General features: G+C 73.1%; 95 protein-coding genes and 1 pseudogene (1 of these 96 running past the window's edge). 55 read left to right on the top strand and 41 right to left on the bottom strand.

From position 1 onward, the window contains the following. Positions 1 to 738: the 3' end of an APC family permease gene (locus ACFVIU_RS14240; protein WP_385842687.1), read on the top strand. Its footprint begins 909 nt before the window's first position; only the last 738 of its 1,647 coding nucleotides appear in the window; its start codon lies off the left edge, out of view; the stop codon is at positions 736 to 738. Positions 739 to 765: 27 nt separating this feature from the next. Here the strand turns inward: ACFVIU_RS14240 and ACFVIU_RS14235 are convergent, their stop codons facing one another. Beyond that, complete coding sequence (locus ACFVIU_RS14235; RefSeq protein WP_385842686.1) at positions 766 to 1,038, bottom strand: alpha/beta fold hydrolase; 273 nt, start codon at positions 1,036 to 1,038, stop codon at positions 766 to 768. A 398-nt stretch (positions 1,039 to 1,436) separates the two neighbouring features. Beyond that, a complete protein-coding gene (locus ACFVIU_RS14230; protein WP_385842685.1) occupies positions 1,437 to 2,138 on the bottom strand; it encodes a TNT domain-containing protein in 702 nt (233 codons plus the stop codon). Positions 2,139 to 2,724: 586 nt separating this feature from the next. On the opposite strand from ACFVIU_RS14230, the gene ACFVIU_RS14225 reads away from it, so the two are divergent. The 3 genes from ACFVIU_RS14225 to ACFVIU_RS14215 all read left to right on the top strand — a co-directional run bounded on the left by ACFVIU_RS14225 (position 2,725) and on the right by ACFVIU_RS14215 (position 7,559). After that, positions 2,725 to 5,571, top strand: a complete 2,847-nt coding sequence (locus ACFVIU_RS14225) for a lectin (RefSeq protein WP_385842684.1) — start codon at positions 2,725 to 2,727, stop codon at positions 5,569 to 5,571. A 301-nt stretch (positions 5,572 to 5,872) separates the two neighbouring features. Beyond that, complete coding sequence (locus ACFVIU_RS14220) at positions 5,873 to 6,673, top strand: thioesterase family protein (protein WP_385842683.1); 801 nt, start codon at positions 5,873 to 5,875, stop codon at positions 6,671 to 6,673. Between the two features lie 169 nt (positions 6,674 to 6,842). Beyond that, positions 6,843 to 7,559, top strand: coding sequence for a hypothetical protein (locus ACFVIU_RS14215; RefSeq protein WP_385842682.1), 717 nt, complete (start codon positions 6,843 to 6,845; stop codon positions 7,557 to 7,559). Between the two features lie 6 nt (positions 7,560 to 7,565). Here ACFVIU_RS14215 and ACFVIU_RS14210 read toward each other — a convergent pair whose 3' ends face one another. Then, on the bottom strand, positions 7,566 to 8,519 hold the full coding sequence (locus ACFVIU_RS14210) for a hypothetical protein (RefSeq protein ID WP_385842681.1): 954 nt from the start codon (positions 8,517 to 8,519) through the stop codon (positions 7,566 to 7,568). A gap of 223 nt (positions 8,520 to 8,742) precedes the next feature. Here ACFVIU_RS14210 and ACFVIU_RS14205 point away from each other — a divergent pair, with 223 nt between their 5' ends. Further along, complete coding sequence (locus ACFVIU_RS14205; protein WP_385842680.1) at positions 8,743 to 9,483, top strand: flavodoxin family protein; 741 nt, start codon at positions 8,743 to 8,745, stop codon at positions 9,481 to 9,483. Between the two features lie 8 nt (positions 9,484 to 9,491). Here ACFVIU_RS14205 and ACFVIU_RS14200 read toward each other — a convergent pair whose 3' ends face one another. Next, a complete protein-coding gene (locus ACFVIU_RS14200; RefSeq protein WP_385842679.1) occupies positions 9,492 to 11,978 on the bottom strand; it encodes an ATP-dependent Clp protease ATP-binding subunit in 2,487 nt (828 codons plus the stop codon). A 122-nt stretch (positions 11,979 to 12,100) separates the two neighbouring features. Here ACFVIU_RS14200 and ACFVIU_RS14195 point away from each other — a divergent pair, with 122 nt between their 5' ends. Further along, positions 12,101 to 12,448 carry a thioesterase family protein gene (locus ACFVIU_RS14195; RefSeq protein ID WP_385842677.1) on the top strand — a complete coding sequence of 116 codons (348 nt, stop codon included), beginning with the start codon at positions 12,101 to 12,103 and terminating at the stop codon, positions 12,446 to 12,448. A gap of 277 nt (positions 12,449 to 12,725) precedes the next feature. On the opposite strand, the gene ACFVIU_RS14190 is transcribed toward ACFVIU_RS14195, so the two are convergent. The 3 genes from ACFVIU_RS14190 to ACFVIU_RS14180 form a co-directional block, all read right to left on the bottom strand. Next, positions 12,726 to 13,103 (bottom strand): NUDIX domain-containing protein, encoded by a 378-nt coding sequence (locus ACFVIU_RS14190; RefSeq protein ID WP_385842675.1) that lies wholly within the window; start codon positions 13,101 to 13,103, stop codon positions 12,726 to 12,728. 29 nt (positions 13,104 to 13,132) lie between these two features. After that, positions 13,133 to 14,047 carry a diacylglycerol kinase family protein gene (locus ACFVIU_RS14185; RefSeq protein WP_385842674.1) on the bottom strand — a complete coding sequence of 305 codons (915 nt, stop codon included), beginning with the start codon at positions 14,045 to 14,047 and terminating at the stop codon, positions 13,133 to 13,135. 111 nt (positions 14,048 to 14,158) lie between these two features. After that, positions 14,159 to 15,751 (bottom strand): FAD-binding oxidoreductase, encoded by a 1,593-nt coding sequence (locus tag ACFVIU_RS14180; RefSeq protein ID WP_385842672.1) that lies wholly within the window; start codon positions 15,749 to 15,751, stop codon positions 14,159 to 14,161. 97 nt (positions 15,752 to 15,848) lie between these two features. On the opposite strand from ACFVIU_RS14180, the gene ACFVIU_RS14175 reads away from it, so the two are divergent. Next, positions 15,849 to 16,484: a TetR/AcrR family transcriptional regulator gene (locus tag ACFVIU_RS14175; RefSeq protein ID WP_385842670.1), complete on the top strand. Its 636-nt coding sequence runs from the start codon at positions 15,849 to 15,851 to the stop codon at positions 16,482 to 16,484. Continuing rightward, positions 16,481 to 18,052, top strand: a complete 1,572-nt coding sequence (locus tag ACFVIU_RS14170) for a glycerol-3-phosphate dehydrogenase/oxidase (RefSeq protein ID WP_385842669.1) — start codon at positions 16,481 to 16,483, stop codon at positions 18,050 to 18,052. The genes ACFVIU_RS14175 and ACFVIU_RS14170 overlap by 4 nt, the downstream gene beginning before the upstream one ends. A 40-nt stretch (positions 18,053 to 18,092) precedes the next feature. Here the strand turns inward: ACFVIU_RS14170 and ACFVIU_RS14165 are convergent, their stop codons facing one another. The 4 genes from ACFVIU_RS14165 to ACFVIU_RS14150 all read right to left on the bottom strand — a co-directional run bounded on the left by ACFVIU_RS14165 (position 18,093) and on the right by ACFVIU_RS14150 (position 21,871). After that, positions 18,093 to 18,566 (bottom strand): hypothetical protein, encoded by a 474-nt coding sequence (locus ACFVIU_RS14165; RefSeq protein WP_385842668.1) that lies wholly within the window; start codon positions 18,564 to 18,566, stop codon positions 18,093 to 18,095. 59 nt (positions 18,567 to 18,625) lie between these two features. Next, positions 18,626 to 20,077, bottom strand: a complete 1,452-nt coding sequence (locus ACFVIU_RS14160; protein ID WP_385842667.1) for a WGR domain-containing protein — start codon at positions 20,075 to 20,077, stop codon at positions 18,626 to 18,628. Between the two features lie 142 nt (positions 20,078 to 20,219). Continuing rightward, positions 20,220 to 21,188, bottom strand: coding sequence for a threo-3-hydroxy-L-aspartate ammonia-lyase (locus ACFVIU_RS14155; RefSeq protein WP_385842665.1), 969 nt, complete (start codon positions 21,186 to 21,188; stop codon positions 20,220 to 20,222). 59 nt (positions 21,189 to 21,247) lie between these two features. Continuing rightward, positions 21,248 to 21,871, bottom strand: a complete 624-nt coding sequence (locus ACFVIU_RS14150) for a transcriptional regulator (protein ID WP_385842664.1) — start codon at positions 21,869 to 21,871, stop codon at positions 21,248 to 21,250. A gap of 178 nt (positions 21,872 to 22,049) precedes the next feature. Between ACFVIU_RS14150 and ACFVIU_RS14145 the strand changes: the two genes are divergently transcribed. From ACFVIU_RS14145 to ACFVIU_RS14125, 5 genes are all read left to right on the top strand, one after another. Next, positions 22,050 to 23,159 carry an epoxyqueuosine reductase gene (locus ACFVIU_RS14145; protein WP_385842663.1) on the top strand — a complete coding sequence of 370 codons (1,110 nt, stop codon included), beginning with the start codon at positions 22,050 to 22,052 and terminating at the stop codon, positions 23,157 to 23,159. A gap of 487 nt (positions 23,160 to 23,646) precedes the next feature. Beyond that, positions 23,647 to 24,444, top strand: a complete 798-nt coding sequence (locus ACFVIU_RS14140; protein ID WP_385842662.1) for an SAM-dependent methyltransferase — start codon at positions 23,647 to 23,649, stop codon at positions 24,442 to 24,444. 228 nt (positions 24,445 to 24,672) lie between these two features. Further along, positions 24,673 to 26,103: a uracil-xanthine permease family protein gene (locus ACFVIU_RS14135; protein ID WP_385842661.1), complete on the top strand. Its 1,431-nt coding sequence runs from the start codon at positions 24,673 to 24,675 to the stop codon at positions 26,101 to 26,103. Positions 26,104 to 26,149: 46 nt separating this feature from the next. Further along, complete coding sequence (locus ACFVIU_RS14130) at positions 26,150 to 27,598, top strand: amidohydrolase family protein (protein WP_385842660.1); 1,449 nt, start codon at positions 26,150 to 26,152, stop codon at positions 27,596 to 27,598. After that, entirely contained in the window at positions 27,595 to 28,305 is a 711-nt protein-coding gene (locus tag ACFVIU_RS14125) for a sulfite exporter TauE/SafE family protein (RefSeq protein ID WP_385842659.1), read from the top strand. The genes ACFVIU_RS14130 and ACFVIU_RS14125 overlap by 4 nt, the downstream gene beginning before the upstream one ends. 297 nt (positions 28,306 to 28,602) lie before the next feature. Here the strand turns inward: ACFVIU_RS14125 and ACFVIU_RS14120 are convergent, their stop codons facing one another. After that, complete coding sequence (locus ACFVIU_RS14120) at positions 28,603 to 29,637, bottom strand: substrate-binding domain-containing protein (RefSeq protein WP_385842658.1); 1,035 nt, start codon at positions 29,635 to 29,637, stop codon at positions 28,603 to 28,605. Positions 29,638 to 29,763: 126 nt separating this feature from the next. On the opposite strand from ACFVIU_RS14120, the gene ACFVIU_RS14115 reads away from it, so the two are divergent. The 7 genes from ACFVIU_RS14115 (at position 29,764) to ACFVIU_RS14085 (ending at position 37,875) form a co-directional block, all read left to right on the top strand. Further along, entirely contained in the window at positions 29,764 to 31,242 is a 1,479-nt protein-coding gene (locus tag ACFVIU_RS14115; RefSeq protein ID WP_385842657.1) for a glutamate--cysteine ligase, read from the top strand. Positions 31,243 to 31,349: 107 nt separating this feature from the next. Beyond that, a complete protein-coding gene (locus ACFVIU_RS14110) occupies positions 31,350 to 32,186 on the top strand; it encodes a class I SAM-dependent methyltransferase (RefSeq protein WP_385842796.1) in 837 nt (278 codons plus the stop codon). 235 nt (positions 32,187 to 32,421) lie between these two features. Then, positions 32,422 to 33,450: a hypothetical protein gene (locus ACFVIU_RS14105; RefSeq protein ID WP_385842656.1), complete on the top strand. Its 1,029-nt coding sequence runs from the start codon at positions 32,422 to 32,424 to the stop codon at positions 33,448 to 33,450. Positions 33,451 to 33,520: 70 nt separating this feature from the next. Then, positions 33,521 to 34,201, top strand: a complete 681-nt coding sequence (locus ACFVIU_RS14100) for a maleylpyruvate isomerase N-terminal domain-containing protein (RefSeq protein ID WP_385842655.1) — start codon at positions 33,521 to 33,523, stop codon at positions 34,199 to 34,201. 109 nt (positions 34,202 to 34,310) lie between these two features. Then, complete coding sequence (locus ACFVIU_RS14095) at positions 34,311 to 34,592, top strand: hypothetical protein (RefSeq protein WP_385842654.1); 282 nt, start codon at positions 34,311 to 34,313, stop codon at positions 34,590 to 34,592. A gap of 190 nt (positions 34,593 to 34,782) precedes the next feature. After that, positions 34,783 to 36,531: a carbohydrate binding domain-containing protein gene (locus tag ACFVIU_RS14090; protein ID WP_385842652.1), complete on the top strand. Its 1,749-nt coding sequence runs from the start codon at positions 34,783 to 34,785 to the stop codon at positions 36,529 to 36,531. A gap of 90 nt (positions 36,532 to 36,621) precedes the next feature. Continuing rightward, positions 36,622 to 37,875, top strand: a complete 1,254-nt coding sequence (locus ACFVIU_RS14085) for a hypothetical protein (RefSeq protein WP_385842651.1) — start codon at positions 36,622 to 36,624, stop codon at positions 37,873 to 37,875. A 5-nt stretch (positions 37,876 to 37,880) separates the two neighbouring features. On the opposite strand, the gene ACFVIU_RS14080 is transcribed toward ACFVIU_RS14085, so the two are convergent. From ACFVIU_RS14080 to ACFVIU_RS14070, 3 genes are read right to left on the bottom strand one after another with little or no spacing between them, the layout of a single operon-like run. Beyond that, entirely contained in the window at positions 37,881 to 38,270 is a 390-nt protein-coding gene (locus ACFVIU_RS14080; protein WP_385842650.1) for a RidA family protein, read from the bottom strand. Positions 38,271 to 38,329: 59 nt separating this feature from the next. Continuing rightward, on the bottom strand, positions 38,330 to 42,001 hold the full coding sequence (locus ACFVIU_RS14075; RefSeq protein WP_385842649.1) for a hypothetical protein: 3,672 nt from the start codon (positions 41,999 to 42,001) through the stop codon (positions 38,330 to 38,332). 3 nt (positions 42,002 to 42,004) lie between these two features. Further along, on the bottom strand, positions 42,005 to 42,337 hold the full coding sequence (locus tag ACFVIU_RS14070) for a hypothetical protein (protein ID WP_385842648.1): 333 nt from the start codon (positions 42,335 to 42,337) through the stop codon (positions 42,005 to 42,007). A gap of 128 nt (positions 42,338 to 42,465) precedes the next feature. Between ACFVIU_RS14070 and ACFVIU_RS14065 the strand changes: the two genes are divergently transcribed. Further along, positions 42,466 to 43,344 (top strand): hypothetical protein, encoded by an 879-nt coding sequence (locus ACFVIU_RS14065; protein ID WP_385842646.1) that lies wholly within the window; start codon positions 42,466 to 42,468, stop codon positions 43,342 to 43,344. Between the two features lie 299 nt (positions 43,345 to 43,643). Then, positions 43,644 to 44,411 (top strand): GNAT family N-acetyltransferase, encoded by a 768-nt coding sequence (locus tag ACFVIU_RS14060; protein WP_385842645.1) that lies wholly within the window; start codon positions 43,644 to 43,646, stop codon positions 44,409 to 44,411. A gap of 16 nt (positions 44,412 to 44,427) precedes the next feature. Here the strand turns inward: ACFVIU_RS14060 and ACFVIU_RS14055 are convergent, their stop codons facing one another. The 3 genes and pseudogenes from ACFVIU_RS14055 to ACFVIU_RS14045 form a co-directional block, all read right to left on the bottom strand. Beyond that, a complete protein-coding gene (locus ACFVIU_RS14055) occupies positions 44,428 to 45,051 on the bottom strand; it encodes a DinB family protein (RefSeq protein WP_385842644.1) in 624 nt (207 codons plus the stop codon). Then, a pseudogene (locus ACFVIU_RS14050) lies at positions 45,048 to 45,281 on the bottom strand (prolyl aminopeptidase); the annotation flags it as partial. The gene ACFVIU_RS14055 and the pseudogene ACFVIU_RS14050, both read right to left, overlap by 4 nt. A gap of 55 nt (positions 45,282 to 45,336) precedes the next feature. After that, complete coding sequence (locus ACFVIU_RS14045) at positions 45,337 to 46,047, bottom strand: GPR1/FUN34/YaaH family transporter (protein WP_385842642.1); 711 nt, start codon at positions 46,045 to 46,047, stop codon at positions 45,337 to 45,339. 181 nt (positions 46,048 to 46,228) lie between these two features. Between ACFVIU_RS14045 and ACFVIU_RS14040 the strand changes: the two genes are divergently transcribed. The 6 genes from ACFVIU_RS14040 to ACFVIU_RS14015 all read left to right on the top strand — a co-directional run bounded on the left by ACFVIU_RS14040 (position 46,229) and on the right by ACFVIU_RS14015 (position 54,445). Continuing rightward, positions 46,229 to 47,020, top strand: coding sequence for a polysaccharide deacetylase family protein (locus tag ACFVIU_RS14040; protein WP_385842641.1), 792 nt, complete (start codon positions 46,229 to 46,231; stop codon positions 47,018 to 47,020). Between the two features lie 130 nt (positions 47,021 to 47,150). Next, entirely contained in the window at positions 47,151 to 48,359 is a 1,209-nt protein-coding gene (locus ACFVIU_RS14035) for an EfeM/EfeO family lipoprotein (RefSeq protein WP_385842640.1), read from the top strand. Beyond that, complete coding sequence (gene efeB / locus ACFVIU_RS14030; protein WP_385842638.1) at positions 48,356 to 49,594, top strand: iron uptake transporter deferrochelatase/peroxidase subunit; 1,239 nt, start codon at positions 48,356 to 48,358, stop codon at positions 49,592 to 49,594. The genes ACFVIU_RS14035 and efeB overlap by 4 nt, the downstream gene beginning before the upstream one ends. A gap of 176 nt (positions 49,595 to 49,770) precedes the next feature. Then, on the top strand, positions 49,771 to 51,612 hold the full coding sequence (locus tag ACFVIU_RS14025; RefSeq protein ID WP_385842636.1) for a phospholipase C: 1,842 nt from the start codon (positions 49,771 to 49,773) through the stop codon (positions 51,610 to 51,612). A 112-nt stretch (positions 51,613 to 51,724) separates the two neighbouring features. Continuing rightward, a complete protein-coding gene (locus tag ACFVIU_RS14020) occupies positions 51,725 to 52,726 on the top strand; it encodes a phosphotransferase (RefSeq protein ID WP_385842635.1) in 1,002 nt (333 codons plus the stop codon). A 168-nt stretch (positions 52,727 to 52,894) separates the two neighbouring features. Next, on the top strand, positions 52,895 to 54,445 hold the full coding sequence (locus ACFVIU_RS14015) for a N,N-dimethylformamidase beta subunit family domain-containing protein (protein ID WP_385842634.1): 1,551 nt from the start codon (positions 52,895 to 52,897) through the stop codon (positions 54,443 to 54,445). A 19-nt stretch (positions 54,446 to 54,464) separates the two neighbouring features. On the opposite strand, the gene ACFVIU_RS14010 is transcribed toward ACFVIU_RS14015, so the two are convergent. The 5 genes from ACFVIU_RS14010 to ACFVIU_RS13990 all read right to left on the bottom strand — a co-directional run bounded on the left by ACFVIU_RS14010 (position 54,465) and on the right by ACFVIU_RS13990 (position 58,795). After that, the gene (locus tag ACFVIU_RS14010) at positions 54,465 to 54,647 is read right to left on the bottom strand and encodes a hypothetical protein (protein WP_385842633.1); all 183 of its coding nucleotides are present in this window, start codon (positions 54,645 to 54,647) and stop codon (positions 54,465 to 54,467) included. 114 nt (positions 54,648 to 54,761) lie between these two features. Beyond that, complete coding sequence (locus tag ACFVIU_RS14005) at positions 54,762 to 55,517, bottom strand: carbamate kinase (RefSeq protein ID WP_385842632.1); 756 nt, start codon at positions 55,515 to 55,517, stop codon at positions 54,762 to 54,764. 34 nt (positions 55,518 to 55,551) lie between these two features. Next, positions 55,552 to 56,010, bottom strand: coding sequence for a hypothetical protein (locus tag ACFVIU_RS14000; RefSeq protein ID WP_385842631.1), 459 nt, complete (start codon positions 56,008 to 56,010; stop codon positions 55,552 to 55,554). Between the two features lie 187 nt (positions 56,011 to 56,197). Next, positions 56,198 to 56,941: a helix-turn-helix domain-containing protein gene (locus tag ACFVIU_RS13995; protein ID WP_385842629.1), complete on the bottom strand. Its 744-nt coding sequence runs from the start codon at positions 56,939 to 56,941 to the stop codon at positions 56,198 to 56,200. A gap of 249 nt (positions 56,942 to 57,190) precedes the next feature. Further along, on the bottom strand, positions 57,191 to 58,795 hold the full coding sequence (locus ACFVIU_RS13990) for a CocE/NonD family hydrolase (protein WP_385842794.1): 1,605 nt from the start codon (positions 58,793 to 58,795) through the stop codon (positions 57,191 to 57,193). Positions 58,796 to 58,976: 181 nt separating this feature from the next. On the opposite strand from ACFVIU_RS13990, the gene ACFVIU_RS13985 reads away from it, so the two are divergent. Continuing rightward, positions 58,977 to 59,693 carry a TetR/AcrR family transcriptional regulator gene (locus ACFVIU_RS13985; RefSeq protein WP_385842628.1) on the top strand — a complete coding sequence of 239 codons (717 nt, stop codon included), beginning with the start codon at positions 58,977 to 58,979 and terminating at the stop codon, positions 59,691 to 59,693. A gap of 98 nt (positions 59,694 to 59,791) precedes the next feature. On the opposite strand, the gene katG is transcribed toward ACFVIU_RS13985, so the two are convergent. Both katG and ACFVIU_RS13975 read right to left on the bottom strand, forming a co-directional pair. Beyond that, a complete protein-coding gene (gene katG / locus ACFVIU_RS13980; RefSeq protein ID WP_385842626.1) occupies positions 59,792 to 62,017 on the bottom strand; it encodes a catalase/peroxidase HPI in 2,226 nt (741 codons plus the stop codon). Between the two features lie 33 nt (positions 62,018 to 62,050). After that, positions 62,051 to 62,488 (bottom strand): Fur family transcriptional regulator, encoded by a 438-nt coding sequence (locus ACFVIU_RS13975; RefSeq protein ID WP_385842625.1) that lies wholly within the window; start codon positions 62,486 to 62,488, stop codon positions 62,051 to 62,053. Positions 62,489 to 62,735: 247 nt separating this feature from the next. Here ACFVIU_RS13975 and ACFVIU_RS13970 point away from each other — a divergent pair, with 247 nt between their 5' ends. Together ACFVIU_RS13970 and ACFVIU_RS13965 are read left to right on the top strand one after the other, a co-directional pair. After that, positions 62,736 to 63,674: a hypothetical protein gene (locus ACFVIU_RS13970; RefSeq protein WP_385842624.1), complete on the top strand. Its 939-nt coding sequence runs from the start codon at positions 62,736 to 62,738 to the stop codon at positions 63,672 to 63,674. Positions 63,675 to 64,306: 632 nt separating this feature from the next. Beyond that, positions 64,307 to 65,491, top strand: a complete 1,185-nt coding sequence (locus tag ACFVIU_RS13965; protein ID WP_385842623.1) for an acyltransferase family protein — start codon at positions 64,307 to 64,309, stop codon at positions 65,489 to 65,491. 88 nt (positions 65,492 to 65,579) lie between these two features. Here the strand turns inward: ACFVIU_RS13965 and ACFVIU_RS13960 are convergent, their stop codons facing one another. From ACFVIU_RS13960 to ACFVIU_RS13940, 5 genes are all read right to left on the bottom strand, one after another. Further along, positions 65,580 to 65,822, bottom strand: coding sequence for a chaplin (locus ACFVIU_RS13960; RefSeq protein ID WP_385842621.1), 243 nt, complete (start codon positions 65,820 to 65,822; stop codon positions 65,580 to 65,582). A 149-nt stretch (positions 65,823 to 65,971) separates the two neighbouring features. Beyond that, a complete protein-coding gene (locus tag ACFVIU_RS13955; protein ID WP_385842620.1) occupies positions 65,972 to 68,251 on the bottom strand; it encodes a catalase in 2,280 nt (759 codons plus the stop codon). 409 nt (positions 68,252 to 68,660) lie between these two features. Continuing rightward, complete coding sequence (locus tag ACFVIU_RS13950; protein WP_385842618.1) at positions 68,661 to 70,124, bottom strand: aminotransferase class I/II-fold pyridoxal phosphate-dependent enzyme; 1,464 nt, start codon at positions 70,122 to 70,124, stop codon at positions 68,661 to 68,663. Between the two features lie 131 nt (positions 70,125 to 70,255). Beyond that, positions 70,256 to 71,071 carry an inositol monophosphatase family protein gene (locus ACFVIU_RS13945; protein WP_385842617.1) on the bottom strand — a complete coding sequence of 272 codons (816 nt, stop codon included), beginning with the start codon at positions 71,069 to 71,071 and terminating at the stop codon, positions 70,256 to 70,258. A gap of 40 nt (positions 71,072 to 71,111) precedes the next feature. Continuing rightward, positions 71,112 to 72,899: an RICIN domain-containing protein gene (locus ACFVIU_RS13940; protein ID WP_385842616.1), complete on the bottom strand. Its 1,788-nt coding sequence runs from the start codon at positions 72,897 to 72,899 to the stop codon at positions 71,112 to 71,114. A gap of 314 nt (positions 72,900 to 73,213) precedes the next feature. Here ACFVIU_RS13940 and ACFVIU_RS13935 point away from each other — a divergent pair, with 314 nt between their 5' ends. The 7 genes from ACFVIU_RS13935 (at position 73,214) to ACFVIU_RS13905 (ending at position 80,039) form a co-directional block, all read left to right on the top strand. After that, complete coding sequence (locus tag ACFVIU_RS13935) at positions 73,214 to 74,221, top strand: Ppx/GppA family phosphatase (protein WP_385842615.1); 1,008 nt, start codon at positions 73,214 to 73,216, stop codon at positions 74,219 to 74,221. An 84-nt stretch (positions 74,222 to 74,305) separates the two neighbouring features. Continuing rightward, positions 74,306 to 75,292, top strand: coding sequence for an ABC transporter substrate-binding protein (locus tag ACFVIU_RS13930; protein ID WP_385842614.1), 987 nt, complete (start codon positions 74,306 to 74,308; stop codon positions 75,290 to 75,292). Further along, positions 75,289 to 76,080 carry an ABC transporter permease gene (locus tag ACFVIU_RS13925; protein WP_385842613.1) on the top strand — a complete coding sequence of 264 codons (792 nt, stop codon included), beginning with the start codon at positions 75,289 to 75,291 and terminating at the stop codon, positions 76,078 to 76,080. Before ACFVIU_RS13930 ends, ACFVIU_RS13925 begins: the two co-directional genes overlap by 4 nt. Positions 76,081 to 76,139: 59 nt before the next feature. After that, positions 76,140 to 77,081, top strand: coding sequence for an ABC transporter permease (locus ACFVIU_RS13920; protein WP_385842612.1), 942 nt, complete (start codon positions 76,140 to 76,142; stop codon positions 77,079 to 77,081). Then, the gene (gene mdlC / locus ACFVIU_RS13915; RefSeq protein ID WP_385842611.1) at positions 77,078 to 78,691 is read left to right on the top strand and encodes a benzoylformate decarboxylase; all 1,614 of its coding nucleotides are present in this window, start codon (positions 77,078 to 77,080) and stop codon (positions 78,689 to 78,691) included. The genes ACFVIU_RS13920 and mdlC overlap by 4 nt, the downstream gene beginning before the upstream one ends. Positions 78,692 to 78,695: 4 nt before the next feature. Beyond that, positions 78,696 to 79,445 carry an ABC transporter ATP-binding protein gene (locus ACFVIU_RS13910; protein ID WP_385842610.1) on the top strand — a complete coding sequence of 250 codons (750 nt, stop codon included), beginning with the start codon at positions 78,696 to 78,698 and terminating at the stop codon, positions 79,443 to 79,445. Between the two features lie 45 nt (positions 79,446 to 79,490). Continuing rightward, positions 79,491 to 80,039: a hypothetical protein gene (locus ACFVIU_RS13905; RefSeq protein WP_385842609.1), complete on the top strand. Its 549-nt coding sequence runs from the start codon at positions 79,491 to 79,493 to the stop codon at positions 80,037 to 80,039. A 33-nt stretch (positions 80,040 to 80,072) separates the two neighbouring features. Here the strand turns inward: ACFVIU_RS13905 and ACFVIU_RS13900 are convergent, their stop codons facing one another. Then, entirely contained in the window at positions 80,073 to 81,191 is a 1,119-nt protein-coding gene (locus ACFVIU_RS13900) for a GNAT family N-acetyltransferase (protein WP_385842608.1), read from the bottom strand. A gap of 316 nt (positions 81,192 to 81,507) precedes the next feature. Here ACFVIU_RS13900 and ACFVIU_RS13895 point away from each other — a divergent pair, with 316 nt between their 5' ends. The 4 genes from ACFVIU_RS13895 (at position 81,508) to ACFVIU_RS13880 (ending at position 86,938) form a co-directional block, all read left to right on the top strand. Beyond that, positions 81,508 to 84,159: a TIM-barrel domain-containing protein gene (locus ACFVIU_RS13895; protein ID WP_385842607.1), complete on the top strand. Its 2,652-nt coding sequence runs from the start codon at positions 81,508 to 81,510 to the stop codon at positions 84,157 to 84,159. Positions 84,160 to 84,276: 117 nt separating this feature from the next. Continuing rightward, complete coding sequence (locus tag ACFVIU_RS13890; protein ID WP_385842605.1) at positions 84,277 to 85,497, top strand: carbohydrate-binding protein; 1,221 nt, start codon at positions 84,277 to 84,279, stop codon at positions 85,495 to 85,497. Between the two features lie 113 nt (positions 85,498 to 85,610). Next, entirely contained in the window at positions 85,611 to 86,387 is a 777-nt protein-coding gene (locus ACFVIU_RS13885; RefSeq protein WP_385842604.1) for a polysaccharide lyase family 7 protein, read from the top strand. A gap of 92 nt (positions 86,388 to 86,479) precedes the next feature. After that, complete coding sequence (locus ACFVIU_RS13880; protein ID WP_385842603.1) at positions 86,480 to 86,938, top strand: hypothetical protein; 459 nt, start codon at positions 86,480 to 86,482, stop codon at positions 86,936 to 86,938. Between the two features lie 79 nt (positions 86,939 to 87,017). Here ACFVIU_RS13880 and ACFVIU_RS13875 read toward each other — a convergent pair whose 3' ends face one another. Continuing rightward, on the bottom strand, positions 87,018 to 90,392 hold the full coding sequence (locus tag ACFVIU_RS13875; RefSeq protein ID WP_385842602.1) for a pyruvate carboxylase: 3,375 nt from the start codon (positions 90,390 to 90,392) through the stop codon (positions 87,018 to 87,020). Between the two features lie 616 nt (positions 90,393 to 91,008). Between ACFVIU_RS13875 and ACFVIU_RS13870 the strand changes: the two genes are divergently transcribed. The 8 genes from ACFVIU_RS13870 to ACFVIU_RS13835 all read left to right on the top strand — a co-directional run bounded on the left by ACFVIU_RS13870 (position 91,009) and on the right by ACFVIU_RS13835 (position 99,704). Next, entirely contained in the window at positions 91,009 to 93,108 is a 2,100-nt protein-coding gene (locus ACFVIU_RS13870) for an ATP-binding protein (RefSeq protein WP_385842601.1), read from the top strand. Continuing rightward, positions 93,105 to 93,512 carry a roadblock/LC7 domain-containing protein gene (locus ACFVIU_RS13865; RefSeq protein WP_385842600.1) on the top strand — a complete coding sequence of 136 codons (408 nt, stop codon included), beginning with the start codon at positions 93,105 to 93,107 and terminating at the stop codon, positions 93,510 to 93,512. Before ACFVIU_RS13870 ends, ACFVIU_RS13865 begins: the two co-directional genes overlap by 4 nt. Beyond that, positions 93,509 to 93,856, top strand: a complete 348-nt coding sequence (locus ACFVIU_RS13860) for a DUF742 domain-containing protein (RefSeq protein ID WP_385842599.1) — start codon at positions 93,509 to 93,511, stop codon at positions 93,854 to 93,856. Before ACFVIU_RS13865 ends, ACFVIU_RS13860 begins: the two co-directional genes overlap by 4 nt. Further along, a complete protein-coding gene (locus ACFVIU_RS13855; RefSeq protein ID WP_385842598.1) occupies positions 93,837 to 94,472 on the top strand; it encodes an ATP/GTP-binding protein in 636 nt (211 codons plus the stop codon). Before ACFVIU_RS13860 ends, ACFVIU_RS13855 begins: the two co-directional genes overlap by 20 nt. Further along, positions 94,469 to 95,680, top strand: coding sequence for a cytochrome P450 (locus ACFVIU_RS13850; protein ID WP_385842596.1), 1,212 nt, complete (start codon positions 94,469 to 94,471; stop codon positions 95,678 to 95,680). Before ACFVIU_RS13855 ends, ACFVIU_RS13850 begins: the two co-directional genes overlap by 4 nt. A gap of 88 nt (positions 95,681 to 95,768) precedes the next feature. Continuing rightward, complete coding sequence (locus ACFVIU_RS13845) at positions 95,769 to 96,995, top strand: cytochrome P450 (protein WP_385842595.1); 1,227 nt, start codon at positions 95,769 to 95,771, stop codon at positions 96,993 to 96,995. 133 nt (positions 96,996 to 97,128) lie between these two features. Next, a complete protein-coding gene (locus ACFVIU_RS13840; protein ID WP_385842594.1) occupies positions 97,129 to 98,118 on the top strand; it encodes an aldo/keto reductase in 990 nt (329 codons plus the stop codon). A gap of 335 nt (positions 98,119 to 98,453) precedes the next feature. After that, positions 98,454 to 99,704 (top strand): MFS transporter, encoded by a 1,251-nt coding sequence (locus ACFVIU_RS13835; protein ID WP_385842593.1) that lies wholly within the window; start codon positions 98,454 to 98,456, stop codon positions 99,702 to 99,704. A 200-nt stretch (positions 99,705 to 99,904) separates the two neighbouring features. Here ACFVIU_RS13835 and ACFVIU_RS13830 read toward each other — a convergent pair whose 3' ends face one another. Genes ACFVIU_RS13830 through ACFVIU_RS13820 form a run of 3 tightly spaced genes read right to left on the bottom strand, consistent with a single transcriptional unit; the run spans position 99,905 to position 101,594 of the window. Then, complete coding sequence (locus tag ACFVIU_RS13830) at positions 99,905 to 100,636, bottom strand: metallophosphoesterase (RefSeq protein ID WP_385842592.1); 732 nt, start codon at positions 100,634 to 100,636, stop codon at positions 99,905 to 99,907. Beyond that, the gene (locus tag ACFVIU_RS13825; RefSeq protein ID WP_385842591.1) at positions 100,633 to 100,911 is read right to left on the bottom strand and encodes a BON domain-containing protein; all 279 of its coding nucleotides are present in this window, start codon (positions 100,909 to 100,911) and stop codon (positions 100,633 to 100,635) included. The genes ACFVIU_RS13830 and ACFVIU_RS13825 overlap by 4 nt, the downstream gene beginning before the upstream one ends. After that, the gene (locus ACFVIU_RS13820; RefSeq protein ID WP_385842590.1) at positions 100,908 to 101,594 is read right to left on the bottom strand and encodes a hypothetical protein; all 687 of its coding nucleotides are present in this window, start codon (positions 101,592 to 101,594) and stop codon (positions 100,908 to 100,910) included. Before ACFVIU_RS13820 ends, ACFVIU_RS13825 begins: the two co-directional genes overlap by 4 nt. Positions 101,595 to 101,759: 165 nt before the next feature. Between ACFVIU_RS13820 and ACFVIU_RS13815 the strand changes: the two genes are divergently transcribed. Further along, a complete protein-coding gene (locus tag ACFVIU_RS13815) occupies positions 101,760 to 102,872 on the top strand; it encodes a PP2C family protein-serine/threonine phosphatase (RefSeq protein ID WP_385842589.1) in 1,113 nt (370 codons plus the stop codon). A 334-nt stretch (positions 102,873 to 103,206) separates the two neighbouring features. Then, positions 103,207 to 104,058, top strand: coding sequence for an oxaloacetate decarboxylase (locus ACFVIU_RS13810; RefSeq protein ID WP_385842588.1), 852 nt, complete (start codon positions 103,207 to 103,209; stop codon positions 104,056 to 104,058). Between the two features lie 175 nt (positions 104,059 to 104,233). On the opposite strand, the gene ACFVIU_RS13805 is transcribed toward ACFVIU_RS13810, so the two are convergent. Together ACFVIU_RS13805 and ACFVIU_RS13800 are read right to left on the bottom strand one after the other, a co-directional pair. Continuing rightward, entirely contained in the window at positions 104,234 to 104,734 is a 501-nt protein-coding gene (locus tag ACFVIU_RS13805) for a hypothetical protein (RefSeq protein ID WP_385842586.1), read from the bottom strand. Positions 104,735 to 104,834: 100 nt separating this feature from the next. Further along, positions 104,835 to 105,710, bottom strand: coding sequence for a helix-turn-helix domain-containing protein (locus ACFVIU_RS13800; protein ID WP_385842585.1), 876 nt, complete (start codon positions 105,708 to 105,710; stop codon positions 104,835 to 104,837). A 276-nt stretch (positions 105,711 to 105,986) separates the two neighbouring features. On the opposite strand from ACFVIU_RS13800, the gene ACFVIU_RS13795 reads away from it, so the two are divergent. The 3 genes from ACFVIU_RS13795 to ACFVIU_RS13785 all read left to right on the top strand — a co-directional run bounded on the left by ACFVIU_RS13795 (position 105,987) and on the right by ACFVIU_RS13785 (position 108,236). Beyond that, the gene (locus ACFVIU_RS13795; protein ID WP_385842584.1) at positions 105,987 to 106,256 is read left to right on the top strand and encodes a hypothetical protein; all 270 of its coding nucleotides are present in this window, start codon (positions 105,987 to 105,989) and stop codon (positions 106,254 to 106,256) included. Between the two features lie 398 nt (positions 106,257 to 106,654). Continuing rightward, positions 106,655 to 107,311 carry a GNAT family N-acetyltransferase gene (locus tag ACFVIU_RS13790; RefSeq protein ID WP_385842583.1) on the top strand — a complete coding sequence of 219 codons (657 nt, stop codon included), beginning with the start codon at positions 106,655 to 106,657 and terminating at the stop codon, positions 107,309 to 107,311. A 124-nt stretch (positions 107,312 to 107,435) separates the two neighbouring features. After that, positions 107,436 to 108,236, top strand: coding sequence for an SAM-dependent methyltransferase (locus ACFVIU_RS13785; RefSeq protein ID WP_385842582.1), 801 nt, complete (start codon positions 107,436 to 107,438; stop codon positions 108,234 to 108,236). A gap of 19 nt (positions 108,237 to 108,255) precedes the next feature. On the opposite strand, the gene ACFVIU_RS13780 is transcribed toward ACFVIU_RS13785, so the two are convergent. From ACFVIU_RS13780 to ACFVIU_RS13765, 4 genes are all read right to left on the bottom strand, one after another. Beyond that, entirely contained in the window at positions 108,256 to 109,203 is a 948-nt protein-coding gene (locus tag ACFVIU_RS13780; RefSeq protein WP_385842581.1) for an acyl-CoA desaturase, read from the bottom strand. A 23-nt stretch (positions 109,204 to 109,226) separates the two neighbouring features. After that, positions 109,227 to 110,483 (bottom strand): beta-ketoacyl-[acyl-carrier-protein] synthase family protein, encoded by a 1,257-nt coding sequence (locus ACFVIU_RS13775; RefSeq protein WP_385842580.1) that lies wholly within the window; start codon positions 110,481 to 110,483, stop codon positions 109,227 to 109,229. A 237-nt stretch (positions 110,484 to 110,720) separates the two neighbouring features. Continuing rightward, positions 110,721 to 111,437, bottom strand: a complete 717-nt coding sequence (locus ACFVIU_RS13770; protein WP_385842579.1) for a cellulase B precursor — start codon at positions 111,435 to 111,437, stop codon at positions 110,721 to 110,723. 135 nt (positions 111,438 to 111,572) lie between these two features. Further along, positions 111,573 to 113,924, bottom strand: coding sequence for a xyloglucanase (locus ACFVIU_RS13765; protein WP_385842578.1), 2,352 nt, complete (start codon positions 113,922 to 113,924; stop codon positions 111,573 to 111,575). Between the last annotated feature and the right edge of the window lie 460 nt (positions 113,925 to 114,384).

Below are 114,384 nucleotides of genomic sequence, written 5' to 3'. Positions count from 1 at the left end.
CTGGGCTGGCTGGCCACGATCCTCTACCTCGACGCCGTCATCTCCCCGGCCGGCACCGGACTGATCTACATCACCGGTTCGTCCCGGGTGTCGTACGGCCTGAGCCGCAACGGCTATGTGCCGTCCGTCTTCGAGAGCACCAACCGGCGGGGTGTCCCCTGGGTCGGTCTGATCACCGCCTTCGTGATCGGCTGCATCTGCTTCCTGCCGTTCCCGAGCTGGCGGTCCCTGGTCGGGCTGATCACCAGCGCCAGTGTGCTGATGTACGCCGGTGCCCCGCTGTCCTTCGGGGTGTTCCGCAACCGGCTGCCGGACGCCCACCGCCCCTACCGGCTGCCCGGCGGCGCCTGGATGTCGCCGCTCGCCTTCGTCGTCGCCAACCTGCTGATCCTCTGGTCGGGCTGGACCACCGACTGGAAGCTGGGTGTCGCCATCCTCCTCGGGTACGTCATCCTGGTCGCCAACCGGGTGTTCAAGATGAACCCGATCACCCCCCAGCTCGACCTGCGCGCGGCCCAGTGGCTGCCGGTCTACCTGGTCGGCATGGGCCTGATCGTCTACCTCAGCGACTTCGGCCCGCTCAAGCACCCCTGGTTCCCGCTGTGGTGGGACATCGGTGTGGTGGCCGTCTTCAGTCTGGTCATCTACTACTGGGCCCTGGCGGTCGCACTGCCGAGCGAACAGATCCAGCACCTCATCGACCAGGTCGTCGTACCGGAGGAAGAGGACATCCTCTGACCGGGGTTCCGTGCCCCTGCCGACGCCCTACGGGAACACCGGGCCCTGCGGCAATGCGGCGATGTCCCGGAGGAACCGTTCAAGCGCCTCCAGCAGGACGCCGGGTTGCTCCAGGTGGAGGTCGTGCCCTGCCCCGGGGATGCTCATCGCCACCGCCTCGGGTCGCTGCCGGAGCATCCTGTCGCACTCGTCCGGAGCGATGAGTCCGGATTGGCCGAGCACGGCCGGCGTCGGGCAGATGATGCTCGTCCACTCGTCCCAGGAGGAACGCCGGGCGTTCTCGGCCAGGGAGTCGACCACGTCCAGCTGGAAGAAGCCGTCCTCCAGCCATTCTGCGTCTTCTACCCGGACCCGTCGGCGCTCGTCGCCCCCGCACCCGCAGTGCGCGGACGCGGGGGCGGCCGGTCGATGCGAGGGAGCCGGATGCCTTCGAGCACGGCCGTACCGGGGTCGCTGCGCTGTCCGGCGGTGGCCAGGGGGGCAGAAGGTCACCGGCCTGGGCGGTTGGAGGCCGTGGCGGAGGGGCGGGGCCGGGACAGGACGGGCTGCTCTACGCGCAGGGCCAGTGCCGTCCAGTAGGCGGTGTCGTCGACGGAGTCGTAAGCACAGGTGCGGGCGATGCTCCCGGCGGCGACCTGTGGACCGAGCCGGGTCGGCCGTGCGCACCGCGTTGAGCACACGGCCGACCCGGTCCGCCGTCATGTGCCGGTGATCTCCTTCAGCTTCCCCTGGGCCTTCAGGTCCCCGACCACGGTGCTCGTGAAGTACTGGGTGCCGAGCCCGGGCTGGTTGAACCAGGGCCTGGCCGGACCGGCCTCGACCGTGAACGCCTCGGTGACCTCGTAGAGGTGGTAGTTGAACGGAGGATCGGCGGTGTTGTACTCGTCGAGGTTGTTCGGCGGGATCGCGCGCTTGGCATACGGAGTGCCCTGTGGTGCGAGGTACTGACCCGAGTCCCCCCTGCCGAAGAGGTCGATGCGCTGCCCCTTCCGGAGCGTCAACGGATGTTCCACGGGGCGGCCGTCGCGGAGCACGAACCCGTTGTTGTCCGGGTACCACCAGCCGCCGATCTGCTGCGTCGGGTCCTTCTGCGGGTTGGTCTGCCAGTAGCACCCGAGGAACCAGTAACGCGAGGTGGGGCCCTCCGGACGGTAACCCCGCAACATCCTCCCGATGGGGCCGGTCCGGGGAAGCACCTTGGGACCGAGCCGCCAGTCATTGCCGTGGTAGGCCTCCAGCTGCGGGTACGGTGCGGTGTTCTTCGCGGTCTCCCGATGCGTGGTGGGGCAGGCGAGGCCGTTTTTGCTCTGGGTGGACGCGGCTTGGGCGGCGGCCGGTGAGACGCCCGCCAGCAGGAGCGACAGAACGGCGCTCCCTACGATTCTGCGCGGTACGCGCATCCGATGTCTCCTTGACTGTGGCCCCCTCTGGGAACGCCGTCCAGTGCACCCGTTGATCCGCAGGGCGCTTCGGAAGCTGGCATCGGTGGCCACTCGAATGGCTGTGCAAGTACGCACGGACAGCCGAACAACAGTGCCGTGTGCGGCAGTCGCCGAGGGAAATCACCGCCGGGGTCCGGACACCAAGTCGAGCATCAAACAGATGTACGCCCGTGAGCCACCCCTGACGCCGTCCTTTTCGGCGGAGGGTGCGGGTGCCCGGGCGGGTCGTCGGGCACTGTGGCCAGGGCCGCGACGGTGTCCTGTGGTTGCGCTCAGGCGACACCTGGCTGCGCATCGCAGCGTGAACCGTCCCTGACGAGCCCCCCGCCCGGCCGGTTCCGGGCCGGGGGGCGGCGGGGGTCCTTGACAGGAGGGGGGTGGGGGGCCACCGTTCCCGGGTGTACTGCCTGTTACCGGACAACGTTGTCGAACGGGCATGCACCGTCGGCCCGTTCGAGCCGTTGCGCCGGTCCGCCGAAGGGACGTGGTCACGATGGCACGACCGAGAAGGTCCAGCAGAGGCTTATGGCCGTCCGTGTGCGCCGTGGGCGCCCTGGTGGCGGCCGTCCTGTCCGTCCCCGCGCCGGCATCCGCCGCGCCCGCGCCGGTGGCCGACCCCGCCTCGCTCGTCGACCCGTTCATCGGCACCTCGCACGCCGCCGACGACTTCCCCGGCGCCGACACGCCGTTCGGGATGGTCCAGTGGAGCCCGGACACCGCACCGCACCGGCCGTACGGCGGCGGTTACGAGTACGGCGACTCCGCCGTCAGCGGGTTCAGCCTGACCCACATCGCGGGACCGGGCTGCCGGGCCGCCGGGGACATCCCGGTGCTGCCGACCACCGGCGCGGTGGACACCGGCGCCACCGCCGGTTTCTCGCACACCCGGGAGACCGCCACCCCTGGCATGTACGCGGTGACGCTGGACAACGGCGTCGGCACCGAGCTGACCGCGACCACCCGCAGCGGCATGGCACGGTTCACCTTTCCCGCCACGGACCGGGCGAACCTCCTCTTCAAGCTGACGGCCAGCCAGAACGGCGTGTCCGACACCCGGTTCACGGTGGTCGGCGACAGCGAGGTGAGCGGCCAGGTCACCAGCGGCAACTTCTGCGGCACCCACAACTCCTACACCGTCTACTTCGACATGCTCTTCGACCGGCCGTTCGCGGACAGCGGCACGCCCACGGCCGCGGCGACACCGTCCACCCCCCGGACCGAGGCGCCACCCGACGCTCCCGAGGCGCCGAACAAGCCGGTCCCGCACGGCGCCGCTCCCACCGGCCCGCACGCCTTCGTGCCGCGGGCGAGCGGGACCGACGGCTATGTCACCTTCGACACCACCGCCCGGCGGACCGTCCAGGCCAAGGTCGGTCTCTCCTACGTCTCCGTCGCCGACGCCGTGGACAACCGCACCGCGGAGAACCCCGGCTGGCGCTTCGACGCCGTACGGCGCGCGGCGCACACCAGCTGGAACGCGCTGCTCGGCCGGGTGCGGATCGCGGGCGGCACGCGCAGCCGGCAGACGGTGTTCTACACCGCGCTGTACCACGCGCTGCTCCACCCGAACGTGATCAGTGACGTCAACCGGCGCTACCCCGGCTTCGACGGCACCGTGCACACCGTCGACCCGGGCCACGCCGCCGCCTACGCCAACTACTCGGGCTGGGACGTCTACCGCTCCCAGGCCCAGCTGGAGGCGCTGCTCGCCCCGGGCATCGCCTCGGACACCGCCCAGTCGATGGTCGACGACTTCCGGCAGACCGGTCTGCTGCCCAAGTGGTCGGAGAACAACGGGGAGACCCATGTGATGGTCGGCGACCCGGCGGACGCGATCCTGGCCGAGTACCACGCCTTCGGGGCCCGGCACTTCGACACCGCCGCCGCGCTGCGGGCCATGGTCACGGAGGCCACCACCGCGGGCGCCAACCGCCCCGGGCTGAACTACCTGGAACAGCTCGGCTGGCTGCCCGCCAACGGCAGATACGGCTGCTGCAACTTCTACGGAGCCGCCGCCACCACACTCGAGTACGACTCCGCCGACTTCGCCGTCTCCGCCTTCGCCGGAGCCCTCGGCGACCGCGCCGACCAGCGCCGGTTCGCCGACCGGGCCCAGCACTGGCAGAACCTGTTCCACTTCGGCAGCGGCTTCGTCCAGCCGCGTGACGCCTCCGGCCGGTGGACCGCGGGTTTCTCCCCCACCTCGGGCAAGTACTTCGTCGAGGGCGACTCCTGGCAGTACACGCCGATGGTGCCCTTCAACCTGCACGGGCTGGCCACCGCCCTGGGCGGCGACCAGGCGACGGCCGCGTTCCTGGACACCGACCTGTCCTCGCTGACCGGGGCCGGCGGCCACACCAATCTGGGCAACGAACCGAGCCTGGACATCCCCTGGGAGTACGACTACATCGGCCGCCCCTACCGCACCCAGCAGGCCGTGCGGCAGGTGCAGGACCAGATCTGGACCGACGGCCCGGACGGGCTCGCCGGCAACGACGATCTCGGCGAGATGAGTTCCTGGTTCGTGTGGTCCGCGCTCGGCATGTACCCGGAGACACCCGGCACCGCCGATCTGGCGCTGGGCAGCCCGCTCTTCCCGCGCGCCGTGCTCACCCTGCCGTCCGGCCGCACCCTCACGGTCGACGGCGCGCACGCCGCCGACGACGCGCCCTATGTGCAGTCGGCCACCTGGCAGGGCAAGGCCTGGAACAAGGCGTACCTGCCGGTCGGCGCGCTCACCGGCGGCGGCACGCTCGCCTTCGACCTCGGCACCACCGCCAACCCGGCCTGGGCGGCGGACGGCTCGGCCGCCCCGCCCTCCTACCCCGGGAACCCCACCTACACCGACATCGGGACCTCCGCCGACGCTGCGGCGGACACGGCGAACTTCGACGGGGCCGGGTACAGCTACTCCGCCGAGGCCCTGGCCGCCGCGGGCGTCACCCCGGGATCCCGGATCACCGCCGCCGGTGTCTCGTTCACCTGGCCCGGCGTCGCGCCCGCCACGCCGGACAACTACGAGGCGAACGGACAGACCGTGCAGGTCTCCGGCTCCGGCACGCTGTCCTTCCTGGGCGCCGCCAACAACGGCCCGTCCTCCGGCACGGCCCTCGTCACCTACACGGACGGCACCACCCAGCAGATCCCCGTCGCCTTCTCCGACTGGACCCTCAACGCCGGCACCGCGACACCGCTGCCCGGCGACACCGTCGCGGTGACCACCGGACACCGCAACCACGCGGGCTCGGCACCCGACCCGGCCAGGGCCTATGTCTTCGCCACGGCCCCGGTGGCCCTGGCCGCGGGCAGGACGGTCCGCAGTGTGCGCCTGCCGTCCGATGTCACCGCGGGCGGCCTGCACATCTTCGCGCTCGGCTTCGGCTCCGGCTGACCGGTCCGGACGGCGGTGGTGCGAAAGGCCCCGGGCGCGGGGAGGCGGACCGGGGCTCGCCGTCGACGTTATGCCCTGCCTCCCCGGCGGTGGCGGGCCCTGACGGGACTCTGACGGGGACCTCGGTCCTCTTGACGGGACGCTGACGCCGCCGCCCCGCCGGGCGGCGAGCCCCCTCCCGTCCGGCCACGGCAAGGATTTCACCCCCTGATCATCTGTACGAGGAGAAGTTTGCGCACGGCCCCCGGATCCGGTCTCCTTTCGCAAACATCTGTCGCGGTTCTCACGGGACGATGGACCTGTGCAGCCCGACGCCTATTACGAACGCATCGACGAACACCGCTTCAAGCCCACCGAGCACGCGAGCGGGGCCTGGGACACCAGCGAGCAGCACTTCAGCCCGCTCGGCGGTCTCGTGGCCCACGCGATCGAGGGTCACCTCGCCGCCCGCCCGGGCGGCGAGGGCCTGGCCGTCTCCCGGATCGGTTACGACATCCTCGGCCGGCTCGCGCTGGACGAGTGCGAGGTCCGGGTGGAGACCGTCCGCCCCGGCCGCACCATCGAACTCCTCGAGGCCACCGTGGACATCGCCGGCCGTACGGCGGTCCGGGCCCGTGCCTGGCTGCTCGCGGCGCAGGACACCGGCGCGGTGGCGGGCGGCGGCGCCGACCCGCTCGCGCCGCCCGAGTCGCTCGCGCGGTGGCAGATGGCCGACGTGTGGCCCGGCGGGTACATCGCCTCGCTGGACGTCCGGCCGGTGACACCGCCCCGGCCCGGCCGTGCGACCGCCTGGGTGTCCACGCCGCTCGATCTGGTGGCGGGCGAGTCCGCAGGTCCCCTCGCCTCCTACCTCGCGCTGGTGGACACCGCGAACGGCATCGCCGTACGGCAGCCGCCGACGGCCTGGCTCTACCCGAACGTCGACCTGACGGTTCATCTGCACCGGCAGCCGGTGGGCGACTGGACCGGCCTGGACACCACCGTCGTCTTCGGCCCGGCCGGCCAGGGTCTGACCAGCACGGTGCTGCACGACGTCGAGGGTCCGGTCGGCACGGCCCAGCAGATCCTGACCGTCCGCCCGCAGCCCGGTTCCACCGGGTGACCCCGGGGTGTGCCGTACGGCCGTGACGCACCGGGGTGTCGTCCTCCGGCGGCCCGGGGCCTGCCCGCCCCTATCATCGAGGTGTCGGGCGCCCCGCACCGCAACTCCGTTTCCCTGCCCGGCGTCATGGGCCGCGCGGGGCGTGCCGCGGACACATCCGGAGGGAAAGATGCCCGAAAACCCTACCCCGGTCACCGAGTTGACCTCCCAGTACGTCAGCCAGGTCACCAGCGACCTTGAGCGCAACCTCAAGGAACAGGACCGCGTCACGGCCGAAATCTCGGCCCTCCAGGAACAGTTGACGGCGCTGCGGCACGACCACGCCGTGCTGGTGAGCATGCGTCAGGCGCTCGGCGTCACGGGTGCGGCGGGCGGCGCCGGCACCGCCGAGGGGCCGGTCGTGCCCGCTCCGCGCACCACGTCCGCGACCGCGTCCGCGCCGGCCTCGGGGCGCTCGGCGCGGAAGGACGGCGCGGAGCAGGCGGAGACCGGCACGGAGACCGGCGCCCGGACCGCCGGGAAGCCGGCGGCGGAGCAGGCCGCGCCCCGGAAGACACCGGCACGCAGGACACCGGCCAGGAAGACACCGGCCCGCAAGGCCGCCGCCAAGGCGCCTCAGGTCACCCTGGTGGAACTCGTCCGCGGTCATCTGGCGGAGCAGAGCGAGCCCCGGTCCGCCGCGGAGGTCACCGAGGCGCTCGACCGGGCACACCCCGAGCGGCACGTCCAGACCAAGGTCATCCGCACCGCCCTGGAGAACCTGGTGGCCAGGAACCAGGCGCACCGCGCCAAGCAGGGCAGCTCCGTCTTCTACACGATCAAGGCCGCACCGGCGACGGCGTCCCCCACGACGGAGGCACCGCCCGCCAAGGACACCACCGGGTGACCGTGGTCAGACGCCGGTGACCCGGCGCTGCGCCTGTTCGAACTCGGCCAGGGGGTCGCCGCCGGCCTGCCAGGGCCAGGCGGTGACGACCCCGCCGATCGCCTCGAAGACCGGCCGGGCCTCGGCGCGGCGCTCGGCGGCCGTCAGCGCGTAGGCGAGGAGGTTCAGGTCGGCGAGGGCCTGGGCGTGGCGCAGGAATCCCGGCTGCCCCCAGGTGTGGGCCACGCGGTCGAGGGCGTGCACCGCCGTGCCCTGGGACCAGTGGTTGCGTGCCACCAGCGCCTCGAACCCGCCGCGGTCGAGGATGGAGTGGTACTGCCGGACCTGGGCGGTGAGTTCCGTCGCCACACAGGGCGCGTTGGCGGGCATGCGGGCGCCCAGGGTGTCCACGAACTCCAGCACCTGGAGCCGGGAGCCGGCCCCTTCCGGGCTGAGGTAGGCCAGCATGTTCAGATAGGCCTCGCGGTTCCAGCGGTCCCGTGCGAGCACCTCGTTCCACACGCCGAAGGCCTGGGGCTGCTTCCACCGTTCCCAGCGGGCCAGCCCGAGCAGGGCCACCCAGGGGGTGGGGTCCTGCGGGGCGAGTTCGGCGGCGCGCAGACAGCTGTCGACGGCGTCGGCGGAGTCGCCCGGCTGGTCCTGGGTGTGGATCTGCGCGACCCGGGTCCAGCCGTACAGCGTGAGTGCGGTGGCGTTGCGGGGCTCGCGGGTGACCCAGGATCTCGGCAGGTTCGACCCGGTGAGGAACTCCGCCAGGACGCTGATGCGGTGCGTGCGGCGGTCCCAGTCGCCGGGGTCCTGGTCCAGCAGCCGGGATATCTGTGCCACACACAGATCGGTGGTGGCGATGGTTCCGGTCCTGGTGGTCGCCACCAGGGACTTCAGCAGCCTGCCCAGCTCCTGGTCGTCGAGTTCGGGGGCGAGGCGTGCCCGTCTGCGGCGGCTTGAAAGAAATCCCATGTGCGGAGGCTAAAACGGATCAGACCACGCACAAGGGCCGAGCCTAGATCGTTATGGATATCGATCATCTTTTGCCATCCCGGCCCGGCGGCGCCCGTGCGGCCGACGGAGTGATTGCGCCGGTCCGGTGGTGCCGGTTCCGGTGCCACCGCGCGGCCGGCCAGCAGGATGGGTCGTACTGCGCCACCCTGACCGGCACGGTGGCACGACCTGCGGAGAGTCCGTGACCAGCACGCCGTCGCCGTCCCCCGACGCACCGCCCGCCCGCTACGACGACCTGCGCGCCCTGGTGTTCAACTGCACCCTCAAGCGGTCCCCGGAGCGCAGCAACACCCAGGGGCTCATCGACCGCAGCGTGCGCATCATGGAGGCCCAGGGCATGCTGGTCGAGGTCGTCCGCGCGGTCGACCACGACATCGCCACCGGCGTCTGGCCGGACATGACCGAGCACGGCTGGCAGACGGACGCCTGGCCGGCGCTGTACGAGAAGGTCATGGCGGCGGATGTGCTCGTCCTGGCCGGGCCGATCTGGCTGGGTGACAACAGTTCGGTGATGAAGCAGGTGATCGAGCGCCTCTACGCGTGCTCCAGCCTGCTCAACGACGCCGGGCAGTACGCCTATTACGGGCGGGTCGGCGGCTGTCTGATCACCGGGAACGAGGACGGCGTCAAGCACTGTGCCATGAACGTCCTCTACAGCCTCCAGCACCTCGGCTACACCGTCCCGCCGCAGGCCGACGCCGGCTGGATCGGCGAGGCGGGGCCCGGGCCCTCCTACCTCGACCCCGGCTCCGGCGGCCCGGAGAACGACTTCACCAACCGCAACACCACCTTCATGACCTGGAACCTCCTCCACCTGGCCCGCCTGCTGAAGGACGCCGGGGGCGTGCCCGCCTACGGCAACCAGCGCACCGCCTGGGACGCCGGCTGCCGCCGCGACTACGAGAACCCCGAGCACCGCTAGCCGAGGGGTCAGCCCCCGGTCTTGCGGACCGTGCAGTGCAGGGAGTCGTGCTGGACGTCGGCGACGATGGTGTCACCGGGGTCGGCCTCGCCGCCGAGCAGCAGGCCGGCGATGCGGTTGTCGAGTTCCGTCTGGACCGTGCGGCGCAGCGGGCGGGCGCCGAACTCGGGCTGATGCCCGTGGGCGATGAGCAGCTTCTTCGCGGCCTCGGTGACCTCCAGCCGCAGGCCCTGGGCGTGCACCCGGTGGGCGCTGCGGTCGAGGAGCCGGTCCAGGATCCGGCTCAGGTCGTCCTCGGTGAGGGCGTGGAAGACGATGATGTCGTCGATGCGGTTGAGGAACTCGGGCAGGAACCGGTCCCGCAGGTCGTCCATCAGCTGATCCTTGAGCCCGGACACATCGCCCCGGTGGTCGAGGATGCGGTGCGCGCCGATGTTGGACGTCATGATGACGACGCAGTGCCGGAAGTCGACGGTGCGGCCCTGGGCGTCGGTGAGCCGGCCGTCGTCCAGGATCTGGAGCAGGGTGTTGAAGACATCGGGGTGTGCCTTCTCCACCTCGTCGAACAGCACCACGCTGTACGGCTGCCGGCGGACCTTCTCGGTGAGCTGGCCGGCCTCCTCGTAGCCGACGTAGCCGGGAGGCGCGCCGACGAGCCGGGCGACGGTGTGCTTCTCCTGGAACTCGCTCATGTCGAAGCGGACCATGCGGTCCTCCTCGCCGAAGAGCAGCGCGGCAAGGGTCTTGGCTAGTTCGGTCTTGCCGACGCCGGTGGGGCCCAGGAAGAGGAAGGAGCCGACCGGGCGGTCCGGGTCGCCCATGCCGGCGCGGTTGCGGCGTACGGCCTGGGCGACCGCGGTGACCGCCTCGTCCTGGCCGACGATCCGGGCGTGCATCTCCTCTTCCAGCCGGAGCAGCTGCTCCTTCTCGCCGGCGGTGAGCCGGGAGACCGGGATGCCGGTGCGCCTGGCGACGACGTCCGCGATGTCGGCGGCGGTCACGGAGACGACACCTTCCCTGCGCTCCTCGATGCCGGCGAGTTCCCCCTCCGCCTCCGCGATCTGCCGCTTGAGTTCCGAGGCGTTCTCGAAGTCCTCGGCGGCGACGGCCTGTTCGAGTTCGCGGCGGAGCCGGGCGATGCGGTCCTCGCGGCTGACCACCTCGGTGGAGCGGCCGACGCTGCGCAGCCGTACCCGTGCGCCGGCCTGGTCCATCACGTCGATGGCCTTGTCGGGCAGGAACCGGTCGGTGACATAGCGGTCGGACAGTTCGGCGGCGGCCGCCAGCGCCCCGTCGTCGAACCGGACCTGGTGGTGTGCCTCGTAGGCGTCGCGCAGCCCCTCCAGGATCTGCACGGTCTCCTCGACGGTGGGCTCGGGCACCATCACGGGCTGGAAGCGGCGTTCGAGCGCGGCGTCCTTCTCCACGTATCTGCGGTACTCGTCGATGGTCGTGGCGCCCACCACATGGAGGTCTCCGCGGGCGAGCGCGGGCTTGAGCATGTTGCCCGCGTCCATGGCGCCCTCGCCGGTGGCGCCCGCGCCGACGACCGTGTGCAGCTCGTCGATGAACAGGATGATCCGGCCACCGGCCGCCTGCACGTCCTCGATGACCTTCTTCAGCCGTTCCTCGAACTGGCCCCGGTACTGCGCGCCGGCCACCATGCCCGACAGGTCCAGTGCGACGACGCGCTTGTCCTTGAGGGTGTCGGGGACCTCTCCGGCGACGATGCGCTGGGCGAGTCCCTCCACGATGGCGGTCTTGCCGACTCCGGGGTCGCCGATGAGCACCGGGTTGTTCTTGGAGCGCCGGGAGAGGATCTCGACGGTCTGCTCGATCTCCTCGGCGCGGCCGACCACCGGGTCCAGCCGGCCGGCCCTGGCCTCCTCGGTGAGGTCGCGGCCGTACTCGTCCAGGGTGGTGGCCGGGATCCGGCGTTCGGCGGGGGCGGCCTCGGCGCGGGCTGCCTGCTCGGTCAGGCCGGTGAGCCTGCCGGTGTCCAGTCCCTCGGCCCGCAGCAGCCGGGCGGCACCGGTGTCGCTGTCGCCCAGCAGCGCGCCGAGGATGTGCTCCGGGCCGATGTACGACACTCCGGACGCCTGGGACCGGGCGTAGGCGGCACCGAGGGTCCGCTTGGCCGCCGGGGTGAGCCCCGGCCGTGCGGACGGCTCGCCGGACTCGGGCGGCAGCGCCTTGTCGAGCTGGCGGGCGAGGGTGTCGGGGTCCAGGCCCACCTGGGTGAGCAGCCTGCGGGAGGGTTCGACCTGGGTCGCCGCCCAGAGCAGGTGCTCGGTGTCGAGGTCGGAGGTGCCGTCGTCGGCGGCTCTGCGTGCGGCCTTGTTGAGCAGTTCCTGCGCGGACTCGGTGAGCAGCCGGCCGATGGGGACGCGTTGCACCGCCGGCGGCGAGGACGCCGGTGACATTCCGAAGAAATGATTCAGCAGTTCGCTGAACGGATCCGACGAACCGAGCGGTGCACCGAACGACATCGACATACGTGCTCCAGGATGCGCGGGGGCCGGTACTCACTGAAACCCGGCGGCTGACGCCCCGCAAGCGGAGTCTGCGGGTCGCGGATCGCCGTTCCCGGGGCGCCGGGTTGCGTTAGCGTGGCCGTATGCGCCATGAGGTGACCGACGCCGACACCGCGGCGGCGGTGGGCAGCGGTGATGTTCCCGTGCTGGCCACCCCGCGGCTGATCGCCTGGCTGGAGGCGGCGACCGTACACGCCGCCGCTCCGTTCACCGGGCCGGGCCGTACGACGGTGGGTACCGCCGTCCGGGTCGAACATCTCCGGGCCACCCGGGTGGGCGGCCGGGTGGAGGTGACCGCCGAACCACCGGCCGCGGTGACGGGACGACGGCTCACCTTCGCGGTGCGGGCCGTCGACGGATCCGGCAAGCTGGTCGCGACGGGCGAGATCGACCGGGTGGTCGTCGACCGGGAACGGTTTCCGCAGCCCTGACCGGGGCTCAGGTCGCGAGTGTCCCCGGGGGCGGGAACGGTTCCTCGGGTCGGCGCCGAAGCCATGATCGAGGCTCAGGTCGCGAGTGACCCCGGGGCGGGAACAGTTTCTCGGGTCGGCGCCGAAGCCATGATCGAGGCTCAGGTCGCCGAGTGTCCCCGGGGCGGGAACAGTTCCTCGGGTCGGCGCCGCAGCCCTGACCAGGGCTCAGGTCGCCGAGTGTCCGAGGGGGCGGGAACGGCTTCTCGGATCGGGGTGCCGCAGCCCTGCCCGGGGCTCAGGTCGCCGAGTGGCCCCGGAGGTAGTCCCGCACGGCCGGCGGCAGTGCGGAGCGGGCCGCCGCCTCGGTGGCCACCCAGCGCAGCCGCTCGGCGGGGAGCCGGGCGCCGTCCGACGGGGAGCCGCTCAGCAGTTGGCAGACCACCGGTGTCGTCCCGTCCGGCGGGACCGGCCCGGCCGGCTCCAGGGTGGTGGAGCCGTCGACGAGGTAGCCGGTGAGTTCGTAGACGACCCGGGCCGCGGTCGCCGTCGCCGTCTCGGCGGGCTCCGGTGTCCCCGAGGGGAGTTCCCAGCCGCCCGCGCGCTCCACCAGCAGCACCCGCCCGTTGTGGACGACGACCGCCTGTACCACACCCTCGACCTGCTCCAGCGTCATGTCACCGCGCCCCTTTCCTGCCGGGAGACCTACCCATCAACGGGCGGCGCCGCACCCGTCGGCCGGTAGAGCACCGGAAGGTCCCGGGGCCGTACCCGCACGGTCACCGGCAGGGTGGCCTCCACCTCGCCGTCGGCGCCGTAGGGCACGGGACGCGTGGCCTCGATGCGCAGTTCCCGGCCGCGCAGCACGCGGACTTCGGGACGGTCGATGTGGGCGCCGGTCTTCAGCTCGTTCATCAGGGCGAAGAACAGCCGGCGCGGTGCCTCGCGGATCATGACGACGTCCAGCAGTCCGTCGTCGAGGCGTGCGTCGGGGGCGATCAGCCGGCCGGAGCCGTAGTAGGGGGAGTTGGCGGCGACGACCGTGTAGCCGCGGTGGGGGTGTTCCTCGCCGTCGACGGTGACACGGTAGTCGGCGGGCCGCCAGCCGGTGACGGCGCGCAGGCCGCCCGCGTAGTAGGAGGCCGGTCCGCGCAGCAGCCGGGCGTGGTTGGCGTGCCGGTTGGCGAGGGCGTCGACCCCGGCGTAGACACTGCCGAGGGCCACGGTGCCCCGGTGCACGGACGATTCGATCTCGATGGTGTCGACGGGGCTGGGTTCGGCGTGCAGCAGCAGGTCGGCGAGGGCGGCCGGGTCGGTGGGCAGCCGCAGGGCGCGGGCGAAGTCGTTGCCGCGTCCGGCGGGTACCAGGCCCAGGACCGTGCCGGTACCGCTCAGTGCGCCGCCGATGCCGCCGGCGATGCCGTCGCCGCCCACGGCCAGCACGACGCGGCCGCGTTCGCCGGCCCGGCGGGCGATGTCCTGGGCGTGGGCGAGGCTGTGGCTGTACTCGGTCTCCAGCCCGGCCCCGGCCGCCCGGAGCAGCCGGGCCACCTGAAGCAGCGTGGCCGCCGCGGTGGAGCCGCCCGCGGTCGGGTTGACGACGGCGGTGAACTGTCGCATCGGTGTGTCTCCGTCAGGCGGGTCGCAAGGGGCGGGGTCGGTCGGGGTCGCAAGGGGCGGGGTGGGTCGGGACCGGTCGCGGTCGGCCGTCGCGCCGTCGGTCACCTCGGGTCAGTCCGTGGGCAGCAGGACGCCGGGGTTGAGCAGGCCCTCCGGGTCCAGGGTGCGCTTGACGGCGCGCAGCGCCTCGACGGCGAGCGGTCCGGCCTCGCGGACGTACCAGTCGCGGTGGTCGGTGCCGACGCCGTGGTGGTGCGAGATGGTACCGCCGGCGGCCAGTACGGCCTCGTTGGCGGCGTGCTTGGCGGGCGTCCAGTGGGCCACCGGGTCCTCGCCCTGGGCGCTGACGACGGTGAAGTACAGCGAGGCGCCGTTCTCGTACACATGGGAGATGTGGCACATCACCAGCGGCGGGGTGCCGGCCTGGGTGAGGGTGTCGGTCAGGGCGGTGCGGACGGCCGTGTACAGGTCGGGGACGCGGGACCAGAACGCGGCGGTCTCCAGGGTCTCGGCGAAGGCGCCGACGTCGAGGAGGGCGTCGCGCAGATACGGCGCGGAGTAGCGGCCGTGGGCCCAGCGTTCGCCGGGTTCCGTGCCGAGGAGGGTGCCGCCGCAGTCGGTCAGGACGGCCGCGGCCTGGGCGCGGCGCCGTGCGGTGTCCTCCTCGGTGCCCTCGTATCCGGTGACGGCGAGGCAGCCCGCGCCGCTCAGGTCCGCCTCGGCGCCGATGGCGTCGGGCTGGGCGAGGCCGATGAGCGTCTCGGTCTCGTCGGACAGCCGCAGCACGGTGGGCCGGGGCCCGTCCTGGGCGAGCCGGCGCAGGGCCGCGGCGCCCGCCTCGAAGGAGTCGAAGCGCCAGCCCTCGTAGACCCGTGTCTCGGGCAGCGGACGGATCCGTACGGCGACGGAGGTGATGACGCCGAAGGCGCCCTCCGAGCCGAGGACGAGCTGGCGCAGGTCGGGGCCGGCCGCGGAGCGCGGGGCACGGCCCGTCTCCAGGGTGCCCGCGGGCGTGGCGAGGGTCAGGCCGAGCACCATCTCGTCGAAGCGGCCGTACCCGGCGGACGCCTGTCCGCTGGAGCGGGCGGCGGCGAAGCCTCCGATGGTGGCCCACTCGAAGGACTGCGGGAAGTGGCCGAGGGTGAAGCCCTCTTCGGCGAGCAGGGCCTCGGCCTCGGGGGCGCGCAGGCCGGGTTGCAGGACGGCGATGCGCGAGACGGGGTCCAGGTCGAGCAGGCGGTTCATCCGGCGCAGGTCCAGGGCGACGAAGGCGCCGCGCTCGGGGGCGAGTCCGCCGACGACGGAGGTGCCGCCGCCGAAGGGCACGACGGCCAGGCCGTGCGCGGCGCAGACCCGCAGTACGGCGACGACCTCGTCGTGAGTGGCGGGCAGGACGACGGCCTGGGGGACGTCCGTGATGTCACCGGCGCGGATGCGCAGCAGGTCGGGGGTGGACTTGCCGCGGGTGTGCCGGATGCGGCTGTCCTCGTCGGTGCGCACGTGCTGTGCGCCGCCGACGGCCTCGGCGAGCGCCGTGAGGGCGGCGGGAGCGGCCGTGGGGGCGGGCAGGCGGATGTCCTCGAGCGCGAGCGGGGGCGTGCTGACGGGCTTGACGCCGAGCAGGTCGCGCAGCAGTCCGGTCACCGTCTCGGGCAGCGGGGCCGCCTTGGCCGGGTCGCCCCAGCCGTTCCACAGCATGTCCATTGAACGGTCGTCCTCACAAGGTCGGTGTGCTCGGTGCGGGGGCTGCGGCGGCGGTCCGCCGCTTCCGCCCGGCCCCCGGGGCGTTACACTGTGACACATGACGCCTATTCGTCACAACGGTTCGGACGGTCACAGCGGCGCCGACGGCCAGCAGGGCCCGGACAGCAATCCCGTGCTCGACGCGGCACGCGACTGTGTGCTGGCCGTCGGCGTGCGCCGCACCACCCTCGCGGACGTCGCCCGCCGCGCCGGTGTCTCCCGGATGACGGTGTACCGGCGCTGGCCGGACCTGCGGACACTGGTGGGCGATCTGATGACCCGTGAGTGGATCGATGTGGCCACCCGGGCGATCCCCGAGCCCGGCGCCTGCGCACACACCCGCGCGCGGATCGTGGACGGGATGGTGGCGGGCGTCGAGGCGTTCCGCGCGCACCCCCTCTTCCGCAAGATCGTCGACGTCGATCCGGAGCTGCTGCTCCCCTATGTGCTCGACCGGCGCGGGACCAGCCAGGAAGCCCTGCTGGCGCTGCTCGCCGACGCCCTGCGGGAGGGCCACGCGGACGGCTCCGTGCGCCCCGGCCACACCGAACGGCAGGCCCGCGCCCTGCTGCTGACCGTGCAGTCCTTCACCCTGTCCCTGCGCACGATGACCGACGAGGACGATCCGGAACTGGACTCCGCCGCCTTCCTCGGCGAGCTGCGCACCCTCCTGGAGAGGACCCTCACGCCATGAGCCACACCAGCGCCCGACCCGGCTCGTCCCTCGACGGCGCCCGGCGGGCCCGGGAACTGGCCGAGGCCACGGACGGCCGGGTGGCCGACGTGCTGGTCGTCGGGCTCGGCGCGACCGGGGCCGGGGCCGCCCTGGACGCGGCCGCCCGCGGACTGGACGTCGTCGCCGTGGACGCCCACGACCTGGCCTTCGGCACCTCCCGCTGGAGTTCCAAGCTCATCCACGGCGGGCTGCGCTATCTGGCCTCGGCCCAGTTCGACGTGGCACACGAGAGCGCGGTCGAACGCGGGGTGCTGATGACGCGCACCGCACCGCATCTGGTGGCCGCGCAGCCGTTCGTACTGCCGCTGACCCCGCTGGTGTCGCGCGGACAGGCATCACTGGCGTGGGCCGGGTTCCGGGCCGGTGACATGCTGCGGCTGGCGGCCCGGACACCGCGGCAGGCGCTGCCCGCGCCGCGCCGGCTGTCCGCGACGGAGGCCCGGCATCTGGCGCCCGGGGTGCGCGCGGACGGGCTGCGCGGCGGGCTGCTGTCCTGGGACGGCCGGCTGACCGACGACGCGCGGCTGGTGACGGCCGTGGCCCGGACGGCCGCCGCGCACGGCGCGCGGGTGCTGACCCGGGTCAGGGTGCGGGAGCTGACCGGGACGGGCGCGCGGATCCGTGACGAACTCACCGGCGAGGAGGGCGAGCTCAGGGCCCGCGCGGTCATCAACGCCACGGGTGTGTGGGCGGGCGAGCTCGTCGACGGCATCCGGGTACGGCCGTCGCGCGGCACCCATCTGGTGCTGCGCTCCGAGCGGCTCGGGCTGCTGCCGGCGGGCCTGCACATCCCGGTCCCCGGCGAGACCAACCGCTTCGTGCTGGTCCTGCCGCAGGGCGACGGCCGGGTGTACGTCGGGCTCACCGACGAGCCGGTGGAGGGCGGCATCCCGGATGTGCCGGAGGTGCCGGAGACGGACATCGGCTTCCTGCTGGACGTCCTCGGCTCCGTCCTGGACACGCCGGTACGGCGGGACGAGGTCGTCGGTGCCTTCGCGGGACTGCGGCCCCTGCTGGACACCTCCTCGGGCGGGGCTCCGGCCCGCACCGCCGACGTCTCGCGCCGGCACGCCGTGCTGACCTCGTCCGACGGTGTCACCACGGTGGTCGGCGGCAAGCTCACCACCTACCGGCGGATGGCCGAGGACGCGGTGGACGCGGCGATCGAGGCGCGCGGCCTGACCGCCGGGCCCTCCCCCACCGCCGGACTGCCCCTCGTCGGCGCTGCGGCACCGGCCCGGCTGCGGGCCCTGGCCGCACCCCGGCGGCTGGTCCGCCGCTACGGCACCGAGGCCGTCGCCGTCCACGCGCTCGCCACCGCGGATCCCGCCCTGGCCGAGCCGGTGCTACCGGGCCATCCGGTCACCCGGGCCGAACTCGTGTGGGCGGCCCGGCACGAGGGCGCCCTCGACGTGTCCGACCTGCTGGACCGGCGCACCCGCATCGGCCTGGTCCCACAGGACCGCGCCGAGGCCCTCGCCGCAGCGCGGACCATCCTGGACGAGGCGGCGGCCCCGCGGCCCTGACACGGACCCGGCTGTCCCGCGCAGCGCCCTCGGGCTTCCCTCATGGACCGTCCGCGGGCCGGGGCGCTTGCGCATGGTCCACGGCGGTGCCGTCCGGATTCCGCCCGAAGGCCGCCTCCAGCACAGCGGGGAGGTCCGTCTCGGGGACCGTGGCACGGAGCTCCGCCAGGACATGCGGGAAGGTGTCGTCGTCGATGCTGCCCATGTGCTCCTGACGGAGCCGGTGGATGATCTCGACGAGTTCGGGCCGCAGCCGCATCCAGGCACGGGAGGTGCGGACCGCCTCGTCGACCTGGTGCATGAACCAGCGCATGACCTCGTAGGGAACGTCCACGTGGGGCTCGTGCGGGTTGAAGCACACCGTCGGCTCCCTGCCCGGATCCTCGTCGGGGACGATCGCGGTCACGAGGTTGCGCTGCCCGGCCACGAGGTCCAGTTCCAGGTACCAGGCGTCATCGGGCACGGAGTACATCTCGGTGATCGTGTAGTCGCCGTCGGGGTGTCTCAAGGCCATGGCCGCATGCTGTCACGCCCGGAACGGGGCGAGGGGGGCCGCCCTGCTCGCCGGTGTGCTCACAGCAGGCGGCGGATGTCGCCGCGGACGCGGTAGAAGCCGCCCGCCGCCGGGTGCAGGGCGTCCACGACGTAGCGGGCGCCGGGCTCGCGTATCGCGCGGGGGAACTGCACATGCCACGCGGTGTCGTACCCCTCGGAGACCACCCGGACCCGCACCCGTCCGGACTCCTGGACGCATTCGACGACGACCGAGCCGGCCGGGGCCCGGTCCACGGTGGCCACCGCCGCGACGGCGGTGGCCGGTGCGCGAGCCGGCAGGGCGGCGGCGAGTTTCACGTCCCGTACCACGGGCACGCTGCCCTGCTGGGCCGCGGAGACGGCCTGCTCACTGGCGTCCACGCAGACCAGCGAGCCGTCCGTGGTCACCAGGTAGAGCCGCTCGTCGCGGTACTGCATCGACAGGGCCGAGCCGCTGCCCGTGCCGAGCTTCCACAGCCGGGTGCCGTCCCGGTCGAAGCAGTAGACGGAGGAGGCCGCGTCCCCGGCGAAGACGAACCGGCCGCCGGGCGAGGTGGCGCACGAGTACACCGGGCCGTCGCAGGCGTACGTCGCCTCGATCGCGCCGGTGGTCTTCGACAGCCGCTGGACCACGCGGGCCGCGGTGCCCGCGTACACGGCGTCGTCCTCCTGCCAGCCGAACAGCACGCCGCCGCGGGTGGTCGTGTGCCACAACTCGCCACTGCCGTCCGGCGCGTAGGCGGTGACCCCCTGGTGGTGGCCGTGGTAGACGGCCCGGTCGTCGGCGCGGACCATCCAGGCGTGCTCGCCCCGGCTGCGGCGGGCCCACTGGTGCTCGTCCTCGTGGTCGATGACGGTGAGCCGGCCCTGGCGGTCCGAGACGTCCAGCACGCCCTCGTGGATGTCCAGCCAGAATATGTCGACGTCGGCCGTGATGTCGTAGGCGGCGAAGGGGAGTTTGGCGGAGAGGTCGTACACCTTGCCGTCGTCGCAGCCCGCGTAGATCCAGAAGTCGTCGGCGACCAGGCACTTCACACCGTCGGGCAGGCTGAAGCGGGCCAGCACGGCGCCTTCGTGGTCCAGGGTGTAGACGTCACCGGCCTGGTTGCCGACCCAGGCGCGGTCCTCGTCGACATGGATGCCGAACGCGGCGGAGCCGGTGCGGAAGCGCCACAGCACCGGCGCCACGGCACGCGCGGTCGACGGGGCCGAGCTGACCTGACGCCGGGTCACCGCGCGCGGGGCGCGGCCGCCGGGCACCGCCGGTGCGTAGCCCTTGCGGACCTTCTCCCCCACCTTCTTCGCGGCGGCGGCCCGCGCCTTCTCCGCGGTCGGGAACGTCGTCGTCTGGGTCTGTCCGGCGGCGCCGATCCTGCCGTACCGCACGGTCACCACCTGGCCGTCGACGGTGACCTCGTAGAACTTGTGGGCACCGCCGCCCTCCTGCGACAGCTCCAGATATGTCGTCGACACCGCGGACGCCGTGGACATGGCACACCCCTCCCCGAGCCGGACCGCGGCACTCCCGCAGGTCCTCACTGCTCACACCGTAGGCGGGGCCACTGACAATCGGCCGGGCGGCGACCGGGCCGCCGGGGCATCCGCGCCGACGCCCCGTCAACACCGGGGCGGCTCAGCCCGCGAGCAGCTCGGCGAACCTGCCGGCGTCGATGTTGCCGCCGGAGGCGATGACGCCGATGCGGGGCGGGAGCGGGGCCAGGTGTCCGGCCAGCAGGGCGGCGAGGCCGGTGGCGCCGCTCGGTTCCAGGACGATCTTCAGGCGTTCGAAGGCGAACCGCATGGCCACGACGATCTCCGCGTCGCTGACCAGGGTGATCGCGTCGACCAGCCGCCGGTTGAGCGGGAAGGTGAGCTCGCCGGGCGTGGGCAGGGCCTGACCGTCGGCGATGGTGTGCGGCACCGGCACGGTGACGCGCGTGCCGCTCTCCAGGGACCGCTTGGTGTCGTCGCCCGCTTCCGGCTCGACCCCGACGATCCGGATGCCCGGGTGCAGCGCCTTGGCGGTGACGGCGCTGCCCGCGATGAGTCCGCCGCCCCCTACGGGTACGACGAGCGCGCCGAGCGGGCCGGTCTCCTCGAGGAGTTCGAGGGCGGCGGTGCCCTGGCCGGCGATGACATGCGGGTGGTCGTAGGGCGGGATGAGGGTCAGCCCCCGGTCCGCGGCCAGGGCCTCGCCGAGCTTGGTGCGGTCCTGGGTGTACCGGTCGTAGGTGACGATCTCGGCGCCGTACCCCGCCGTGGCCTCCCGCTTGGCACGCGGAGCGTCCTCGGGCATCAGGACGACGGCCGTGGCACCGACCTCGCGGGCGGCCAGGGCGACGGCCTGGGCGTGGTTGCCGGAGGAGTAGGCGGCGATGCCCCGCGCCAGCTGCTCGGGGGTGAGCCGGGCGGCGGCGTTGTAGGCGCCGCGGAACTTGAAGGCGCCGACGCGCTGGAAGTTCTCGCACTTGACGAACACCTCCGCGCCGACGCGGGAGTCGAGGGTGCGGGAGGTGACGACAGGGGTGCGGTGCGCGACGCCCTTGAGGCGTACGGCGGCCTCGCGGACGTCGTCGAAGGTCACGGTCGGGGTGGCGGCCATGGCGGACTCCTTGCGGTCGGCGCGTCGGCGCGGGCCGTACGGGTACGGCGGCCCGCCCGTCACTTGGCGTAGTTGTAGACGGTCGCGCGGGAGACGCCGAGCAGGTCGGCGATGGTCTGTGCGGCGTCACGCGAGTCGAACCAGCCGTCCTGGTACAGCTGCCGGACCAGTGCCTTCTTGTCCGGCCGGCTCAGTGACCGGGGGGTGGCGGCGCGCTGTGCGGACAGTTCCTCCACCGTCCGGCGCAGTTCGCGCGCGGTGCGGTCCCGCAGGGTCTCCAGCGGCCGGTCGCCGGAGTCGGGGTCGGTGGCGACGAGGTTCGCCAGGGCGAGGGCCACGGGGGACAGCACGGAGACGTCGAGGTTCAGGCAGAGCGCCGCGACATAGGTGCCGTCGGCGTTCTTGATGCCGATGGAGGTGCTCTTCACGGGCCGGCCGTCGGGGAACCGGTTGGGGTAGTTCTGGACGATGCTCGGATACTCCGGGTCGGCGATCCGCGCCAGTCCCAACTCGGTTGCGGGATCACCGATCTGACGGCCCGACAGGTTGTTCTCGATGGCACGGATCGCATGCCGGGGGTCCCGCAGGTCGTGCAGCACCACCTCGCACAGCCCGGGGAACATCCGCCCCACGGCGACGGCGATCTTCTCGGCCTCCTGGATGAGGTGCTCGTCGTTGTCCACCCGCACTCCTTGGACCGAATTTCCATTTCTGGACAGGAAGACTAAGTCGGTGTGCGGCCCGCGTCCAGACCATCCCGCGGGATTCCGCTCTTGCCCTGACGACCACTCTCCCGCCATAGTGAGTTTGAATTTCCAACTCACCAGCTCAACTCACTGCGCCGTACGGGGACGGGACACCATGAGCGAGCAGGACACCGAGGGCCGCACCGGGCGGCGGAAGCTTCCCGCCGGGCTCGCCGGCCATCGTTCCGTGCAGGCCGTGCTGGCGAGCCGCGCGGAGGGCGGCCGGAGCGCCCCGCCACCGGTGATCGACGCGGACTGGCTGCGCGCGCTGTGCCTGGAGGCCGGTGCCGACGACGCGGCCGCGGTGAGCCTGGACCACCCCGACCTGGCCGGGGAGCGTGAGCACGTACGCGCCGCCCTGCCCGGCACCCGCTCGTTGATCTCGCTCATGGTCCGCATGAACCGCGACAACACGCGCTCGCCCGCCCGCAGCGTGGCCAACCAGGAGTTCCACCAGACCGACGAACAGGTCAACGCCGCGGCCCGCGCGGTCTCCCGGGCCCTGGAGGACGCCGGCTACCACGCGCTCAACCCCTCGGCCGGCTTCCCGCAGGAGATGGAGAACTTTCCGGGGCGCATCTGGGTGGTGGCCCACAAGACCGTGGCCGTGGCGGCGGGGCTGGGCGTGATGGGCCTGCACCGCAACGTCATCCATCCCCGGTTCGGCAACTTCGTGCTGCTGGCGACGGTCCTGGTGGACGCGGAGGTGAGCGCGTACGGGCAGCCGCTGGACTACAGCCCGTGCGTGGACTGCAAGTTGTGCGTCGCCGCGTGCCCGGTGGGCGCCATCGGCAAGGACGGCTCCTTCGACGCGCTCGCCTGTACGACCCACAACTACCGTGAGTTCATGAGCGGGTTCACGGACTGGGCGCAGACCGTGGCCGACAGCGAGGACGCCGCCGAGTTCCGCTCCCGCGTCACCGACCCGGAGAACGCCTCGATGTGGCAGAGCCTCGCCTTCAAGCCCAGCTACAAGTCCGGGTACTGCCTGGCGGTCTGCCCGGCCGGCGAGGACGTCCTCGGACCCTACCTGGACGACCGCAAGGCATACCTGGACACGGTGCTGCGGCCCTTGCAGGAGAAGACCGAGACCCTCTACGTCCTGCCCGGCTCGGACGCCCAGGCGTATGCGCGGCGCCGCTTCCCGCACAAGCCGGCCAAGGAGGTCAGCGGCGGCTGGCGGCCCCCGGCGAAGCGCCGGCCCGGCCCTTCCGGCCCGGAGTGACCGGGGCGGCCCGTCAACCGGGAGTGACCAGGTACCGGCCGGGCGACCGGGAGTGACCGATTGCCGGCCGGTGGAGGGGGCGGGGAACGACCCGAGCGCGTGGATTAGCGTTCCCCGCCCCTTCCGGGTCGGCCCGCCGCCGTCTCGCCGGCGGTGCGGCGGCGGACCGGTCTGGGGGGCGGTCCTGGCGGCCGCCCTTCGTACGCTCGGTCGTACGGTCGTGTGTGTCGTGCAGAGGGAGAGAGAGGATCTTGTTCAGACCCTCCGTCGCCGCGGGCCCGCAGGCCATCCGGGACGGGCCGGACGGGTGAGCCGACGGCGTCCGCGCCCACGCCCGCGCACCCACCCCGGGCCGTCCGACCGGCTGCGCGTGCGGGTCCAGGTGCCGACGGGACGCGGGAACTCGGCACACCCGCAGAGAAGTTGATGTGCGAAGCTTTGGCCAACCGTTCACCCAGGCCGTGGCGGCCGCCGAGAGGAGCACAGCGTGACACAGGACGGCGTCCAGGCCGTGCACATCGACACCAGCAAGCCGCACCCGGCCCGGATCTACGACTACCTCCTGGGCGGCAAGGACAACTACGCGGTGGACCAGGCGGCGGGCGACGCACTCGCGGCCGCCGCACCGGAGGCGCGGATCGGCGTCCGGGCGAACCGCGCGTTCCTGCACCGCGCCGTCCGGTATGTCGTCGGCAGCGGGGTCCGGCAGATCCTGGACATCGGCACCGGGCTGCCCACCTCCCCGAACGTGCACGAGGTCGCCCAGCAGACGGCGCCGGACGTCCGGGTCGCGTACGTCGACAACGACCCGATCGTGGCCGCCCACGGCAACGCGCTGCTCAGCCGGACGGGTGCGACCAGCATCGTCCTCGGCGACCTGCGCGACCCGCGGTCCGTCCTGGACCACCCCGACGTCCGCAAGGTCATCGACTTCGACCGGCCGGTCGCCCTGCTGCTGGTCGCCGTACTGCACTTCCTCACCGACGCGGACGACCCGGCCGGGATCGTCGCCACCCTGCGGGACGCGCTTCCCGCCGGCAGCTTCCTGGTGCTCTCGCACGCCACGGGCGACTTCGCCGACCGCACCGCGGCCCAGGCCGTCTACACCAAGGCCACCGCCTCCCTGAACCTCCGCCCCCGCGCCGGGGTCGAGCGGTTCTTCGAGGGGTTCGACCTGGTCGAGCCGGGACTCGCACAGGTGGCGTTCTGGCGCCCGGACGGCACCCCGCCGCCCGGCTCCGACGAGATCGGCTTCTACGCGGGCGTGGGCCGCAAGACGTCCTGAGCCCGGTGCTCGCGGGCACATCGACGGCGCCGGGTCCGTGCCGACGGACCCGGCCCCTTTGTCTGCGCGCCCACGGTTCCCTCACCGGTCACTCGGGCCGCACCCCTTGACCAGCCCCCTGGGGGCCCCTCCATACTGACGGCCGAATCGATCGGCCAAATCGATTTGGCCGCCGTCCCGGCCGGATCGTCGAGGCCTGAGCCCGAGCGAGCCGAACGGAGCCCGCGCGTGTCCAGTCCCGCACATCCTGTCGACCCCCGACCCGACGAGCCGGCAGCCCACCCGCCCCAGCCGTCCGACGCCGGTCCCCCTGCCGTCCACCCCGTCGACGAGTCCCGGCCGCTCGGCCGGATCCTCCTCTTCGGGCTTCAGCACGTCCTCGTGATGGCGGCGACCCCGATCTCCGCGATCTTCCTGATGAGCGCCACCCTCCGGCTGGGCCCGGGGCTCACCGTCGACCTGCTCTCGGCGTCCCTGCTGCTGTCCGGGGCCGGAACGCTGATCCAGTCCCTCGGCCCGTGGAGGTTCGGGCCGCGGCTGCCCTTCGTGATGCTGCCCGGTGGTGCGCCGCTGATCCTCTTCCTGTCGATCGCGCAGCAGCACGGGCTGCGCACCGCCACCGGGGCGGTGCTGCTCACCGCCGCCTTCACCTTCCTGGTCCTGCCGCTGTTCGCACGGCTGCTGAAGTACTTTCCCCCGCTGGTCATCGGCACGGTGATCGTGATCGTCGGGGTCAACCTGGTGAAGGTCGGCGGACTGCTGGTCACCGGTCCGCCCGGCAGCCCCGGCTTCGGCGATCCCGCCCGCCTCGGGCTGGCCTTCACCACCATCGCCCTGATCGTCGCCTTCACCCGGCTGCTGCGCGGCACACTGCGCCAACTCGCCGTCATGCTGGGCCTGTTCGCGGGAACAGCGGTCGCCTTCGCGCTCGGCCAGGCACACCCGGACGCACCGCTCGCCGGACAGCTCGTCGGCGTCCCGCGGCCGTTGCCCTTCGGCGCGCCGGTCTTCGACCTCCTCGCCGCCCTGCCGCTGATGCTGTACAGCATCGCGTCCATGGCGGAGGCGACCGGGCAGACCGTCATCAACGCCGAAGCCGTGGGCAAGGACATCGACATACGCAGGGACGTGCCGCGCACCGTGCGCGGTGACGCGCTGACCTCCTTGCTCGGCGGCTGCTTCGGGCTGCCGCTGATGGTCACCAGCGGCGAGAACATCGGCATCGTCCGGGTGACCGGCGTCCGCAGCCGGTACGTCACGGCAGCCGCCGGCCTGGTCCTCGTCCTCCTCGGCTTCCTCACCCCGGTCGCGCGGGCGATCAGCGCGATGCCGCCCGCGGTGGTCGGCGGCGCGGCGATGGTGGTCTTCGCGGTCGTCACCGTGCTGGGCGTGCAGATGCTGGGCCGGGCCCGGCTGGAGGACCACACGGCCACCGTGACCTGCGCGGTCGCCCTCGCGCTGGGCCTCCTGCCGATCCTGGTGCCCGGGGTGTACGCCGGTTTCCCGTCCGGCGTGCGGATCCTGCTGGAGAGCGGGGTCGCCGTGGGCGCGCTCGTCGCCGCCGTCCTCAACGTCGTCTTCCACCACCTCGGACGCGGGGCCGCGAAAGCCCCCGCCCCCCAACCGGCCGAGACACCCGGACCGGCCCTCCATGGGTGACCCGCTCCCCCACCCCGCCCCCACCGCACCCGACCGACGGAGAACCATGCCCGACCTGTCCCCCGGCCCGCTCCGCGACGACGCGCTGCTGCTGGTCCCCGACCTCACCCTGACCCCCGAGGGCCCCCAGGAGCGGCACGCGGTGGTGGTGCGCGACGGGGTGTTCCAGGACGTCGGCCCGGTCGAGCGGATCCTTTCCGCTCACCCCTCGCTGACGCCCGTACCGCTGCCCGGACAGCTGCTGATGCCCGGCTTCACCGACAGCCACCACCATCTGACCCAGAGCTTCGGCGGCTCGCTGGCCTTCGGTGAGCCGTCGGAGATCTTCCGCCGGGTGTGGGTGCCGCTGGAGACCGCGCTGGACGAGGAGTCTGCGTACGTCGCCGCGAAGCTCGCCGCGCTGGAGTCGCTGCGGGGCGGCTTCACGACGGTCGCCGAGGCCGGGACCCGGGCGGCGGTGGACGTGGACGTGGTGGCCTCGGCCACCCGGGACGCGGGGATCCGCTGTGTGCTGGGGCTGGTCTGCAACGACGCCGCGGACGGCACCGGCGCGGACGCCGACCCGCGGGCCGTGCTCGCCGCCGCCGAACGGCATCTGGCCCGGTACGGCGGCGGCCTCGTCCATCCCTCGCTCGCCGTGAGCGTGCCCGAGGCCGCGACCGCGCCCGTACTGGCCGCCACCGCGCGGCTCGCCGCCGAGGCGGGGACGGTCGTACAGATCCATGTCAACGAACATCTCGTGGCGGTGGAGCGCTCGCTGGTCCGGCACGGACTGCGGCCGCTGGAACATCTGCACCATGTGGGCGCGCTGGGACCGCAGTTGCTGGCCGCGCACGCGACGCTGCTCACTCCAGCCGAGGTCACGCTGCTCGCCGACAGCGGTACGGCGGTGAGCTACAACCCGGTCGCCAGCGCCTGGAAGGGCAACGCGGTCGCTCCCGCCACCCTGTTCGCCGAGCGGGGCATCCGGTTCGGGCTGGGCACCGACGGGACCCGCGGGGACGCCTTCCGGCTCACCGAGGCAGCCGAGTTCGCACAGCGGCTGACGTACGGCCTGACCAGCGGCGACTCGTCCTGCGGCGCGGGCTGGACCTGGCTGGAGCGGGCCACCGCGGGCGGCGCGGACGCGGTCGGCCTCGGCCGGCTCACGGGACGTGTCACGGCCGGGGCCGCCGCCGACTTCCTGCTGGTGGATGTCACCGGGCCGGAGATGCAGCCGTCCTGGGACCTGCCCTGGGAACTGGTCCGGCGCGGCAACCGGGACCAGCTGACCGCCGTGTTCGTCGCCGGGCGGCTGCGGCTGTGGCACGGCCGGCCGCTGGACTGGGACGCGGCGGCGCTGGTCCGCCGGGCGGCGGAGCTGGCCCCGCGGGTGCTGCGGCGCGCCCGGGTGACGCGGGCGCACCCCACCTCGGTGGTGGCCCGCGGCCGTACGACAGCCTCCGCGCCCCCGCCGGACACCGCGCCCGAGCCGGTCGCGGGCGGTGGGCGGTGACCGGGGCCACGCTGGCCGTACTGGCGCCGACCGTGGCCGCGGCAGCGTTCGTCCAGGGCACGAGCGGCCTCGGATTCGCGCTGATCGTGGCGCCGGTCGCGGGACTGCTCGCGCCGGGGCTGCTGCCGGTGTTCGTCCTGACGGCGATGATCCCGCTCAACCTGTACGTCGCCTGGCGCGAGCGGCACAGCCTCGACATGCGCGGTGCCGGATGGATCACGGCGGCCCGGCTGGCGGCGACACCGGCGGGGCTGGCGCTGCTGTGGGTGATCCCGGCCGGCGCGCTCGGCCCGGCCGTCGGGGCCGCCACGGTGCTGGCGGCGCTGGTGAGCCTGGTGGCGCCCGCGTTCGAGCCGGGGCGCGGCGCGTTTGCGGTCGCGGGCGTCGTCACCGGGCTGACCGAGACGGCGACCGGCGTCGGCGGCCCACCGCTCGCCCTCGTCTACCAGCACCGCCCGCCCGGCGAGCTGCGCGCCACGGTCGCCGTCTGCTTCCTGGTCGGCGAAGTGGCCTCGCTGGCCCTGCTGTTGGGCACCGGGCGGGGACACCCGGCGGACATGGGCTGGGCCCTGCTGCTCCTGCCGGCCCTGGCGGCCGGCGCCTGGCTCAGCCGACTGGTGCACCGACGCGTCGACGCCCGCCGGATGCGCGCCTTCGTCCTCCTCTTCGCGCTGGTGTCCGGGGCGGCGCTGATGGCAGGAGGCTGACCGCCCTCACCGCTGCCCGGTGGCTCCGCAGGCCGACCGCCGGCTCGGCCTGCCCCAACCCCGGTGGACGACCGGCTCCGCCTGACCCGACGCCGATGGACCACCGGCACAGCGCTTGTCCAACGCCCGCGGACCGCTGCTTCGACGCAGAGCGACAGCCGGCCCAGCCCGGGCCTGACCCCGGCTCCCAGAAGGACCGGCCGGCCCAACCACCCGCTCCACCCCAGACGGACACCATCCCACCGCCGAGCAGTGGCGCGCCCCCTGGATCGGCACCGGGCACCGCCCGAGCCCCGCTCACCGTTGGGAGGAGGCCCGGGGGACGAGGCGGGGGGCCGGGGCGGGGAGCGGCGGCGTTTCCGGGGGCTCGGCCGGGGGGCCGGACAGCCGGGTGAGCAGCAGTTCCACCGCGTCCGCGGCGGCCCGGTCCAGCCGCAGGTCGACCGCGGTGAGCGGCGGCTCGCAGGTCCGGGCGCGCAGCCCGTCGTAGCGGGTGACGACCATGACGTCCTCGGGGATGCGGCGGCCGGCCGCGCGCAGCGCCCGTACGGCCCCGACGGCGAAGGCGTCGACCAGGACGCACAGCGCGTCGATGCCGGGATGCTCGGCGAGCAGCGCGGCGCAGCGGTCGTACCCGGCCTGCTCGCCGCCGTCCTCCGGTGCCGTGGCGACGATCGGCGGCCAGCCGTGCGCGGCCGCCGCCCGTTCGAAGGCCGCGCGGGCGTCGACGGTGGAGTGCCGGGTGCTCGCGCCGACGATCAGCGCCGGGCGGCGGGCGCCCTGGGCGCGCAGGTGGTCGAGGAGCAGGTCGACCACCCGGCCGCCGTGCAGGTCGATGTGCGGGGCGTCGTCGTCGGGATCGGTGGGCCGGCCGAGGGTGACGTACGGCAGTCCGCGCTCGCGCAGCTGGGCCACGGCCGGGTCGTCCGCCTCGGGCTCGACGACGATCGCGCCGTCGATGTCCACGGTGTACAGCGCGGACCCGGACTGCACGGGCGGTATCAGCACCAGCGCGTACTCGTGCAGCAGGGCCCGCTCGGCCGCCGCGGCCGCCACCTCCATGTAGAAGCCGAGCCGGGAGGGTCCACCGGCCACCGCGAACGGCATCGAGGAGGCCAGCGCGATCGCCCGGGCCTCGCCGCGGCGCAGCCGCTGTGCGCGGAGGTTGGGCCGGTAGCCCAGCTCGGCGGCGATCCGGCGGACCCGCTCGCGGGTGCGCGGATCGACCTTGCCGATGCCGTTCAGCGCGTGGGACACCGTGGTCCGGGACACCGCGGCCGCCGCTGCGACATCGGCGATGGTGGGCCGGCGGGCGCCGCGGGAGGTGGTCATGCGGCCATCTTGCCCCATACACCGATCAACGGTCCCCGGCGGCGAGGACATCCGCATGGTGCGCCTGCGGCGATGGTGCGACGCTGGGGACAGAGGTGCCCGACGAGGGAGATGCCTGGAGGGCCGATGGGGCGTGACGTCCCGGCGCTCGTCTTCACCCGCGACGACCGCCGCCGGTACCGGATCAAGATGCAGGAGTGCCTCGAGGCGTTCGCGCAGATGCTGCGCGAGGCACGGTTCGAGGCGGAGCGTCCGCAGGTCGGGCTGGAGATCGAACTGAACCTGGTCGACGAGGCGGCGGAGCCGGCGATGCGCAACAGCGATGTGCTGGAGGCGATCTCCGACCCCGCCTGGTCCACCGAACTGGGCCGGTTCAACCTGGAGATCAATGTGCCGCCGCGGCGGCTGACGGCGGGTGGTCCGGACGCCTGGGAGTCCGAGATCCGTGCCGCGCTGAACCACGCCGACCTGCGCGCCGGGTCGGCCGGTGCCCGGCTCATCATGATCGGGATCCTGCCCACGCTGCGCCAGCAGCACATCGGCGAGGAGACGCTGTCCGAGAACCCGCGCTACCGGCTCCTCAACGACCAGATCTTCGCGGCCCGGGGCGAGGATCTGCGCATCGAGGTGGACGGGGTGGACCGGCTGCGGACCTATGCGGACACCATCACCCCGGAGGCCGCGTGCACCAGCACCCAGTTCCATCTCCAGGTGTCCCCGGAGGAGTTCGCCGGATACTGGAACGCGGCGCAGGCCATCGCCGGGGTGCAGGTGGCGCTGGCGGCGAACGCGCCGTTCCTGTTCGGCAAGGAGCTGTGGCACGAGACCCGGATCCCGCTGTTCGAGCAGGCCACCGACACCCGCCCGGAGGAGATCAAGGTGCAGGGGGTACGGCCCCGGGTGTGGTTCGGGGAACGCTGGATCACCAGCGTCTTCGACCTGTTCGAGGAGAACCTGCGCTACTTCCCGGCCCTGCTGCCGCTGTGCGACGAGCAGGATCCGGTGGAGACGCTGGACGGGGGCGACACACCGGAGCTGAGCGAACTCACCCTGCACAACGGGACCATCTACCGCTGGAACCGGCCCGTCTACGCGGTCGCCGAGGGCCGCCCGCACATCCGGGTGGAGAACCGGGTGCTGCCCGCCGGACCGACGGTCGCCGACACGCTGGCCAACGGCGCGTTCTACTACGGGCTCACCCGGGCCCTGGTGGAGGAGGACCGGCCGGTGTGGTCGCGGATGTCCTTCGCGGCCGCCGAGGACAACCTGCACGCCGCAGCCCGGCACGGCATCGACGCGCTGCTGTACTGGCCGGGGACGGGCGAGGTGCCGGTGCCCGAACTGGTCCTGCGCCGGCTGCTGCCGCTCGCGCACCGCGGTCTCGAGCACTCCGGCATGGACGCGGCGTGGCGTGAGCCGCTGCTGGGAATCATCGAGCAGCGCTGTGTGACGGCCCGCAACGGGTCCGTGTGGCAGAAGGAGATGCTGCACCGGATCGAGGACACGACCCACACCGGCCGCCATGAGGCGCTGCGGCGGATGACCCAGGTGTACATCGACTACATGCACCTCAACGCCCCGGTCCACACCTGGCCGGTGGACTGAGACACCCGATGCGCCGGCCGGCCGGGGACCGGGCGACGGTGCCCCTTGGAGCCGTCATCTACGCTGTCGCGGTGACTGATGAGCAGGAGCGGGTGCGGCCGTCGGGAGTGTGGGCCACGGCGGTGGGGGTGGCCCGGGTGCGGGCGCTGGAGACCGAGCGGGAGAACGCGCTGTTCCGCGACCCACTGGCACAGGCCTTCGCCACCGCCGGCGGCCTGTGGCCCTCCTCGCCGCCGCTGCCCGAGGACGAGGGCGCGCGACGCCGCCGGCTGGCCGTGTCGTTCTCCATCGTCATCAGGACGAAGTTCCTCGACGACCTGTTGCGGGAGGCCTGTGCGGCCGGGGTCCGGCAGGTCGTGCTGCTCGGTGCCGGCATGGACAGCCGGGCCTTCCGGATGGACTGGCCCGAGGGCACCCGGCTGTTCGAGGTCGACACCGCCGCGCCACTGGACTTCAAGGCCTCGGTGCTGCGCCAGGAGCGGGCCGTCGCGCGCTGCGAGCGGATCACCGTCCCGGTGGATCTGCGTGAGGACTGGCCCGGCGCGCTGGCCGCAGCAGGGCACGACCCGACGGTGCCGACTGTGTGGATCGCCGAAGGACTGCTGATCTATCTGCCCGAGGACGCGGTGGACCTGCTGCTGGCCCGGATCGGCGCGCAGTCGGCGGCGGGCAGCCGGATGGGGCTGACGTTGGGCTCGCGCGGCGTGATCGAGCGCTTCGGCGCGGACGCCGTGCCGGGATCGGCGGCGTCCCTGTGGGTCTCGGAGATGCCCGACGACCCGGTGGGCTGGCTGGCCGGCCACGGCTGGGAGGCCGACTGCCACACCCTGCGCGAGCGCGCTGCCGCCTATGGCCGCCCGGTCAGCACCCCGCCGCAGCGCGAGGAGGGGCCCGGCGGACTGATCTCGGCGGTCCGCCGCCAGAGCGCCTCCCGGCTTCCCTGAACGTCGTCCCGAGGCAGTTACGGCGTCGGGGCGGACGCGGGACGGGGGCGGTGCGGACGCGGGACGGGGGCGGTCGACGTCAATCGCTGCGCCCCGCGTTCACCTGGTCGGCTGGGGGCGGCCGGCTTCGGGTGCGGCCGACGGTACGGCCGTGTGATCATCCGACGCGAACCGTGGTGGGTGAGGCGGCTGGTGGAGCATCGGTGCCGACCGCCCTGTGGGGGAAGGACGCCGTGTGAGTCTGACCGAGCGCCGGATGGTCCGGCATCCTCGTCCGCCGGGCATCGACACCCTGCGGTGCACGCCCCGGCACGGGCTGGGTGCGATCCCCGATCCGCGACACCGCGCCATGATGGCGGGCCTGCTGGATTCCGGTCTCCTCGACCCTCTGGTCGCGTTCTCGATCGAGCACGAGCCGGCGGTGGACCGGGCCGCGGCCCGCTTCCGGGCCGGTCTGCTGGCCGCCGAGTTCGAGGCCTTCGGCGTCGCCGTCCCGGCCGCGACGATCCGCACCATCACCCTGATGCGCAGCATGATGGTGCCGGTCACCGACGAGGATCTCGCGTTCGCGCTCGACCGTGTCTGGGTGTTCGGCACCTACCTCGACGACCTGTGCAGCCGCCGGCCGGCCGAGGCCGAGGCGGTCCTCCAGGAGGCCTTGCTGCCCGAGCGGGCCCCGACCCGTCCCTTCACCCGCTATCTGCGGCACCTGTTCGCGCAGATCGCACCGTTCTGCGGGCCGACGTTCCTGGCGGTCTACCGGGCCTTCCTGCACAACGCGCTCGTCGGCGTGCTGATGGAGGCGGAGTTCACGCGCGAGGTGTCCGACGGCGTGGACAGTGACTTCGTGCGGGCCTACAACGGCTTCTCCCAGTTCTGGTTCGTCTCCTTGCAGTTCACTCACCCGTGCCTCGACGCCGGCACGAACCGGGCGTTCTGGTCGGCGGCACTGTGCTCCGGCGTGACGTTCCTGAACGACGTCAACGACGTGCTGTCCTGCTACAAGGAGGCGGTCGACGGAGCCGACTTCGTCACCAGCAGGCTCTACCGCACGAGTACGCGGGAGGGCATCGCGTACCAGGCCGTCGCCCGCCGCACCCTCGACAGCGGCCTGCGGGCCCGCGACCGCTTCCTCGCTCTCGCCACCGACGACCAGCGTCCGCACCTGGAGCGCTACGCGGCCGGCTACGTCTCCTTCCACCTCCGCTGCCGCCGCTATCGGTGGAACGACATCTATCCGGGCCTCACACCGATCGACACCTGAAACGCCTCGGGCGTCGGCCGCGGCGTAGGCTGTCCGGGTGAGCCGATCCGGGACGACGGACAGGAGCAGCATGGCCGGTGCCGACGCTTCCGCCCCGGCGCGCACGGTGCGTGCGGCGTACGAGGCGCTCTCGGCGGTGGTCGCGGAGCTGGGTGACGAGGAGTCATGGCTGCCGACGGACTGCACGGGGTGGGCGGTCCGCGATCTCGTCTTCCACTGTCTGGGCGATGCCCAGCGCGCTCTGGTGGCCCTGCACACCCCGGCGTCCGGGCCGGCGGACCGGGACGCCGTCAGCTACTGGCAGGAGTGGCGGCCGGACGGCGTCGGTGCGGCGAACGGCCGGCGCTGGGCGCGGGTGAGCGCGAGCATGTTCCTGGACTGGGGCCAGTTGCGCGGGCTGTTCCTGGAGACGCTGGCGGCGGCCGCGGGGGCCGCGGACGGCGTCGGTCCCGGCCGGCATGTCGCCACCCAGGGGCATGTGCTGACGGCCGGCGATCTGCTGCTCACCCTCGCGGTGGAGGCGACCGTGCACCATCTCGACCTGACCGCCGCCCTGCCGCTCGCGCCGGGGCCCTCGCCCGAGGGGCTGGCCGCGGTGCGCGCCACCCTGGACGGGCTGCTGGGCCGGCCCGGGCTGCCGGAGTGGAGCGACCGGCACTATGCGCGGGTGGGCACCGGCCGGGCCGCGCTCACCGAGGCCGAACGCACCGCCCTCGGTGCGGCGGCGGACCGCTTTCCGCTGTTCGGCTGAGTCTTCCGGCGCCGGGTGCGCCCGGCGGCACGTCCGACCCGGGGACATGTGCGGGCGGCGTCTGCGCGGTGCGCTGCTTCCCGGCCGCCCGGATGGAAGCCTGCGCTCCATGAACAGCCCTCCGAGCATCAACTGTTACGTCGACCGGGTGACCGCGGGCCCGGGCGGCGCGCTGACCGAGGAGATCGGCATCGTCACCGGCGATCTGATGGTCGCGACCGTGCTGCGGGCCGACGGCCGCAGCGCGCGTGTGGCCGTGCAGCATTCCGGCAGCGACGTCTGGTACACCCTCAGCGGCAGCCCGGCCCCGGTGCCCGCCGGACAGCTCGCGGCCTATCACCGCGATCTGCTGGGCCGTATCCGCCGCGGCGGCGGCACCCGGGCCAGCTGAACTCCGATAGGCCAACTCTCAAGACATCTCAGCCAGTTGACTCCCATGAACGGGCAAAAACGGGGGTCGCGCACCTTGACCCGGGTTTGGTCCAGACCAATCATGGCCTAGACCAATAGCCCCGGCCGGGCTCCGCACCGTGCGACACCCCCGATCGACCGCCCTGTCGTCCGCTCTCCGGGAGTACCCGATGACACGTCCGAGATCCGTTCGCGCCCTGCTCACCGGCGTGGCCACCCTGGCCGCGTCCGCGGGGATCGCCCTGGGCATCGGGGGCACCGCGCACGCGGCGACCCCGCTGCCCGCGCATGTCTTCGCGCCCTACTTCGAGTCCTACAACGGCGACAGCCCCGCCGCGCTGGCCCAGTCCTCCGGGGCCAAGTACCTCACCATGGCCTTTCTCCAGGCCGACAAGAAGGGCTCGTGCACCCCGTACTGGAACGGCGACAGCGGCAAGCCCGTGGACCGCTCCGTCTTCGGCGCCGACGTCGACACCATCCGCTCGCGGGGCGGTGACATCATCCCCTCCCTCGGCGGATACGCCGCCGACAACGGGGGCACCGAGATAGCCGACAGCTGCACCAGCGTGGACTCCATCGCCGCCGCCTACGAGAAGATCATCACCACCTACGACGTCTCCCGGCTCGACATGGACGTCGAGGACAACTCGCTCACCGACACCGCCGGCGTCGACCGCCGCAACCAGGCCATCAAGAAGGTCCAGGACTGGGCCGCCGCCAACGGGCGCTCGGTGCAGTTCTCGTACACCCTGCCGACCACGACGACCGGCCTCGCCGACAGCGGGCTCGCCGTGCTGCGCAGCGCGAAGAACGCCGGCGCGAAGGTGGACGTCGTCAACATCATGACGTTCGACTACTACGACGGCGCCACGCACCACATGGCCACGGACACCCAGACGGCCGCGAGCGGGCTGCACGGCCAGCTCGCGTCGCTGTACCCGAACCTGAGCGACAGCCAGCTGTGGGGCATGATCGGGGTCACCGAGATGCCGGGCGTGGACGACTACGGTCCGGCGGAGACCTTCACCACGGCCGACGCGACGACCGTGTACGACTGGGCCGTCGCCCGGGGCATCAACACCCTGTCCTTCTGGGCGCTCCAGCGCGACAACGGCAGCTGTCCCGGCTCCCCCGCCTCCGACACCTGCTCGGGCATCGCCCAGGACACCTGGTACTTCACCCACACCTTCGCACCGTTCACGGGCGGTACGACGACCCCGCCGGCCAATGACTTCGCGGTGTCCCTCTCTCCCGCCGCCGCCTCCCTCGACCCGGGCGGCTCGGCGAAGGCGACCGTGCAGACCTCGGTGACCTCGGGCGGCGCACAGAGCGTCGACCTCGCGGTGAGCGGCGCGCCGAGCGGGGTGACCGCCTCGCTCAGCCCCTCCTCGGTCACCGCCGGCGGCACCTCGACCCTGACCGTGCAGGCGGGCACCTCGGCGGCGCCGGGCACCTACACCCTGACGGTGACCGGCACGTCCGGCTCGACCCGGCACAGCGCCACCCTCTCCCTGACCGTGAACGGGTCCGGCGGCACGGCGGTCCTCGGCAACGGCGGCTTCGAGACGGGCTCGCTCGCCCCGTGGACCTGCGGGAGCGGCGCCACCGTGGTCTCGTCCCCGGTGCACGGCGGAAGCCACGCGCTGAAGACCACGCCCTCCGACAGCACGACCGGCCAGTGCGCCCAGACCCTCACCCTGAAGCCGAACACGTCCTACACGCTCAGCGGCTGGGTGCAGGGTCCGTACGCCTATCTCGGGGTCAGCGGCGGCGCGACGGCCAGCACCTGGGCGTCCTCCTCCGCCTGGACGAAGCTGACGGTGCCCTTCACGACGGGCTCCTCCGGCACGGTCACCGTGTACGTCCACGGCTGGTACGGCCAGGGCGCGGTCTACGCGGACGACCTCGCCCTGTCCTGACCGGCAGCCGGGCGGCCCCGGCGGCCCGGTCGCGCGCCACACCGGAGCCAATCCCCCGCATTCATGCGCTTATCCCATCTAATGGGGGAGATGAGTGGAATCAGCCGCCGGGGCCTGGCGCGTCTCGGCCTCGGAGCCGGTCTCGGTGTGGCCACCGCCCCGCTCGCCGGCTGCGGCGGGCGGGAGGGCGGCGAACCCGGCGCGCCGGGGCAGGGGGCGCCCCGGCTGATCGGGGACGGCTCCACGTCGTACACCGGAGGCCAGCCCCGCCAGCCGGACGCGCCCACGCCGCTCGAACCGGGCGAGACCCCGCCCCAGTTCGTGGTGTTCTCCTGGGACGGCGCCGGCGAGCTGGGCACCGGCCTGTTCCCGCGCTTCCTGGAGCTGGCCCGCACCCACGGCGCGCACATGACGTTCTTCCTGTCCGCTCTCTATCTGCTGCCGGAGGAACACCGGCACAGGTACCGTCCGCCGAACAACCCGGCCGGCGCCTCCGACATCGGCTACCTCAGCCACACCCACATCAAGGAGACGCTGCGGTACGTCCGCCAGGCCTGGCTCGACGGCCATGAGATCGGCACCCACTTCAACGGGCACTTCTGCGCCGGCCCGGGGTCGGTGGCCCACTGGACGCCGGCGGAGTGGCGCTCGGAGATCGAGCAGGCCCGGACCTTCGTCACCGCCTGGCGCACCCACACCGGCTGGCACTCCGAGCCGCCGCTCCCCTTCGACTACGACCGGGAGCTGGTGGGCGGCCGTACCCCGTGTCTGCTCGGGCAGGAGAACCTGCTGCCGGCCGTCCGCGCGCTGGGCTGGCGGTACGACGCCTCGTCACCGGGCGGGCTGCAACGCTGGCCGCGCAAGCGGCAGGGCGTCTGGGACCTGCCGTTGCAGAGCATCCCGTTCCCCGGGCACACCTTCGAGGTGCTGTCCATGGACTACAACATGCTGGCGAACCAGTCGGGGAACTCGACCCGGGCACCGTCGTACCACTACCCGTACTGGCGGGCCCAGGCGGCGCAGTCGTATCTGGCCGGGTTCGACCGGGCCTACGAGACGAACCGGGCGCCGCTGTTCATCGGCAACCACTTCGAGCAGTGGAACGGCGGTATCTACATGGACGCGGCCGAGGAGGCGCTCCGGCAGATCGCCGGCCGTGCGGACGTCCGCCTGGTCTCCTTCCGGCAGTTCGTCGACTGGCTGGACGTCCAGGAACCGCGGATCCTCGCCCGGCTGTGCACGCTCCAGGTGGGCGAGCGGCCGGACGGCGGCTGGGGCGCGTTCCTGCGCCCGGCGCGGCGCGCCCGTGGCTCCGCCGGTCCCGCCGCCGCCCGGCGGAGCTGAACCGGTCACCGCCCGGGGCGGCGGGCGTACACCTCTATCTCGATCTTCATGCGCGGGTCGGCGAGTCCGCACACCATCATGGTCGCGGCCGGGCGTACCTCGCCGAAGCAGCGGCGCAGCACCGGCCAGCAGGGCTCGAAGTCCGCGCGGTCGGGCAGCAGATAGCGCACCCGGACCACATCGGCGAAGGTGCACCCCGCCTCGGTGAGCGCCGCCCCGATGTTGGCCAGGCACTGCTCGGCCTGCTCGACCACGTCGTCCGAGATGGACATGGTGGTGTAGTCGAAGCCGGTGGTGCCGGACACATGCACCCAGTCGCCGTCGACCACGGCCCGGGCGTAGCCGATCTGCTCCTCGAAGACCGAACCACTCAGGATCGCGCGTCGCTCTGTCATGCGCGGAACGCTAGGTGACCGGCCGCGATACGTCTAACTTGGGGTTCTGCGCGGCTCCATCACACTGGCTCGTGCGGCTCCTCGCGGAGGCCGTGAGCGGCGCGCCGGAGGTAGGGCACCGACACGAACTCCGCCAGTCCCAGCGCGACGCCCTCGACCTGCCCGTCCAGATGCCGGGCGAACTCGGCGACCTCGGCGGGGTTCTGGCCCACCAGCCAGGTCAGCAGCAGGGTGAACACATCGCCCAGGAACCGCATGTGCTCCGGGGCGCCTTCGCGGCCGCCGGCGGTGAGGACCGCCGACAGTTCGGCCATCCGCCGTTCGGTCAGCGCGAAGGGGCCCAGCTCCAGGGCCCTGGTGACCGCGTCGATCACCAGCGGCAGCACCGAGGACCACTGCTGGGGGTCCGCGGCGGAGCACAGGATCGCGCCCCACACCGCCGCCGACCACAGGGCGTCCGCGTCCTGCTGCTGCTCGGCGAGCGCGGCGAGACCGGCGAGGATGGGTGCGGCCAGTTCCCAGGCGCCGATCCGGACGAGTCCGTCCACCGCGGCCCGGTAGTGGACCAGCGCCTCGGCGGGCCTGCCGCGCAGCCGCAGCACCTCGGCGACATCCCAGTGGAAGCTCGCCGCCTCCCTCGGCACACCGAGCCGCTCCGCCTGCGCCAGTCCCACGGTGGCGTACTCCTCGGCGGTGGCCAGGTCGCCCTTCTCCCGGTGGCAGACGCACAGCCTGCCCACGGCGGCCAGTTCGGCCTGGTCGTGATGGATGATGCGGGCCAGTTCCAGGGCGGTGGTGGCGGCGGCGATCGCGGCGTCGTGATCGCCGGCCACCTGGTGCAGCGTCGCTTCGTCCAGCTTGAAGGCGCCCTGCTGCTCCCGGTCCGCCAGCTCCACCGCGCGGGCATAGCCCTCGCGGGCGTGGCGCATCGCCTCGTCGTAGCGGCGCAGCCGCTTGCTCAACTGGCCGAGGAGACCCGAGACCTGGAGCAGTCCGGTCTGGTCGTCCTCGCGCTGGAAGAGGTCGTACGCCTCCTGCGCCAGCCCGCGCGCCTCCTCCCAGTGGCCGCGCCGCATCTGGAGCTGCGCCATCCGCAGCAGCAGGCGCGAGCGGTTCGGGCAGGCCTCGCCGTAGTCCACGCTGCGCCGCAAGGCGGCCAGCGCGTCGGCGAGCTCGTCGCGCCGCTCGTGCCGCAGGCCGGTCAGCGTGAACCGGACGGCCCACCGCCGGTCCGCCTCCGCTGCCGGCAGGTCCAGCCGGGGCAGCAGCGCGTCGACGGACGCGAGGAGCCGCTGTACGGCGTCCTCGGTGGCGCTGTCGTCGCCGACGGTCAGCGCGAGGTCGTCCAGCAGCACGTCCAGGTAGGCCGGTGTGCGGCCGTGCGGAGTGTGCTCCACGGTGCGGCGCAGAGCGGTCATCTCGCGGTGCAGCAGCGGGGTCAGCGAGCCACGGCGGCCGAGCGCGGCGCGCGCCAGGATCGCGCACTCGGCGAGCGCCGCCTCGCCCGCGGTGGCGGTACGGTCCCGCCACTGGTCCAGCCGGCCGCTCGCGGTGCCCACGTAGAGGTAGGACCGTTCGATTCCGGCGGGCAGCCCGGTGTTCACGATGGCCTCGCTCACCGGGCGCTCCTCGGCGGTGATGCGGTGCACGACCGTACGCCCGAAGTCCGCCGCCTGCCGGGAGGGGATGCTCCACAGCGAGCCGATGTAGCCGCGGGCGCCGACGCGGACGAACTCCCGGCCGACGCCCGTCCAGGACTGACAGGAGTTGTTGAACACCAGGGGCCGGTGCTCCAGGGTCAGCCACTGCGGGATGCGCCAGTTCTCCAGGGCGAGCGCCTCGCCGAGCACGATCCCGTCGTCCAGGCCGTGCGTGTTGAAGAAGAGCAGCTCCACCGGCAGGTCCCGGGGCAGGGTGGTCAGGGCGTCCAGCATCAGCTCGTCGGGGCCGGGCAGCAGGATGGGATGGGTGAAGTGGCCGCCCATCGAGCCCATCACGTCCTCGGTCTCCGAGGCCTGGAAGAACCCGGGGTCGAAGACGAGGCTGAAGGTGCCGGCCGAGCGTGCGATGCCCGCGCTGTAGATCTCGTTGAGGATGATCAGCGCCGGGTCGGCGGCGACGTGCCCGATGGGCTTGCGCGACCAGTCGGCCTCCTGGGTGCGGACGAACGAGTACGGCATCCCGGTGGTGAACGCGGTGAGCCGGCGGTCGCCCACGGCGCTGATCACGCTCGGGGCCACCTGGGCGGTCACCGCCGCCTCCAGGGCCCGGTACGGGTTGCGCAGCCCGGTGGACAGCCACCGCCGCAGCTTCCCGCCCCGGTCGGCCTCGTCCGTCCCCGCGTCGAGGGCCCGCGGGGACGACCCGGTGATCCGGCGCTGCTGTGCGTCGACGGCCGCGCGCACCGGCGCCAGGTCCGGCGGCGGCGTGACCACCAGGCGGGCGCCGCGGTGATGGGCGTACACGGCGCCGAGCAGCGCGTTCACGTCCGCGGTGTTCTCGACGAGCGTCGCCTCGTCGGCGTCGTCCGGTACGGCCGCGGCGAACAGCGGGTCGAGCGGCGTGCCCGGCGCCGCGACCGGCCGCAGCGCGGCGCCCGTGCGCAGGGCGGTGTACAGCGCGGCGACATAGCTCGCGGGGTCGTCCTCGGGCACCTCCAGCACCTGCTCGGGCTCGTCGCCGGGTGCGCGCAGCCGCTGCCAGGCGACGGTGGTGAGGTCGGTCGGTCCGTCCCAGTGCAGGCGTACGTGCTCGGGCAGTCCGGCGAACATCCGGCCGGACGGGTCGTCGCGGTCCTTCGCGTCCTTCCCGGTGTGCGCGCTCCACACCCGGTCGGCCTCCTCCCGCAGCGCGGGATCGAGGGTGTTGAGTTCCCCGGGGGCGAAGTCGGCCAGGAACACGGCCCGTCGGACGCGCATCTCGGTCACCAGCCGGGACGCCATCTCGTTGTGCTTGAGCCAGGACCGGTACCCGCTCAGGGCCTGGGCGAGCTGCTGGTGCTCGGCGATCTCGAGGAGTGTCCGCCGCTGGAGCTCCGGGCCGCCGGACAGCACCTCGGCCATGCCGAGCTTGCCGCCGATGCGCTGCATCGAGACGTTCTGGCTGTGCTCGAACCGCTCGTAGAGGGCGATGTAGTCGGCCTCGGACAGGGGCGGCGGCTCGACGGCGACGACGGGGGTCAGCCGGTCCCCGGGGAGGCAGGACACGACGACGGCCGCCTCCCGGATCTGGTCGGGGCGGCACACCACGACGGTGTCGCCGACGTCGAACACCGGAAGGCTGGTCAGCGTCAGCACGAGCCGGGAGCCGCCCGCCGGCAACGCCACCCGCACCTCGCCGCCGTCGACCGTGCAGGCGGCCGTGGTCTCCACGGTCAGGGTGACCCGGCCGGGCAGGTCGCAGCGCGCGCCCTGCGCGGTCGGCTCCGCGGTGGCGTCCGTCGTCAGACGCCACTCCAGCGGCGCGCTCAGCTCGAACCGCAGTTCCAGGGCGACGGCCGGGTCCGGGCCCGCCGGCTCGGTCAGTTCCAGGTGTCGGGTGCCGATACCGAGCCGCTGTTCCCTGCGGGTGGCCGGTACCTCGGGCGCGGGCAGCGGCTCCGGCCGGACGCCCGTACCGAGCAGGCTTTCGCGCAGCGGGAGCGCGGGCTTGCGGTGCATGTCGAGCAGGGCGGCGCCGAGCAGACCGTCGTCGAAGCGGAACCTGATGCCGTGGGAGGGGCCGAGTTCCATGGTCTACAGCCCGTACACGTAGGAGTCGAGGAGCGAGTAGCGCTCGGGGGTGCGCGGCCAGGACCGCAGCTGTGCCCGGGCGCGGTCCCGGCCCTTGCGCACCATGGAGTTCACCAGCACCGGCGTCGACACCCCCACGTACAGGGCGCCCCAGTAGGTGGTCGCGGGGAGCACCAGCGCGAGCACTCCGCCGAGCCCCGCGAACGCGAGCGACACGACCAGGTAGAACCATGACCACTGGAAGCGCGCCGGATCATTGCGGATCTCGTAGAGGCGGACGATCTCAGGCGCCAACGCGCCCACCATACCCAGCAGGAAGACGGCCACAGGACTCATCCTGCTCACCGTACCCGACGGTGACCGGCGGCACCGGCGAGCACAAGTAAGCGTACTTTCCTGTGACTTGGCGGCCGGTCCAGCGGGTTCGGGGACCCACTGTCGGGCGATCCCCCATGATGAGCGGCATGAACGAGCCCATGCCCTCCCCGCTCGCGTCCCATGTGGCGTCCTGGCACCCCGGGCCGGTCCGCGACGAGGACGTCCTGCCGCCCGGACCGGCGGCGGCCCTCTCGGCGCTGCTCGACCTGCCCGACCGCGTGGCCGGGGCCGGTGACCCGCTGCCGCCGCTGTGGCAGTGGCTGTACTTCCTGCACTGGGTGCCGCAGCACGCCCTCGGCCCCGACGGCCATCCGCGCGAGGCCCGTTTCCTGCCGCCCCTTCCGGACCGGCGCCGCATGTTCGCCGGGGGACGCTGCGAGATCCGCGAGCCGCTGCTGCTCGGTGAGCCCGCCGAGCGGATCAGCAGCCTGGCCGCGGTCACCCCCAAGCAGGGCCGCAGCGGTGAACTGCTGTTCGTCACCGAACGCCAGGAGTTCCGCCAGGGCGGCCGGGTCCGTCTGGTGGAGGAGCAGGACATCGTCTACCGGTCGGGGGCGGGTGCCGCGCCGCCCAGCCCTCCGGCCGCGCTCGACGATACGGCCGTACCGGAGGCGGAGGGGCCGTGGCGGCTGCGGCTGCGGCCGGACGAGACGCTGCTGTTCCGGTTCAGCGCGCTCACCGCCAACGCCCACCGCATCCACTACGACACGCCCTACTGCCGGGCGGTGGAGGGCTATCCCGGGCTGGTCGTGCACGGGCCGCTGCTGGCCCTGCTCATGCTGGAGCTGGTGCGCAGGCACGCGCCGGAACGCCGGGTGCGGTCGCTGTCCTACCGGCTGCACCGGCCGGCCTTCGCCGGCGAGCATCTCCTCGCCGACGGCGGCCCCTTCGAGGGGGGCGCGCGTCTGCGGGTCGCCGGCGGCCGAGAGTTCCGGCACGCCTCCGCGGAGGTGGTCTTCGCCTGAGCCCCGGGCCGCCGGACCTCTTGCCCCGCGCGCCAACGGGTGGCAAGATCACCGGTGTTCGACTTTTTCGGAAACTCTTCTCTCGAAGGACTGAAGTCCATGGTTCCGGCGTCCCGCAGCGGCCGCCGTCAGCACTGAGGCTCCTGCTCTCCGGCAGCGTTCCTCCGTGTTCGTCACGCCCTCTCACGGCGGCCCGACGATGCGGTGCCCCTCCCGGCACCGTCCACCTCGTCGTCATCTCGTCACGCATTGCGTGGGACGAGGTCGATCCATGCATCTCTCACCGTGAGGTTCTCAGCGTGCGCACCGATGTGCAGAGCTTTTCCGTCGCCCACCTTCTGCGCCGCCCGGCGGCCTGTGAAGTCGGCGGCTTCGTCGTGGGGTTCGACCCCTCGACGTCCAGTCAGTACGTCAACTACGCCTCCCCGCTGCCCGGCGCCGAGCCGTCCGAGCGGGACGTCGCCGACCTGATCGCCGCCTTCCGGGCGCGCGGGCTCATGCCCCGGCTGGAGTTCGCCCCGGACGCCGCCCCCACGGTGGCGCCCGCGCTCAGCCGGGCCGGTTTCGGCACGGAGGCCGTCCACGAGTACCTGGTGTGTACGCCGGAGACGCTCGTCGCGCCGGAGTCCGGCCCGGAGCCGGCGCCGCCGGTCCGCGTGGTGGCTCCGGCCACGGACGCGGACTACGCCGCGCTCGACGCGGCCCTGGCCGAGGCGTTCGGCGGCGAGTGGGCGCCCTCCCCCGAGGGCGCGGCCCGGCTGCGGCGCACCGCGGAGGGCGGCGGGGCCGTCCGGTTCGTGCGGGCTGCGGGCGGCGGCTGCGCGGGCGGTGCCCTGTGCTCGGCCATCGCCGAGGGCACCGCCGAACTCGCGGGCGTGGGCACCCTGCCCGCGTACCGGGGGCGGGGCATCGCGGGCGCGGTCACCGCGACGCTGGCCGCGACCCAGTTCTCCCGTGGCGCCCGGTCGGTGTGGCTGGAGTACTCGGGCGAGGGCTCCCGGCGGGTGTACGAGCGCGTGGGCTTCCGGCCCGGCGGGACGCGCCTGTACATGTCGCTCCCCGGGTGACGGCGAGAGCGGCGGCTCAGGCGGGGTGACTCGCCCGGTAGAGGTCGCGCAGCAGCGCGATCTCGGCTCCGTGGTGGAGCAGTTCCTGGTTGACCCACCACACGATGTCCAGGAACGGCTCCTCCGGGTCGCTGCCGTAGGGGTACGCGCAGTAGCCGACCGTGTCCAGCGCGGTGTCGTCGGCGCCCAGCAGTGCCCGGCGCCAGGCCGCGGCACCGGCCCGGAGGGCGGCGACGGCGTCCGCGGCGGACCCGCTGACCGGCAGGGTCTCCCGGGTCGCCGAGCGGCTGCCGGTGGTGTGGTCCGCGCGCAGGGTGAGCATCTCGGTGAGGTGGCTCAGCCGCCAGGCGATGGTGGTGACCGGCGGCGGCCAGGGGTGCGGGTAGGCGGCGGCGTCCCGGCCCCAGGCACCGGCGCCGGCCAGCAGGGTCGCGCGGGGCCCGGGGCCGTCCGCGCGCCGTCTGACCGACCAGCACCCGGGCACCGGCTCCCAGAAGTACTCGTCGTCGGTCATCGGCCCGACCTCGGTCTCGGTCCCGTCGCCGCTGTCCGAGACGGGCCCGGCCAGCCGGCTCACCAGCCGGTCGTGCGCGAAGTCGAACTGGTCCAGCAGCGGGCCGAGGCGGGGCGGTGGCGTCATGTGACCTTCTTCCGCGTGGAGGGCCGTACGGATTCCGGGTGGACGAGCGGCGCCGGCCGGCCGCGGGCCGCGTACCGGTCGGTGGCCGCCACCCGGGCGTCCGCCATGCCGGGGGCGGCCGCATTGTGGCCGGCGCGGTCGACCGGCGCCGGCTCGCTGTCCGGCCAGGCGTGGTGCAGCCGCCAGACGATGCCGAGGACGTTGCCGAAGTCGAGGCTGCTCTGGACCAGGGGCACGGTAGCGGCTGCGTACAGGGGATGGCAGCCCGTTTTTCCCGCGCTCGGGTCACAGCTGCCGTCGGACGCCGGCCTCCCGCTCGGTGCGCTCCAGCTGGTGGCCGAGGTCGCCCTGGAGGGAGGTCCGCGCCCGGCCCCGGCGGCCCAGGGGCAGGACCGTGCGCTGCGCGGAGTCCTCCAGGAGCAGGGCGAAGCCGCCGTACAGGGCGAACGCGGCCAGGACGGTGCCGATCCAGCCGGCGGCGGACCGCAGCACTTCCGGGCCGCCGGCCTGGTACGCGCCGGTCAGGACGAAGCGGCAGGCCCCGGTCAGCAGCAGGAGACCGAACAGGGGTTTGCCGGGGAGCGACGCGGCACACAGGAGCAGCATCAGCGGGGCCACGGTGAGCAGGAACACCGCCATGGCGGGGCTGCGCTGTCCGACCGGTCCGGACAGGCTGACCAGCGCGCTGCCCGCCCAGGCGCAGGCCAGCACGGACAGCCCGCAGGCCGCGCCGCCGTCGCGGGCCAGGAACGCGAAGATCCCGGCGAGCAGTTCCAGGGGCACCACGAAGGCCAGCACCAGCAGCATCAGCGGTCTGGTCTGGTCCTGGGGCACCCACTGCAACTGGACCGCGCTCAGCAGCACACTGCCGGTGCCGAAGGCGAAGAAGCCCAGGGGGAGGCTGCTGGCGAGCGGTCTGAGCATGATCCTCGTCAGGGCCTCGGGCCGCGGCGGCCCCGGGGTCGCGTCGTATGTGCCCGCCGGTGCTGGCGCCATCAGGATCACCTCGTGCTCATGCCCGGGGCCGTCGTTACCCCTGACGGGGTACCCCGTCGGCGACGCTGTCCCGGAACCGCCGCGATATTGTCCGCGATCGGTAACAGAGTGAGCCGGCGCCGGGACGCCGCTCGTCCTGCCAGACGGACCAGGACTCATCGACACAGGGGGCGGAGCGGACATGGCGCGACACGGCGGGCGGGGATGGTACGGCCGGATGGTCGCGGCAGCGATCGGAGTCACGGCGGTGGCGGCCGCGACCTCGGTGTGGACCGCGCAGGCGGGGCAGCCGGGCGGTTCCGCCGTTCCCGGGCGTGCGGCCGCCGCGCCCGACGCGTCGGCCCGGCAGAGCGCGCCGAGGCAGGCGGCCGTGTCCGAGACGATCGTGCACGCCTCCGACGGGGGCGCGCACGCGGTCAACATCACCATCGACGACGGCCCGGACCCGCTCTGGACGCCGCAGGTGCTGCGGGTGCTGCGGGACAACGGGGTGAAGGCGACGTTCTGCATGGTCGGCACCCAGGCGCAGGCGCACCCGGACCTGGTCAAGCAGGTGGTGGCGGCCGGGCACCGGCTGTGCGACCACACGGTGTCGCACGACGTGACGATGGACAAGAAGTCCGAGGCCTACCAGTCGCAGCAGATCCTGGACGCCGAGCGGCAGATCACCACGGCGTCCGGTGGCGTGGCGCCGATGTACTACCGGGCCCCGGGCGGCGCCTTCACCCCGTACAGCCGGCACCTCGCGGCCTCGCACGGGATGCGTCCGCTGGGCTGGAACGTCGACTCCAAGGACTTCGAGCGACCGGGCACCGCCGCGATCATCAACACCGTCAAGAGCGAGCTGGCCAACGGGCCGACGCTGCTCTTCCACGACGCGGGCGGCGACCGCTCCCAGACCGTCGCGGCGCTGCGCACCCTGCTGCCCTGGCTGAAGCAGCAGGGGTACGCGTTCGGTTACCCGGTGCGCTGAGCGAGGGCCGCGGCCACGGGCCGGTGAACCCCGGGGAAATTCTCGGCCACCCGAGCCCCCGGACGGCTGTTCGGTACCGTGCGGGCGCCTACGATGAGGCCGCTGCGTACGTCGTCCGGAAAGGCTCGCCATGCCGTCGCCCCGCCTCGGCACGCGGTGGGCCCGTCTCCGGACGGCCCCCGCCGTGTTCGTCGCCCTCGCCGTGGTGCTCGCGGTCGTGTCGCCGGCCCTCTCGCCCGGCGGGCCGCGGCACGGCCGGGCCGTCACCGGTCCGTCGGGGCACATCGTGGTGGAGGTGTCGCCGAGCCACTGCGGCCGCGGCTGGACCCGGCCCGAGTCGGGGGTGCGGACCTTCGATCTGCACAACACCTCCGACGGCGCCGCCGAGGTGTATCTGGAGAACCCGGCCGACCACACGGTGTACGGCGAGGTGGAGGGCATCGGCCCGGGTACCACCCGGCAGTTGACCGTCCGGCTCGGCAAGGGCGCGTACGCCTTCGAGTGCGTGCCGGACGACGCCGACGCCGTCACGGGCCCCACCGTGCGCATCACCTCGGGACGGCCCGGCCCGGGCGCGGCCCCGGTCAGCCAGCACGATCTGATCCCGCCGGCGCTCGCCTACCAGAAGTGGGTCGGCGGCGGGCTCACCGAGGTGGTGCGGCTGACGACGAAGCTCCGGCAGGCCGTCGACCGGGGCGACCTCGCGGCGGCGCGGTCGGCGTGGCTGCCGGCGCATCTGGAGTACGAGCGGCTGGGAGCGGCATACGACGCCTTCGGCGACGCGGACGGGCGGATCAACGGCACCGACGCGGGCCTGCCCGGCGGGGTGCGCGACAAGGACTTCACCGGCTTCCACCGCGTCGAGTACGGGCTGTGGCACGGCGCGTCGGCCGCGAGCCTGCGTGGCCCGGCGGCGGCGCTGGTGCAGGCGGTGACCGCACTGCGCGACAGCTGGGCGCAGACCCGTATGGACCCGGCCCAACTGGGGCTGCGCGCACACGAGATCCTGGAGAACACCGTGCAGTTCGAGCTGACCGGCCGCACCGACTACGGCAGCGGCAGCAATCTGGCCACCGCCCGGGCCAATCTCGACGGCACCCGTGAGGTGCTGTCCCGGCTGGAGCCGGTCCTGGCCACCCGGTACGCCGGCCTGCCCGCGCTCCACAAGGAACTGGACCGGGCCAGGCACACCCTCGACGGGTTCCACGGCCCGGCGGGGTGGACCCCGCTGGACCGGCTCGACCGCGCCCGCCGGGAGGACGTGAACGCGGTCCTCGGCGGCCTGGTGGAGCAACTGGCGTCGGTGGCGACCCTGTGCGACCCGCGGAGGACCGTGTGAACCGCGTACCCGGTGACGCCCCCGCCGACGGCCTGGGCAGGCGCCGCTTCCTGCGCGGTGCCGCCCTCGCCGGCGCCGGGCTCGCGACCGGGGCCGCCGCCCCCGCCGCGCCGGAGGCCGCCGCGCCGGCCGCCGCCCTGGCCCCCTTCCACGGCCCGCACCAGGCCTCCGCCATCGCCGCCCCGCGCCGCACCTGTGTGTTCGCCGCCCTGGATGTGACCGCCGAGAGCCGCGCGGACCTCGCCGAGCTGCTGCGCACCCTCACCGAGCGGGCCCGCTTCCTGACCTCGGGCGGCACGCCGTCCCCGGTCGGCATCACCGGCCCGCCCGCCGACTCGGGCGTCCTCGGCGCACAGGTGCCCGGCGGCCGGCTGGCCGTGACCGTGGGGGCGGGCGCCTCGCTCTTCGACGACCGGTTCGGACTCGCGGCCCGCAGACCCCGGCGGCTGACCGCCATGCCCGCCTTCCCCGACGACGATCTGAAGGCCGAGTGGTGTCACGGCGACCTCAGCCTCCAGCTGCACGCCGACGACCCGGACACCACCCTGCACGCGCTGCGCGACATCGCCCGGCACACCCGCGGCGGCCTCCAGGTCCGCTGGCGGCTGGACGGCTTCAGCAGCCCGCCCCGGCCCTCGGGCACCCCGCGCAATCTGCTCGGGTTCAAGGACGGCACCGCCAACCCGGACCCGACCAGCGCCCGGGAGATGGACCGGCTGGTGTGGGTGGGCCGGGGCATGGGCGAGCCGGAGTGGGCGGTCGGCGGCAGCTACCAGGTGGTCCGGCTGATCCGGATGCTGGTGGAGTTCTGGGACCGGGTCTCGCTCAGTGAGCAGGAGCGCATGTTCGGCCGGGCGAAGGAGTCGGGCGCGCCGCTGGACGGCGACCACGAGCACGACACACCGAAGTACGCCGACGACCCCAAGGGTGACGTCATCCCGCTGGACGCCCATATGCGGCTGGCCAACCCGCGCACCCCGGCCACCGCGGACCAGCGGCTGCTGCGCCGCGCCTACAACTACGACCGGGGCATGGACGCCAACGGCAACCTGGACATGGGCCTGCTGTTCCTCTGTTACCAGCAGGACCTGGCCCGGCAGTTCGAGACCGTGCAGCACCGGCTGGCCGGTGAGCCGCTGACGGACTACATCTCCCCGTTCGGCGGCGGCTACTTCTTCGCGCTGCCCGGTGTGCGGGACGCCTCGGACTGGTACGGGCGCGCGCTGCTCGCCTGAACCTGTCCGGACAACTCCACGGCCGAACGGGTCAACACAGAGTCAAGTTTTGCCCCAGGATCCCTGACTCGGTGTTCACCCACGGGCCATCATGGCTCCGCCGGCGCGTCCTGCGGCGGGCGCAGCATCCCTGCTCGTACGACGCACAGACGTTCTGTCCGAAGGGGTAGACCACCATGGCCAGCAGAGGAAGACGAGCCGCGCTGCGGACTCTCGGCGCGCTCGCGGGAGCCGCCGCGCTCACCGCGCTCGGCGGCAACGCGCCCGGCTGGGCGGCGGTGCCCGCCGGCACGCCGGGCGGACACTCCTCGACCGCCACTCCCATCAAGCACGTGGTCGTGCTGTACGACGAGAACGTCTCCTTCGACCACTACTTCGCCACCTACCCGAAGGCCGCCAACACGGACGGCACGACGTTCAAGGCGGCGAAGAACACCCCGAAGAACATCGACACCCTCGCGCACGCGGGGCTGCTGACGAAGAACCCGAACCAGTACACGCCGAAGCGGCTGTCCCCGGCCCAGGCGATGACCTGCGACCAGAACCACTCCTACGGCCCGGAGCAGTACGCCTACAACGGCGGCAAGGCCGACCAGTTCGTGCAGAACACCGAGGTCGACAAGTGCAGCGGCGGCCTGTTCGGCGAGCCCGGCCTGGTCATGGACTACTACGACGGCAACACCGTCACCGGTCTGTGGAACTACGCCCAGCACTACGCGATGAGCGACCGCTCCTACAGCTCGGTGTACGGCCCGTCCACGCCCGGCGCGCTGAACCTGATCTCCGGTCAGACGCACGGTGTCGTCTCCATGGACCCGAAGACGGGCACCGAGAACCCGAAGCAGACCCCGACCCCGGACCCCTACACGGTCCTGTCCCCGGACGCCCACGGCGTGGGCACGCTCGTCAACGACCCCGACCCGGCCTACGACGACTGCTCCGGCAAGGACCACACCAGCAGCAACGCGCTCGCGTCCTTGCAGGGCAGGAACATCGGTGACCTGCTCAACGCCAGGAAGGTGAGCTGGGGCTGGTTCCAGGGCGGCTTCCGCCCGACCACCGCGTGGGACGGCAAGCAGGGCGACTACGCCAAGTGCGACGCCACGCACACCAATCTGGGCGGCGCGTCCGTCACGGACTACAGCCCGCACCACAACCCGTTCGCGTACTACAAGTCGACGGCCAACCCGCACCACCTGCCGCCGAAGAGCGTCTCGGAGATCGGCCACAGCGGCCAGGCCAACCACAACTACGACCTGACGGACTTCTCCGCCGTCCTGAAGGCGGGCAAGCTCCCGGCGGTCAGCTTCGTCAAGGCCGGCGCCTACCAGGACGGCCACGCGGCCTACTCCGACCCGACCGACGAGCAGCACTTCCTGATCGGGCAGATCAACGCGATCCAGAGCTCGCCGCAGTGGAAGTCGACGGCGATCGTGATCGCGTACGACGACTCCGACGGCTGGTACGACCACGCCTACGTCGCCCCGCGCAACGGTTCCACGGACACCTCGACCGGCTCCAACGGCAAGGCCATCGACAGCCCGGCCTGCCAGCACGGCCCGAAGGCGGCCGGCGGCTACGCCGACCGCTGCGGCCCCGGCACCCGGCAGCCGCTGCTGGTCGTTTCGCCGTACAGCAAGGTCAACAAGGTCGACCACACCCTGACGAACCAGGCGTCCATCACCCGGTTCATCGAGGACAACTGGCGCACCGGCCGGATCGGCGACCACTCCTTCGACGCGACCGCCGGCTCCCTGGCGGGCCTGTTCGACTTCCGGCACCCGAACAACAAGCAGGTGCTGCTGAAGGCGGACGGCTCGGTGCGCTCCGTCGGCCCGATCCACCACGTCGCCCCGGTCGCCACCGACATCACTCCCGGCCCGGCGATGCAGAACACGGCCGACGCGACCGACTCCTCCGGCTTCCCGGTGCTGCCGGTGGGCCTCGGTGCGGGCGCCCTGCTGGCCGCGGGCGCGACGGGTACGTACCTGACGCTGCGCCGCAGGCAGCAGGCCTGACCGGCTGAACCGCGCGTGCGCCCCCGGAGCCTCTCCGGGGGCGCACGTGTGTGCGGGGTCCGGCGCTGAAATCTGCTGGCCGGGCGGGAGGCCGGGCTGCTGGGATGGCCCGATGGACCATGCGGATACGACGGCGGTGGACCGGGGCGGCTATCCGGACGCCGTGACTCCCTGGGAGCAGGAGGAGTGGCGGGCCTCGGCCCTCGGCTGGGTCCGGGACCGTCTCGCCGAGCACGGCCTGCGGGCGGACGGCGCCCGGCAGGTGCGGTTGCGGCCGTGGTCGGTGCTGGTGCGGACACCGGTCGCGGGGCGGGACGCCGTCTGGTTCAAGGCGAATCCGCCGGCCAGTGCGTTCGAGGGCCCGCTGACCGCGGCGCTGGCCCGCTGGGTGCCCGGGCAGGTGCTGGAGCCGCTGGCCGTCGACGCCGGGCGCGGCTGGTCGCTGCTGCCGGACGGGGGCGAACCGTTCCGGGCCGTGCTGGCCCGGGAGCCGGTCGGCGCGGACGCGTGGGAGGAGCTGCTGCGCCAGTACGCGAGCCTCCAGCGCGCCGTCGTCCCGCACGGCCGGGCGATGGAACGGCTGGGCGTCCCCGCCGCCCGGACCACCGGTCTGCCCGGTGTCTTCGACGCGCTGCTCGCCCGGGCCACGGCCCTCTCCCCGGAACAGCGCGCCCGGCTCACGGCCCTGCGGCCCCGGCTCGCCGACTGGTGTGCCGAACTCGCCGCCCTCGGCGTCGACGACACCCTCGACCACGCCGACCTGCACGACGGCCAGCTGTTCCGCCCGGCGCCGGGCCGGTTCACCTTCTTCGACTGGGGGGACGCGGCCGTCTCCCACCCGTTCCTCAGCCTGCGGGTCACCGCCGAGCGGGCCCGCGACCGCTACGGGCCGCAGGTGCTGCCCCGGCTGCGCGACGCCTACCTGGAGCCCTGGACCGGCGACGGCCGCACGATGACCGACCTCCGGCGTGCGGCGAGCCTCGCCTGGCGACTGAGCGCCCTCGGCCGAGCCGCGTCCTGGGGCCGGATGTTCCCCACCGCGTCCGGCTCCGAGCCGGGCGCCGAACAGACCGCCCAGTGGCTCCTCCAACTCCTCGACCGGCCGCCCTTCTAGCGCGCCGGCCCGGGCAGCCGCGCGTGTCACCCGTACGGCGGCAGCCCGGAGATCCCGGTGCAGGGGCCTGTCCGCCGCTCCCCCGCCACGATCCGGCTCCCCGCGCGGGTTGCGGAGGGTGCGGGCCCGTCGGGAGGCTGGAGCAGGCATCCACCCCTGGGAGGTGACGTGGCTCCGGCACCTGGAACTCCCCCGTCGGACGGTCTCGGCCGCCGCCGCTTCCTCGGCGTGTGCGCCGGGGCCGGGCTCACCACGGCCGCCTGCACGTTCACGCGCACCCGGACGTACACGGCCCACGCCCAGCCGGGGCGGCTCAGGCCGGAGGCGGAGCGGGAGGCCCCGGGCAGCGCCGACTGGCGGCTCGCCGGCACCAGTCCGCCGGACGCGGTGGCCGGCTACACGGACCGGGTCAGTGTGACCCCGGGCGAGGAGTTCGCCCTGCATGTGTCGACGACCGCGGGCGCCTTCCGGGTCTCCGCGTTCCGCGTCGGCTGGTACGGCGGCCGGCAGGCGCGCCGGATCTGGACCTCGGGGCGCATACCCGGCCGTGCACAGAGCGCCCCCCTGGTGCTGCCGGCCACTCGCACGGTGCGCGCCGACTGGCCGGCCACCCTGTCGGTGGACACCGACGGCTGGCCCGAGGGCGCCTATCTGCTACGGCTGGAGACGGACACCGGACACCAGCGGTACGTGCCGCTGATCGTCCGCTCCACCGACGGCACGGGCCGTACCGTCCTGCTGCACGCCCCGGCCACCTGGCAGGCGTACAACCGCTGGGGCGGCAGCAGCCTGTACGCCGGCGCGTCGGGCGCGTACGCCACGCGGTCCCTCGCGGTCAGCTTCGACCGTCCGTACGACGGAAACGGTGCGGAGAAGTTCCTGGTGTACGAGCGGCCGCTGGTGGTGCTGGCCGAGCGGCTCGGGGTTCCGCTGGCCTACAGCACGGGCGTCGACGTGCACCGGGACCCCGCCGTGCTGCGGGGCGCGCACGCCGTCGTCTGCCTGGGACACGACGAGTACTGGACGCCGGAGCAGCGTGCCCACGTCACGGCCGCCCGGGACGCGGGCACGAACGTCGCCTTCCTCGGTGCCAACACCTGCTTCCGCCGGGTCCGGCTCGAGCCCGGCGAGCAGGCGGACGGCCGTACGGTCGTGTGCTACAAGACCTCCTACCGCGCCGACCCCTGCTACGCCTCCCGGCCCGAGCTGGTCACCACCGACTACCGGCTGCCGCCGGCGGCCGACCCCGAGTCCTCGCTCACCGGCGTGCTGTACGAGGGGTATCCGGTCGACGCGCCCTATGTGGTGCACGCGGCCCGCCACTGGCTGTACGAGCGCACCGGGGTGCGCGCCGGCGAGGGCTTCGCGCATCTCGTCGGGGTGGAGTACGACCGGGTCGTGCCGGGCATGCCGGCGCCGGGTCCGCTGGAGATCACCGCGCACTCCCCGCTGGTGTGCGCCGGCCGGGCGAGCCACAGCGACTCGGCGTACTACACCACCGCCGGCGGGGCCGGGGTCTTCGCGACCGGCACCATGCGCTGGGTGGAGGCGCTGGTGGCGGGGACCGGCGAACTCGGCCGGGACCACGGCATGGACGCCCGCACCCGCGCCTTCGTCACCCGTACCACGGAGAACCTGCTCGGCGTGTTCGCACGGGGCCCGGCGGCCCGGCACGCCCCGCCGCCGCACCCCAACACCGGGGAGCTGTACGGAAGCTGAGTCCGTCAGGCCGAGTCCGTCAGGCCTGTGCGGCGCCCGGTCCGGCGCCGCGCATCCGGTCCCGGCGGGCGAGGTTGTACAGCCGCAGCAGGTGCTTCGCCACGGCACAGGGCACGGCGTGGGCGTGGCACTGACGGCACGTGTGCAGGTGCTGCTCGTAGGTGAGGCGCGCGTTCTCCAGCGCGTCGTCGACAGAAGACATGGACTTCTCCGGGCAGGGCGCGTCCAGGGACGGCGCGGATTTCATTGACAGGTACACCCAGAGACAAGGTGATCATGTTACTGGCGGTACTGGGAAACTCGTACAGCCGGGCGCTCAGCCGACGGACAGCTCGGGGCGCACCAGCGTGCCGGACCGGCCGTGGACGATCTGGTAGGCCGCGTCGAGGCAGCCGATGGCCGCCAGTCCCGTCGTACGCTCCACGAACCGTGCCGCCGCCTCCGCCTTCGGTCCCATGGAGTCCGCCGGGTACCGGCCGTCGCGCAGCTCGGCGGGTGTGGCCTCGAGGACGGGCCGCTGGTCGCGGGTGCCGTAGCCGGTGTAGACGTGCGGCACATCGGTGAGGATCAGCAGGAAGTCGGCCCCGATGTCCTCGGCGAGCAGGGCCGCGGCCAGGTCCTTGTCGGCCTCCGGCGCGGTCCCCTCCAGCAGGCCGCCACCGGCGGTCACCGGTATGCCGCCACCGCCCGAGCAGATCACCAGGGTGCCGCTCGCGAGGAGCTCCCGGACCGTGGCCGTCTCCAGGATGCGCTCCGGCGCGGAGGCGGGGCCGGTCGCCCGGACCAGCGTGTGGGTGACCAGCGCGGCGATCCGGCGGCCGGGCAGCGCGTCCCGCAGCGCACGGGCCAGCAGCGAGCCGATCACCCCCTGCGCCTGCGCCACGGAGAGGTCCGGCGGGAGCGGGCCGCCCGCGTCGGGGAGTTCGGGGTGGGTGAGCACGAGATCGTGCTCGTGTGCCAGCGGGGCGAGCGCGGTGGCCACCCGCAGGGCATTGGCCCGCAGCACGTCCGGACCGGGGCACTCGGCCCTGCGGAGCAGGGCGTTGCCGCCGAGGGCGATGACGATACGCATGGGACCGTGTCCTTCGGGTGGGGGCGGCGGGGGCTCAGGCGTGCGGGTGGCGGGCGTGGTGGATGACGGCGGGGGCCACCGGCCCGTCGGTGACGGTCCGGCTGACGGCCGCCTCCGGGTACCTCACGCACCACAGCCGCAACACCGCGCCGGCTGCCCGCTCGGCGGCGAGCGCCTCCGCGGCGGACACGGCCGGTGCGACGCCGCCGACGCGTCGCCGGGCATAGTCGCGGGCGCGGGCGAACAGGTCATCGCAGGCCGGGCCGACGCTGAGGCCAGGGCCGGCTGTCCGGCCCAGCCCGAGCGAGCCCGGTACCAGCGTGTCGGTGTCGGTGGCCGCCGCGAGCAGCGCGGTGACGGGCGCGTCGCCGGTCGGCGCGGGGCGCGCGGCGCGCACATGGCCGACCGTGTCCTGGAGCAGCTGCTCGGCCCGGTGTGCGGCCGCGAGGGCATGCGGGGATCCGTCGACATCCGCCGCGATGTACCACCCCATGACTGTCCCTCCCTCGTCCGGGCCTCCACGTCGAGCCTCCTCCCGGCACCGTGGCGCGCCCAGGGGCCGGGCGGTCCCGGTGCGGGTCTCTTCGGCCCAGCGGGAGGCACGGGAACGGCGGTGCGGGCGCAGGACCGACCGCTGGACCGCGCGGGTGACGAGAGGCGGAGGGGCGGGTCCGAGGGGGTCACCACACGTCGATACGGCGGCCGGTGAGCGCGCTCGGCTCGATGCGCACCCAGAGATCGCGCTCGCCGCCGGCCCACGGGGTGCTGTAGGCGCGCTCGGCGAGGCGTCGGGTCTCGGCCGGGTCGGTCACGGCTCGGGCGGTGCCGCGTACCAGCACGCTCCAGCCCTGGCTGAGCGCGTCGTCCACCCGGTCGACCTCGAAGGCGACCTCGTGGCCCAGTCCCCGGGTGGTGACCGAGCCGGGGCTGGTGCGGAAGACGATCGCGCCGTCCACGACGCTGTAGTTGACGGGTACGACGACCGGCGCTCCCTCGGTGCTCACGGAGACGCGGCCCACGCCATGGGTCGCCAGCAGTTCCCTGCACTCCTGCTCGTCCAGTTCGCCGAGGCGGGCGTAGCGGGCGGCCTGTCCGATGCCGGCGGGCAGGCTGGTGTGTCCGCCGGCGAGGTCGACGGGGCTGGTGCGCAGGGCGCCGGCGAGCCGCAGCAGGGTGCCGACGTCCGGCGCTGCGGTGCTGTGTTCCTCCAGGTGGGCGACGTAGGCCTCGGCCATGCCGGCGCGGAAGGCCAGCTCGTCCCGGCTGAGGCCCAGCTCGGTGCGGCGGCGCCGGATCCGGCGGCCGAGGTCGCCCGGCGGCTGTGGGGCCGCGGGGTGCAGCGGGTCCTGGTCGAGTGCGCCTTCGTGCGGTGGCTCATCGTGCGGTGGGCTCTGCTGGTGCGGGGGCGGGGTGCGTTCGGCCATGGTCGTTCACTCCTCGCCGGGTGGCCGGTGCCGCCCGGCGGCTGCGGTGGAGCGCCGCCGCCCGGGCCCGCGGGCGGGGCCGTCGGCGGGTCGTGGGCAGGGTGCGGCGCGGAGCACGGTCCCACCCTCGCATGCGCGCGGGAGCGTTCTCTTGGGCCGGTCCGGCCCCTCCGCGAGCCGTTCGGACCGTACGGCTGCGAGCCGGGCCGCACGGCCCGGCTCGTCGACGTTCCCCGGAGAGCCGGCGAATTACGTGAGCCCAGAGCTGCTGGGAAGTACCAGGGTCGAGTGCGTGTGGAGCGTGATGCGCACCGGTGTGAAGGTGGTGGCGTCCAGCTGCGACTCGCCGGTGCCGGGATTGCGGGCGTAGCGCGGGTGGGCGCCTCCGCTGATCTGCCAGCGTATGCGGTGGCCGACGGGGAAGCGGTGGGCGGTGGAGCTCATCGGCACGACGACCTGCGAGGGCGTCTGCCCGGCCGTCTGTAGCCGGCCGAACCCGTCACAGATGTTGACGGAGCGGCCTTGCGGGTCCACGTCGCACAGGCGGGTGAAGACATCGGCGTGTCCGGTGTCCGTGGAGATGCTCAGCCGTGCGGAGACGGGACCCAGGATGTCCATGGGCTCGGTCAGTGGTGGGCCGGTGAAGGTCAGGACGTCGTCCCGGGCCTCCAGGGTGGCGTTGTCCCGGGGACCGGCGGTGCGGGAGAGCAGTGGGCCGCCCAGGGAGGGGGTGGGGTCGGCCGGGTCGTAGCGGAACGAGGCCACAGGTGCGGAGTCCGTGGGGGCCTGCCGGGTGAGATGCCCGCCGGGGACGGGGTACCACGAGGTGGCAGCCGCGGCCGGCGGCCAGTCGTCGAGGTCCCGCCAGGCGTCTTCGCCGCCGAGGTGCACACGCACCGCGGTGGGACGCAGGCCGGAGGGATCGGCGTACAGGTGGGCGCGCAGCCACGCGAGGCTCTCGGCGAACACCTCGGGCCACCCCTGCTGGAGGGCGGAGGTGTGGGTCCAGGGACCGACGAGCAGGGCGGTCTCACATCCGGCCTGGCGCAGCCGGTCGTACTGCTCGAAGGTCTGGTCGGCCAGTGCGTCGTACCACCCGGTGATCAGAGCCGTGGGCACGCGGAGCCGCTGCGCCGACTCCGCCAACGACGCGCCCTGCCAGTAGGCGTCCTTGGCGTCCGGGTGTGTCATCACGTCGTCCAGCCAGGGGAGTTCGCCGCCGAGGGCTGACACGTACGCCCCCCGCAGGGGCTGCGCGGTGGTGACGTCGCGCAGGCGGCGCTGAAGGCGGAGCGTCGCCTTGAGGAACGGTGCCATGCCCTGGTGCTGGTAGTTCATGCCCACGCCCACGGCGAGGGCGTTCTCCAGACGCAGCACACCGTCTGCGTGGAAGAGGGCGTAGGGATCGTGCAGCCCTACTTGCACCACCATGGCCTTCAGTTCCGGCGGTGGGTCCAACGCCAGGGCCCATTGCACATAGCCCAGGTAGCTGGGGCCGACGGTCCCCAGTGTTCCGTTGAACCAGGGCTGCTCGCGCAGCCAGGACACCGTGGCCTGGCCGTCGGCGGCCTCGTTGCGCCACAGATCGAACATGCCGCCCGACCCTCCGGTGCCGCGGCAGCTCTGAAGGACCACATGGAAGCCCTGTTCGGCGAAGAGCAGGCCGTACTGGGGTGACCAGGGCAGGCCTCGGCCGTAGGGGGAGCGGACCAGGAGGGTGGGGAAGTCGCCCTGGGCGCGCGGGAAGTAGTGGTCAGTGATCAACGGGCTGCCGTCGGCGGCCGGCACTGCCAGTCCCGGCTCCCAACCGACCTCGTGCCGCTTCTCCGGCAGACCTCGCCAGGTCGCCCTCATCATGCGGGAGGACAGTGGCGGTTTTCCGGCGGGTGGCACCCAGGCCGGTCCGGCTACGGCGGCGGGCATGCGTGATGGCATCGTTCCACTCCTCTATTTCCGTACGCCGTACGAGAATAGAGGGTGCTTGGATGACCTTGGCAAGAGCCACCTCAACTACCTGGGGAAGGAGTGCGACGTCGTGTCCAGGGACGGAAAGTCCGGCGCCGAGAGCGTCGATCCCGAACAGCTCTGGCTTCGACCCGCCGAGCCCCGCAGGGGCCGCAGGCCCTCCTTCAGCCGGGAGACGATCACCGCGACGGCCGTCACTCTGGCGGACTCGGAAGGACTCGACGCGGTCACCATGCGGCGGGTGGCCGCCGAGGTCGGGGCGGGCGTCATGTCGCTCTACAGCTACGCCCCTGACAAGGAGACGCTGCTGGAACTGATGGTCGACCACGTCAGCGGCGAACTCACGCTCACGGACCCACCCAGCGGTGACTGGCGTGCCGATCTGAAGACCGTGGCCCGGCTACAGCGCGCCCACATGCTGCGCCACCCCTGGCTGCCCGCCGCCCTGTCCACCCGTCGCGTCCCGGGCCCCAACACGCTGGCCTTCCTGGAACACGTGCTCGCCGTCCTGCGGCCGACCGGGCTGGACGGTGCGGCGAAGCTGGAGGTCTTCGCCCAGATCACCGCGTTCGTGGCCGGGCACGTCGCCCATGAGATCGCGCAGGCCGCAGTGTCACGATCACCGGACCGGGCCGCAGCCGAGGCCCGCTACCTGGCCGCTGTCGCCGCCGACGGCCGCCACCCGGAACTCGCCGAAGCCCTTTCCGCTCCCGGGCGTCCCCTCACCCCCGACGCCACCTTCACCCGGTTCCTCAACCGTCTGATCGACGGCCTCGATACCGACTGATGCCACACTGACTGATGCCCCTCGCACGGTGCGCCGCGAGCGGACATGACGATCCGGGGCCGCCCGGTGGGCGGCCCCGGATGTGCTTACCGCGGGGGTCAGCGCAGGTCGAACCGGTCGAGTTCCATGACCTTGGTCCAGGCGGCGACGAAGTCGTTCACGAACTTCTCCTTCGCGTCGTCGCTGGCGTAGACCTCGGCGAGCGCGCGCAGCTCGGAGTTCGAGCCGAAGACCAGGTCGGCGCGGCTGCCGGCCCACTTCAGCTCGCCGGTGACGGCGTCGCGGCCCTCGAAGGTGGTCTGGTCCTCGGAGGTCGACTTCCACGTCGTACCCATGTCGAGCAGGTTGACGAAGAAGTCGTTGGTGAGGACGCCCGGGGTGGCGGTGAGGACACCGAGCTGCGAACCCTGGTGGTTGGCGCCGAGGACGCGCAGACCGCCGACGAGCACGGTCATCTCGGGGGCGCTCAGCGTCAGCAGGTTCGCCTTGTCGACCAGCAGGTACTCGGCCGGCAGGCGGTTGCCCTTGCCGAGGTAGTTGCGGAAGCCGTCCGCGGTCGGCTCCAGGGCATCGAAGGACTCGACGTCGGTGTGCTCCTCACCGGCGTCGACGCGGCCCGGGGTGAAGGGCACCCGCACCTCGAAGCCGCCCTCCTTCGCGGCCTTCTCGACCGCGGCGACACCGCCGAGGACGATCAGGTCGGCCAGGGAGACCTTCTTGGCGCCGGTGTTGAACTGCTGCTGGATGCCCTCCAGGACGCGCAGCACCTGGGCGAGCTGGTCGGGGTCGTTCGCCTCCCAGCCGCGCTGCGGGGCCAGGCGGATGCGGGCGCCGTTGGCGCCGCCGCGCTTGTCGCTGCCGCGGAAGGTGGAGGCGGACGCCCAGGCGGTGAAGACCAGCTGGGAGACGGTGAGACCCGAGTCGAGCAGCTTGGTCTTCAGGGCCGCGATGTCGGCCTCGTCGATCAGCTCGCCCTCGCGCTCCGGCAGCGGGTCCTGCCACAGCAGGGTCTCCTCCGGGACCTCCGGGCCGAGGTACAGCGACTTCGGGCCCATGTCGCGGTGGGTGAGCTTGTACCAGGCGCGGGCGAAGGCGTCCGCGAACTCCTGCGGGTTCTCCAGGAAGCGGCGGGAGATCGGCTCGTAGATCGGGTCGAAGCGGAGCGCCAGGTCGGTGGTGAGCATGCCCGGGGCGATCTTCTTCGAGGGGTCGTGGGCGTCGGGCACGGTGCCCTCGCCCGCGCCGCCCTTCGGCCGCCACTGCTTGGCGCCGGCCGGGGACTCGGTCAGCTCCCACTCGTAGCCGAAGAGGATCTCGAAGAAGTTGTTGCTCCACTGGGTCGGCGTGGTGGTCCAGGTGACCTCCAGGCCGGAGCCGATGGCGTCCTTGCCCTTGCCGGTGCCGAAGGTGCTGTTCCAGCCGAGGCCCTGCTCCTCCATCCCGGCGGCCTCGGGGTCGAGACCGACGTGGTCGGCGGGGCCGGCGCCGTGGGTCTTGCCGAAGGTGTGGCCGCCGGCGATCAGGGCGACGGTCTCCTCGTCGTCCATCGCCATCCGGTGGAACGTCTCACGGATGTCGCGGGCCGCGGCCAGCGGGTCCGGGTTGCCGTTGGGGCCCTCGGGGTTGACGTAGATCAGACCCATCTGGACGGCGCCGAGCGGGTTCTCCAGCTCGCGGTCGCCGGTGTAGCGCTTGTCGTCGAGCCAGGCGGTCTCGGGACCCCAGTAGACGTCCTCCTCGGCCTCCCAGACGTCCTCGCGGCCGCCGCCGAAGCCGAAGGTGGTGAAGCCCATGGACTCCAGGGCGACGTTGCCGGCGAGGACCATGAGGTCGGCCCAGGAGATCTTCTGGCCGTACTTCTTCTTCACCGGCCACAGCAGACGGCGGGCCTTGTCCAGGTTGACGTTGTCCGGCCAGCTGTTGAGCGGGGCGAAGCGCTGCTGGCCGGAACCGGCACCGCCGCGGCCGTCGCTGATGCGGTAGGTGCCCGCGCTGTGCCAGGCCATCCGGATCATCAGCGGGCCGTAGTTGCCGAAGTCGGCCGGCCACCAGTCCTGCGACGTCGTGAGCACCTCGGCGATGTCCTGCTTCAGCGCTGCGAGGTCGAGGCTCTGGAAGGCCTCGGCGTAGTCGAATTCCTCGCCCAGCGGGTTGGTCGCCGGCGGGTTCGGGCTGAGAATCTTCAGGTTGAGCCGCTCCGGCCACCACTGGCGGTTGCCGCCGCCCTGGGTCGGGTGCAGCGCCCGCTCATGGGCGACGGGGCAACCGCCGCTCGCCCCTTCCGACTTGGCGTCTGTGACGATCGCGTCGTGGTTCTCAGTCATGGCAATCCTTCCGAACTGTGCGGAACTCGGTGCTCAGGAACTGCGGCCAGTGGAACAGTCGGGGCACAGGCCCCAGTAGACGACCTCGGCCTCGTCGATGGAGAAGCCGCGGTCGTCGGAGGCGGTCAGGCAGGGCGCGTCACCGACCGCGCAGTCGACGTCGGCGACGGCACCGCAGGACCGGCACACGACGTGGTGGTGGTTGTCGCCCACGCGCCCCTCGAACCGGGCGGGGTGCCCGGCCGGCTCGATCCGGCGGACCAGACCCGCCGCGGTGAGGGCGTGCAGCGCTTCGTAGACGGCTTGCAGGGAGATGTGGCCTACGCGGTCGCGGACCCCGGAGGCGATCGCCTCGACGCCGAGGTGGTCGCCGTCCCGGACGGTCTCCAGCAGCGCGACGCGGGCTGCCGTCACGCGCAGGCCGGCACCGCGGAGCTCCTCGGCGGTGGTCGGGGTCGGGGAGGCGGTCATGGGGCCGAACCTACCCTCATAAACACGAGTGGTTCAAGAAAACGAGAGATGCAATTCTGGCCGTGTCCCGGCGTCCGCTGTTCGCCTCGGCGTCGCCCGGCCCCGGCCCGGTGCCGTGGGCTTGCACGGCATCATCCGGCCGGCTCTAGCCGAGAAGGGCACGGCGAGCCGAACCGTCCCCCGAACGGGTGAACCTCGCCCGGCGCGGAACCCGGGAGCGGTCACCGCATCCCCGAGAGGAGCGCCGGTGGATCTGGACGCCGTCGCCGACGAGCTGTACGGACTGCGGCCGGAGGAGTTCGTCGCCGCCCGGGACCGCCGTGCCCGGGACGCCCGCGGCTCCGGGGACCCGGACCTCGCCCGGCGGATCGGTGCGCTGCGGCGGCCGAATCTCGCCGCCTGGGTCAGCAACCTCCTGGTCCGCGGCCGGCCGGAGGAGGCGGGAGCGCTGCTCGGCCTGGGCGAGGAGCTGCGCCGCGCCCACCGCGAACTGGACGGGCCCCGGCTGCGCACCCTCGCCCGCCGGCAGCACGAGGTGATCGCCGCCCTCGCCCGGCAGGCCGGCCGGCTGGCCGCGGAGGCCGGGCATCCGGTGGGCGAGGAGGTACGGCGCGAGGTCGAGGAGACCCTGCATGCGGTGCTGGCCGACCCCGAGGCCGCCCGGGAGTGGGCCGCGGGCCGGCTGGTACGGCCGCTGCACGCCACCCTCGGCTTCCCGGCGGCCGACGAGGCCACGCTCAGCCGACGCCGCACGACCCCAGCGCAAGGCCCGGAGAAGCGCCCCCGCGGGCAGGACCGCACGGCGTCCGCCACACACCGCCGCACCGAGACCCACGAGAAGGCCCGCACCGCCGAACGGGAACGCCGGGAGCGGGAGGCCGAGGCCGCCGAGCGGGAACTCCGGGAGCGGGAGCGGGAGGCCGAGGCCGCCGAGCGGGAACTCCGGGAGCGGGAGCGGGAGGCCGAGGCCGCTGCCCGGGAGGCGGAGGAAGGGACCCGGCGGCTGGCCGAGGCGACGGACCGTGTGCGCACCCTGCGCACCGAGCTGCGCCAGGCCGAGGAGGAACAGCACCGGGCCCGCACGGCCGAGCAGTCCGCCCGGGACCGGACCAGGCAGGCGGACCGAGCGGCACGGGAGGCGCGCCGCCGCGCCGAGAAGGCACGCGCGGCCGCGGGCCATGGCTAGTCGCCACCGTCGGCCTCCCGCCGCCCACCCGGAGGCGGCCTGACGGCGTCCGGCGTCCGGCCCGAGGTCCCACGGCGCGCGCGGCCGCCCGCGGACCGGACACACTTCCGCGCCCCCACTGCGGGTAGGGATGGGGCGACGTTTCTGACCGGCCTCGACGGCGCGACGGGGGACGCAGGAGGCGCGGCCACGGTTCCGGCCACCGGTGCCGCCCCGGCGGTGGTGTGCCGCCCCGTACCCGTCGCACCCACCGCACCCACGTGGTCCCCGTCCGGTCGGAGGGTGCGGCTACCCGCGGCGCTGGCCCGCCTGCTGGTCGGTGCCGTCGCGGGCATGCACGCCGTTCGACTTCATGCCGCGGACCTCGAATGCCCGCTGATAGGGTCGGAGTTCAGCGGCCGGCCCGGTCGGACGGCAGAGTGCCAGGTGGCGGAGCGGCCCGGTGTCCGCCAAGGGGCAACCGTGAGTGACGGTCTCACTCGTACGGGTGTACAGGCGCGGCCGTCCGTGGCATAGGGGAGGTTTCGTCGTTCGCCAGCAGTGTGATGTTGGCCATGCAATGTGATGGACGGCGCTGAACGGGTAACGCTCCCCTTCATGCCCCACGCCAAACCCCTGCGGCAGGTGATTCGATGATCACGGCGACGACCCGGGCGCTCCGGACGCCGCCCACCCGAACCGACGACACGACCGGGAGATCCTCCCCGTCCGCCGCCAACCCCTCCCTGCCGTCCCTGACCGGGCTGCGGTGGATGGCGGCGCTGCTGGTGTTCGGGCTGCACGTGAACAACTTCGGCTACTTCGGCGGGACCGGTGGCCGCGTCATGTCCTGGGGATTCGGCGCCGGGGCCACCGGTGTGTCGTTCTTCTTCGTACTGTCCGGCTTCGTCCTGACCTGGTCCGCCAGACCACGCGACCGGGCGCTCGCGTTCTGGCGGCGGCGCATCGCCCGCGTCTACCCGGTGCACCTGGTCACCCTGGCCGTGGCCCTGCTGATGACATACGGCCTCGCCCACCAGCCCCGGCCGACGCCGAAGCAGGCCCTCGCCAACGCGCTGCTGCTGCACTCCTGGTGGCGGCCGTGGTGGCAGACGCTGAACCCGGTCAGCTGGTCGCTGGCCTGCGAGGCGTTCTTCTATGCCTCGTTCCCGCTGCTGATCCTGGTGCTGCGCCGGCTCGGCGCGCGAGGGGCGGTCGTGCTGGGCGGGCTGTCGGTGGTGGCGGTGGTGGTGCTGGGCCGGGCGGACGCCCACCACTGGTGGAGCTACGCGCTCTACTCCTTCCCCGCGGTCCGGCTGCCCGAGTTCGTGCTCGGCGCGGTCACCGCGCGGCTGGTGCTGCTGGGCCGGTGGCGCGGGCCCGGTCTGGAGGCCTCGCTGGCGCTCGCGGTCATCGGCTACTTCTTCGTCCCGCAGGTGCCGCTCGGCTACTCCGCCACCATGTGCACCCTCACCGGCTTCGTCCTGCTCATCCCGGCGGCCGCCCAGGCGGACCTGCACGGGCTGCCGTCCTTGTGGCGGCGCCGGTGGCTGGTGCGGCTCGGTGAGCTGTCGTTCGCCTTCTACATGATCCATCTGCTGGTGCTGCGGTGCGCCACCCCCCTGCTGGGCACCAAGCCGCACTTCGGACTGCTGGCGGGTACGGCCGTCACCGCCGTCGTGTTCGCCCTGTCGCTGGGCCTGTCCTGGATCCTGTACGAGGCGGTGGAGGTCCCGGCCCGCCGCCTCCTGCTCCGCCACCGCCGCCCGACCACGGTCCGGGATCCACTTCCCGCCCGCCACGAAGCCCCGGCCCCGACTCCGGCACAGGCGGACTGAGCGGGGGCTGATCGCTCCGGGGCGGGCGTGCACCTGGGCCCGCGCAGCCGTGCGCCGGCCCCTGATGGCGGGGCCGGCGCGCGTGCCGTCAGCTGTTGGCGCAGGTGTTGTTGCTGGCCGGGTTCAACAGGGCGATCAGGTCGATGGTGTCGCCGCAGACGTTGGCGTCGACGTCGACCGGTACCTGGACGACGTCGCCGGAGACGACGCCCGGGCTGTTGTTGGCGGTGCCGGTGGTCGGGCCCGGGTCGGCCGCGAAGGCGGTCGCCGAGCCTCCCATCGCAAGGACCCCGGCAAGAGCGGCGGTGGTGAAGAAGCTGCGCATACGCATGATGTGCCTCACTGGTCGGCGATTGGACTCTTCCATCACAACCGCGCCGTGCGCCGCTCGCCTCTTCGGGTACGCCGTTCAGGGGGCCGTGGTTCACCGGGTCCGCGCCGAAGTGCCGTCTGCCGTCGCGTGTTTGTGCCGGGCGGCCGTCAGGCGGGGGTGGGGAAGCGTTCCCAGACCCGGTGGGCGCCGAGGAGTTGGGTGAGCTGCTGGAGCACCGTGGTGGCACCGTCGCCCGCGATGACTCCGGGGGCGTCGAGCGGGATGCCGGCCGCCTCCAGCGCACTCTCGCCGCCCTTGGAGGCACCGATCGCCTTGCCGTGCCGGTAGGCCTCCGCCAGCAGCAGTCCCACCCGGGGGTCGGGGGTGGCCCCGGAGGCGGCGGGCAGCCCGGCCTTGGCGTCGCGGGCGCCGTAGGCGTCGGTGCCGACGCCGGGTGTGCCGGCGACCAGGATGGCGTCGAACTCCACGGACCGGGCGGTGGCATAGCTGCGCTGGACGGTCACGGCGTCCGGGCCCGCGCCGAGCGTGCCGCCGGCGGGGGCGACGACGAGCGGGACCATTCCGCCGTCGAGCACCTCCTGGCGGACGGCGCGTACGCCGTCGAGGTCGCCGTCGGGGCCGGTGACGATGCCGATGATCCGGCCGTCGGTGGGCCAGCTGCGGCCGACCTGGGAGAGGGCGGGGCTGGGTGCGACGTCGGCGAGCGGCACGGTGGGCTCGGGTGCGGGCAGCCCGAGGCCGTCGGCGACGCCCGCGCACAGCTCGGGGTCGACATTGGCCAGCACCTGCAACGCCCGCTCGCGGATGGCCTGTTCGTAGCACTTGCCGAGTTCGAAGGTGTAGGCGCCGATGATGTGTTCCCGCTCCACCGGGCTCATGCTGAGCCAGAACCGGCGGGGCTGGCTGAAGTGGTCGGCGAAGGTCTCCGGTGCTTCCCGGACCTTGGCCGCCTCCGGCACCCGTACCGGCGTCTCGACATAGCCGCCGAGGTCGGCTCCGGCCGTGAACGGGCAGCCGCCGTCGAGGGAGTTGGGGCGGTAGGGGGCCACGCCCCGGTGCACGGCCGTCTGGTGCATGCCGTCGCGGAGCATGTCGTTGACGGGTGCCTGCGGCCGGTTGACCGGGAGCTGCGCGAAGTTGGGGCCGCCCAGGCGGGTGATCTGGGTGTCCAGGTAGGAGAAGAGCCGGCCGGACAGCAGCGGGTCGTCGGTGATGTCGATGCCGGGGACGAGATGGCCCGGGTGGAAGGCGACCTGCTCCGTCTCGGCGAAGAAGTTGGCGGGGTTGCGGTCGAGGGTGAGCAGGCCGATCGGCTGCACGGGGGCGAGTTCCTCGGGGACGATGTTCGTCGGGTCCAGCAGGTCGATGCCCTCGAAGGTCTGGTCGGGGGTGTCGGGGAAGGTCTGGATGCCGAACTCCCACTGCGGGTACGCGCCCGCCTCGATGGCGTCGGCGAGGTCGCGGCGGTGGAAGTCGGGGTCCATGCCGTTGATCAGCTGCGCCTCCTCCCACACCAGGGAGTGCACGCCGAGCTTCGGCTTCCAGTGGAACTTCACCAGGGTCGTGCCGCCGTCGGCGGCGACCAGGCGGAAGGTGTGGATGCCGAACCCCTCCATCGTGCGGTACGAGCGCGGGATGCCCCGGTCGGACATGTTCCACAGGGTGTGGTGGGTGGCCTCGGTGTGCAGGGTGACGAAGTCCCAGAAGGTGTCGTGGGCGCTCTGCGCCTGGGGGATCTCCCGGTCGGGGTGCGGCTTGGCGGCGTGCACCACGTCCGGGAACTTGATCGCGTCCTGGATGAAGAACACCGGGATGTTGTTGCCGACCAGGTCGAAGACGCCCTCGCTGGTGTAGAACTTCGTCGCGAAGCCGCGGGTGTCGCGGACGGTGTCGGCGGAGCCGCGGGAGCCCAGCACGGTGGAGAAGCGGACGAACACCGGTGTCTCGACGGCCTCGGCGAGGAAGGCGGCCCGGGTGACGCCGGCGGCCGTGCCGTAGCTGCGGAAGACGCCGTGCGCGGCGGCGCCGCGGGCGTGTACGACGCGTTCGGGGATGCGTTCGTGGTCGAAGTGCGTGATCTTCTCGCGCAGGTGGTGGTCCTGCAAGAGCACCGGTCCGCGCGGGCCCGCCTTCAGCGAGTGGTCGGTGTCGTACAACCGGGTGCCCTGCGCATTGGTCAGGTACCGGCCGCTCTGGGCGGCGCGGGCCTGCTCGGCGCCGGTGGGCTGTCCGGTCGGGGAGACCGTGTCGGGGCCGCTCTGGTCGGGCTTCGGGGGCAGCGGTTCACGGGCCTCGGTGGGTTCGGCGACCGGCGGGGACTCCGCGCCGGGCTTGCCGGGGATGCCGTCGCCGGGGCCGGTGCCGTCACCGTGCAGGGCGCCTGTCACCTTGTCCGCCGCGCGCTTCAGCGGGTTCGTCTCGCTCATCACTACCCGTTCCTTCGCTGGTCATGGGGGCGGGCCCGGCATGGGCGAGAGACTGTCCGACGCGCCGCGGCCACACCCGGGGCATACGGCCGGCACCGGGGACGGAGCAGGTCACAGGGGTGCGGCCGTCGTACCGAGGTCCCCGGGCCGGGGCGTCCGAAACCGGGAAGCGCGGACGTTTTCCCGGTCGGGGTGAAGTCGGGCCGTCTCCCATCGAATTGCCGGGAACAGCGGGCCCGCCGGACGCGCTCGTCCGGGCCCGGAGACCAGCGGCAGGGCCAAGTGCCCCCTGTCGAGCGATTGTTCGTCAGGAGGGCCGGCTTCTTGACCCGGGGCAGCCCGGTAGCCGGCCGCCCGCATACGCCACCCTAGGTGCTGCCCGGGGTGCGCGCAGGTCGGGACCGGCCGGTCAGGGGCGGGCCACCACCCGCAGGGTGTCCAGCGAGGGGTCGGCCGCCTCCGCGATCAGGAAGCCGTGCGCCACTCCGCTGCGCAGGAAGTCCAGCACCTCCTCGGTGATCACCTCGCCGGGCGCCACGACCGGCACTCCGGGCGGATAGGGGCTGATCATCTCGGCGGAGATCCGGCCCACGGCCCGGTCGGCGGGGATCTGCTCGGCGGGTCCGAAGAAGGCGTCCCGGGGCAGCAGGGCCTGTTCCAGCTCCAGTGCGCGGGGCTCCGGCAGCCGGACCTCCGGGCGGCGCTCGATGCTGTCCGCGTGCGCCACCAGGGCGCGTACGGCGTCCATGAGGATCTTCTCGGTCTCGTCGTCGTCCGAGTGGGTGATGGAGGCGTTGACCCGGCAGGTGTCGGAGCCGCCCATGTCGACGTGGCAGTGCTCGCGCAGCCACTCGGTGGCCTGCATGCCGCTGATGCCGAGGCCCCGCACATCGATGACGATCTTCAGCGGGTCGAACTCGGCGGCCAGCCCCTCCTCGATCACCTCGCCGCCCATCACCCGCAGCCCCGGCAGCTCGCGCAGCCCGGCCCTGATCCGCTCGGCGCGGTGCAGCGCGGCGTCCAGCAGTTCGTGGCCGTGTTCCGCCATCTGCCGCCGCCAGCCGTCGAGGGCGGCGTAGACCAGGCAGGAGGCGCTGGTGGTGCCGAGCAGGTCCTCGCGCTGTTTGAGCACGTCGGGCGCGATCCGGTCGCCCTGGAGATGGAAGACCGAGCTCTGCTCGATGGCGCCGCCCATCTTGTGCACGCTGGTGACGACGAGGTCGGCGCCGGCGTTCATGCCCCAGACGGGCAGATCCGGGTGGAAGGGCAGATGGGCGCCCCAGGCCTCGTCCAGGATGAGCGGCACGTCGAAGGCGTGGCAGACGTCCGCGACGCCCCGGACGTCGGCGCAGGTGCCCCAGTCGGTGGGCGTGATCAGCAGCATGCCCTTGGCGTCCGGGTGCTCGCGCAGCCGGTCGCGGACGTCGTCCGGCTCGGGCGGGTGGGCCATATGGCGCTCGGCGTCGAACTTGGGGTGCACCCAGATGGGCTCCACCCCGTTGATGATCACGCCGGCGATGACGGACTTGTGCGCGTTGCGGGAGAGCAGGAGCTTCTCGCCCGGGCCGGCGACCGAGAGCATCGCGGTCTTGACCGACAGGGAGCTTCCGCAGGTGGAGAAGAAGGCGTGTGTGGCGCCGACGGCGTCGGCCATCAGCTCCTGCGCCTGTGCCACGACGCCCTGGGACTCGCGGCGGTCGTCCAGCCCGTTGAGGGTGAGCACGTCCGAGCGGAACACGTCCAGGCCGAGGACGTCGGCGACCCGTGGATCGGTACCGCGCCCCTGTTTGTGGCCCGGTGGACCGAACACCACGTCTCCGCGTCGCCGGAACGCCTCCAGGGCTTCCAGTACGGGGGCGCGCGAGTGATCCATGACGGTCCTCCTGAGACGGTCGGGACCGCACCGACCGTGTTGGACCGCTCGCGCACCCCACACCCCGGCTCGGCCCCACGCACCCGGCCGGAGGGCCCGTGTCCGAGCGCTACGACGGCCCCCGCGCGGGGTCAGCCACCCAGCTCGCTCTGGTTCTTCACGAGGTCCAGCAGCGCCGCGTGGGTCTCCGCGTCGGCCGCCGCGATCAGGCCGCCGGAGCCGCTGTGCAGGGGTTCGCCGCGCAGGTCGGTCACCGTGCATCCGGCCGCCCGGCACAGCGCGATGCCGGCCTCGAAGTGCACGCTGTCGCGCAGGTCGCCGTCGGTGACATAGGCGGCTCGGCGGCCGGCGGCGACCCAGGCGACCGCGAGGGTGCTGGAGATCACCCGGGGCCGGAAGCGTTCGGTGAAGCCGGGGTCGGCCAGCAGGCGGACGGCGCGGAAACCGGGGGCGTGGGGAAACGGCGGGTCGAGGTTGACGTCGACCAGCGTGGAGGCGGCCGAGGGCGTCAGCTCGGTGTCGGTGCCGTCGTGGCGCAGCCGGGCCCGCTCGCCGTCGGTCCAGTAGACCTCGCCGCTGAACGGGTCGGCCGTGGCCGCGGCCGTGATCCGGGTGCCCTCCCGCAGGGCGACGTTCACCCCGACGAGCATGGTGCGCACGGCGTAGTTGAGGGTTCCGCACAGCGGGTCCACCAGCCAGCGCCGGGGTGCGCCGTCGGCTCCCGTGCGGCCGCTCTCCTCGCCCGTCACGGCGTCATCGAGCCGGGCGGCGCGCAGCACGTCCAGGATGGCCCGCTCGGCGGCGACGTCCGCCTCCGTCGCGAAGTCGCCGGCGGACTTCTCGTAGCGTGCGAGCCTGCCGCCGTACAGGTCCCGGACGACGGTGGCGCCCGCCTGGGCCGCGCGTACGGCCAGGTGGGCGTCGGTTTCCCCGTTGATGATCGACATGGCGGCAGGATAGCCATAACCCGTGTGGGGTCTGCGGGAGTTACGGCCGGCCGGGGACGAGGGAGAGGGTCTGTTCCGCGGCGCTGCGCCCGCCGCCGACGGAGCTGCCGCCGGTGTCGGTCCAGGTGCGCAGCGGAGTGGTCTCGGCGCGCCGGGCGGAGGTTGCGGAGAGGCCGAGCACCAGGCCGCTCCAGCGGTTGACGAGACGGTAGGTGCCGGGGCCGGAGGCGATCAGGAACCACTCCTGTCCGACGGCCGGTCCGCCGGCCGGGGCGGCGGTGACGGTGGGCCTGGTGCCCCAGGCGCGGCCCGCCGGGGTGGAGTCGACGCCGAGCAGCCGGCCGGTGGCGGTGTTGGTGAGGGTGTAGGCGCCGTCGCCGGTCGGGGTGAACCGCCAGGTCTCGCGGGCGGTGCCGGCGGGCCGGGCGAGCGAGGTGGTGGCGGAGCCGAGGGCGGACTGGGCGAGGACGCGGCCCGTGCCGCTCGCGATGCGGTAGCCGCGGGTGGTGTCCACGGGCGGGGCGGCGGGCGCGGAGGAGTCGACGGTGAGGTCGACGTACTCGCCGGAGGCGTCGTGGGAGCAGCCGAAGGCGCAGTAGGAGCGGAAGGTGCGGCCGACGATGGTGGCGCTGGTGCGGTTGGCGCGGTCCAGGAACCAGCGGTACCAGGAGGCGGTGGTGTAGCCGCCGGTGTCGCCGACGAGGTGCCACTTCTGGGTGGTGAGGTCGTCGGTGGCGTAGAGGTACTGCGGTGAGCCGCCGCTCTGGTCGACGGCCTGGGGGGTGCCGAGGTACAGGCCGAGATAGGCGTCGTAGGTGATGTTCATGACGAACAGCGGCGAGGTCGGGGGCATGGTGCCGGCCGCGATCTGCTCGGCGGCGGTGCCGGTGTTGGCCGGGTCGTACTCGGCGGTGACCGGGGTGTAGCCGGTGGGGTGGCCGGCGTCGGCGGGGACGATATTGCTCTCCCGGCCGCCGGTGCCGGGCTGGGACCAGGCGCCGTCGTACCACTTGCGCCAGGAGCCGGGCGCCATCTTCGCGGAGATAGGGGCGCGGGCCACGTGCTCGTAGAAGGCCTTCCAGCCGCCGCTCTTGTCGATGATCCGCGAGCCGTAATAGACGTAGAAGTAGCCGGAGGCGGTGTCCACGAACAGGCGCTGGTCGCCGTCGCCGTAGGAGTACGTCTGGTTCGGGAAGGCCGTCGTGTCGCCCCGCCGGGTGCTGTACGGCGAGGTGATCACGTGGTCCTCGATGGTCCAGGTGCGGCCCCGGTCGGTGGAGACGGCGTAGTCGATGGCGTCGTAGTGCAGCCGGTCGCCGAAGGGCTGCGGGGTGAACTCGTTGTGCACCAGGCCGTACCAGTCGCCGGTGTCCGGGTCGACCCACACGCCCGACAGGTCGCAGTAGTTCTTCTGCGCGTAGCCCGATCCGCCGGGGGCGTACGTCGCCTCGCGTCCCGTCGGGCTGTTGTTGCACCGCCAGGTGGTGTCGTCGTTGCGGTCGGCGGGGTCGGCGGGGTTCACCGCCTTGCTGAGCGAGGCGTCGAAGCGGGCGGTGTCGAAGTCGGTGCCGGTGTAGAAGTCCCAGGTGCGCGGGTCCTGGGCGCCGTAGAGGGCGGCGGACTGCTGGTAGTGGAAGGTGCCGTCCCGGTCGATGTAGGGGCTCGCGGGGGTGTCCGTGGGGTGGGGGAACGGCACCGGGGTGCCCACGGTCACGCGGTAGGCGGCGTCCCCGGGGGACGCGGCCGTCGCCGGGGACGCGGCGGTGCCGCCCAGGGCCAGGGCGACCGCCGCGGCGACGGCGCCGCCCGCTCTGCTCAAGAGTCGCACGGGTGCTCCTTGGTGCCGAGGTGTGCCTTGGTGTTGTCCGGACAGGTTGCTGAGACGATCCGGCCGGGACGGCTTCCCCGGCAATGGACTCCCGTGCTCCGCCTCTTGCACTTTCGCTCGGGCGCGGGGCCGGAAGCAGCCCCTGACGCCCGGTCATGGCGCGCGCGGGGCGGGGAGCCTCCGGCGCCCGGTTCAGGTCCCGCGCGCCAGTGGTCTGCCGCGCACTGCCCCAAAGCCGCCCGGAAGGGCCCACCGTGCACCCCGCAGGCGGGCGGCTGACGGGTGGGCGGCGGGGAAGTGGGTACGTCCCGGCCATGCGGGTGAGCGTGGTGGATGCGGGTTCGAACACGGTTCGTTTGGTGATCGCTGATGTGGAGGGCGGTGTTCCGCTGCCGGTGCACACCGTCAAGTGGAAGCTGCGGCTGTCCGAACACGCCGGTGCGGACGGCGCGATCGCCGACGAGGCGGTGGAGCGGCTGGTGGCGGCGGTCGCCGCGGCGGCCACCACCGCGCGTCGGTGGGGTGCGACGGGTCCGCTCGCCTTCGCGACCGCGGTGGTCCGGGGCGCCCCGAACCGGGAGGACGTGCTGGGGCGCGTGGCGGCCGGAACGGGGGTCAGGATGTGCACCCTGCCGGGCGAGACGGAGGCGGAGCTGACGTTCCTGGCGGCGCGCCGCTGGCTGGGCTGGCACGCGGGCCCGCTGGCGCTGCTGGACATCGGCGGCGGCTCGCTGGAGGTGGCCTTCGGCCGGGGGCGGCTGCCGGACTTCGCGGCCTCGCTGCCGCTCGGCGCCGCCCGGCTGACCCGGGAGTACCTGGGCGCGCAGGATCCGCCGGGGCCGGCGGAGCTGAAGGAGCTGCGCCGGCGGGTCCGGCACGATCTGCGCGACGTGGCCGCGCGGATCCGCTGGGAGGGGCCGCGCACCGTCGCGGTGAGTTCCCGTACCTTCCAGCAGCTGGCCCGGCTGTGCGGGGCCGCGCCCGGGCGGTACGGCCCGTTCGTACGGCGTGAGCTGCACCGCCGGGATCTGCGCGGGGCGGTGGGACGGCTCGCCGCGCTGCCCGCCGCGGAGCGCGCCGGGCTGCCCGGCATCTCCGCGCCGCGCGCCGCGCAGAGCCTGGCCGGGGCCGTCGTCGGGCACACCGCGTTGCAGCTCATGGGGGTGCGCCGGGCCATGGTCAGCCCGTGGGCGATCCGCGAGGGTGTGCTGCTCCGCTATATCGAGGACGGCGCCGACTGGTGGACGGACATCGCCGCATCGCCCGAGACGGCGGCACCGGCGCCCGCGGCGGCGCTGCGCATCGCCGGTCCCCGGGGGTGAACGGCGCGGATTCCCAGCACGGAGCAATGACGGAGACCCGCCGACATGTAGCGATCATGACAAAAGGAGGGTAGGCATGCCCGTATGGCATCCCGTAGGGCGTTCACGGCATTACGTCGATCACGATCGGGAACGAAACGGCTCGCCGTCCTCGCCGCCGCCGCGGCCCTGCTCCTCGCGGGCTGCGACAGCGGCGGGACACCCGCGCACGACGGACGGCAGCGGCTGACGGTCGCCGCCCTGCCGCTCACCGACTCGGCGGCCCTCTATCTCGCCCGGGACCGGGGGCTGTTCGCCAAGGAGGGCCTGGACGTGCGCATCCAGCCCGTGCAGCAGAGCATCCAGGCACTGCCCGCGCTGCTCAAGGGCCAGGTGGACGTGATCGCGAGCGCGAACTACGTCACCTACTTCCAGGCGTACGACAAGGGCACCCTGGACCTGCGCATCCTCGCCGAGGGCGTACGGATCGCCCCGCACATGATGGACGTCCTCGTGTCCAGGGACTCGGCGCTCAGGAAACCGTCCGACCTCGCGGGCAAGAAGGTCGCCGTCGCCGTGCTGAACAACATCCAGTCCCTCACCCTGAACGCCGTCCTGGACGCCGAGGGCGCCGGCCGGCCCGTCTACCGGCAGGTCCTCTTCCCGCAGATGGGACCCGCGCTGGAGCGGGGCCAGGTGGACGCCGTGCACGCGGTCGAGCCCTTCGACACCGCGATCCAGGGCACCTCGGGCGCCCGGGTGCTGCTGGACGGCGGCTCGGGACCGGCCCGGGGCCTGCCCGCCAGCGGGTACGTCACCACCGCCACCTTCGTGACGAAGCATCCGAAGACCGCCGCGGCCTTCCGGCGGGCGATCGAGGCCGCCTCGAAGCTGGCCGCGGACGACCCGGGGGCCGTACGGGCCGAGCTGCCGAAGTACACCAAGGTCACCGCGGAGCAGGCCGGGTCGCTCCATCTGCCCGCCTACCCGGCGACCGCCGACACCGGCCGGCTGCGCCGCCTGATCCGGCTCATGCGCGACCAGGGCATGCTGACGAAGGACATCGATCCGGCCCCGCTGCTGGTCATATGACGCGCCGCCGGGAACTGCTGCTCGGCCTGCTCGGCGCGGTGCTGGCCTTCGGCGTCTGCGAGGCGGTGTCCAGGGCAGGCCTGGTACGACGGACCTATCTGCCGCCCGCCTCCGAAGTCCTCGTCCGCGCCGTGCAGTTGGCGGGCGACCGGTCCTTCCTCGACGGGGTCGGCGTGACCCTGCGGGCGTGGGCGCTGGGCCTGGGCCTGGCCTGCGCGGTCGCGGTACCGCTCGGGCTGCTGCTGGGCGCGGTGCCGGTCGTCGAGGCCGCCGTGCGCGCCGTCGTCGAGTTCCTGCGGCCGCTGCCGTCCGTGGCGTTGATCCCGCTGGTGTCGCTGCTGCTCGGCTCGGGCACCGGGACGGAGGTGACGCTGATCGCGTACGCCTCCGTGTGGCCGGTGCTGTTCAACACCGTCTACGGTCTCGGCGAGACCGACCCGCTCGCCAAGGACACGCTGCGCGCCTTCGGTTTCGGGCGGCTCGCGGTGCTGCTGCGGGTCGAGCTGCCCGGCACCGCACCGTTCATCGCCGCGGGGGTGCGGATCTCCGCCGCCGTCGCGCTGATCCTCGCCGTCGCCACCGAGCTGCTCTCCGGTTTCGGGCAGGGTCTCGGCATCTTCATCGCGCAGGCCGGGACGGACCCGGACGGCACCCGGGACGTGCTGGCCGGGGTGGTGTGGGCGGGTGCGCTGGGGCTGGTGGTCGACGGCGTGCTGGTGGGCGCGGAACGGCGGCTGTTCGGGTGGGCGCGGGAGTCCGGGCGGCCCGCGGAGGGGGCGCGGGCGTGAGAGACGGGGGTGCGGGCGTGAGAGACGGGGGCGCGGGCGTGAGAGACGGGGGCGCGGGCGTGAGAGACGGGGGCGCAGAAGAGAGCCGGAGCGGGAAGCGGGCGCTGGGCCGGCGGCCGTACGGCTGTGGGACGGGCCGCTTCGGGGCCGGCATCCCGGTGCCGGGCGCCCGCGGCACGCGGCGCGCCCGTGCCGGTGCCCGCCGCTCCGGCGTCCCCTTCCTGCTGCGCTGGTCGGTGCTGCTGCTCGCCCTGTGCGGCTGGGAGGCCGCCGCCCGGGTGCGGAGGAGCGTCTACTTCCCGCCGCCGCTGCGCATCGCCCGGCACGCCCGCGACCTCTGGTTCTCCGGGCCCGCCGGGCGGCTGTTCCTGACCCCGGCCGCCGTCGACACGATCCTGCCCAGCCTCGGCCGGATGGCGGCCGGGTTCGGGCTCGCCGCGCTCGCCGGGATCGCCCTCGGCGTCGCGGTGGGCCGCTCGCGCGGGGCGTACGCGCTGTGCAACCCGGTGCTCCAGTTCGCCCGTGCGGTGCCGCCGCCCGCTCTGGTGCCGGTGTTCGTCGTCGTGTTCGACTTCGGTACGCCGATGCAGGTGGCGTCGATCGCGTTCAGCGCCGTATGGCCGGTGCTGGTCAACTCGGCGGAGGGTGCCCGGGCCACGGACCCGCTGCGGCTGGACGTGGCCCGGGTGCTGCGGCTGACCGGGCCCGAGCGGCTGTGGTTCCTGCTGCTGCCGTCCGCGCTGCCCAGGATCTTCGCCGGGCTCCGGCTGAGCCTGTCGCTGAGCCTCGTCCTGATGGTGTTCTCCGAGCTGCTGCCGGGCAGCGACGACGGCATCGGGTTCACGCTCACCGACGCCCAGACCCGCTCCGACCTGCTGACCGTGTGGTCCGCGCTGCTGCTGCTCGGCGCGCTCGGGTATCTCCTCAACACCGGCCTGCTGGCGGACGAGAGACGGCTCGTCGGCACCCGGCCGGCCGGGTCCGGAAGGGAGACGGCATGACCACCACCACGGTGCGCGAGGCGGTCGTACGGTTCCTGCGGGACACCGGCATGACCACGGTGTTCGGCAACCCCGGCTCCACCGAGCTGCGGATGTTCCGCGACTGGCCGGAGGACTTCCGCTATGTGCTGGCCCTCCAGGAGTCCGTGGCCGTCGGCATGGCGGCCGGGTATGCGCTCGGCACCCGGCGCGCGGCCTTCGTCAGCCTGCACTCGGCGGGCGGGGTCGGGCATGCGCTCGGCGCGGTGTTCAACGCCTTCCGGGACCGGGTGCCGCTGGTGATCGTGGCCGGCCAGCAGGCGCGTTCGCTGCTCCGGCTGCGGCCGTTCCTGGGCGCCGACGAACCGGCTCTGTTCCCGCGCCCGTACGTGAAGTACGCCTGCCAGCCGGAGCGGGCCGAGGATGTGCCGGCCGTGCTCGCCGAGGCGTACCGGACGGCGCTGGCGCACCCCCGCGGGCCGGTGTTCGTGTCCGTGCCCGAGGACGACTGGGACCGGCCCGCCGAGCCGGTCGCGCCGCGCGCGGTGCACGGCGGGTTCACGGCGGACCCGGACGCGCTCGCCGCGCTCGCCGCGCGGCTGGCCGGCTGTGCGCGCCCGGCCCTGGTGGTGGGCCCGGGCGTGGACGACGAGGACGCGCTGGAGCAGGTGCGGGCGCTGGCCGAGCGGATCCGGGCCGGGGTGTGGATCAGCCCGCTGTCCGGCCGGTCCGGGTTCCCGGAGACGCACCCGCTGTTCCAGGGCTTCCTGCCACCAGTGGCCGGGCAGCTGGCCGCGCGCCTGGCGCCGTACGACGTCGTGGTGGCGCTCGGCGCCCCGCTGTTCACCTACCACGTGCCGGACGACGGGCCCCGGCTGGCGCCCGGCACCGAGCTGTTCCACCTGGACTGCGACCCGGAGCCGGCGGCCTGGCTGCCCGTCGGCACCAGCCTCGTCACCACCCTGCGGCCCGCTCTGGCCCGGCTGGCCGAGCTGGTGCCGAAGCGGCCGGACCGGGACCCACCGCCGCCCCGCCCGGCGGCGCCGCCCGCGCAGGCCCCCGACGGGCACATCACGCCGGAGCTGTTCTTCGACCTGTTGCGGGCCCGGCTCCCGCGCCACCGCGTCCTCGTCGAGGAGGCCCCCAGCCACCGCGACACGCTCCATGCGCGGGTGCCGGTCGAGCGCGGCGGCGGCTTCCTCACCACCGGCAGCGGGGCGCTCGGCTGGGGCCTGCCGCTCGCGGCCGGCCGGTCGCTCGCCGACCGGCGCCGGCTGGTGTGCGTGGTGGGTGACGGCTCGGCGATGTACTCGGTGCAGGCCCTGTGGAGCGCGGCCCGGCACGCGGTCCCGGTCAGCTATGTCCTGCTGGACAACGGCGGTTACGGCGCGGTGCGGGCCCTCGGCCGGCGGATCGGCGTGGCGCCGGTCCCGGGTACGGACATCACCGGCATCGACTTCGCCGCCCTCGCCGAGTCGCTCGGCTGCCCGGCGGCCCGGGTCGCCCACCCCAGGGAGCTGCCGGCCGCGCTGGACCGCGCGCTCGGCCCGGGCGACACCGCGGGCCCCTTCCTGCTGCACGTGCGGGTCACCGGCAGCACGGGCACCCTGTACGAGCCCTGGGCCGGGTGAGGGGATGCTGCGCCTGGACTCGGTGGGCAGGCACTTCGGGGACCAGCACGTCCTGGACGGGATCAGCCTCACGGTGCCCGACGGGCAGCTCCTCTGTGTGGTCGGGCCCTCGGGCTGCGGCAAGTCCACGCTGCTGCGCACCATCGCCGGGCTGCTGCCCGCCCAGGAGGGCACGGTCACGCTGGACGGGACGCCGGTGACGGGCGTCCCGGACCGGCTCGCGGTGGTCTTCCAGGAGTACGGCCGCTCGCTGCTGCCCTGGCTCACGGTCCGCGACAACGTGGCCCTGCCGCTGCGCCGCCGGGGCCTCGGCCGGGCCGCCCGCCGGGCCGAGGCGGAGGCCATGCTGGAGCGGGTCGGCCTGCCCGGGGCCGCCCGCCGGCACCCGCGGGAGCTGTCCGGCGGGATGCAGCAGCGGGTGGCCATCGCCCGTGCCCTGGTCTGCCGGCCGGCGCTGCTGCTGATGGACGAGCCGTTCGGCTCCCTGGACGCGCGCACCCGGGAGGACCTGGAGGACCTGCTCCTGGAGGTGCACCGCGCCGACGGGCCGACCATCGTGTTCGTCACCCACGACATCGACGAGAGCGTCTACGTCGGCGACCGTGTCGTGGTCCTCTCCCCCGGCCCGGGCTCCCGGGTCGTACGGGACCTGCCGGTCGGCCTGCCCGCCGGGCGCGACCAGCTCACCACCCGCGGGCTGCCGGACTTCGTGCGGCTGCGCACGGAGGTGGGACGGGCGGTGCGCGGCGGCTGAGGCATCCTGGTGGCCGTATCCGGATGCGAGGAGAGGTGGCCGGGCATGCGGTGGTGGGCCGGTGGGTGCGCGCTGGCGGCGGTGGTCGTGCTGGCGGGGTGCGGGACGTCGGCGGGGCCTGGCTCCGGCGCGGACTCGGGTGCGGGGGCGTCCGGGAGCCGCTCGCCGCGGCCGCCGTCCACCGCCGGCTCCCCCGCCTCCCCGCGGCCCTCCGGGTCCTCGCTGCCGCCCGGCACGACCGGCACGCCGGGCCTGCGCTGTGCGACCGGGCGGGCCGTCGTCGCGGTCTCCCCCGGTGACGCGGTGCGGCGGCGGCTGTGTGTACGGCCCGGGACGCTGGTGACGCTCGAACTGCGCCCGCGGGCGGACGACGAGCGCTGGACGGGGGTGCGGAGTTCGGCGCCCGCGCTGGTCCTGGTGTCCGGCTGGGAGGTGGCCGCCGACGGCACGGCCCGGGCCTCGCTGCGCTGCGCCGGCAGCCGCGGAGGTGCCGCCCGGGTCACCGCGGCGGCCAAGGCGCCGGACCTGGCCGGCGCGGCCCGGACCGCGTTCACGCTGGACGTGGACGTGGTGCCGTACCCGCGCGAGGGCTGACGCCGTTCCGGTGTCCCGTAGCGGTGAGCGCCGTCAATTCCCTTCTGCGGTCGCGGACTTGCCGCCCGGGGTCTGGTTCCGGGTGCGCAGGGCGCCCACGCTCCTCAGCAGCCGGTCGGCCGGCTCGCGCAGCCGGGGGTGGGCCAGCACGGTGTTGCGCAGCCCGCGGACCGGGCGGCGCCACAGCTTCTGGGTGAGGGCCACCGGGTGCGGACGGGCCGCGAAGCCCTCGCCGACCCGCAGCTCACGCGTCTTCAGCCAGTCCTTGTACTCCTTGTCGCCGCGCCCGAGGTCCACCAGGGTCACTCCGTGCCGGGCGGCGGCCTCCGCGGTGCGCAGATGCATCATCAACCCCGGTGAATACGCGGGGAGTTCGGGGTCGTACGCGGTGAACCAGGCCGCCAGCACGGTGCCGGAGCGGGGGCCGAAGTGGGCGGCGACCGGGCGATCGCCCGCGTAGAGCACGGACAGCACCCCGGTGAAGTGCTCCTCGCGGACGTGGAAGAGATGGTCGACCAGGCCGACGATCCAGGGGCGGGAGAACCGGTCCATGCGGCCGGTCCTGCGGTACTGGGCGGACTTCCAGCGCATGAGGGTGCGCAGCGCCCGCGGGTCGCGCTCGTCGAAGACGAACCGCACCTCTCCGACGTCCCGGCCGAGCCTGCGCTCCTTCTTCAGGGTCGTCTTGGCGAGCCCGGGATAGGCGCCGCGCAGCCACTCCGGATAGCCGCCGTCGCCGGGTTTGACGTCGATGACGGGTGAGGCGAAGGTGCCGGTGACGTACGGGTCGAACGGCCGCTGCTCCTGCACGAGATGGTCGAACTCGAAGATGCTGAGCCCGCAGGCCCGCAGCAGCTCCCCGGTGTCCCAGGTGACCCCGGGCCGGTGCACCAGGGCCTGGCAGTCGGACAGGCCGAGGCCGACGGCCCGTCCGGTGCCCAGCGGGCTGCGCTCGTAGGGCAGGAAGCCGACCGGTTCGCCGCCTTCGCGGAGCACGGCCACCCGCACCCCGGCCCGGTGCCGGCCGACCCCGATGGCGAACTCCGGTGCGAGGAAGGGGTTGGCGTACTCGGGCGACTCGTCCATCGCCCGGTGCCAGGCCCCGCGCAGCCCGGCCGTCAGCTCGCCGGGTCTGTGGATGGTGATCTCCACCTCAGCTCGCCCGCCCTTCCCCGGGCGCCCTGCGCGACGCGCCGTGGGCGGCGCCGGCCGGTGAGGCGTGTGGACCGTGACTGGTGGATCGCATGGCGACCCCTCCCCCCAAGACGCGCTGATGCTCAAACGTCGCGAAACAGACGCACCCTGTCAAGAGCGCCCCGGTCCGGTCCGTCCGCGGTATTGACATGAACCTGCTTCGACTCCGAGTCTTCGTGCGTGAAGTTGCTTGATTGAAGCGCATTTCGAGCGCTTCCAAGCACACCGAGCAAGAACAGTCAGTCCGCAATGTCGCGAGGGGAGCTGTTCCGCCGTGCAGAGACCACGAAGACTGCGCCGGGGTGTGCCGTGGCCGGCCTGGGTGCCGCTGGGGCTGGCGACCGCCCTGGCCGGGGCGCTGCTGGCCACGCCGGCACCCGCCCGGGCCGCCGCCACCGCATCCGGCGCCGTCCTGGACCCGGCCCACAGCAGCGTCGGCTGGCAGAGCCCGGTCTACGCCAAGGGCACCGGCGGCGGCCCGGAGAACTGCCCCGACGCCGCGACCGACCCCGACAACAAGGTCTGCGACCGCTTCGACCTGACCGTCTCGGTGCCGGACGGCTACTGGGACGACAACCCCGAGGGCGGCGTCCCCCTGTCGATCAACTGGGCGCGCCCCTCCGACGACTTCGACCTGTACGTGTACGACGGCCAGGGCAAGCAGGTGGCCTCCAGCGCGGGCACGGCGGACCCCGAGGCCACGGTGATCCCGCGCGCCTCGGGCACGTACCACGTGGTGGTGGTGCCGTACGACGTGCACGACGACTCCTTCACGGGCAGCGCCTATCTGCCCGCGACCACGGACGCCGGCGACCTCACGGCCTTCTCCGGCCGCGACGGCAGCTACACCGTGCGGGCCGGGCAACTGCTGGCCCGCGCCGACTTCCTGACGGGAGGCCGGCTGCGGCTCCAGGCCGACCCGTCCGGCTCGCTGAGCGACCCGGCGGGCACCGCCATCGTGCGCGACCGGCCCGCCCTCCAGCGGCACACCTCGTCCTTCGACGCGGGCGACTACTACGGCATCCGCTCCCCGGAGGCCGTACTGCGCGTGTACAAGAAGCCGCTGCGGTTCGGTCTGTACAAGCCCGACAACCGCACCCGGATCTGGCAGGAGGACAAGCCGCTGCGCTGGTCCACCGGGGGGATGCGGCAGAGCCTCGGCCGGGGCGCGGACGAGCAGTTCTTCGGCGGCGGCGAGCAGAACGGCAGCTTCTCCCACCGCGGGCAGACCATGTACGTGGCCAACAGCTTCGACTGGAACGAGGGCGGCTACAACAACTCCCAGCCGTTCTACCTCTCCAGCGCGGGCTACGGCGTCTTCCGCAACACCTTCGCGCCGGGCGTGTACACCTTCGGCGACCCGGTCACCACCGGCCAGCAGGAACGGCGGCTGGACGCCTACTACTTCCTCGGTGACGCCAAGCAGGTGATCGGGAAGTACACGGCACTGGTCGGCAGGCCGTTCATGCCGCCGGTCTACGGCCTGGAGCCGGGCGACTCCGACTGCTACCTGCACAACGCCAACCGGGGCGAACGGCACACCCTGGACGCGCTGAAGATCGCCGACCAGTACACCGAGAACCGGATGCCGCTGGGCTGGATGCTGGTCAACGACGGCTACGGCTGCGGGCACGAGAACCTGGAGCAGACCGCGAAGGGCCTCCAGGACCACCACACCCAGCTCGGCCTGTGGACCCAGGACGGCATCGGCAAGCTCGCCGACCAGGTCAAGGCCGGCCAGCGGGTGGCCAAGCTGGACGTGGCCTGGGTGGGCAACGGCTACAAGTTCGCGCTGGACGCCTGCGACGCGGCCAAGAAGGGCATCGAGGACAACAGCGACGCCCGCGGGTTCGTCTGGCTGCCGGTGTCCTGGGCGGGGGCGCAGCGCTGCGGGGTGCTGTGGAGCGGCGACCAGAAGCTGTCCTGGGACTACATCCGCTGGCAGATCCCGACCTACGCCGGGGCGACCCTGTCGGGCATCGCCTACGACACCGGTGACGTGGGCAGCATCTACCGCCACGACGCGAAGATGTACACCCGCGACCTCCAGTGGAAGGCGTTCCTGCCGGCGATCATGACCATGGACGGCTGGGCCACCGACCTCACCACCAAGCAGCCCGCCGACCAGCAGCCCTGGCGCGACGGCGAGCCGTACACCTCCGTCAACCGCAGCTACCTCCAGCTGAAGGAGCGGCTGCTGCCGTACATGTACACCCTGTCGGCCGAGGCGGCGAAGACGGGTGTGGGCGCGGTGCGTCCGCTCTGGCTGGAGTACCCGGACGACCCGGCGACGCTGGGCGCCCAGGCGCAGTACGAGTTCCTGTCCGGTCCGGACTTCCTGGTGGCCCCGGTCTACCAGGACTCCGACACCCGCGACGGCATCTACCTCCCGAAGGGCACCTGGACCGACTACTGGACCGGGCGCACCTACCGGGGCCCGACCACCCTGAACGGCTATCACGCCCCGCTGGACACCCTGCCGTTGTTCGTGCGCGAGGGGGCGGTGGTCCCCATGTGGCCGAAGGGCACCACGAGCTGGCAGACCCGGGACCGGCACGAGCTGGACTGGGACCTGTATCCGGCGGCCCACGGCAGCAGCCGCTACACCCTGTACGAGGACGACGGCGTGACCCGTGACTTCGCCGGCGGGGCTGCGGCCACGCAGCGGGTCTCGGTGCAGCGGGACGCCGACGGCACGGCCGTCTCCGTCGGTGCGAGCCGGGGCGCGTACGCGGGCAAGGTGGACGCGCGCACGTACCGGTTCACGGTCCACGGCACCGGGGCGCCCGCACGGGTGCTGCTCGACGGACGCCGGCTGCCGGACACCGCCTGGTCCTACGACCCCGCCACCCACGTCACCACCGTCAGCACCGCGATGCTGCCGCTCGACCGGGGCTTCGCCCTGCGGCTGGTCGACGGGAGGTAAAGCAATCGTATGGTCTAGTCCAAAGCGAGTGTTGGTCTAGTCCAACTTATTGACGTGACCGCTTCACCTCCCAGAGCCTGGGGCGACTCCCCACCCCACCCCTCTGGGAGGCACGCAATGAGACCTCTTCGGGCCTGTCTGGGCGCGGCGGCGGCCGTGACGCTCGCCGCCGCCGGCACCACCGCGTTCGTGGCGGGCAGCGCCTCGGGCGCCACCACCGCGCTGAGCAACCGCTGGTACGCCGCCGCGCCCTATCTGATGCCGCTGGACAACAACCCGCCGGACCCGGCCGCCATCATGGACGCGACCGGCCTGAAGGCCTTCCAGCTGGCGTTCATCCTGGCGCCCGACGGCGGCGGCTGCTCGCCGACCTGGGGCGGCACCGCGGCCGTCTCCTCGGACACCGCCGTACAGTCGATGATCGGCACCATCCGGAGCAAGGGCGGTGACGTGTCGGTCTCCATCGGCGGCTACGGCGGCACGAAGCTCGGCCAGGCCTGCGCGGACGCGGCGTCGACGGCGGCGGCCTACCAGCAGGTCATCACCAAGTACGGGCTGCACGCCATCGACTTCGACCTGGAGGAGCCGGAGTACGAGAACAGCGCGGCCATCAAGAACGAGATCGGCGCCGCGAAGATCCTCCAGCAGAACAACCCCGGGCTCTATGTCTCGGTGACGACGGCGGGTACGGCGGACGGCACCGGCTGGTTCGGCAAGCAGATGCTGCTGGAGGCCAAGTCCCAGGGATTCACGCCGAACAACTTCTCCATCATGCCGTTCGACGGCGGCTTCAGCGGAGGGGCGAGCCAGACCAGCGCGCTCACCAACTTCAACTCCATCCTGCGGTCCACCTTCGGCTGGGACGAGGCGACCGCCTACGCCCACGAGGGCTTCTCCGGCATGAACGGCCGCAGCGACACCGGCGAGTACTTCACCCAGGCGGACTTCCAGACCGTGCTGGACTACGCGACGAGCCACTCCATGGACCGGTTCACCTTCTGGTCGCTCAACCGCGACCGGCAGTGCGACCCGGTCGACAACGGGGGCCGTACGTCCGGGACATGCTCGAGCGTGGCGCAGAAGCCCTGGGAGTTCGCCACGTACTCGGTGAGGTTCGCCGGCGCCACCCCGCCGAGCCCGACGCCGACCCCGACCCCGACCCCCACGCCGACGCCCACCCCCACCTCCTGCAAGACGGCCTGGAGCTCCTCCGCCGTGTACACCGCCGGGAACGAGGTCTCGTACAACAAGCACAACTGGAAGGCCAAGTGGTGGACCCAGAACGAGGTGCCCGGCGCCTCCGAGTGGGGTCCCTGGCAGGACGAGGGCAGCTGCTGACCCTCTTGACGTGTTTGGTTCAGACCTTTAGGTTCACGGGTCACCGATGACCAAGGATGCGTTCAGTGTTCATGTGACTGAACGCATCCTTGGTCCGATGAAGGGACCCCCACATGACCCGCTCCCGGCTCCGCACGGCGACGGCCACCGCGGTCCTCGCCCTCGCCCTCACCCTTCTCGACTCCGGCGGCGCGGCCGCCGCCGGTACGCGGCCCGCTCCCGGCGGCACCTTCGACCTCTCCGTCTGGGAGCTCCAGGAGCCGGTCGGCTCCCCCGGCAGCCCCACCACCATCCCGTCCTCCCGGCTCCAGGGGCCGAACGGCTACCAGGACGCCTATTTCTCCACGGACCCCCGCGACGGCGCGATGACGTTCTGGGCACCTGAGAAGGGCGTCACCACCCCGAACTCGCACTACGCCCGTTCCGAGCTGCGCGAGACGAACCGTGACGGCAGCCCGGCCGACTGGGCGCTCGGCGGGGCGCACCGGATGAGCGCGACCCTGCGGGTGGTGTCGGTGACCAAGAACGTCTGCGTGGGCCAGATCCACCTCGGCACCGGCGGCTCCTCCACCAAGCCACTGCTGGAGCTGTACTACCACGCGAACGGGGACATCGTCCTCGGCACCGAGGACTCGCCCTCCGGCGGCCAGACCCCGCACCCGGTCGGCCATGTGCCGGTCGGCAGAACCTGGAGCTACACCATCGCCGTCTCCGGCGGCACCACCATCGACCTGACCGTGAACGGTACGACGACCCACTACCCCATCGCCTCGTCCTTCCGGCAGTACAAGCAGTACTTCAAGGCCGGCGCCTACAACCAGTCCTCCTCCGACAGCACCGTGGACGGCGCCCGCGTCGCCTTCTACGGGCTGACCGTCCGGCACGGCTGACACGCGGTCCGACCTGCGCGACTGGTGCAAACGGCCGTACGGTCGTAGCGTCGGGGGCACGGTCGGACACAGCACGACGGGTGGGAGCGGCCATGCGCGGATCAGTGGTGGGAACGGTGGTCACCCTCGCGGCGGGAGCCATGCTGACAGCGGCCATGACGACGGCCTCGGCCAGCGCGCCCCCGGCCAGCGCGACCGCACAGGACGGCCCGGCACGGCCCGTCCTGGTCGACTGCCTGTGGCACCGCAATGTCCGGCCGACGGACTTCATCCTGGCCTGCGGCGACGGCAACAGCCGCCTCGTCGGACTGCACTGGACCGCGTGGAGCCGGGGTGCGGCCACCGCGACGGGCGTCAACATGGTCAACGACTGCAAGCCGTACTGCGCGGCCGGCCGCTTCCACTCCTATCCGGTGACCGTCCGGCTCGACGGCCCCAAGCCCTGGAAGAAGCATCCGGGCCTGGAGCACTACACCCGGATGAGCCTGACCTACACCGCCGACCGGCCGGAAGGCTTCCAGCCGGTCATGGTCTACCCGCTCTGGGACTGACGCCCCGGACCACATACACCGCAGCTGAAGCCCTGCCAGGGTGCCGCGGCCGAAGTCTCCGGCCGCGGCGCACGGTGTCTCAGGCGATCTCGGCCAGCAGGTCGCCGCCCTCCACCTGCTGGATGCGGTTGATGGCAAGCCGCGCCACCCGGCCCGCCTTCGGCGCGGTGATCGTGGCCTCCATCTTCATCGCCTCGATGGTGGCGATCGTGGCACCGGCCGCCACCTCGTCGCCCTCGGCGACCGCGAGGGTCACCACACCGGCGAACGGGGCCGCCACATGGCCCGGGTTGGCGCGGTCGGCCTTCTCCGTCACCGGCAGGTCGGAGGCCGCGGCACGGTCCCGGACCTGGATGGGCCGCAGCTGGCCGTTGAGCGTGGACATCACCGTGCGCATACCGCGCTCGTCGGCCTCGCCGATCGCCTGGAGCTCGATCAGCAGCCGCACCCCGGGCTCGAGATCGACGGCGTACTCCTTGCCCGGGCGCAGACCGTAGAAGAAGTCCTTGCTGTCCAGGATGCTGGTGTCGCCGAAGGTCTGGCGGTGCGTCTCGAACTCGCGCGTCGGCGCGGGGAACAGCAGCCGGTTGAGGGTCGACCGGCGCTCCTTCGCCAGCCCCTCGCGGTCCTCGGCGGACAGCTCGGGCGCGGGCCTGGCGGCGGCCCGGCCCTGGAGGGCCTTGGTGCGGAACGGCTCGGGCCAGCCGCCGGGCGGGGTGCCCAGCTCGCCGCGGAGGAAGCCGATCACCGAGTCGGGGATGTCGAACCGGTCGGGGGTCTGCTCGAAGGCGTCCGGGGAGACCCCGGCGCCGACCAGGTGCAGGGCCAGGTCGCCGACCACCTTGGAGGACGGGGTGACCTTGACCAGGCGGCCGAGGATGCGGTCGGCGGCCGCGTACATCGCCTCGATGTCCTCGAAGCGGTCGCCGAGGCCGAGGGCGACGGCCTGGGTGCGCAGGTTGGACAGCTGGCCGCCGGGGATCTCGTGGTGGTAGACGCGGCCGGTCGGGGAGGCCAGGCCCGCCTCGAAGGGGGCGTAGATCTTCCGTACGCCCTCCCAGTACGGCTCCAGGTCGCCGACGGCCTGGAGGTCCAGCCCGGTGGGCCGCTCGGAGTGGTCGGTGGCGGCGACGAGCGCCGACAGGGACGGCTGCGAGGTCGTCCCGGCCATCGAGGCCACCGCTCCGTCGACGGCGTCGACGCCCGCCTGGATCGCGGCGAGATAGGTGGCCAGCTGGCCGCCTGCCGTGTCGTGGGTGTGCAGATGCACGGGCAGGTCGAACTCGCGGCGCAGCGCCGAGACCAGCTTGGCCGCGGCCGGGGCGCGCAGCAGGCCGGCCATGTCCTTGATGGCCAGGACATGGGCGCCCGCCTCGACGATCTGCTCGGCGAGGCGCAGATAGTAGTCGAGGGTGTAGAGCCGCTCGCCGGGGTCGTTGAGGTCGGCCGTGTAGCAGAGGGCGACCTCGGCGATCGCGGTGCCCGTCTCCCGTACGGCGTCGATGGCGGGCCGCATCTGGCCGACGTCGTTGAGGGCGTCGAAGATGCGGAAGATGTCGATGCCGGTGGCGGCCGCCTCCTGCACGAAGGCGTCCGTCACCTCCGTGGGGTACGGGGTGTAGCCCACGGTGTTGCGGCCGCGCAGCAGCATCTGGAGGCAGAGGTTGGGGACGGCCTCGCGCAGGGCGGCCAGCCGCTCCCAGGGGTCCTCGGCGAGGAAGCGCAGCGCCACGTCGTAGGTGGCGCCGCCCCAGCACTCCAGGGACAGCAGCTGCGGCAGGGTGTGGGCGACGGCCGGGGCGACGGCGAGGAGGTCCTTGGTGCGCACCCGGGTGGCGAGCAGCGACTGGTGGGCGTCGCGGAAGGTGGTGTCGGTGACGCCGAGCGTCGGCGACTCGCGCAGGTCGCGGGCGAAGCCCTCGGGGCCCAGCGCCACGAGCCGTTGCCGGGAGCCGGCCGGCGGCTCGCCGGCGGGCAGCGGGGGCAGCTTGGTCAACGGGTCGGGCAGGTCGGGCCGTTCGCCGTGCGGCTTGTTGACGGTGACGTCGGCGAGGTAGGTGAGCAGCTTGGTGCCGCGGTCCGCGGAGGAGCGGGCGGTGAGCAGATGGGGGCGCTGCTCGATGAAGGAGGTGGTGACCCGCCCGGCCTGGAAGTCCGGGTCGTCCAGGACGGCCTGGAGGAAGGGGATGTTGGTGGCCACGCCGCGGATGCGGAACTCGGCGACCGCGCGCCGGGCCCGGCCGATGGCGGCGCGGAAGTCCCGGCCCCGGCAGGTGAGCTTGACCAGCATCGAGTCGAAGTGGGCGCTGATCTCCGTACCGGCGTGGGTGGTGCCGCCGTCCAGGCGGATGCCGGAGCCGCCCGGCGAGCGGTAGGCGCTGATCCGGCCGGTGTCCGGGCGGAAGCCGTTGGCGGGGTCCTCGGTGGTGATACGGCATTGCAGGGCGGCGCCCCGCAGGGTGATGGTGTCCTGGGCGAGGCCCAGGTCGGCGAGGGTCTCGCCGGAGGCGATCCGGAGCTGGGCCTGGACCAGGTCGACGTCCGTGACCTCCTCGGTGACGGTGTGCTCGACCTGGATGCGCGGGTTCATCTCGATGAAGACGTGGTTGCCGTCGGGGTCGAGGAGGAACTCGACGGTGCCCGCGTTGCGGTAGCCGATCTCGCGGGCGAAGCGCACCGCGTCGTCGCAGATCCGCTGCCGTACCTCGGGGTCGAGGTTGGGGGCCGGGGCCAGCTCGATGACCTTCTGGTGGCGGCGCTGGAGCGAGCAGTCCCGCTCGTAGAGGTGGATGACATTGCCCTCGCCGTCGGCGAGGATCTGCACCTCGATGTGGCGCGGATCGACCACGGCCTTCTCCAGGAAGACGGTCGGATCGCCGAAGGCGGACGCGGCCTCCCGGGAGGCGGCCTCGATGGACTCGCGCAACTGGGCGGGGTCCTCGACGCGGCGCATGCCGCGCCCGCCGCCGCCCGCGACGGCCTTGACGAAGACCGGGAAGCCGATCTCCTCGGCGGCGCGCACCAGCTCGTCGACGTCCGTGGAGGGCGCGGAGGAGCCGAGCACCGGGACGCCGGCGGCCCGGGCGGCGGCGACCGCACGGGCCTTGTTCCCGGTCAGCTCCAGCGTGGCCGCGCTCGGGCCGACGAAGGTGATGCCCGCCTCCTCGCAGGCGCGGGCGAGTTCGGGGTTCTCGGACAGAAAGCCGTAGCCGGGGTAGACGGCGTCCGCGCCGGCCCGGCGGGCGGCGGCCACGATCTCCTCGACGGAGAGGTAGGCGCGCACCGGGTGGCCCGGCTCGCCGATCTCGTACGCCTCGTCGGCCTTGAGCCGGTGCAGTGAGTTGCGGTCCTCGTGCGGGAACACGGCGACGGTACGCGCGCCGAGTTCGTAGCCCGCCCGGAACGCGCGGATCGCGATCTCGCCACGGTTGGCGACCAGCACCTTGCGGAACATCCTGGATTCCCTTCAGCTGCCTGTCGGCGACGCACACGATCGTGTCTGCCACGCCCTGCCGTACCTCGCGGTCACCCTAGGGGGTACCCGCAGGGGTCGAGGTGCGACAACGGTCACATCGTGAGGGTGTGCGGCGCCACAGTCGCGCGAACGGCGGAACGGTCCCCCGGCGCGGGGGGTGTGCGGGCGTGGATGGTCGCTGGTGCCGGGTGTGGATGGTCGCTGGTGCCGGGTGTGGGTGGGGGCCGGTGCCGGGGTGTGGATGGGCGCCGGTGCGGGAATGTCCATCGCCCCCTTCGCCCCCGGCCTGGGACAGTTCTGCGAGCCGGGAGACGCCCGTCAAGATCATTTACGGGTGGTAGGACCCACAGGTGTACAGAGCGGAAATCCCGGACCGCGGAGCGACCTCCCCTACCGGGGAGCCATCCCTCCCGTACCGACGTGTTCAAGACGCCCCGTTCACGGCCAACGCACGGATATGACCGTCCACTTCCTGGAACGAGCGGCGAACCTTTCTGATCCGATCGCGAACTCTCGTATAGTGACCGCCAGTTCACGCTCCCCACCTGCCCGCCCGTCAGCCACCCGCTCCTGCCGCGAGGACCAGACCGGACCGATGACCGCGCCCACGCACCCCGGCGACCGCCCCTTCCTCCGTTCGTTCGTCCCCGCCTTCGCCGTGACCGGTGCACTCTCCGCGGTGGTGGTCTGCGTGGCCGTGGCGATGGCGCCGGGCCAGGTGCGCGCCCCGCTCGCCGGCGGCGCGGGCGCGGCCGCCGTGGTGCTGAGCGTGGCCGTGGCGGTGGCCGCGCACGCCCTGCGGACCGCGCGCGCCACCCGGCAGCGGCTGGACGCCGCCACCCAGGACATCGGGCGCCTGCTCCAGCAGCAGGCCCGCACCGGTGAGGAGGCCCGCCAGGAGCGGCAGCGACTGGTCGACGAACTCGCCGCGCAGCGTGCCGAGTTCACCGAGTCGTTCGCGGCCGAGCGGGCCCGGCTGGAGCAGCAGGCCACCCGGGAGCTGGACCGGCTGCGGCAGGAGAACGCCCGGCTGACGGGCGAGCTGACCCGGGCCAGGCGGGACCGGGCCGCGGCGGTCTCGGCGACCTCCAACACGGCCGCCCGGATGCAGGCTCTGGCCACGGCCACGCTCGCCGACCTGCGGGCGATGGAGGACCGGCACACCGACGAGGACGTCCTCGCCGATCTGCTCCATCTGGACCACCGCACCGCCCAGGCGGGTCGGCTCGCCGACTCCATCGCCGTACTGACCGGAGCACGTTCGGGCCGACGGTGGGCGCGGCCCATCGGCATGGAATCGATCCTGCGCGGTGCGATGGGGCGGATCGCCGGATACCGGCGGGTGCGGGTGCACTCGGCCAGCGAGACCGCCGTGGCCGGGCATGCCGCCGAGGGGGTGATGCACGCGCTTGCGGAGATCCTCGACAACGCCGCGAACTTCTCGCCGCCGACCGCCGAGGTCCATGTCTATGTGGAGGAGGTCCCGGCCGGGGTCATCGTGTCCGTGGAGGACAGCGGCCTGGTGATGGGCGAGGTGCAACTGCGCCGCGCGGAGCGGGCGGTGGCCGGTGACGTCTCCGAGCTGGGCGGTCTGACCGGCACCCGGCTCGGGCTGGCCGTGGTCGGGCGGCTGGCCCGCAAGCACGGGCTCAAGGTGTCCTTCCGGCCGTCGGCCCGCGGTGGCACCGGTGTGCTGGTGCTGATCCCGCAGGACATCCTGGCGGGCCCGGTCGCGGCCGAGCAGGCGCCCGCCCCGGCGCGGCCCACGCCCGCCGAGCCGCGCCGGACTCCGGCGCCCGCCGACACCGCCCCGGTCCACGAACCGGCCGCACCGGCCGAGGAGGGCCCGGCGGGACTGCCCAAGCGGCGCCGCGGCCGTACCCTCGCGCAGGCCGAGAGCGCCCGGTCGGCGGCCCGCACCGGCGAGACCCGGCCCGCGCCCGGCGCCGACGAGGGCAAGATCCGCGCCGCCCGCTTCAGCAGCTTCCGCCAGGCCGTCCGCCCCACCGCAAAGGAGCGGGGCCCCGAGACCACCGCCACGGCCCCGCCCTCGAACCCTGACGGCCCCGACACCGACGCGCCCGGCTCCGCGACACCCACGCAACCCCCTGGCCTCCGCTCGGCCACCGGCGCCGCCGGACCCATCCCGGACGCCACGCCGGACAGCCCGGAACACCGGCCCTCCGGCGACACGGCCCGCTCCACCCCCGACGCTGCACACACCGGCCGACACGCCGAGCGCGGACCCTCCACCGGAGCAACCCGCTCAGCCACGCCCCCGGTGCCGGACGGCGAGGGCGCCGAACACGGCCCGGCTTCCGGCACCGCCGACTCGGCCGCGCCCACGCAATCCCCTGGCCCCCACCCGGCCACCAGCACCACCGGACCCACCCCAACCACCGCACCGGACAGCCGGGACTCCCACCAGCGGCCCTCGGTCGGCTCGACCGGGCCGGCCGGGGACGCGGGGCCGGGCCACCGCGGTACCCAGCGCCCGGCGGACACCGGTGTCCCCCACGGCTCCGGCGTACGCCAAGACTCCCCCGGAGGCGCGGAGACCGCGGTGCCGGGCGGCGCCATCGCACCGGGCTGTATTCCGTCCGGTCCCCCCGGAACCGCGGCGGCGGACGACTCCTCCTCCCCCGCCGTCCCCTCCCACCCGCACGCGCACCCGGAAGGCGACACCACTTCATGACCGGCCCGACCACCGCCGACGACAAGCTCACCTGGCTCCTGGAGGGCCTGCTGGAGAGGACCCCGGGCGCCCGGCACGCGCTGGTGCTGTCCCGGGACGGGCTGAAGCTGTGCCGCAGCCCGGAGCTGAGCGTCGACCAGGCCGACCAGCTCGCCGCGATAGCCGCCGGCATCCAGTCGCTGTCGCACGGGGCGTCCGTCGAGTTCGGCGACGGCAGCGGCGGTGTGCGCTCGGCGATGACCGAGTTCTACGGCGGCGTGCTGTTCATCGTGGAGGCCGGCGCCGGCGCCCATCTGGCCGTCGTCACCACGGAGGACGCGGACCCGGGCGTCGTCGGGCACACCATGAGCGAACTGGTGGAGCAGCTCGGCGAGCACCTGACCGCGCTGCCGCGTACGTCATGAGCCGTCCGGGCAGGGACGACGCGCCCGACCGTCTCTACACGATCACCCAGGGACGCAGCCGGACCGCCCCGGACAACCCGTTCGACCTGGTCACCCTTGTCGTCGCCGAGTCGGAGCCGGTGGCCGGGCTGCAATCGGAGCACGTGGCGATCCTGAAGCTGACCCGCTCCCCCACCTCGGTGGTGGAGATCGCCGCGGAGCTGAAGCTGCCCGTGAGCATCACCAAGGTGCTGCTGTGCGACCTGCTGGCGGCGGGCCGTGTCAGCGCCCGGCACCCGCGCAGACCGGCCATAACCGACCCCGACATCCTGGAGCAGGTGCTCGTTGGACTCCGCAATCTCTGAACTCTCCGGCGCGCGCACGCCGTTGGGTGCCTCGGCCGACAACGGTCTCAAGATCGTGGTGGTGGGCGGCTTCGGCGTCGGCAAGACCACCCTGGTCCGCTCCGTCAGCGAGATCCGCCCCCTCAACACCGAGGAGACGATGACCCAGGCGGGCGCGACGGTGGACGACATCCGGCAGGTGCGCGGCAAGTCCGCCACCACGGTCGCCTTCGACTTCGGCCGGATCAGCCTGGACGCGCACAATGTGCTGTACCTGTTCGGCGCGCCCGGCCAGGAGCGGTTCTGGTTCCTGTGGGACCGGCTCTTCTCCGGCACGCTCGGCGCGGTCGTGCTGGTCGACACCCGGCGGATCGACGACTCCTGGTACGCCATCGACCGGCTGGAGCACCACGGGACCCCGTTCATCGTGGCCTGCAACGACTTCGGCGGGCCGGTGCACGCGGGCGCGGACGTCCGCGAGGCGCTCGACCTGGACCCGCAGGTACCGCTGGTCGACTGCGACGCCCGCTCCCGGGAGTCGAGCAAACAGGTCCTGATCACGCTCGTCCAGCATGTGAAGCACCGGTACGCCGACCCGTCCGCGCGGGCGGGCCTGCCCCGACAGGAGTTCGTGTGACCACCCCCGACGCCGTCCCGCTCAGCGGACCCCGGTTCCAGACCGAACCCGCCCGGCTGTACCGGGAGATGCGGCGCGATCACGGCAACGTCGTACCGGTGCTGCTCGACGGCGGCATCCCGGCCTGGCTGGTGCTGGGCTACCGGGAACTGCACCAGGTCACCGGCGACCCGGTGCTGTTCAGCCGGGACTCGGAGCTGTGGAACCAGTGGGAGAACATCCCGGCCGACTGGCCGCTGCTGCCGATGATCGGCCGCAGGCAGCCCTCGATCCTCTACACGGTCGGCGAACGGCACCGGCAGCGCGCCGCGATGATCAGCAGCGCGCTGGAGGCAGTGGACCCGTTCGAACTGCGGCGGCACGCCGAGCGGTTCGCCGACGAGCTGATCGACGCGCTGTGCACGGCGGGTGAGGCCGATCTGGTCGGGCAGTACGCGATGCTGCTGCCGGTGCGGGTGCTCGCGCGGTTGTACGGCTTCCCGGACGAGGACGGCCCCGGCCTGGTGACCGCCCTCAACGACATGATCGACGGCCGGGAGCGGGCACTCGCCGGGCAGGCCCATCTCGCCGCGTCCATGGGGCAGTTGATCGCCGACCGGACGAAGGAGCCCGCCGACGACGTGGTGTCCCGGATGCTCGCCGACGACAGCGGTTTCACCGCCGAGGAGATCACCCAGGACCTGATGGTGATGATGGCGGCCGGGCACCAGCCGACCGCCGACTGGATCGGCAACTCGCTGCGGCTGATGCTCACCGACGACCGGTTCGCCGCCTCGCTGTTCGGCGGCCGGCACAGCGTCGCCGAGGCGATGAACGAGGTGCTGTGGGAGGACACCCCCACCCAGAACGTGGCCGGCCGCTGGGCCGCCCGGGACACCCACCTCGGCGGCCGCCGCATCCAGGCCGGCGACCTGCTGCTGCTCGGGCTCCAGGGCGCCAACTCCGACCCCCAGGTGCGCACCGACGCCTCCGCGCTGACCGGCGGCAACAACGCGCACTTCGCGTTCGGTCACGGCGAGCACCGCTGTCCGTTCCCCGCGCAGGAGATCGCCGAGGTGATCGCGCGGACCGGGATCGAGGTGGTCCTGGACCGGCTGCCGGACATCGACCTGGCGGGGCCCGCCGACTCCCTCACCCGCCGGCCCTCGCCCTGGCTGCGGGGGCTGACCGAGCTGCCCGTGCGGTTCACCCCCGTACCCGCCCTCTGAGCGAGCGTCACCCGCTCCTGCGATGGGTCCGGGGCCATCCCCCGGACCGGCGCAGCACCCCGACCCCTGCCCTGGGAGGCATGTCACGATGACGACCGGTACCGAAACCCCCCGGATCGCGCTCGACCCCTTCGTCACCGACCTGGACGGCGAGAGCGCGGCGCTGCGCGCGGCCGGTCCGCTCGCCGCCGTCGAGCTGCCGGGCGGTGTCCCGGTGTGGGCCGTCACCCACCACGCGGAGGCCAAGGCGCTGCTCACCGATCCGCGTCTGGTGAAGGACATCGAGGTGTGGGGCGCCTGGCGGCGTGGCGAGATCCCCGCGGACTGGCCGCTGATCGGCCTGGTCAACCCGGGCCGCTCCATGCTCACCGTGGACGGCGCCGACCACCGCAGGCTGCGCGGCCTGGTCGCGCAGGCGCTCACCCCGCGCCGGGTGGAGCGGATGCGCGAGCGCATCGAGAAGCTCACCCAGGACCTGCTGGACGCGCTGCCCGCGAGCGGGGAGACCGTCGATCTGAAGGCGGCCTTCGCCTACCCGCTGCCCATGTACGTCATCGCCGACCTGATGGGCCTCGACCCGGCCCGCCTGCCGCGGCTGAGGGTCCTGTTCGACCGGTTCTTCTCCACGCTGACCCCGGGCGACGAGGTCATGGCCACGCTCACCGAGCTGGCGCAGATCATGGCCGAGACGGTCGCGGCCAAGCGGGCCGAGCCGGGCGACGACCTGACCAGCGCGCTGGTGCTGGCCTCGGAGGACGGCGACCGCCTCACCGACGAGGAGATCGTCTCCACGCTCCAGCTGATCGTGGCGGCCGGCCACGAGACGACGATCTCGCTGATCGTCAACGCCGTGGTCAACCTCTCCACCCACCCCGAGCAGCGCGCCCTGGTGCTGTCCGGCGCGGCCGACTGGTCGGCGGTGATCGAGGAGACCCTGCGCTGGTCCACCCCGTCCTCGCATGTGCTGATCCGGTTCGCGACCGAGGACGTGCCGGTCGGCGACAAGGTGCTCCCGGCCGGGGACGCGCTGATCGTGTCGTACGCCGCGATCGGCCGCGACGAGCACGCCCACGGCCCGACCGCCGGGGAGTTCGACATCACCCGGGAGAGCCGGAACCGGCACATCTCCTTCGGCCACGGCCCCCACGTCTGCCCCGGCGCCGCGCTGTCCCGTCTGGAGGCCGCGGTCGCCCTTCCCGCGCTGTACGCCCGCTTCCCCGGCCTGGACCTGGCGGTGCCCGCGAGCGAGCTGCGCCACAAGCCGGTCGTCACCCAGAACGACCTGTACGAACTCCCGGTACGGCTGGGTTCCTGACCGGCCCCGGAGCGTTGCTTGACTTCGAGAGCGCTCCAACTCGTAGCGTCACAGACGTACGGCGCACGAGGGCATGCCCCTCGTGTGCCGTACACGACGACCGTCGAGTGTGCAGGAAAGGCTGGGACATCGCATGCAAAAGCGCAGTCTGCGGGATCTACAGGTGTCGGCCATCGGCCTCGGGTGCATGGGCATGTCCGCCTTCTACGGCGCCGCCGACCGCGAGGAAGGCATCGCGACCATCCGGCGGGCCCTCGAGCTGGGGGTCACCTTTCTCGACACCGCGCAGATGTACGGCCCGCTGACCAACGAGTCGCTGGTCGGCGAGGCGATCCGGGGGCATCGCGACGAGTATGTGATCGCCACGAAGTTCAACTACCGGATGGACGACGCGGTGCCGGGCGACATCAGCACCGTCGGCCCGCAGGACGGCTCGGCCGAGCATGTCCGCGCTTCCGTGCACGGCTCGCTGGAGCGGCTCGGCACGGACCACATCGACCTCTACTACCAGCACCGGGTCGACCCGGACGTGCCGATCGAGGAGACGGTCGGCGCGCTGGGCGAGCTGGTCGCCGAGGGCAAGGTGCGGTACATCGGGCTGAGCGAGGCGAGCGCGGAGACCATCCGGCGGGCCCACGCGGTGCATCCGGTCACCGCGGTGCAGAGCGAGTACTCGCTGTGGACGCGGGACGTGGAGGCCGAGGTGCTGCCCGCCTGCCGGGAGCTGGGCATCGGCTTCGTGCCGTACTCGCCGCTCGGCCGTGGCTTCCTCGCCGGCCGCTTCGACTCGCCGGAGCAGCTGGACAAGGACGACTGGCGGCGCGAGAACCCCCGCTTCGCCGACGCCAACCTGGCGGCGAACCTGCGGCTCGCGGCGAAGGTGAAGGAGATCGCCGCGGAGAAGGACGTCACCCCGGCCCAGCTGGCGATCGCCTGGGTGCTGGCGCAGGGGGAGGATCTGGTGCCCATCCCGGGGACCAAGCGGCGGGAGTACCTGGAGCAGAACGCCGCCGCCGGGACGGTGCGGCTCAGCGCGGAAGAGCTGGCGCGGATCGATGCCGAGCTGCCGGCCGCGGCGGGTGAGCGGTACGACGAGGCCGGGATGCGCACCGTGAACCGCTGAGGCCTCCTGGGGTGGACCCGGATCCTGTGAGCAAGCACACGCTCGGCCCAAGTCGCTTACGGGCGGAGGTATTTGGGGCTTGCGCAGACCCGGCGGAGGGCAGGGTGGCGACCACTGTGGGGCTTCGTCTGCCACCATGGTCGGCGCCCTGACCAAGGCGGCCCGGACGTGCAGTGCAGCCGGTTCTACGCGGCTCGCCGGTCCCTTCCCCGAGTGTCTCTGGCGAGTACCCCGCTGTGTCCGCTGCCCCTGCCCTGCCCACGTCCGCGCCCACACCCGCGCCCCGCTCCGCATCCGCCTCGCGTTCGCCCTGGCGCTCCCTGCGGCATCGCGGCATGCGCTGGTGGTCGGCGGCGAACTTCGTCTCCAACGCCGGTACGTGGATGCAGCTCACGGTGCAGAACCTGCTGGTGCTGCACATCACCGGCTCGGCCGCGGCGACCGGGCTGTCGATGTCCGTGCAGGCGGCGCCCGCGCTCTTCGTGAGCCTGCTGGGCGGCGCGGCCGTGGACCGCTGGCCCCGGAAGCTGACGGTCACCGTCAGCCAGGCCCTGCTCGGCGCGGTGGCCTTCGTCACGGCGCTGCTGGTGGCGCTGGACCGGATCGACATGCCGGCGCTGCTGGTGCTGGCCGCCGTGACCGGTGTCATCGCCACCGTGGACGGACCGGCGTGCGCGCTGCTCGGCAACGATCTCGTGCCGGTGGAGGACGTGCCGTCCGCGATCGGCGTGGGCGCCCTCGTGCACAGCGCGGGCCGGCTCGCCGGTACGGCGCTCGCGGGCGTGACCGTCGGTTTCCTCGGCACGGGCGCCGCGTATGCCGCCAACGGGGTGTCGTTCCTGTTCGTGGCGTCGGTGGTACCGTTCCTGCGGCCCGTCCGCGGGGGTGCCGGGCAGTCGGCGGCCGAGGCGTCGGCCGTACCGGCGCCCGCGGAGATGACCGTACGGGAGGGGCTGCGCTTCTTCGTGCGCCGGCCGCGGCTGGTGGCCCTCGCCGGCATCACCGGGCTCAGCTCGGTCTTCGGCCGCAACTACGGCCTGACCCTGGCCGTCCTCGTCACCGGGCCGCTCGCGGGCGGAGCCGGGGCGTTCGGCACGGTCTCCACGGTGCTGGCCGTCGGCGGGATCCTCGGCGCGGTCCTCGGCGCCCGGCTGCGCCGGCCGTCCGTGCGGACCGTGGGCCTGCTCGCCGCCGCGGGCGCGCTGCTCCAGGTGGTGGCGGGGCTGTCGCCGTCGCTGGCGGTGCTGCTGGTGCTGGTGCTGCCGATGGCCGTCGTGGAGTCGGTCTCGGACACCGCCGGTACGGCCGTGCTCCAGACCGATCCGCCCGCGCATCTGCGGGGCCGGGTGCTCGGGGTGTGGAGCAGCGTCGGCACGGTGTGGAGTCTCGGCGGGCCGCCGGCGCTGGGTCTGCTCATGGAGTGGGCGGGGGCCCGGGGCGCGCTGGTCGCGGGGGGTCTGGTGATCGCCGGGTCGATCGGCGCGGGGCTGCTGGTCCGGCGCCGCCGGGAGGCGCTGCCGGTGGCCCCGCTGACCACGCGGGACGGCGATCTGACCGGCCGGGAAGCACTGGGCACGGCCGCCTGACCGACCTCCTCGTCCTTGCGCGACCGGCCTGACCGACCTCCTCGTCCTTGCGCGACCGGCCTGACCGACCTCCTCGTCCTTGCGCGGTCGACCTGACCGGCCTCTTCGTCGTTGCGCGGCGGGCCTGACCGACCTCTCAGCCCCGCCGCCCATCGTCGGACCCGCCTCTCGGGCCCCGTCCAGGCGGTCTGATCGGCCCCTCAGCCCTCCCCCGTCGGCAGGTGGTAGACGTGGAAGGCCTGGCCGATCACCGGTTGGGCCACGTTGCGGACCCGGACGCCGCCGCTGGTCATGCCGTGTTCGGTGCCGGCGTGGGCATGGCCGTGCACGGCGAGGTCGGCGCCAGCGGTGTCGATCGCCTCGGCGAGCAGATAGCTGCCGAGGAAGGGGTAGATCTCCGGGGGCTCGCCGGCCAGGGTGTCCGGCACCGGGGAGAAGTGGGTCAGAGCGATCCGGACGTCGCAGCCCCACTCGTCCAGCTCCTTCAGCGCGCCGTACAGACCGTCGGCGCACCGCCGGGTGTGGCGGACGAACTCCTTCATCAGCGGCTCGCCGAACTCCCCGGCGCAGCGTCCGACGAAGCCTCCGCCGAATCCCTTGGTCCCGGCGACCCCGATCGTGGCCCCGTCGGCGGCGACGGCGACGGCCTGCCCTTCCAGGACATGGGCGCCGGCGTCCCGGAGGATCGCGCTGACCTCCTCGGGCCGCTCGTCGTGGTGGTCGTGGTTGCCCAGGACGGCGACGACCGGGACACCGAGGTCCTTGATCTCCCGGGCGACGACCCGGGCCTCCTCCGTGGTGCCGTGCCGGGTCAGGTCGCCGGCGAGCAGCAGGATGTCCGCGCACTCGGGCAGCCTCTCGAAGGAGGGGCGCAGCGCGCCCTGGCTCTCGGGGCCCATGTGGATGTCGCCGACGGCCGCGACGCGGATCATGTCAGGTCCTCCCCGTGGTCGGGCGAGGAGGTGCCGGCGACCATGAGGTCGCAGTGCACCGGATGCCCTGCCAGCTCCTCGCGGGCCATGTGCAGAATCTCGTCCCGGCACTGGGTGGAGGGCACCGTGCCGGTGAGCAGTACGGCGTCGCCGCGCAGTTCCAGCCGTACGCCGAGCTCGCCGAGCGGTCCGGCGGCCAGGTGGTCGGCGAGGTGGGCGACGCGGTAGTCCAGGTTCCCGGCCTCCGGCGGGGGCGACGGGCTTGCCTCGGTCATGGCTGCCCCTCCTGGGGGTCGATGACGTTCAGCTGTTCGAGCAGGAAGAGAAAGGCGGCCGGCATGGGCTGCCCGCCGCAGGCGGCCCGTACCTCGTCCCAGTCGACCTTCTCGCGGACGGCGCGGGCCACGGGCAGCACCGCCCCGAAGTCGCAGTAGTGCTCCGAGAAGGCGCTGAGCAGGCTGTGGATCAGATCGGTCGGGGACAGCACGGGCATCAGCACGGAGTCGACCGGCAGGACGTGGGCGCGGGCGAGCAGGTCCTTGCTGACCGGCTGGTGGGCCAGCGCGAAGATGATGTCGACGTTCGCACCCCGGCAGGTGGTCTTGATCAGCCAGTCCTCCGGCGGGGTGCGGATGGGCAGGCCGGCCTCGCGCAGGGTGGCGGCCACCGCCTCGGCGTCCTCGGGCAGGACGCAGAAGTCCGCGTCGTGCTGGAGGTAGCGGCTGCCGCCGTGGGCGTAGACGGCCACGCTGCCGGCCAGGGCGAAGGGGTGGCCGGCCCGTTTGAGGAGCGCGCCGATCTGCTTGGCGGCCTCCAGGATGGCCTGGCTGCGGTCGTGCGGCAGGTCCGGGGTGTCCGGCGGGGGTGCGGCCGACCGGTCGGGCCCGTCCGCGGCGAGGCGGAGTTCGGTGACCTCCGGACGCCGGACCGGCGCGGACTCCTCCCCGTTGTGTGTCATGGGTTCTCCATTCACGGCACTCTGCGGCCCCGCACGGCCGGGGCCGCTCCGGGGAGGTACGGGTACCCGGCGGGCCCGCACCGACACGGCGCGCACGGGTGGCAGAGGGAGCGGCACGCGCGGGGCGAGTGGCCGGGCGCCGGGGCCGGGAGCAGGCTGGAAGGCATGAGGCCCCGCGCGCTGCTGCTGTTCCCGGTGGTGCTCATCGTGGTGATCACCGCGGTGGATATGCAGGCGCCGGTCAATGTCCATCTCGGCCCGGCCCTGGTGATCGCGCCCGCGCTGACGCTGTCGTTCGCCGGGCCGCGGACCACCGCGGCCATCGGGGGGCTCGCGCTGGCCGCGCAGATCCTGATCGGTCTCACCCATGGCGGGGTGAGCACCGAGAACCACGTCGTGCAGATCATCACGCTCGCGGTGCTGACGATCCTGCTGGTGGTCTACGGCGCGCTGCGCGAGCGCCGGCAGGCGCAGCTGGCGCAGGTCCGTACGGTCGCGGAGGCCGCTCAGCACGTGCTGATGTGGCCGCTGCCCGAGCAGATCGGCCCGCTGCGGATCGCCTCGATCTATCTGGCCGCCGAGGACGAGGCGCAGATCGGCGGTGACCTGTACGCGGCGACCCGGAGCGACAACGCCGTCCGGGTCATGATCGGCGATGTGCGGGGCAAGGGCCTGCCGGCGATCGGGGAGGCGGCGCTGCTGCTCGGCGCGTTCCGGGAGAGTGCGCACCGGCGGATCACCCTGGCGGAGCTGGCCGCCGTACTGGAGCAGAGCATCACCCGGTACGCGGCCGATCTGGACACCCCGGAGGAGATGGGCGAGCGGTTCGCCACCACGCTGCTGGTGGAGATCCCGGACCGGGATCCGGTGACCCGGATGACCAGCTGCGGTCATCCGCCGCCGCTGCTGCTGAGCCCGGGCCATGTGGTGACCGTGCCGAGTCTGCATCCGTCGCCGCCGCTCGGGGTGGAGGCGAGCGACGAGCACACGCTGGACGTGTTCTCCTTCGAGCCGGGTGACACGCTGCTGCTGTACACCGACGGGGTGGTGGAGGCGCGGGACACCCAGGGGCGGTTCTATCCGCTCGCGGACCGGGTGGCCCGGTGGACGGAGGAGAGTCCCGAGGCGCTGATGCACCATGTGCGGCGGGATCTACTGCTGCATGTCGGCGGCCGGCTGGACGACGACGCCGCGCTGATCGCGCTGCACCGCACCCGGGTCGAGCGGCGCCGCCATCACGGCCGCGCGAGTAACCACGGCGCCGAACCCGAGGCGTGAAAACGGGTCGACCGGCAGGGGCGGACGCACCTTTCCGGTCATCCTGTTCCGTCCGTGCCACCGAACCCGGCGGTCACTGCCGTGCAAGGAGACACTTCGGGGCGCGGAGGCGGGGCGGAGTCCGGCCATTTCCGTATCGGAAGACCCAAGAGATGGTTGTGATTCGGTAAAGCCGTTCCTTAGTCTGCCGCCGCACCGGACGACACAGGCCGGACGCTCCTTCTGCTGAAGGGCACCCGGCCTGTCCGGTGCGAAGTACACCGCGCGGCCACGGCTTTGGCGGGCAGGGCCGCAGCGGCAGACGACTCACGCAACCAGTCCCACGGAGGATACCGTGACCCACCCCAACCGGCTACGCTCCGCCATCGGCTCCCCCGGCACCACGCCCCTGATCGGCGTGTTCGACATGTTCTCCGCGTCGGTCGCGGCGCAGCACTACGACGGGATGTTCGTCTCCGGGTTCGGCTTCGCCGCCTCCCACTACGGCCTGCCGGACATCGGCTTCATCGCCTGGCCGGACATCGTCGGCTTCGTGCAGCGCCTGCGGCTGGCGTTCCCGCGCCAGCACCTGCTCGTGGACATCGACGACGGCTACGTCGACCCGGAGACCGCGTGCCACGTCGTACAGAGCCTGGAGGCGGCCGGCGCCTCCGGGGTCATCCTGGAGGACCAGAAGCGGCCCCGGCGGTGCGGGCACGTGGACGGCAAGCAGGTGCTGCCGCTGGAGGAGTACCTGGAGAAGCTCGACATGGTGCTGTCGGCGCGCCGGGAGCTGGTCGTGGTCGCCCGCACCGACGCGACCGAGGAGGACGAGATCCTGCGCCGGGCCAAGGCGCTGGCCGCGACCGACGCCGATGTCGTCCTCGTGGACGGGGTGCGCAGCGTCGACTGGATCCACAAGGTGCGGCGCGTCATCGGCGACAAGCCGCTGCTGTTCAACCAGATCGCCGGCGGCAAGTCGCCCCGGCTGTCGCTGGGCGAGCTGTCCGAACTCGGCGTCGACGTCGCCATCTACAGCACCCCGTGCCTGTTCGCGGCGCAGACCGCCATCGACCGGGCCCTGCTGGAGCTGAAGGAGGCGGACGGCCGGCTGCCGCGGACCGGACCGGACAGTGTCGGTGTCGCGGAGTGCCTGGCGCTGCTGGAGCGGAACATCAGCCGCCACCACGAGCACGTTCCGGTCTGACGCCCGCGGGCGGCCCCGGCACCCGGGGCCGCCTGCGCATCCCGGCTGCCGGTGTGCCGTGGGCCCGGCCGGTGAGCCCTTGCCGCGCCCCCGCTTCCCCTGGGGGCGCGGCCGAGCGGCACGGCGGGCGTGGGCCCCGCCTCGAGTGGGGCGGGGCGGGACCGCACGCCCGCGGTCAGCGGACCGGCTTCAGGTCGGTGATCTTCAAGGTCTTCAGGTCGGACTGGACGTCGATCCGGCTGACCTCGGCGTGCGGCCCGTCGCTCCAGGTCAGGGTGACCCGGCTGGTGGCGTGCCCGGCGGCGGAACCGGTGTAGGCGACCTGCCACTTCACCGGCACGTTCTGGGCGAACAGCACGCCGTCGGCGTGCTCCTTGCGCTCGAAGGTGGCGACCTTGTGCTGCGCGGCGGTGGAGAGGTAGAAGGCGCGCAGTGCCTTGGCGGCGGGGCTGGCGGACGTGTCATCGGTGGCCCAGACGGCGTCGATGTAGGCGCCGTAGAAGTCGGCGACGTGCTGGGTGGCGTTGCGCGCGTCGCCCTGGGCGGAGTGGGCGACCGCGGCGTGGGCGGGCCGGCTCTCGGTGGTCCTTGCGAGCGCCGGTGTCACGGCGGTCAGGGCCAGGCCGGCGGTGAGGGCGGTGGCGGTGAGCAGGGTCTTGCGGCTGGGCATGGACATGTTTCTGTTCCCCCGTGATACGTCGCGACCGGGTCGCTCCCGGCCGTCGGCGGAACCTAAGACCGTATTTCCACGAGCCCGGTTGCGTCGCTTTTCGGCCTCACATCTCCTTGCGCAGCGCCTCGAGGAGGGGCTCGGTGCGGCGGGCGGGCTCGGCCTGGGCGCCCAGCCGGTCCAGCGCCTCGCGGTACACCACGACCTCGTCGGCCTTGTCCAGATAGACCGCGCCGACCAGCCCGCTGAGGTAGACGACGTCGGGCAGTTCGCGGGCGCGGAACCGGAAGAGGTGGTAGGCGCCGGCGGTCAGCGCGGGATGCGGTCCGTTGGCGAACGGCATGAGTTGCAGGGTGACATGGGGCAGCCGGCCGACGTCGATGAGATGGCCGATCTGCGCCCGCATCACCTCGGGGCCGCCCACCGGCCGGCGCAGCGCGGTCTCGTCCATCACCACCCACAGCCGCGGCGGCCCTTCCCGGGCCAGCAGCCGCTGCCGGCGCAGCCGCAGTGCCAGCCGGCGTTCCGTCTCCTCCGCCGGCGCGTGCGGATGACTGGCGGTCAGCAGGGCGCGGGCGTAGTCCTCGGTCTGCAACAGGCCGTGCACGAACTGGTTCTCGTACGCGCGGATCTGCAACGCCGCCTGTTCCAGGCTGAGATAGGCGGCGAACCAGTCGGCCATCACATCGCGGTACGTGTGCCACCAGCCGCGTTTGTTGGCCTCGCGCACGGACTCGAGAAAGGTGTCGATCTCCCCCTGGTCGGTGACGCCGTAGACCCGGAGCAGTTTCTCGGCGTCCGCGAGCCGCAGCCGGGCCACCTTCGCGGCCTCCATGCGGCGGATCGTGGAGTGGCTGACGCCGATGGCCGTGCCCGCCTCGGCGTAGCTGAGGCCGGCCCGGTTGCGCAGTTCCTCCAGCCGGCGGCCGAGGATCATGCGCAGGACGGACGGGGCACCGCCCCAGTCGGTCTCCGCGGTCATGCCCCAACCCCCTCACCGGTGTCAGGCTCAGCCTGCCACGCGACCGCGCCCGTCGGTGATGCGATCGCGTCCTGGCTGAAGCATGCATGTGGCTATTTGCAAATTTCAACTTGCTGGTTGCGGTCTGTTGTTGGCTGGTGTCAGAGTGGATGCACTGCTCCGGCCGGCCAGGAGCAGGCGAGCGGCCGGCAGAACCCGACACCCCGAGTTCACCCCCACTCCGCACGGCCCGGACCGAAACCCCCGCACGCGAGGCCGGACGAAAGGCGCACAGCGATGGCTCTGCCCTCCCTCCACCGACCGTACGGACCACCCGGAGGCGAGCGCCTCGGTCGACTCCCTGGGCCCTCCGGCCTCGACCGGCTCGCCTCCGGGGCCCCGCGCCCCGGCCCGGCCGCCGCCCGGGCGGTGCCGGCGAAGCTGCGCGCGGACGCGGTGTTCGCCGCCTCCGAGCCGGTCACCGACACGGTGGCGCACACGGCCGGCAGCGGCCGGGACATGCCGTCCATACCCGACCGGGCGGTGGCGCCGGCGACGCGCAGCTGACCACCCCGCCCGGCGCGCCGGGCCCGCACGGCTCGACCACGACCCCGCCGTACCGCGGGGCGGTTCCGCGGCATCACCGGCGTCTCCACCCCCGTACCGGCACGGCGCGGCATCCGCCCCGCCCCGGACCGGGACCATCCCCCCACTCCTGCGAAGGATCTCCATGCACCGCATCACCCCTGTCTCCGGATCGGCCGCCGACCCGTCCTGGACCAGCCGGCCCAAGCCCGGCTCGCAGGAGCGGGTCGGCTGATCCGCACGCGCCGGGCTCCCCGCACGCCCCCGCCGTCCCGATCCCCGGTAGATTCACCGCCGGTGCGGGAAGTCCGTGCCCGACGGCGGTCCGTCATCCGTACGGGTTCCGGGTCGCCGCGTTCACCGTTCGGCCGGGGGCATTCGTGGTGTGGTCGCTCATCCGCCGGGTGCGGTCGAGGTCCGCGCTGCCGGTCCCGGGGCGATGCGGGCCGGACCGGCATGTCCTGGCCACGGAGCGGCTGTTGCTGTTCACGCCGCGCCACCGGCTCGACGTGGCGGCGGTGCTCGCCGCGAGCGCGGACGCCGAGGCCCAGCGCTGGCTCGGCACCCGCGCGGACCAGGTACTGCCCGACCCGGCCGGCCGGCGCTCGCTGCTCGCGTGGCGGCCCGCCGGGGACGACGGCCGCAGGCTGCCGCGGCAGCTGGCCGTGCCGTATGTCCCGGACCGCAGCGGGGCGTTGCTGCTGGTCTGCGTCCGCAGCTCCGACCTGAGCTATGCCGGAGGGCTCGAACTCGACCCGGACCGGGGCGAGATGGGCGGCTGGCTGGCGCCGGGCTTTCGCGGCCAGGGGCTGGGCGCGGAGTTGTTCGGCGCCGGCGCGGTCCTCGCCCACACCCACGCCGGACTGGCCCGGATACGGGCCGGCGCCGAACCGGGGAACGCCGCGAGCCTGGGCGCCCTGGTCCGCGCCGGTTTTGTGCCGGACACCGGGCCGCCCCGGCACACCCTGCCCGACGGCCGGGTGGTGGACGCGGTCTGGGTACGGCACGACAGCACGGCGGTCCGCCACTGCCGCTGACCGGCACCTGCCGCCGAGCAACCGGAGACAACCGCCCCCGCCGGCAGGAGCAGCCGCCTCCTCAACGACAACCAACCGCCCTCTCAGCGAGAACACCCATCCTCCTCGACCACGGAGACCCGACGTGACAGACACCGGATTCAGCCCGGACCGGATCGACACCAGCAAGCCGCACTCCGCCCGCATGTACGACTGGTTCCTGGACGGCAAGGACCACTACCCGGTGGACACCGAGGCGGCGGAGCAGGTGCTGGCGTTCTATCCGGGCGCCAAGGACACGGCCTGGGCCAACCGCGAGTTCATGCACCGGGCCGCCCGCTTCGTCGCCCGCCAGGGCGTCGACCAGTTCCTGGACGTGGGCACCGGCATCCCCACCGAGCCGAACCTGCACCAGGTCGTCCAGTCCGTCGTGCCGGCCGCCCGGGTGGTGTACGCGGACAACGACCCGATCGTGCTGCGGCACGCCGAGGCCCTGCTCCAGGGCACCCCGGAGGGCCGTACCGCCTATGTGCACGCCGATGTCCGCGAGCCGGAGCAGATCGTGGCGTTCGCCCGCGAGCATCTGGACCTGACCCGGCCCGTGGGACTGTCGCTGGTCGCGCTGCTGCCGTTCGTGACGGACGAGCACGACCCGTGGGGTGTCGTACGCACGCTGCTGGACCCGCTGCCGTCGGGCAGCTACCTGATGCTGTCCCACGGCGGCTCGGACCTGTTCGACCCGGAGGTGTGGGAGCGGATCGACGCCGTGTACCGCTCCGGGGGCACCCCGGTGCGGTTGCGGTCGCACGCCGAGGTTCTGCGGTTCTTCGACGGTCTGGAGCTGTGCGAGCCGGGTGTCGTCCCGGCCACCGACTGGCACCCGGAGCCGGACATGCGGATCCGCGTGCAGCAGCCGCTGTACGGGGGCGTGGCCCGCAAGCCCTGACCGCCGGTCCGGCGGCACTTCACCCGGGCGGCGCGGTGGGTGCGTCGGCGCCCTGACGCCGCCCGGCCACCCGCTGCCGGTCCGGCCAGCGCACGTCGTAGGCCCAGCCGAGGCGTTCGAACCAGCGGATCAGCCGGGCGCTCGCGTCCAGTTGGCCGGTGAGCACACCGTGCCGGGCGCTGGTGGGGTCGGCGTGATGGAGGTTGTGCCAGGACTCGCCGAAGGACAACGGCGCCAGCCACCAGACGTTGCCCGAGCGGTCCCGGCTGCGGAAGGGCCGGGCGCCGGTGACATGGCAGATGGAGTTGACCGACCAGGTCACATGGTGCACCAGGCAGATGCGGACCAGCCCGGCCCAGAAGAACGCGGTGAGCGCGCCCTGCCAGGACCGGGTCAGTACGGCACCGAGCAGGGCCGGCAGGGCGATCGAGGCGAGGACCAGCAGCCCGAACCGCCGGGAGATCAGCATCAGCGCGCGGTCCCGGACGAGGTCGGGGGCGTACTGCCGGGGTGAGGCGTGCTCGGTCTCGAAGAGCCAGCCGACATGGGCGTGGAGCATGCCCTTGGCGAGGGCGCGGGGTGTGCGGCCGTAGCGCCAGGGCGAGTGCGGGTCGCCGTCCCGGTCGGAGAACTTGTGGTGCTTGCGGTGGTCGGCCACCCAGGTGATCAGCGGGCCCTGCACAGCCAGGCTGCCGGCGAGGGCGAGCGCGATCCTGAGCGGCCTGCGTGCCTTGAACGAGCCGTGGGTGAAGTGCCGGTGGAAGCCGACCGTGATGCCGAGCCCGCTGACCAGGTAGCAGACGACGGCGAGCACGAGGTCGACCGGGCCGAGCCCGTGCCGCCAGGCCAGCGGCACGGCGGCGAGCAGGGCGAGGAAGGGTACGGCGACGAGGACGCCGACCATCAGCTGCTCACCGGTGGGCCAGGAGCGTGTGCCGCCTGCCAGGGAGGTGGATTCCGAGGACATGGATACCTTTTCCGGGATCGGGTCTACTGGTCGGCGGCGGTGAAGGCGAGGACGGCGTTCTGGCCGCCGAAGCCGAAGGAGTTGCTGAGGGCGGCTCGTATCCGGTGCGGGCGGGGGGCCTTGGCGACGACGTCGAGGTCCATCGCGGGGTCGGGTGTGTCCAGGTTGGCCGTGGGCGGGATCAGCTGATGGCGCAGGGTCAGCACCGTGCAGGCGGCCTCGATGGCGCCGGCGCCGCCGATGGCGTGCCCGATGGCGCCCTTGACCGCGGTGACCGGTGGCGGCCGGCGGAAGACCTGGTGCAGCGCGTTGTGCTCGGCCGCGTCTCCCTGCGGGGTGGCGGTGCCGTGCGCGTTGACGTGGTCGATGTCCTCGGCGGCGAGTCCGGCGTCGGCGAGGGCGCCGCGGATGGCGTGGGCGGCGCCGTCGCCGCCGGGGTGCGGGGCGGTGAAGTGGTGGGCGTCGCAGGAGGCGCCGAACCCGGCGAGCAGGGCGGCGGGGCGTGCGCCGCGGGCGCGGGCGTCCGTGGTGCGCTCCAGGACGAGCACGGCCGCGCCCTCGCCGAGGACGAAACCGTCGCGGTCGCGGTCGAACGGGCGGGAGGCGTTCTCCGGGCTGTGGGAGCGGCGGGACAAAGCACGCATCTGGGCGAAGCAGGCGGCGGTCATCCGCAGCCGGGCCGACTCGCTGCCGCCGGCCAGGACCAGGTCGCAGTGGCCGGACAGCAGCCAGTCGCGGGCGACGCCGATCGCGCTGGTGCCGGAGGCGCAGGCGGTGCTGACGACCATGTTGGGGCCGCGGGCGCCGAGGTCGAGGGCGATCTCGGCGGCGGCCATGTTGGGGACGCTGCGCGGCAGGGCCAGCGGTGAGACGCGTTCGGGTGTGTGCTCGGCAAGCCGGTCGAACTCGGCCTGCCAGCTCTGCATGGACCCGGTGCCCACGCCCATCACCACGCCGACGCGCGTGTCGTCCCAGGTGTCCGGGGTGAGCCCGGCGTCGGCGGCGGCCTCCCGGGCGGCGAGCAGCGCGAAGGTGGTGAACCGGTCCAGTCGGCGGGCCAGCCGGTGGCCGAGTGCTCCGGTCGCGTCCAGCTCGGGCACCTGGCAGGAGAACGCCACGGGCAGCCCGGCCAGGGCGGGGTCGGCGGTGGCGGTGGAGAGCCCGGCGCACAGCCCGGCCCAGGCCGCCTCGCGGCCGACGCCCGCCGGGGTGACCAGTCCCAGTCCGGTGACGGCGACGGGGGCGCGCCCCGCGCGGCGTTGTGCTGTCACGAGCTGCATGGACCGTGATTATTCGGGCTCCCGGTGCCGGTCCCGGGCCGCCACAACTCGATCGGTCCAGACGGAGGGCGCGCTGCCACCCGGATGCGCGAATCTCGTTGACGAACGGTCAGTGCCGGTCGACGGTGGCCGGGTGGATTCTGTGTCCCGTCCGAGCGTGTTGCGGTCGGTGATACTGCGTGGGGTCCCCGGGCCGCCCGGCTCTGCGTACGGAGAGCCGGGCGGCTGGTGGGGGCGTCAGAAGCCCACGGCTCCCCAGGAGTGAGCGGTGTAGTCACCCGGCCCGAATTCCCAGCCGGCCATGACGCTGTTGAGGTAGTGGTCCTGGGTGTAGAAGCCCCTGTTCAGACCGTAGTGGAAGAACGGGGTGAGGCTGCCGGACCACCAGCCGGACCTGTTCCTGTCCAGGAAACTGAGGGTGTGGCCGCCGTTGCTCCAGGTGTACTCGTAGATGTCCCAGCTGCGGCCGCCCAGGCTGACGTTGGTCGCGGCCGGGACCGCGTTGCCGTTCGCGTCGTAGTGGTCGGCCAGTGGCTTGGCGTTGTACCAGTTGAGCCAGATCATCAGCTCGGTCTTGGAGTTGCGGTCGGTCGGCGCGGGGTAGGGGTCGATGAAGATGTCGTACGTGGCGTCGTAGTACGAGCCGGACTTCGGGTAGGCGGACTGGCTGAACCAGGTGGTGTTGTTGGGGCTGACGTCGCGGATCTTCTTGGGGAGTGTGGTCACCGGGGACGTCCAGCCCCAGTCCTTGCCGTTGACCATGGCGACGAAGCCGGTGCCGGTCGAGGAGTTCACGCCCCAGTTGTTGTCGTCGCTGTACCACGTCGAGGCGTTGCCGCCGGTCGCGTAGTACTTGAACCAGTACGTCGAAGACGCTGCCGCTGCCGAGTTCGGCAGGGCGCAGACGAGAGCGAGAGCCGCAAGAAGCGCGGCCCAGCCGATACGGAATTTCATCAGCCCTCCGGAATGTGTGCTGGGTGGGGGATCACACAGGAGGGGAGAAATCGGTCGTCCTGCCGTGGGGGCAGGGCTACGTCGGTCTCCCCCTCGGGACGGGAGGTGCGGAGCGAGGCGGCCGGGAGCCGAACCTCACCGGGGATCGCCGTAGACGACTCCGCGGCCGTTGGTCCCGAAGTAGACGCGGCCGAAGACCCGGGGGTCTCCGGTCATGGTGTTGCCGGTCCAGGCGTACTGGTGGCGGTCGTCGTTGATGCGGGTCCAGCTCCGGCCCGCGTCGTCGGACCGGAAGATGCCGCGCACTCCGCGGATCTTGGAGCTGGTGTACACGGCGGGGTACGTGGCGCCGGGTGCGGCCTTGCCGAATCCGACGACGTCGCCCTCGTCCACCGCGTCGAACCTGGTGAAGGACGTTCCGGAGTCGGTCGAGCGCCACAGCCCGTACGGTGTGGGGGTGGTTGGCTTGTCGGTGCCGCCGGCCAGCCAGATGTCGCCCTCGTGGCCCGGTACCGGCTTGAACCGGACGTTCCCCGCGGTGGGCAGACCGGTCGCCGCCGTGGCCGTGAAGCTCTTGCCGCCGTCCGTGCTGACGTAGAAGACGCCGGAGTCGTAGGCGTAGAACGTCGCCGGGTTCACCCGGTCGGAGCGTACGGGGGCCCCGGCCGGCAGCCCCTTCGAAGCCGTCCAGGTCGCTCCGTGGTCGTCGGACCAGCTGACCGGCGCTCCGGCCGGGGACCAGACGATCCGCCTGCCGTCGGCGCTGATGGCGACGGCCTGGTCATCGACTCCGGGCCCGGTGACGCCGGACGGCTCACTGCGCGACGGCGTCCAGGTGCCGCCGCTGTCGGTGGAGATGGCGAAATGCTGGGTCCAGCCGCTGGTGGGGTTGCCGACCCGCACGATGGTGTGCGGCGCCAGCTCCGCGAAGTCCAGGGCCGGGGTGCCGCCGAAGGTCGGGCTGTCGTACATCTTCGGCGCCCTGCGGAGATCCGTGTGCCGGAAGCCGCCGACATCGCCCACGCCGGAGAAGACGTGCGCGGGGCCCACGGGCGGGCTGATCACACACGTGACGGCGGTTTCCTCCAGCCCCCGGGCCCGCACGGAGAGGTGCACCGTGCCGCCGCGGTCCCAGTCGGTCAGGTTGTCCGAGCCGTAGATGGTGGCGCCGGTCCCGTACAGGAAGCGGTCGGAGTCGAAGGGGTCGATCTGCACCGACTCCATCATCCAGCCCAGCTTGGGAGCCATCTCCGGCAGCGACGGCGAGGCGTTCCAGGTCAGCCAGGGGGCGTCGGAGATGTCGATGTCGTAGCGCAGGGTGCGCTCGGAGTTCGCGCCCAGGTCCCATATGCGGGTCCAGCTCGCGCCGCCGTCGGTGGAGCGGAACAGGAGGCAGTCGGGGTACCACTTGACCTGGGTGGACACCATCAGGGTGGCCGGGTTCTGCCGGTCGATGGTCAGACCGCTGTATCCGTACTGGTTGTCGTCGCTGGTGGACGGGACCGGGCTGATGCGGGTCCAGGTGTCGGTGGCGGTGTCCAGCTTCCACACGTCGCCCTTGGACCCGTCGTACGGGCCGGCGGTGTTGCTGGTCGCCAGGTACAGATAGCCGCCGACGTGGTCGAAGACCGCGTGGTGCGGGATGAAGCCGGTGGGCTGCCCGGGGACGCGTTCCCAGGTCGCGCCCGCGTCGGTCGACCGGTACAGGATGTTGTCCTTGTCGGCGACGGTGACGTAGATGGTCCGGGTGGCCCTGCCCGCTCTGCCGGTGCGCCTGTCGAAGACGACCTGGAGCACGCCCAGGTTGTCGCCGTTGTAGCCGTCGGGGTCGGTGGGGTCGATGACGAAGTTGCCCGCGTTGGGGAAGCTCGTCACCTTCGCGAAGGACTTGCCGTAGTCGGTGCTGCGCCACAGTCCGTGGCCCCCGCGCACTCCCAGGTAGAGGATCCTGTTGCGGTTCGGGTCGATGACCAGCCGCTCGCCGATGCCCCGGCCGGGCATGTTGCCACCCAGCCGGAACGGAAGGGGAGTCGTCTTCCAGGTGCGGCCGCGGTCGGTCGAGCGCAGGATCGCCGCCATGCTCGGGTCCCATTCGGGCATGGTGTAGGTGCCCGCCGCCAGGTAGACGCGGTCCGGGTCGACCTCGTCGGTGGCGATGCTGATGATGCCGGTGTGTCCGTACTCGTCCCAGCCGATCCAGTCGGTGAGCGGGATCCACCGCTGGGATGCCCTGTCGAGCCGGTAGGCGCCGCCGATGTCGGTACGGGCGTACACCAGTCCGGGTTCGCGCTGGTTGAAGACGATGCCGGGGACGAAACCGCCGCCGACTATTTCCGCGTTACGGAAGGTGTAGGGCGTGTGTCCGACCCTCCCTGACGCACGGGTGGACGCGGCGGAGGCGGTGGAAGGGGCGAGCACAGGGAGAGCGGCCGCGGCCGTGCCGACGGCCAGCAGTCCTCGCCGGGAGAGGCGCGGGGCAGGGTGCATGGCGGGTCCTGGCCTTTCGGGTGCGGGTCCGTAGGTGCGGCGCTTCGCTTTCGTGGTCCGACCGGCGGGCGGCCGACGCCGAGGCGTCCGGTGGCCTGACGTCGGGAGGGGCGGAAGCAATGCGAATCGATGCGCTTCGACGTTCGGTGACAGTAGGACCGCGCAACCGGACACGACAACGGGCCGTTAGGTAACGTTCCAATAACGGGCGCGCTCGAATCGGCTGAAGACAGGGCCTCTCACGTGGCGTTTCCACACCTGAGCTGCGCCTTTCCGGCGACGCTCACGCTGAACAAGGGGGTTTTGAAAACTGAACTACATGTCGATTGACCCCCGACGCAGGGCCATGCGGTGGGGGGGGGGGGGGGGTGGGGTGTGGAGAGGTCGCCGCGACCTCACGGGCGATCTCCGGAGGGCGGCAGCACCAGCCCCAAGCGTGGGCACTCGAGCCAGAGAGGGT

It is taken from the genome of Streptomyces sp. NPDC127190, assembly GCF_042672505.1.
Classification (GTDB): domain Bacteria; phylum Actinomycetota; class Actinomycetes; order Streptomycetales; family Streptomycetaceae; genus Streptomyces.
Note: the sequence above shows the minus strand (reverse complement) of the source record. Positions and strands in the feature narration are given on the sequence as shown.

Coding starts and splice junctions, on each gene's coding strand:
- ACFVIU_RS14230 (WP_385842685.1), bottom strand. CDS start 2,138: ATGCGCGTACCGCGCAGAATCGTAGGGAGCGCCGTTCTGTCGCTCCTG.
- ACFVIU_RS14215 (WP_385842682.1), top strand. CDS start 6,843: ATGCCCGAAAACCCTACCCCGGTCACCGAGTTGACCTCCCAGTACGTC.
- ACFVIU_RS14210 (WP_385842681.1), bottom strand. CDS start 8,519: ATGGGATTTCTTTCAAGCCGCCGCAGACGGGCACGCCTCGCCCCCGAA.
- ACFVIU_RS14200 (WP_385842679.1), bottom strand. CDS start 11,978: ATGTCGATGTCGTTCGGTGCACCGCTCGGTTCGTCGGATCCGTTCAGC.
- ACFVIU_RS14195 (WP_385842677.1), top strand. CDS start 12,101: ATGCGCCATGAGGTGACCGACGCCGACACCGCGGCGGCGGTGGGCAGC.
- ACFVIU_RS14190 (WP_385842675.1), bottom strand. CDS start 13,103: ATGACGCTGGAGCAGGTCGAGGGTGTGGTACAGGCGGTCGTCGTCCAC.
- ACFVIU_RS14185 (WP_385842674.1), bottom strand. CDS start 14,047: ATGCGACAGTTCACCGCCGTCGTCAACCCGACCGCGGGCGGCTCCACC.
- ACFVIU_RS14180 (WP_385842672.1), bottom strand. CDS start 15,751: ATGGACATGCTGTGGAACGGCTGGGGCGACCCGGCCAAGGCGGCCCCG.
- ACFVIU_RS14175 (WP_385842670.1), top strand. CDS start 15,849: ATGACGCCTATTCGTCACAACGGTTCGGACGGTCACAGCGGCGCCGAC.
- ACFVIU_RS14170 (WP_385842669.1), top strand. CDS start 16,481: ATGAGCCACACCAGCGCCCGACCCGGCTCGTCCCTCGACGGCGCCCGG.
- ACFVIU_RS14165 (WP_385842668.1), bottom strand. CDS start 18,566: ATGGCCTTGAGACACCCCGACGGCGACTACACGATCACCGAGATGTAC.
- ACFVIU_RS14160 (WP_385842667.1), bottom strand. CDS start 20,077: ATGTCCACGGCGTCCGCGGTGTCGACGACATATCTGGAGCTGTCGCAG.
- ACFVIU_RS14155 (WP_385842665.1), bottom strand. CDS start 21,188: ATGGCCGCCACCCCGACCGTGACCTTCGACGACGTCCGCGAGGCCGCC.
- ACFVIU_RS14145 (WP_385842663.1), top strand. CDS start 22,050: ATGAGCGAGCAGGACACCGAGGGCCGCACCGGGCGGCGGAAGCTTCCC.
- ACFVIU_RS14130 (WP_385842660.1), top strand. CDS start 26,150: ATGCCCGACCTGTCCCCCGGCCCGCTCCGCGACGACGCGCTGCTGCTG.
- ACFVIU_RS14120 (WP_385842658.1), bottom strand. CDS start 29,637: ATGACCACCTCCCGCGGCGCCCGCCGGCCCACCATCGCCGATGTCGCA.
- ACFVIU_RS14115 (WP_385842657.1), top strand. CDS start 29,764: ATGGGGCGTGACGTCCCGGCGCTCGTCTTCACCCGCGACGACCGCCGC.
- ACFVIU_RS14100 (WP_385842655.1), top strand. CDS start 33,521: ATGGCCGGTGCCGACGCTTCCGCCCCGGCGCGCACGGTGCGTGCGGCG.
- ACFVIU_RS14095 (WP_385842654.1), top strand. CDS start 34,311: ATGAACAGCCCTCCGAGCATCAACTGTTACGTCGACCGGGTGACCGCG.
- ACFVIU_RS14090 (WP_385842652.1), top strand. CDS start 34,783: ATGACACGTCCGAGATCCGTTCGCGCCCTGCTCACCGGCGTGGCCACC.
- ACFVIU_RS14085 (WP_385842651.1), top strand. CDS start 36,622: ATGAGTGGAATCAGCCGCCGGGGCCTGGCGCGTCTCGGCCTCGGAGCC.
- ACFVIU_RS14080 (WP_385842650.1), bottom strand. CDS start 38,270: ATGACAGAGCGACGCGCGATCCTGAGTGGTTCGGTCTTCGAGGAGCAG.
- ACFVIU_RS14075 (WP_385842649.1), bottom strand. CDS start 42,001: ATGGAACTCGGCCCCTCCCACGGCATCAGGTTCCGCTTCGACGACGGT.
- ACFVIU_RS14070 (WP_385842648.1), bottom strand. CDS start 42,337: ATGAGTCCTGTGGCCGTCTTCCTGCTGGGTATGGTGGGCGCGTTGGCG.
- ACFVIU_RS14065 (WP_385842646.1), top strand. CDS start 42,466: ATGAACGAGCCCATGCCCTCCCCGCTCGCGTCCCATGTGGCGTCCTGG.
- ACFVIU_RS14055 (WP_385842644.1), bottom strand. CDS start 45,051: ATGACGCCACCGCCCCGCCTCGGCCCGCTGCTGGACCAGTTCGACTTC.
- ACFVIU_RS14045 (WP_385842642.1), bottom strand. CDS start 46,047: ATGGCGCCAGCACCGGCGGGCACATACGACGCGACCCCGGGGCCGCCG.
- ACFVIU_RS14040 (WP_385842641.1), top strand. CDS start 46,229: ATGGCGCGACACGGCGGGCGGGGATGGTACGGCCGGATGGTCGCGGCA.
- ACFVIU_RS14035 (WP_385842640.1), top strand. CDS start 47,151: ATGCCGTCGCCCCGCCTCGGCACGCGGTGGGCCCGTCTCCGGACGGCC.
- ACFVIU_RS14025 (WP_385842636.1), top strand. CDS start 49,771: ATGGCCAGCAGAGGAAGACGAGCCGCGCTGCGGACTCTCGGCGCGCTC.
- ACFVIU_RS14020 (WP_385842635.1), top strand. CDS start 51,725: ATGGACCATGCGGATACGACGGCGGTGGACCGGGGCGGCTATCCGGAC.
- ACFVIU_RS14010 (WP_385842633.1), bottom strand. CDS start 54,647: ATGTCTTCTGTCGACGACGCGCTGGAGAACGCGCGCCTCACCTACGAG.
- ACFVIU_RS14005 (WP_385842632.1), bottom strand. CDS start 55,517: ATGCGTATCGTCATCGCCCTCGGCGGCAACGCCCTGCTCCGCAGGGCC.
- ACFVIU_RS14000 (WP_385842631.1), bottom strand. CDS start 56,010: ATGGGGTGGTACATCGCGGCGGATGTCGACGGATCCCCGCATGCCCTC.
- ACFVIU_RS13995 (WP_385842629.1), bottom strand. CDS start 56,941: ATGGCCGAACGCACCCCGCCCCCGCACCAGCAGAGCCCACCGCACGAT.
- ACFVIU_RS13990 (WP_385842794.1), bottom strand. CDS start 58,795: ATGAGGGCGACCTGGCGAGGTCTGCCGGAGAAGCGGCACGAGGTCGGT.
- katG (WP_385842626.1), bottom strand. CDS start 62,017: ATGACTGAGAACCACGACGCGATCGTCACAGACGCCAAGTCGGAAGGG.
- ACFVIU_RS13975 (WP_385842625.1), bottom strand. CDS start 62,488: ATGACCGCCTCCCCGACCCCGACCACCGCCGAGGAGCTCCGCGGTGCC.
- ACFVIU_RS13965 (WP_385842623.1), top strand. CDS start 64,307: ATGATCACGGCGACGACCCGGGCGCTCCGGACGCCGCCCACCCGAACC.
- ACFVIU_RS13960 (WP_385842621.1), bottom strand. CDS start 65,822: ATGCGTATGCGCAGCTTCTTCACCACCGCCGCTCTTGCCGGGGTCCTT.
- ACFVIU_RS13955 (WP_385842620.1), bottom strand. CDS start 68,251: ATGAGCGAGACGAACCCGCTGAAGCGCGCGGCGGACAAGGTGACAGGC.
- ACFVIU_RS13950 (WP_385842618.1), bottom strand. CDS start 70,124: ATGGATCACTCGCGCGCCCCCGTACTGGAAGCCCTGGAGGCGTTCCGG.
- ACFVIU_RS13945 (WP_385842617.1), bottom strand. CDS start 71,071: ATGTCGATCATCAACGGGGAAACCGACGCCCACCTGGCCGTACGCGCG.
- ACFVIU_RS13935 (WP_385842615.1), top strand. CDS start 73,214: ATGCGGGTGAGCGTGGTGGATGCGGGTTCGAACACGGTTCGTTTGGTG.
- ACFVIU_RS13930 (WP_385842614.1), top strand. CDS start 74,306: ATGGCATCCCGTAGGGCGTTCACGGCATTACGTCGATCACGATCGGGA.
- ACFVIU_RS13925 (WP_385842613.1), top strand. CDS start 75,289: ATGACGCGCCGCCGGGAACTGCTGCTCGGCCTGCTCGGCGCGGTGCTG.
- mdlC (WP_385842611.1), top strand. CDS start 77,078: ATGACCACCACCACGGTGCGCGAGGCGGTCGTACGGTTCCTGCGGGAC.
- ACFVIU_RS13910 (WP_385842610.1), top strand. CDS start 78,696: ATGCTGCGCCTGGACTCGGTGGGCAGGCACTTCGGGGACCAGCACGTC.
- ACFVIU_RS13905 (WP_385842609.1), top strand. CDS start 79,491: ATGCGGTGGTGGGCCGGTGGGTGCGCGCTGGCGGCGGTGGTCGTGCTG.
- ACFVIU_RS13890 (WP_385842605.1), top strand. CDS start 84,277: ATGAGACCTCTTCGGGCCTGTCTGGGCGCGGCGGCGGCCGTGACGCTC.
- ACFVIU_RS13885 (WP_385842604.1), top strand. CDS start 85,611: ATGACCCGCTCCCGGCTCCGCACGGCGACGGCCACCGCGGTCCTCGCC.
- ACFVIU_RS13880 (WP_385842603.1), top strand. CDS start 86,480: ATGCGCGGATCAGTGGTGGGAACGGTGGTCACCCTCGCGGCGGGAGCC.
- ACFVIU_RS13875 (WP_385842602.1), bottom strand. CDS start 90,392: ATGTTCCGCAAGGTGCTGGTCGCCAACCGTGGCGAGATCGCGATCCGC.
- ACFVIU_RS13870 (WP_385842601.1), top strand. CDS start 91,009: ATGACCGCGCCCACGCACCCCGGCGACCGCCCCTTCCTCCGTTCGTTC.
- ACFVIU_RS13865 (WP_385842600.1), top strand. CDS start 93,105: ATGACCGGCCCGACCACCGCCGACGACAAGCTCACCTGGCTCCTGGAG.
- ACFVIU_RS13860 (WP_385842599.1), top strand. CDS start 93,509: ATGAGCCGTCCGGGCAGGGACGACGCGCCCGACCGTCTCTACACGATC.
- ACFVIU_RS13845 (WP_385842595.1), top strand. CDS start 95,769: ATGACGACCGGTACCGAAACCCCCCGGATCGCGCTCGACCCCTTCGTC.
- ACFVIU_RS13840 (WP_385842594.1), top strand. CDS start 97,129: ATGCAAAAGCGCAGTCTGCGGGATCTACAGGTGTCGGCCATCGGCCTC.
- ACFVIU_RS13835 (WP_385842593.1), top strand. CDS start 98,454: ATGCGCTGGTGGTCGGCGGCGAACTTCGTCTCCAACGCCGGTACGTGG.
- ACFVIU_RS13830 (WP_385842592.1), bottom strand. CDS start 100,636: ATGATCCGCGTCGCGGCCGTCGGCGACATCCACATGGGCCCCGAGAGC.
- ACFVIU_RS13825 (WP_385842591.1), bottom strand. CDS start 100,911: ATGACCGAGGCAAGCCCGTCGCCCCCGCCGGAGGCCGGGAACCTGGAC.
- ACFVIU_RS13820 (WP_385842590.1), bottom strand. CDS start 101,594: ATGACACACAACGGGGAGGAGTCCGCGCCGGTCCGGCGTCCGGAGGTC.
- ACFVIU_RS13815 (WP_385842589.1), top strand. CDS start 101,760: ATGAGGCCCCGCGCGCTGCTGCTGTTCCCGGTGGTGCTCATCGTGGTG.
- ACFVIU_RS13805 (WP_385842586.1), bottom strand. CDS start 104,734: ATGTCCATGCCCAGCCGCAAGACCCTGCTCACCGCCACCGCCCTCACC.
- ACFVIU_RS13800 (WP_385842585.1), bottom strand. CDS start 105,710: ATGACCGCGGAGACCGACTGGGGCGGTGCCCCGTCCGTCCTGCGCATG.
- ACFVIU_RS13795 (WP_385842584.1), top strand. CDS start 105,987: ATGGCTCTGCCCTCCCTCCACCGACCGTACGGACCACCCGGAGGCGAG.
- ACFVIU_RS13780 (WP_385842581.1), bottom strand. CDS start 109,203: ATGTCCTCGGAATCCACCTCCCTGGCAGGCGGCACACGCTCCTGGCCC.
- ACFVIU_RS13775 (WP_385842580.1), bottom strand. CDS start 110,483: ATGCAGCTCGTGACAGCACAACGCCGCGCGGGGCGCGCCCCCGTCGCC.
- ACFVIU_RS13770 (WP_385842579.1), bottom strand. CDS start 111,437: ATGAAATTCCGTATCGGCTGGGCCGCGCTTCTTGCGGCTCTCGCTCTC.
- ACFVIU_RS13765 (WP_385842578.1), bottom strand. CDS start 113,924: ATGCACCCTGCCCCGCGCCTCTCCCGGCGAGGACTGCTGGCCGTCGGC.